This window comes from Actinacidiphila yeochonensis CN732 (genome assembly GCF_000745345.1).
Classification (GTDB): domain Bacteria; phylum Actinomycetota; class Actinomycetes; order Streptomycetales; family Streptomycetaceae; genus Actinacidiphila; species Actinacidiphila yeochonensis.
Map to the genome: position 1 here is coordinate 1265030 of NZ_JQNR01000005.1, position 115343 is coordinate 1380372.

General features: G+C 72.8%; 84 protein-coding genes, 1 tRNA gene and 3 pseudogenes (1 of these 88 cut by a window edge). 48 read left to right on the forward strand and 40 right to left on the reverse strand.

From position 1 onward, the window contains the following. Positions 1–2798, forward strand: partial view of an FAD-binding and (Fe-S)-binding domain-containing protein gene (locus BS72_RS17255; protein WP_232792443.1) — the 3' portion only. 19 nt of this gene lie to the left of the window's left edge; only the last 2798 of its 2817 coding nucleotides appear in the window; its start codon lies beyond the left edge, outside the window; it ends in the stop codon at positions 2796–2798. 79 nt (positions 2799–2877) lie between these two features. Here BS72_RS17255 and BS72_RS17260 read toward each other — a convergent pair whose 3' ends face one another. From BS72_RS17260 to BS72_RS17285, 6 genes are all read right to left on the reverse strand, one after another. Further along, entirely contained in the window at positions 2878–3510 is a 633-nt protein-coding gene (locus BS72_RS17260) for a polysaccharide deacetylase family protein (protein WP_051951201.1), read from the reverse strand. A gap of 32 nt (positions 3511–3542) precedes the next feature. Then, positions 3543–4982, reverse strand: coding sequence for an extracellular catalytic domain type 1 short-chain-length polyhydroxyalkanoate depolymerase (locus BS72_RS17265; RefSeq protein WP_037911637.1), 1440 nt, complete (start codon positions 4980–4982; stop codon positions 3543–3545). A gap of 516 nt (positions 4983–5498) precedes the next feature. Beyond that, positions 5499–7103: a glycoside hydrolase family 3 protein gene (locus tag BS72_RS17270; protein ID WP_232792444.1), complete on the reverse strand. Its 1605-nt coding sequence runs from the start codon at positions 7101–7103 to the stop codon at positions 5499–5501. 225 nt (positions 7104–7328) lie between these two features. Further along, positions 7329–8168 carry a carbohydrate ABC transporter permease gene (locus tag BS72_RS17275; protein WP_037911639.1) on the reverse strand — a complete coding sequence of 280 codons (840 nt, stop codon included), beginning with the start codon at positions 8166–8168 and terminating at the stop codon, positions 7329–7331. Continuing rightward, positions 8165–9142 carry a carbohydrate ABC transporter permease gene (locus BS72_RS17280; protein ID WP_037911642.1) on the reverse strand — a complete coding sequence of 326 codons (978 nt, stop codon included), beginning with the start codon at positions 9140–9142 and terminating at the stop codon, positions 8165–8167. The genes BS72_RS17275 and BS72_RS17280 overlap by 4 nt, the downstream gene beginning before the upstream one ends. Before the next feature lies 1 nt (position 9143). Next, positions 9144–10436 carry a sugar ABC transporter substrate-binding protein gene (locus tag BS72_RS17285; RefSeq protein WP_037911643.1) on the reverse strand — a complete coding sequence of 431 codons (1293 nt, stop codon included), beginning with the start codon at positions 10434–10436 and terminating at the stop codon, positions 9144–9146. 303 nt (positions 10437–10739) lie between these two features. Between BS72_RS17285 and BS72_RS17290 the strand changes: the two genes are divergently transcribed. Beyond that, the gene (locus BS72_RS17290; protein WP_037911646.1) at positions 10740–11708 is read left to right on the forward strand and encodes a MurR/RpiR family transcriptional regulator; all 969 of its coding nucleotides are present in this window, start codon (positions 10740–10742) and stop codon (positions 11706–11708) included. A gap of 134 nt (positions 11709–11842) precedes the next feature. On the opposite strand, the gene BS72_RS17295 is transcribed toward BS72_RS17290, so the two are convergent. Both BS72_RS17295 and BS72_RS17300 read right to left on the reverse strand, forming a co-directional pair. Continuing rightward, the gene (locus BS72_RS17295) at positions 11843–13081 is read right to left on the reverse strand and encodes an anhydro-N-acetylmuramic acid kinase (protein ID WP_265736826.1); all 1239 of its coding nucleotides are present in this window, start codon (positions 13079–13081) and stop codon (positions 11843–11845) included. A gap of 236 nt (positions 13082–13317) precedes the next feature. Beyond that, positions 13318–14169 carry an enoyl-CoA hydratase/isomerase family protein gene (locus tag BS72_RS17300; RefSeq protein ID WP_037911648.1) on the reverse strand — a complete coding sequence of 284 codons (852 nt, stop codon included), beginning with the start codon at positions 14167–14169 and terminating at the stop codon, positions 13318–13320. Positions 14170–14330: 161 nt separating this feature from the next. Here BS72_RS17300 and BS72_RS17305 point away from each other — a divergent pair, with 161 nt between their 5' ends. Continuing rightward, a complete protein-coding gene (locus tag BS72_RS17305; protein ID WP_037911651.1) occupies positions 14331–15284 on the forward strand; it encodes an AraC family transcriptional regulator in 954 nt (317 codons plus the stop codon). Positions 15285–15385: 101 nt separating this feature from the next. Here the strand turns inward: BS72_RS17305 and BS72_RS17310 are convergent, their stop codons facing one another. The 3 genes from BS72_RS17310 to BS72_RS17320 all read right to left on the reverse strand — a co-directional run bounded on the left by BS72_RS17310 (position 15386) and on the right by BS72_RS17320 (position 21204). Continuing rightward, positions 15386–17035: a DEAD/DEAH box helicase gene (locus BS72_RS17310; RefSeq protein WP_107498812.1), complete on the reverse strand. Its 1650-nt coding sequence runs from the start codon at positions 17033–17035 to the stop codon at positions 15386–15388. 209 nt (positions 17036–17244) lie between these two features. Beyond that, positions 17245–17448 (reverse strand): cold-shock protein, encoded by a 204-nt coding sequence (locus BS72_RS17315; protein ID WP_037911652.1) that lies wholly within the window; start codon positions 17446–17448, stop codon positions 17245–17247. Positions 17449–17727: 279 nt separating this feature from the next. Then, a complete protein-coding gene (locus BS72_RS17320; RefSeq protein WP_037911654.1) occupies positions 17728–21204 on the reverse strand; it encodes a phosphodiester glycosidase family protein in 3477 nt (1158 codons plus the stop codon). Between the two features lie 1193 nt (positions 21205–22397). Here BS72_RS17320 and BS72_RS17325 point away from each other — a divergent pair. Together BS72_RS17325 and BS72_RS38415 are read left to right on the forward strand one after the other, a co-directional pair. Next, positions 22398–22595 carry a hypothetical protein gene (locus BS72_RS17325; protein WP_037916371.1) on the forward strand — a complete coding sequence of 66 codons (198 nt, stop codon included), beginning with the start codon at positions 22398–22400 and terminating at the stop codon, positions 22593–22595. Between the two features lie 76 nt (positions 22596–22671). After that, positions 22672–23940 carry a response regulator gene (locus tag BS72_RS38415; RefSeq protein ID WP_037911655.1) on the forward strand — a complete coding sequence of 423 codons (1269 nt, stop codon included), beginning with the start codon at positions 22672–22674 and terminating at the stop codon, positions 23938–23940. A 71-nt stretch (positions 23941–24011) separates the two neighbouring features. Here BS72_RS38415 and BS72_RS17335 read toward each other — a convergent pair whose 3' ends face one another. Next, positions 24012–25058, reverse strand: a complete 1047-nt coding sequence (locus tag BS72_RS17335; RefSeq protein ID WP_037911657.1) for a LacI family DNA-binding transcriptional regulator — start codon at positions 25056–25058, stop codon at positions 24012–24014. A 396-nt stretch (positions 25059–25454) separates the two neighbouring features. Between BS72_RS17335 and BS72_RS17340 the strand changes: the two genes are divergently transcribed. From BS72_RS17340 to BS72_RS17360, 5 genes are all read left to right on the forward strand, one after another. Then, positions 25455–26747, forward strand: a complete 1293-nt coding sequence (locus BS72_RS17340; RefSeq protein ID WP_037911659.1) for an extracellular solute-binding protein — start codon at positions 25455–25457, stop codon at positions 26745–26747. Positions 26748–26759: 12 nt separating this feature from the next. Further along, on the forward strand, positions 26760–27737 hold the full coding sequence (locus tag BS72_RS17345) for a carbohydrate ABC transporter permease (RefSeq protein WP_078901438.1): 978 nt from the start codon (positions 26760–26762) through the stop codon (positions 27735–27737). Continuing rightward, positions 27734–28657: a carbohydrate ABC transporter permease gene (locus BS72_RS17350; protein WP_078901439.1), complete on the forward strand. Its 924-nt coding sequence runs from the start codon at positions 27734–27736 to the stop codon at positions 28655–28657. Before BS72_RS17345 ends, BS72_RS17350 begins: the two co-directional genes overlap by 4 nt. 166 nt (positions 28658–28823) lie before the next feature. Then, entirely contained in the window at positions 28824–30107 is a 1284-nt protein-coding gene (locus BS72_RS17355) for a glycoside hydrolase 5 family protein (RefSeq protein WP_037911660.1), read from the forward strand. A 223-nt stretch (positions 30108–30330) separates the two neighbouring features. Continuing rightward, positions 30331–33363, forward strand: a complete 3033-nt coding sequence (locus tag BS72_RS17360) for an alpha-mannosidase (protein ID WP_037911662.1) — start codon at positions 30331–30333, stop codon at positions 33361–33363. 1031 nt (positions 33364–34394) lie between these two features. Here BS72_RS17360 and BS72_RS17365 read toward each other — a convergent pair. The 3 genes from BS72_RS17365 to BS72_RS17375 all read right to left on the reverse strand — a co-directional run bounded on the left by BS72_RS17365 (position 34395) and on the right by BS72_RS17375 (position 38715). Further along, the gene (locus BS72_RS17365; protein ID WP_051951202.1) at positions 34395–34658 is read right to left on the reverse strand and encodes a hypothetical protein; all 264 of its coding nucleotides are present in this window, start codon (positions 34656–34658) and stop codon (positions 34395–34397) included. Positions 34659–34896: 238 nt separating this feature from the next. Then, on the reverse strand, positions 34897–36057 hold the full coding sequence (locus BS72_RS17370) for a S53 family peptidase (RefSeq protein WP_232792632.1): 1161 nt from the start codon (positions 36055–36057) through the stop codon (positions 34897–34899). Positions 36058–36762: 705 nt separating this feature from the next. Continuing rightward, positions 36763–38715, reverse strand: coding sequence for a glycoside hydrolase family 2 protein (locus BS72_RS17375; RefSeq protein WP_037911666.1), 1953 nt, complete (start codon positions 38713–38715; stop codon positions 36763–36765). Positions 38716–38975: 260 nt separating this feature from the next. On the opposite strand from BS72_RS17375, the gene BS72_RS17380 reads away from it, so the two are divergent. The 4 genes from BS72_RS17380 (at position 38976) to BS72_RS17395 (ending at position 43724) form a co-directional block, all read left to right on the forward strand. Continuing rightward, a complete protein-coding gene (locus tag BS72_RS17380) occupies positions 38976–40007 on the forward strand; it encodes a LacI family DNA-binding transcriptional regulator (protein ID WP_037911668.1) in 1032 nt (343 codons plus the stop codon). A 412-nt stretch (positions 40008–40419) separates the two neighbouring features. Further along, entirely contained in the window at positions 40420–41760 is a 1341-nt protein-coding gene (locus tag BS72_RS17385) for an extracellular solute-binding protein (RefSeq protein ID WP_232792445.1), read from the forward strand. Positions 41761–41771: 11 nt separating this feature from the next. Then, positions 41772–42809: a carbohydrate ABC transporter permease gene (locus BS72_RS17390; protein ID WP_078901440.1), complete on the forward strand. Its 1038-nt coding sequence runs from the start codon at positions 41772–41774 to the stop codon at positions 42807–42809. A gap of 12 nt (positions 42810–42821) precedes the next feature. Beyond that, a complete protein-coding gene (locus tag BS72_RS17395; RefSeq protein WP_232792446.1) occupies positions 42822–43724 on the forward strand; it encodes a carbohydrate ABC transporter permease in 903 nt (300 codons plus the stop codon). 148 nt (positions 43725–43872) lie between these two features. Here BS72_RS17395 and BS72_RS17400 read toward each other — a convergent pair whose 3' ends face one another. Further along, positions 43873–45039, reverse strand: a complete 1167-nt coding sequence (locus tag BS72_RS17400; RefSeq protein ID WP_157856263.1) for a hypothetical protein — start codon at positions 45037–45039, stop codon at positions 43873–43875. Between the two features lie 110 nt (positions 45040–45149). Next, the gene (locus tag BS72_RS17405) at positions 45150–45893 is read right to left on the reverse strand and encodes a DUF4232 domain-containing protein (RefSeq protein WP_051951203.1); all 744 of its coding nucleotides are present in this window, start codon (positions 45891–45893) and stop codon (positions 45150–45152) included. A 659-nt stretch (positions 45894–46552) separates the two neighbouring features. Here BS72_RS17405 and BS72_RS39930 point away from each other — a divergent pair. The 3 genes from BS72_RS39930 to BS72_RS17415 all read left to right on the forward strand — a co-directional run bounded on the left by BS72_RS39930 (position 46553) and on the right by BS72_RS17415 (position 49450). Continuing rightward, a complete protein-coding gene (locus BS72_RS39930; protein WP_407639047.1) occupies positions 46553–46630 on the forward strand; it encodes a tryptorubin family RiPP precursor in 78 nt (25 codons plus the stop codon). 147 nt (positions 46631–46777) lie between these two features. Further along, positions 46778–47824, forward strand: a complete 1047-nt coding sequence (locus tag BS72_RS17410; RefSeq protein ID WP_037911672.1) for a cytochrome P450 — start codon at positions 46778–46780, stop codon at positions 47822–47824. A gap of 234 nt (positions 47825–48058) precedes the next feature. Continuing rightward, positions 48059–49450 carry a hypothetical protein gene (locus BS72_RS17415; RefSeq protein WP_232792447.1) on the forward strand — a complete coding sequence of 464 codons (1392 nt, stop codon included), beginning with the start codon at positions 48059–48061 and terminating at the stop codon, positions 49448–49450. A 106-nt stretch (positions 49451–49556) separates the two neighbouring features. On the opposite strand, the gene BS72_RS17420 is transcribed toward BS72_RS17415, so the two are convergent. Continuing rightward, the gene (locus BS72_RS17420) at positions 49557–50000 is read right to left on the reverse strand and encodes a hypothetical protein (protein WP_157856264.1); all 444 of its coding nucleotides are present in this window, start codon (positions 49998–50000) and stop codon (positions 49557–49559) included. A gap of 425 nt (positions 50001–50425) precedes the next feature. Then, the gene (locus tag BS72_RS17425) at positions 50426–50665 is read right to left on the reverse strand and encodes a hypothetical protein (protein WP_037911676.1); all 240 of its coding nucleotides are present in this window, start codon (positions 50663–50665) and stop codon (positions 50426–50428) included. 474 nt (positions 50666–51139) lie between these two features. On the opposite strand from BS72_RS17425, the gene BS72_RS17430 reads away from it, so the two are divergent. Continuing rightward, positions 51140–52033, forward strand: coding sequence for an isocitrate lyase/PEP mutase family protein (locus tag BS72_RS17430; RefSeq protein ID WP_051951950.1), 894 nt, complete (start codon positions 51140–51142; stop codon positions 52031–52033). Between the two features lie 88 nt (positions 52034–52121). Here the strand turns inward: BS72_RS17430 and gap are convergent, their stop codons facing one another. Together gap and BS72_RS17440 are read right to left on the reverse strand one after the other, a co-directional pair. Then, complete coding sequence (gene gap, locus BS72_RS17435) at positions 52122–53132, reverse strand: type I glyceraldehyde-3-phosphate dehydrogenase (protein WP_037911679.1); 1011 nt, start codon at positions 53130–53132, stop codon at positions 52122–52124. A 194-nt stretch (positions 53133–53326) separates the two neighbouring features. Then, complete coding sequence (locus BS72_RS17440) at positions 53327–54286, reverse strand: GlxA family transcriptional regulator (RefSeq protein ID WP_037911680.1); 960 nt, start codon at positions 54284–54286, stop codon at positions 53327–53329. A 268-nt stretch (positions 54287–54554) separates the two neighbouring features. Between BS72_RS17440 and BS72_RS17445 the strand changes: the two genes are divergently transcribed. Then, positions 54555–56120, forward strand: coding sequence for a cryptochrome/photolyase family protein (locus BS72_RS17445; protein ID WP_037911682.1), 1566 nt, complete (start codon positions 54555–54557; stop codon positions 56118–56120). Between the two features lie 55 nt (positions 56121–56175). On the opposite strand, the gene BS72_RS17450 is transcribed toward BS72_RS17445, so the two are convergent. Beyond that, entirely contained in the window at positions 56176–56940 is a 765-nt protein-coding gene (locus BS72_RS17450) for a TetR/AcrR family transcriptional regulator (RefSeq protein ID WP_051951951.1), read from the reverse strand. A 238-nt stretch (positions 56941–57178) separates the two neighbouring features. Between BS72_RS17450 and BS72_RS17455 the strand changes: the two genes are divergently transcribed. Then, a complete protein-coding gene (locus BS72_RS17455) occupies positions 57179–58645 on the forward strand; it encodes an MFS transporter (RefSeq protein ID WP_051951204.1) in 1467 nt (488 codons plus the stop codon). A 283-nt stretch (positions 58646–58928) separates the two neighbouring features. Further along, on the forward strand, positions 58929–59912 hold the full coding sequence (locus tag BS72_RS37315; RefSeq protein ID WP_198545914.1) for a hypothetical protein: 984 nt from the start codon (positions 58929–58931) through the stop codon (positions 59910–59912). 111 nt (positions 59913–60023) lie between these two features. On the opposite strand, the gene BS72_RS38420 is transcribed toward BS72_RS37315, so the two are convergent. After that, positions 60024–60887, reverse strand: a complete 864-nt coding sequence (locus BS72_RS38420; RefSeq protein ID WP_063836095.1) for a cysteine/serine endopeptidase inhibitor — start codon at positions 60885–60887, stop codon at positions 60024–60026. 701 nt (positions 60888–61588) lie between these two features. On the opposite strand from BS72_RS38420, the gene asnB reads away from it, so the two are divergent. After that, positions 61589–63430, forward strand: coding sequence for an asparagine synthase (glutamine-hydrolyzing) (gene asnB, locus BS72_RS17475; protein WP_037911684.1), 1842 nt, complete (start codon positions 61589–61591; stop codon positions 63428–63430). Between the two features lie 104 nt (positions 63431–63534). On the opposite strand, the gene BS72_RS17480 is transcribed toward asnB, so the two are convergent. The 4 genes from BS72_RS17480 to BS72_RS17495 form a co-directional block, all read right to left on the reverse strand. Continuing rightward, complete coding sequence (locus BS72_RS17480; RefSeq protein ID WP_037911687.1) at positions 63535–64347, reverse strand: maleylpyruvate isomerase family mycothiol-dependent enzyme; 813 nt, start codon at positions 64345–64347, stop codon at positions 63535–63537. A gap of 137 nt (positions 64348–64484) precedes the next feature. Next, positions 64485–64847 carry a hypothetical protein gene (locus BS72_RS17485; RefSeq protein ID WP_037916412.1) on the reverse strand — a complete coding sequence of 121 codons (363 nt, stop codon included), beginning with the start codon at positions 64845–64847 and terminating at the stop codon, positions 64485–64487. Positions 64848–65006: 159 nt separating this feature from the next. After that, a complete protein-coding gene (locus tag BS72_RS17490) occupies positions 65007–66680 on the reverse strand; it encodes an esterase-like activity of phytase family protein (RefSeq protein WP_037911689.1) in 1674 nt (557 codons plus the stop codon). A gap of 178 nt (positions 66681–66858) precedes the next feature. Then, positions 66859–67470, reverse strand: a complete 612-nt coding sequence (locus BS72_RS17495) for a TetR/AcrR family transcriptional regulator (protein ID WP_037911691.1) — start codon at positions 67468–67470, stop codon at positions 66859–66861. 84 nt (positions 67471–67554) lie between these two features. On the opposite strand from BS72_RS17495, the gene BS72_RS17500 reads away from it, so the two are divergent. The 5 genes from BS72_RS17500 to BS72_RS17515 all read left to right on the forward strand — a co-directional run bounded on the left by BS72_RS17500 (position 67555) and on the right by BS72_RS17515 (position 71582). Beyond that, positions 67555–68265: a peroxiredoxin-like family protein gene (locus BS72_RS17500; protein WP_078901840.1), complete on the forward strand. Its 711-nt coding sequence runs from the start codon at positions 67555–67557 to the stop codon at positions 68263–68265. A gap of 1 nt (position 68266) precedes the next feature. After that, positions 68267–69139 carry a YwqG family protein gene (locus BS72_RS17505; protein ID WP_198545915.1) on the forward strand — a complete coding sequence of 291 codons (873 nt, stop codon included), beginning with the start codon at positions 68267–68269 and terminating at the stop codon, positions 69137–69139. 10 nt (positions 69140–69149) lie between these two features. Further along, on the forward strand, positions 69150–69290 hold the full coding sequence (locus tag BS72_RS36580; RefSeq protein WP_157856265.1) for a hypothetical protein: 141 nt from the start codon (positions 69150–69152) through the stop codon (positions 69288–69290). A 25-nt stretch (positions 69291–69315) separates the two neighbouring features. Further along, positions 69316–70056 (forward strand): class I SAM-dependent methyltransferase, encoded by a 741-nt coding sequence (locus BS72_RS17510; protein ID WP_037911696.1) that lies wholly within the window; start codon positions 69316–69318, stop codon positions 70054–70056. A gap of 170 nt (positions 70057–70226) precedes the next feature. After that, on the forward strand, positions 70227–71582 hold the full coding sequence (locus tag BS72_RS17515) for a YncE family protein (RefSeq protein WP_051951206.1): 1356 nt from the start codon (positions 70227–70229) through the stop codon (positions 71580–71582). 141 nt (positions 71583–71723) lie between these two features. Here BS72_RS17515 and BS72_RS39580 read toward each other — a convergent pair whose 3' ends face one another. Then, a complete protein-coding gene (locus BS72_RS39580; protein ID WP_037911699.1) occupies positions 71724–72473 on the reverse strand; it encodes a D-Ala-D-Ala carboxypeptidase family metallohydrolase in 750 nt (249 codons plus the stop codon). A gap of 468 nt (positions 72474–72941) precedes the next feature. On the opposite strand from BS72_RS39580, the gene BS72_RS17525 reads away from it, so the two are divergent. The 3 genes from BS72_RS17525 (at position 72942) to BS72_RS17535 (ending at position 79962) form a co-directional block, all read left to right on the forward strand. Then, entirely contained in the window at positions 72942–75317 is a 2376-nt protein-coding gene (locus BS72_RS17525; RefSeq protein WP_051951207.1) for a chitobiase/beta-hexosaminidase C-terminal domain-containing protein, read from the forward strand. Between the two features lie 719 nt (positions 75318–76036). Continuing rightward, the gene (locus tag BS72_RS32455) at positions 76037–77971 is read left to right on the forward strand and encodes a hypothetical protein (protein ID WP_051951208.1); all 1935 of its coding nucleotides are present in this window, start codon (positions 76037–76039) and stop codon (positions 77969–77971) included. 392 nt (positions 77972–78363) lie between these two features. Then, positions 78364–79962 carry an alpha-amylase family glycosyl hydrolase gene (locus tag BS72_RS17535; RefSeq protein WP_037911702.1) on the forward strand — a complete coding sequence of 533 codons (1599 nt, stop codon included), beginning with the start codon at positions 78364–78366 and terminating at the stop codon, positions 79960–79962. A gap of 114 nt (positions 79963–80076) precedes the next feature. Here BS72_RS17535 and BS72_RS17540 read toward each other — a convergent pair whose 3' ends face one another. After that, positions 80077–81183 carry a LacI family DNA-binding transcriptional regulator gene (locus BS72_RS17540; RefSeq protein WP_037911705.1) on the reverse strand — a complete coding sequence of 369 codons (1107 nt, stop codon included), beginning with the start codon at positions 81181–81183 and terminating at the stop codon, positions 80077–80079. 226 nt (positions 81184–81409) lie between these two features. Between BS72_RS17540 and BS72_RS17545 the strand changes: the two genes are divergently transcribed. The 8 genes from BS72_RS17545 (at position 81410) to BS72_RS17580 (ending at position 91993) form a co-directional block, all read left to right on the forward strand. After that, a complete protein-coding gene (locus tag BS72_RS17545) occupies positions 81410–83062 on the forward strand; it encodes an ABC transporter substrate-binding protein (RefSeq protein ID WP_037911708.1) in 1653 nt (550 codons plus the stop codon). 30 nt (positions 83063–83092) lie between these two features. Next, a complete protein-coding gene (locus BS72_RS17550) occupies positions 83093–84073 on the forward strand; it encodes an ABC transporter permease (RefSeq protein ID WP_037911710.1) in 981 nt (326 codons plus the stop codon). 5 nt (positions 84074–84078) lie between these two features. Next, positions 84079–85020 (forward strand): ABC transporter permease, encoded by a 942-nt coding sequence (locus BS72_RS17555; RefSeq protein ID WP_037916422.1) that lies wholly within the window; start codon positions 84079–84081, stop codon positions 85018–85020. Beyond that, a complete protein-coding gene (locus tag BS72_RS17560; protein WP_037911713.1) occupies positions 85017–86741 on the forward strand; it encodes an ABC transporter ATP-binding protein in 1725 nt (574 codons plus the stop codon). The genes BS72_RS17555 and BS72_RS17560 overlap by 4 nt, the downstream gene beginning before the upstream one ends. A gap of 265 nt (positions 86742–87006) precedes the next feature. Then, entirely contained in the window at positions 87007–88185 is a 1179-nt protein-coding gene (locus BS72_RS17565; protein ID WP_037911716.1) for a glycoside hydrolase family 1 protein, read from the forward strand. 355 nt (positions 88186–88540) lie between these two features. Further along, a complete protein-coding gene (locus tag BS72_RS17570) occupies positions 88541–90424 on the forward strand; it encodes an N-acetylmuramoyl-L-alanine amidase (protein ID WP_232792448.1) in 1884 nt (627 codons plus the stop codon). A gap of 144 nt (positions 90425–90568) precedes the next feature. Beyond that, entirely contained in the window at positions 90569–90730 is a 162-nt protein-coding gene (locus BS72_RS17575) for a hypothetical protein (protein WP_157856266.1), read from the forward strand. 180 nt (positions 90731–90910) lie between these two features. Then, positions 90911–91993: a hypothetical protein gene (locus BS72_RS17580; RefSeq protein ID WP_037911722.1), complete on the forward strand. Its 1083-nt coding sequence runs from the start codon at positions 90911–90913 to the stop codon at positions 91991–91993. On the opposite strand, the gene BS72_RS39935 is transcribed toward BS72_RS17580, so the two are convergent. The 8 genes and pseudogenes from BS72_RS39935 to BS72_RS17620 form a co-directional block, all read right to left on the reverse strand. After that, positions 91895–92443, reverse strand: coding sequence for an aldo/keto reductase (locus tag BS72_RS39935; RefSeq protein WP_407638980.1), 549 nt, complete (start codon positions 92441–92443; stop codon positions 91895–91897). The genes BS72_RS17580 and BS72_RS39935 overlap by 99 nt on opposite strands. Then, positions 92424–93068, reverse strand: a complete 645-nt coding sequence (locus BS72_RS17585; protein WP_037911725.1) for a dihydrofolate reductase family protein — start codon at positions 93066–93068, stop codon at positions 92424–92426. The genes BS72_RS39935 and BS72_RS17585 overlap by 20 nt, the downstream gene beginning before the upstream one ends. A 1070-nt stretch (positions 93069–94138) precedes the next feature. Continuing rightward, a pseudogene (locus tag BS72_RS17595) lies at positions 94139–94428 on the reverse strand (VapC toxin family PIN domain ribonuclease); the annotation flags it as partial. Next, a complete protein-coding gene (locus BS72_RS17600; RefSeq protein ID WP_037911728.1) occupies positions 94424–94693 on the reverse strand; it encodes a type II toxin-antitoxin system Phd/YefM family antitoxin in 270 nt (89 codons plus the stop codon). The pseudogene BS72_RS17595 and the gene BS72_RS17600, both read right to left, overlap by 5 nt. Positions 94694–95128: 435 nt before the next feature. Continuing rightward, a complete protein-coding gene (locus BS72_RS17605; protein ID WP_037916426.1) occupies positions 95129–95602 on the reverse strand; it encodes a hypothetical protein in 474 nt (157 codons plus the stop codon). Positions 95603–96194: 592 nt separating this feature from the next. Beyond that, positions 96195–97130, reverse strand: coding sequence for an aldo/keto reductase (locus tag BS72_RS17610; RefSeq protein WP_037911730.1), 936 nt, complete (start codon positions 97128–97130; stop codon positions 96195–96197). A 395-nt stretch (positions 97131–97525) separates the two neighbouring features. After that, positions 97526–98110, reverse strand: a complete 585-nt coding sequence (locus BS72_RS17615; RefSeq protein ID WP_037911731.1) for a DinB family protein — start codon at positions 98108–98110, stop codon at positions 97526–97528. A gap of 259 nt (positions 98111–98369) precedes the next feature. After that, positions 98370–98443 (reverse strand) — tRNA-Gly (locus BS72_RS17620). Positions 98444–98967: 524 nt separating this feature from the next. On the opposite strand from BS72_RS17620, the gene dcd reads away from it, so the two are divergent. Beyond that, positions 98968–99543, forward strand: a complete 576-nt coding sequence (dcd, locus tag BS72_RS17625) for a dCTP deaminase (RefSeq protein WP_037911733.1) — start codon at positions 98968–98970, stop codon at positions 99541–99543. A gap of 111 nt (positions 99544–99654) precedes the next feature. Here the strand turns inward: dcd and BS72_RS17630 are convergent, their stop codons facing one another. Next, on the reverse strand, positions 99655–100551 hold the full coding sequence (locus tag BS72_RS17630; RefSeq protein WP_051951209.1) for a Yip1 family protein: 897 nt from the start codon (positions 100549–100551) through the stop codon (positions 99655–99657). 479 nt (positions 100552–101030) lie between these two features. On the opposite strand from BS72_RS17630, the gene BS72_RS39940 reads away from it, so the two are divergent. Beyond that, complete coding sequence (locus BS72_RS39940) at positions 101031–101765, forward strand: DsbA family protein (protein ID WP_198546013.1); 735 nt, start codon at positions 101031–101033, stop codon at positions 101763–101765. Between the two features lie 117 nt (positions 101766–101882). Here the strand turns inward: BS72_RS39940 and BS72_RS17635 are convergent. Next, positions 101883–104147, reverse strand: a pseudogene (locus tag BS72_RS17635) ((Fe-S)-binding protein); the annotation flags it as partial. Positions 104148–104864: 717 nt separating this feature from the next. On the opposite strand from BS72_RS17635, the gene dnaK reads away from it, so the two are divergent. The 5 genes from dnaK (at position 104865) to BS72_RS17660 (ending at position 109890) form a co-directional block, all read left to right on the forward strand. Continuing rightward, a complete protein-coding gene (dnaK, locus tag BS72_RS17640) occupies positions 104865–106730 on the forward strand; it encodes a molecular chaperone DnaK (RefSeq protein WP_037911737.1) in 1866 nt (621 codons plus the stop codon). After that, entirely contained in the window at positions 106720–107415 is a 696-nt protein-coding gene (gene grpE / locus BS72_RS17645; protein WP_198545917.1) for a nucleotide exchange factor GrpE, read from the forward strand. Before dnaK ends, grpE begins: the two co-directional genes overlap by 11 nt. A 144-nt stretch (positions 107416–107559) precedes the next feature. Beyond that, complete coding sequence (gene dnaJ, locus BS72_RS17650; RefSeq protein WP_037911739.1) at positions 107560–108750, forward strand: molecular chaperone DnaJ; 1191 nt, start codon at positions 107560–107562, stop codon at positions 108748–108750. A 57-nt stretch (positions 108751–108807) separates the two neighbouring features. Next, on the forward strand, positions 108808–109221 hold the full coding sequence (locus BS72_RS17655) for a heat shock protein transcriptional repressor HspR (protein WP_037911740.1): 414 nt from the start codon (positions 108808–108810) through the stop codon (positions 109219–109221). A 165-nt stretch (positions 109222–109386) separates the two neighbouring features. Beyond that, on the forward strand, positions 109387–109890 hold the full coding sequence (locus BS72_RS17660) for an FBP domain-containing protein (RefSeq protein WP_037911741.1): 504 nt from the start codon (positions 109387–109389) through the stop codon (positions 109888–109890). 242 nt (positions 109891–110132) lie between these two features. On the opposite strand, the pseudogene BS72_RS17665 reads toward BS72_RS17660, so the two are convergent. Then, positions 110133–110543: pseudogene (locus tag BS72_RS17665) on the reverse strand (pyridoxamine 5'-phosphate oxidase family protein); the annotation flags it as partial. Positions 110544–111044: 501 nt separating this feature from the next. Between BS72_RS17665 and clpB the strand changes: the two are divergent. From clpB to BS72_RS17680, 3 genes are all read left to right on the forward strand, one after another. Beyond that, positions 111045–113663 carry an ATP-dependent chaperone ClpB gene (clpB, locus tag BS72_RS17670; RefSeq protein ID WP_037911742.1) on the forward strand — a complete coding sequence of 873 codons (2619 nt, stop codon included), beginning with the start codon at positions 111045–111047 and terminating at the stop codon, positions 113661–113663. After that, a complete protein-coding gene (locus tag BS72_RS17675) occupies positions 113660–114184 on the forward strand; it encodes a type III secretion system chaperone family protein (protein WP_037911743.1) in 525 nt (174 codons plus the stop codon). The genes clpB and BS72_RS17675 overlap by 4 nt, the downstream gene beginning before the upstream one ends. A 279-nt stretch (positions 114185–114463) precedes the next feature. After that, positions 114464–115063 carry a GNAT family N-acetyltransferase gene (locus BS72_RS17680; RefSeq protein WP_037911745.1) on the forward strand — a complete coding sequence of 200 codons (600 nt, stop codon included), beginning with the start codon at positions 114464–114466 and terminating at the stop codon, positions 115061–115063. The last annotated feature ends 280 nt before the right edge of the window (positions 115064–115343 follow it).

Sequence of the window (115343 nt, forward strand, 5' to 3'; positions counted from 1 at the left end):
GCCGGGCCGAGTACTCCTCGGACGCCTCCAACTACCGCGTGGTCCCCGCCGCCGTGGTCTTCCCGCGCGACGCCGCCGAGGCCGAGGCGGTGCTCGACGTGTGCCGCCGCACCGGGGTGCCGCTGACCCCGCGCGGCGCCGGCACGTCGATCGCCGGGAACGCCGTGGGCGCGGGCGTCGTCATGGACTTCTCCCGGCACATGGGCCGGGTGCTCGCCGTCGACCCCGAGGCGCGCACCGCCGTGGCGGAGCCGGGCGCGGTGCTGGACGCGGTGAGCGCCGCGGCGGCCCCGTACGGCCTGCGGTTCGGCCCGGACCCGTCCACGCACGCCCGGGCCACCGTCGGCGGAGCCCTGGGCAACAACGCCTGCGGCGCGCGGGCACTGGCGTACGGGCGGGCCGCCGACAACGTGGTGGAGCTGGACGTGCTGGCCGGCACCGGCAGCCGGCTGACGGCGGCCCGCGGCGCCCTCGACGGCCCGGGCGGTCCGGGTGGCACGGACGGTCCCCTCGGCGCCCTGGCCGGCCTCGTCCGCGACCGACTCGCCCTCGTCCGGACCGAGTTCGGCCGCTTCCCGCGCCAGGTGTCGGGCTACTCGCTGGAGCACCTGCTGCCGGAGAACGGCGCCGACCCGGCGCGCTTCCTGGTCGGCACCGAGGGCACCCTCGCGGTGCTGCTGCGCGCCACCGTGCGGCTGGTGGCGCCGCCCGCGCACACCGCGCTCGCCGTGCTCGGCTACCCCGACATGGCCGCGGCCGCCGACGACACGCCCGCCCTGCTGCCGCACCACCCCGTCGCCCTGGAGGGCATGGACGCCCGTCTGGTGGAGGTGGTGCGGACCCGGCGCGGCCCGGCCGCCGTGCCCGACGTGCTGCCGCGCGGCGGCGGCTGGCTCTTCGCCGAGACCGGCGGCACCACCCCGGCCGAGGCCGCCGACGCGGCCCGGCGGCTCGCCGCCGCCGCGGACTGCGTGGACAGCGCGGTGGTGACCGGCCCCGCGGCCACCGCCCTGTGGCGCATCCGGGAGTCCGGCGCGGGCCTGGGCGGCCGCACCCCGGCCGGGGAGCCGGCCTGGCCCGGCTGGGAGGACTCCGCGGTGCCGCCCGAACGCCTCGGCGGCTACCTGCGCGAACTCTCCGCCCTGATGCGGCAGCACGGCCTCGACGGCCTGATGTACGGGCACTTCGGCGACGGCTGCCTGCACTGCCGCATCGACTTCCCGCTCGCCGAACGGCCGCGCGTGCTGAGGGAGTTCCTGCTGGACGCGGCGGCGCTGGCCCGGCGGCACGGCGGCTCGCTGTCGGGTGAGCACGGCGACGGGCGGGCCCGCTCCGAGCTGCTGCCGTCGATGTACTCCCCGGAGGCGCTGGCCGCGATGGCCGCCGTCAAGCACGCCTTCGACCCCGGCGACCTGCTCAACCCCGGGGTGGTGGTGCGGCCCCGGCCGCTCGACGCCGACCTGCGGCTGCCCGCCGCCGGCCGCGTGCCCGGCCGTACCACCCTCGCGCCCGGCCGTACCACCCTTGCGCCCGGCCGTACCACCCTTGCCTACCCGCACGACCGGGGCGATTTCGCCGCCGCTGTGCACCGCTGCGTCGGCGTCGGCGCCTGCCGTGCCGACACCACCGGCGCGGGCGGTGTGATGTGCCCCTCCTACCTCGCCACCCGGGACGAGAAGGACTCCACCCGGGGCCGGGCCCGGGTGCTCCAGGAGCTCGTCAACGGCACGCTGGTGAAGCCCGACTGGCGGGCGCCGGAGGTCGCCGAGTCGCTCGACCTGTGCCTGTCGTGCAAGGGCTGCGCGAGCGACTGCCCGGCCGGGGTGGACATGGCGACGTACAAGGCGGAGGCGCTGTACCAGCGCTACCGGGGGCGGCCGCGCCCCGTCGCGCACTACGCGCTGGGCCGACTGCCGCGCTGGCTGCGGCTGGTGGCGCCGCTCTCCCGTCCGGCCGGGGTGCTGCTGGGCGTGCCGGGGGTGGCCGCGCTGGTCCGCCGGGCCGCCGGGGTCGACCCGCGCCGGCCGCTGCCGCGCCCGGCCCGCACCCCGTTCCGGCGCTGGTGGGCGGCGCGCCACCGCGCGGGCGCGGGGACGCCGGTGCTGCTGTGGGCGGACACCTTCACCGACTACCTGGCACCCGGCCCCGGCCACGCAGCCGTCCGCGTCCTGGAGGCCGCCGGATACCAGGTGCACCTCACGCCCCGGCCGGTGTGCTGCGGGCTGACCTGGCTCACCACCGGCCAACTGGACGGAGCGCGAAGCCAGTTGCGGCGCACGCTCGACGCACTGGAGGAGGCGCTGGCGGCGGGCTGGCCGATCGTCGGCCTGGAGCCCTCGTGCACGGCGGTGCTGCGGTCCGACGCCGCCGCCCTGCTGCCCGGCGACCCGCGGGTCGCCCGCGCGGCGGCGGCCACCCGCACCCTCGCCGAGCTGCTGACGGCCACCCCGGGGTGGACCCCGCCGGACCTGCGCGGGGTCCACGCGGTGGCCCAGCCGCACTGCCACCAGCACGCGGTGCTGGGCTGGGAGGCCGACGCCGAACTGCTGCGCCGGGCCGGGGCGGAGGTGGTGGCGGTGGGCGGCTGCTGCGGGCTGGCTGGCGACTTCGGCATGGCCAAGGGCCACTACGAGGTGTCGGCGGCGGTGGCCGAGACGGCCCTGCTGCCCGCCGTCCGGGCCGCCGGGCCGGACGCGGTCCTGCTGGCCGACGGCTTCTCCTGCCGTACCCAACTCGACCACCTGGCCGGACGGAAGGCCCTCCACCTCGCGGAACTCCTCGCCTCCCGGCTGCCGTAGCGGTGCCTGGGGCCCGGCACCGGGCGCGGCCGGGCCGCAGCGGAGGCCGGAGGGTGGTCAGCCGACGGCCGGAGAGCGGTCAGCGGACGTCCGGGAGGGTGAACTCCCAGCCCTGGGAGCGCAGTCGGGGGATCAGCTGTTCGACGGCGTCGACGGTCTGGCTGCGGTCGCCGCCCGCGTCGTGCAGCAGCACCACCGCGCCGGGGTCGACGCCGTCCTCCAGCCGGCGCAGCAGTTCGTCGGCGCCCGGCGGCACCCAGTCCTCCACCGACAGCCGCCAGCCCAGCGGGACCATGCCCAGCTCGCGGGCGACCCCCGGGGTGCGGCCCCAGTTGCCGTAGGGGGCGCGGAAGTAGGGCACGGGCGTGCCGGGGACGGCGGCGGAGATCGCGGAGGAGGTCGCCACGAGGTCGGCGCGGACCCGGTCCGCCGACCAGCCGGACATGTCGTCGTGGTGCATGCCGTGGTTGCCCAGGACGTGGCCGTCGGCGACGATCCGCCGCACCACGTCCGGGTGCCGCAGGACGTGCGCCCCCCACAGGCAGAAGACCGCCGTGACCTCGTGGGCGCGCAGCACCGACAGCAGCCGCGGGGTGTGGACCGGATGGGGACCGTCGTCGAAGGTCAGGGCCACGGACAGCCCCGGCGCGGTGGTGGAGTCGACGACGGCGGGCACCTGGTCCGGTAGCCCGTGCGCGCTTGCGGTGGTCACGGCGGTCTCCTGCGTTCTGGGGGTGGTGCGGGTCAGTGGGCCTGGCAGGTGACGGCCAGGCCGGCGGGGGGCTGGCCGGCGCCGCTGACGGTGTAGCCGAAGGCGGTGCCGGCCCCGGCGGCCACGGTGCCGTTGTAGCTCGCGTTGGTCACGGTGACCTGGCTTCCGGAGGTGGTCTGGGTGCCGTTCCACAGGCTGGTGATCGTCTGGCCCGAGGGTTGCGTCCACGAGACCGTCCACCCGGACAACGCCGACGTCCCGGTGTCCGTCACCGTCACCTGTGCCTGGTATCCACCGGTCCACGCGCTCACCGTCTGGTACACCGCCGAACACCCGGCGCTCGGCGGAGTCGTGCCACCGGTCGTACCTGAGGACGACCCGGCCGTCGTTCCCGACGAGGTTCCGGCGGTCGTTCCGGCGGTCGTGCCGGCGGAGGTTCCGGCCGTCGTGCCGGAGGAGGTTCCGGCCGTCGTGCCCGCCGTCGTTCCGGCCGTCGTGCCGCCGGTCGTCGTACCGCCGCTGCCGTCGAGGCCGAAGAACGCGATGGCCGCTGCCGCCATGCCGCTGGTCGGCAGGGTGTGCCCGGCGCCCTGGACGCTGACGCCCTCGACCGGGGCCTGGGTGCCGGCGGAGCCGTAGCGGGTGCGGGTCCAGGTGGACTGCGGGTGGTCGGTGAGGACCGGGGTCTGGCTCACCCCGAGCACGTTGGTCCACTGCTTGATCTCCTCACCGAAGTTCGGGTAGGAGAGCGTGGTGTCCGCGGTGCCGTGCCACAGCTGCATGCGCGGCCGGGCGCCGGTGTAGCCCGGGTCGCCGGAGCGGGCCAGATCGCCCCACTCCTGCGCGGTCTTGATCGACTGCCCGCTGGAGCAGGTGCTGTTCCAGGAGGAGCCGTCGGTGGTGGCGAAGCAGCCGAAGGGCACGCCCATGAAGGCGGCGCCCGCCTTGAAGACGTCCGGGTAGTCGCCGGCCAGCACGTTGGTCATCATCGCGCCGGAGGAGGCGCCGGTGACGTACACCCGGTCGGCGTCGCCGCCGTAGTGCTGCTCGGTGTAGGTGACCATCGACATGATGCCGACCGGGTCGCTGCCGCCGCCGCGGGTGAGGGCCTGCGGTGAGGAGACGTCGAAGCAGCTGCCGCTGCGGGTCGCCGACGGGTAGACCACGATGAACCCGTACCGGTCGGCGAGCGAGGCGAACTCGGTGCCGGAGTAGAAGCCGGGGCCGGAGCCGGTGCACTGGTGGACGGCGACGAGGACCGCCGGGTGCGCGGGCGCGCTGTTCGGGACGTACACGTACATGCGCAGGCCGCTCGGGTTGGCGCCGAAGCCGGTGACCTCGGTCAGTGAGGCGGCGTGCGCGGTCGTGGGCGAGGTGGCGGTCAGCAGGAACGCGGCCAGCAGCGGCGCGATTCCCGTCAGCAGGACGGCCAGCAGCCGTCCTGCTGGGCTCTTCCCGTTCTTCCGGAGCATGGGTGTCCTTCCGGTCCGCACCTCGTGCCGGGACCCCCGTCGTCCCGGCGCGCGGGCGGTTCTGGGTGGGGGGAACGGCCCGGAGGCCGTCGAAAGGTTTCGACACCTTCTCGAATGTTTCGGGAACGATAAGCCCGGTGGCGGAGCGCGTCAAGGTTCCTGACGGCCTCGCGTGACCCGCCGGGCGGGGCGGTGGCCGGGGGCTGCGGGAAGAGTTCGGGAAGGTCGCCCGGAAGACCGCCGGAGCCGGGTGCGGAAAGGGCTGCTCGCGAGGGTGGCGGGCGGCGGCGGGGCGGCCGGCGGGCTCGCGCACCCGGCGGCGGACGCGCGCCGGACGGCTGCGCGGGTCGCGAATTTTCGCCGCGCTTTCGTTAAGTTCCGGCGCCGGTAGGGAACGTGGTATCAGCAGTCAGCGGCCCGACCGTGAACCCGCGCTGGGGAAAAGGGCGTTCGGCCGACTGCTCCCGGGTGCGCCTCGGGCCGCGGCGCTGCGGCCAGGGGCGCACCCGGGATGCTTCAGCGGGAGCCGGTCAGGAGAGCGGTGGCCGCGCGGGCGGTGGGCCAGGAGTCGCCGTAGGTGAAGACCGCGCGGCGGGCCGCCGGGATGTCGTCCGGGCCGCTGGGCCAGCCGAGGCACAGCACGACGGCGTCCGGGTGCAGGGCCAGTTGGCGGTCCAGCTCGGCCGCCTCCAGCGGGTCGGTCCGGGGGGTGCCGGTGACCAGCACGTCCACCGGGAGGTCGTCACCCGGGCGGGGTCCGGCGGCCGGGGGAGCGGTGGCGGCCGCGAGGTCGGCGGCGTCGGCGCGGCCCTCGGAGCCGGTGGTGGGTGCGAACACCGCGTCCACCACCGTGCCCGGCAGTGCCTCGGCCAGCGCCCGCAGGGTCAGCCCGGACAGCCGCCCGGAGGCGATGTTCCGGCGCCGCCGCACGTCCACGACACGGACCTCGCCGCGCAGCGTCCCCGCGACCTCGCCGCGCACCCGCAGTGCCTGCCGGGCGGCGGCGTACTCCGCCCAGTCGGGCTCGCGCCGCTGGGCGCACCACGTGGTCAGCCGGCGCACCCGCGCCGCCGCCTCCGCCAGCCGCCGCCGCGGCAGCCGGCCGTCGGCGACGGCCGCCACGACCTCGTCGGCCGTGGTCCGGAAGATCTCCTCGTCCGTGCCCGTGGCGCCCGCGCCCGGCCCCGGGTTGCCCAGGCACACCAGGTCGACGCCGGCGGCCAGGGCCGCGACCGTGCCGCCGGCCAGGCCGAGCGTCTCGGTGACCGCCCGCATGTCCATGGCGTCGGAGACGATGACGCCGTCGAAGCCCAGGTCCTCGCGGAGCAGCCCCAGCACGGCCGGGCTCACCGTCGCCATCCGGTCGTCCAGCGCCGGGAAGACGATGTGCGAGGTCATCACCGCGTGCACGCCCGCGGCCACGGCGGCGGCGAACGGCGGCAGGTCCCGGGCCCGCAGGGTCGGCAGGTCCACGGTGACGACCGGCAGGCCGACGTGCGAGTCCACCGAGGTGTCGCCGTGCCCGGGGAAGTGCTTGGCGCAGGCCGCCACGCCCTCGTCCTGGAACGCCCTGACGAACTCCACCGAGTGCGTCGCGACCACGTCCGGGTCCGAGCCGAAGGAGCGCACCCCGATGACCGGGTTGGCCGGGTTGGAGTTGACGTCCAGCACCGGGGCCAGCGCCATGTCGACGCCCGCGGCCCGTACGTCGCGGGCGATGTTGCGGGCCACCGCCCGGGTCAGCTCGGGGTCGCCGGCGCTGCCGAGCACCGCCGCGCCGACGTGCGGGGAGCCCGCGCGCACGTGCAGGCGGGAGACGGCGCCGCCCTCCTCGTCCATCGCGATCAGCACCTCGCCGGCCGCGTGGACGGCCTCCGACAGCCGCGCGGTCTGCTCCGCGGATTCGAGGTTGTGCCCGAAGTAGCAGACGCTGCCGAGGCCCCCGGCCAGCGCGTCGAGCAGCCATCGCGGCGGCTCCGTGCCGTCGAACCCCGGCATGAGTACGGCGTACGCCAGCCGGCGCAGCTCCCGCGCCTCCTCGTCCATGCTCTCGACACCCTCCGGGTCCACCGGGGCCTCCGGGTCCACCGGGTTCATCAGGCCCTCCGCCTCGACCGCCACGTCCCGCGTCCTTTGCTGTCTGCCGCTGTCTTCGTTGTTCGCTGTTCGCGTTCGCTGTCCGCGTGCTGTCCGCCGACCGCCGGCCGGACGGTACCGCGCCGTCCGACCGGGACGCCGCAGCCGCGGTCCTGACGGGTACTCCGCCGATCCGGCGCCGGACCGGGGCACGGCCCCGCGGCGGTGCCCCTGCCGGGGACCCGCCGCGGGGCCGTGGCGCCTGTGCCGCTACTTCACCGCGCCCGCCACCAGGCCGACGGTGAGCTTGCGCTGGGCCAGTACGAAGACCACCACGACCGGCAGCGTGACCAGGGTGGACGCCGCCATCAGGCCGCCCCAGTCGTTGGTGTTCTGGCCGAGGAACTCCGCCAGGCCGACGCCCACCGTCATCTGGCTCTGGTCGGAGAGGAAGGTCAGCGCGAAGGTGAACTCCTCCCACGCCAGCACGAAGGCGAACGCGGCGGTGGCCACCAGCCCGGGCACCACCAGCGGAAGCAGCACCGAGCGGAACATCCGGAACCACGAGCAGCCGTCCAGGTACGCGGCCTCCTCCAGCTCCACCGGCACGGCGGCCACGAACCCGCGCAGGTTCCAGATCGCGAACGGCAGCGAGAACGCGGTGTAGACGATCGCCAGCCCCAGCAGCGAGTTGAGCATCCGCATGTCCTTCATCTGCAGGAACAGCGGGATGACCAGCGCCTCGGCCGGCAGCATCTGCACGACCAGGATCAGCACCAGCACCGTGGTGCGCAGCCGGAACCGGAACCGGGCCATGGCCACCGCGCCCAGCAGCGCCAGCAGGCAGGTGGCGACGACCACGATCACCGTGACGATCGCGGAGTTGAGCATGTAGTGGCCGAAGCCGCCGGAGGCACCCGGCTTCAGCGCCTTCGTGAAGTGGCTGAACGTGAAGTGCGTCGGGAACAGGCTGTCGGTGCCCGAGGCGGCCCGGCCGTTGAAGGCCGTGGACAGCATGAACCACACCGGGAACAGCGTGAAGAGCAGGACGGCGGCCGCACCGGTGTACTTGCCGACGACACCGGCGGTCGAGGAGCGTCGTGCGCTCATCCGATCTCCTCCTCTCGGAACAGCACCCGCAGGTAGACCGCGGTGATGGCCAGCAGCAGCAGCGTCAGCAGCACGGCGATGGCCGCGCCGAGCCCGTACTGGTTCTGGTTGATGGCCTTCATGTACGACCACACGCCCAGGTTGAGCACGTCCGGGTTGGTGCCGGAGCCGCCGGGCATCAGGTAGATCTGCGTGAAGACCTTGAAGTCCCAGATCGTGGAGAGGACCGTCACCACGGCGAAGACCGGGCGCAGCACCGGCACGGTGATCTGCCAGAACCGCTGCCAGGCGGTGGTGCCGTCCAGCCGGGCCGCCTCGTACAGCTCCTGCGGGACCGTGGTCATGCCCGCGAAGAGGGTGACGGCCACGAACGGGTAGCTGTGGTGGATCACGTTCAGCTCGGCGATGGCGTAGAACGACAGCCGGTTCGTGAACCAGTTGTAGCCGTCCGGGCCGAGCAGCCCGGCGCCCTGGAGGGCGTGCCGCACCACCCCGGAGTCCGGGTCGAAGATCCACATCCACACGTAGGTGCCGGTGACGGCGGGCAGCGCCCACGCCACCAGCGCGGCGCCGATGACCGCGGCCCGCATCCGCCGGCCGAGGTGCTGGAGCAGCAGCGCCACCAGGGTGCCGACGCCGACCGTGCCGGCCACCGCGACCACGGCGAACAGCACCGTGTTGGGCAGCACCGTCTTCCACAGGTAGTCGCCGGAGACGGCCTCGCGGTAGTTGTCCAGGCCGACGAAGCGCGGGTGGCCGGAGATGATCTCCTTGAGCCCGTACTCCTGGAAGGACAGGTAGACCACGCGGATGATCGGGTAGAGCAGCAGCGCGGCGATCACCGCCAGCGGCGCGGCCAGCAGCAGCCAGGGCCGCAGCCGCACGAGCAGCGAGGGGCCGCGCCGGGCCGGGCGGCGCGCCTCACCCGCGGCTGCGGGGAGAGGGCGCGTGCCGGCCGCGGAGACGTCCTCCACGTCAGTTCTCCTGGAGCGTCTTGGTGATGGCGTTGGACGCGGTCGTGGTGGCCTTGTCCACGGAGGTGCCCGTCAGGATGGACTGGAGCATCTGGGTGATCGTCTGGTCGCCCTCGACGCTGCCCCATCCGGACGCGCTCGGCACGTTCTTGCCGCCCTTCAGCATGGCCTGGGCGAACGGCGCGACCAGCGGGTCGGAGCTGTCGGCGTAGGACTGCAGGGCGGTGGTGGTGCTCGGGAAGTACCCGGCCTCGTCGGCCCACTTCTTGCTCAGGTCGCCGGTGGTCATCATCTTGATGAACCTGAAGGCGAGGTCGGGGTTCTTGCTGGTCTTGAGGACCGCGAGGTTGGAGCCGCCGAGGAAGGCCGGGGCGACGCCGCCGTCCTTGCCGGGGATCGGGAAGGCACCGATCTCGTTCTTCAGCGAGGGGTTCTGGGCGATCGCGGTCTTCGGGGTCCAGTTGCCCTGGATCACCATCGCGGCCTTGCCCTTGGCGAAGGAGTCGAGCAGGTCGGTCTCCTTCCACGTGGACGCGCCGACGCTGGAGGAGCCGTCCTTGAGCGCGAGGCTGGTGTAGAAGCTCAGCCCCTCGCGGGCCTGCGCCGAGTCCAGGGAGCCGGTCCACTTGCCGTTCGCCTGGGTGGCGAAGTCGCCGCCCGCGCCCCAGACGAAGGGGGCGGAGCCGTAGGCGCTCTCGCCGGCGATCGGCATCGCCATCATGCCGGGCTTCTTGGCCTTGAGCGTCTTGACGGTCTGCTCCAGCTCGGCCCAGTTCGTCGGCACCTTCAGGCCGAGCTGCTGGAAGACGTCCTTGCGGTAGACGATCGCCCGCACACCGGCGTACCAGCCGACGCCGTACTGCTTGCCGTCGTAGGTCGCGGAGTCCTTCAGCGCCGGGATCAGGTCCTTGCCCATGCCGGACGAGCTGATCTCGGAGGTGAGGTCGTCCAGGCCGCCGGCCGCGGCGAACTCCGGCGTCCAGGTGGTGCCGATCTCGGAGACGTCCGGCCCGTCACCGGAGGCGAAGGCGCGCACCAGCTTGTCGTGCGCGTCGGCCCACTGGACCTCCTGCACCTTCAGGGTGGCGCCGGTCTGGGCCTTGAACTCCTTCTCGGCGGCGGCGTAGAAGGCCGACGCGTCGGGGTTGGTGCCCTTCATGACCCACCAGGTCAGCGACTTGCCGCCGGCGGAGGAGGACGACGAGGAGGACGAGCCGTCGTTCCCGCACGCGGCGACGAGCAGGAAGAGGGACGCGGTGAGTCCGGCGACACCGGCTCTGCGCAGAGGTCTCATCGGGCTGTTGTCTCCTTCGGTGCGGCGCCGGTGGCGCACTGTGCGGTGGTGCCGGGGAGGCTTCGACGATCCGGAGGGTGGTCGGCGGCGGGTGCCGCCGACCCCCGCGACGCGCACCGCGACTCCGCAGTCGTGTGAACACCTGCTGAACGGCCGCTAACGGACCGCCCGTGAGCTGCGGCGATGCGCCAAGTATGGGGACGCCGTTCAGCGCAGTCAATAACTGCCAGGCTTCGTCTTTCTGATGTTGTTTTTTAACATCGACCGACGGATACGCTGTGCCGACGCCACCAGGAGGAAGCCATGACCAAGCGGGCAAGGCCAGGTGCGGCGGGGGCGGGCGGCCCCGGATCCGAACCGCTCACCGGCGACGTGCTGGTGCGCATCCGCGGTCTCGTCCCGTCACTCCAGCCCGCCGAACAGCGGGTCGCCGCAGTCGCGCTGAGCGATCCGGCGGCGGCCGCGCGGCTGTCCAGTACGGCGCTGGCCGAGCAGGCGCGGACCTCGGTGACCACGGTGATGCGCTTCTGCCGTGCGGTCGGCCTCGCCAACTACCCCCAACTACGGCTGGCGTTGGCCGGAGCGGCGGCCCGCGAGGACGCGCACAGCGCGGAACGGCTGCGCGCCAGCGGGGACATCAGCGAGCAGGACACCCTCGCGCAGATCGTCGACAAGATCATCTACAACGAGGCGCGGGCGCTGGAGGAGACCGGCGCCGCGCTCGACCTGGACATCCTGGAACTGGCCGTACGGGCGATAGCGAACGCCCGCCGGATCGATGTCTTCGGCGTCGGTGCCAGCGGGTTCGTCGGGCAGGACCTCCACCAGAAGCTGCACCGCATCGGCCTGATGGCCTTCATCTGGACCGACGCGCATGCCGCGTTGACCGCGGCGGCGCTACTCGGCAAGGGCGACGTGGCCGTCGCCATCTCGCACTCCGGCGCCACCGTGGACACGGTGGACCCGCTCCAGGCCGCGGCCGAGCGGGGCGCCACCACCATCGCCATCACCAACTTCGCGGGGTCCCTGCTCACCCGCTACGCCGACCTGGTGCTCACCACCGCGGTCCGCGAGATGCCGCTGCGGTCCGGCTCCACCGCCAGCCGGATCGCCCAACTGGCCGTCATAGACTGCCTGTTCGTCGGCGTCGCGCAGCGGTCCTACGACCGGGCGAGCGAGGCGCTGGCGCGGACCTTCGGCGTGGTGCACCAGCGCCGGCCGCACTCCCCGAGCCGGCGGACGGCGGCGAACGAGGCGAACGAGCAGCAGTAGGCGGGCGGGCCGGGCGCACGCTCTCGCGCGGGGTGCGCGAGCGGGCGCCCGGCCGCCGGGTCGGCCGGGTCGGCCGGTGCCGCGGGTACGGCCGGTGTCGCCGGTGCCGCGGGGGCTGCGGGTTCTCCCCCCGGTCAGTGCGCGGCGGGCGGCAGGACCGCCATCCGCCGCACCGGGCCGGCGGGCTCGGGCAGCCGCAGCGGACCGGAGCCGGGGCTGATCCGGCCCAGCACCCGCGGCACCGCCGACCCGGTGGCGCCCGGTACCACGCCCGGCAGCTGATGCCAGGTCAGGAAGCCCAGCAGGGCCATGAGGTACGCCTCCTTGTCGCCCGCCGGCAGCCCGTGGTCGTCGCTGGTGGTGACGGTGACCGGGTGCAGCCTTGCGCGCAGCGCGGCCAGCAGCGCCGGGTTGCGCACCCCGCCGCCGGAGGCCACCACCTCGGAGAGCCCGAACGGGAGCAGCGCGTCGGCCACGGTGACGGCGGTCAGCTCGGTCAGGGTGGCCATCAGGTCCGCGTCGGCCACCGGCGGCAGCCCGGCCGCGCGGGCCTGCGCGTAGTCGGTGGTGAACAGCTCCCGCCCGGTCGACTTCGGTGGCGCGAGCCGGTAGTAGGGCTCGGCCAGCAGCCGCTCCAGCAGGTCGGTCCTGACCGTGCCGGCCAGGGCCATCCGGCCGTCCACGTCGCTGCCGAGCCGGCCGCCGGTGATCCGTCGGGCCGCCGCGTCCAGCAGGCAGTTGGCGGGGCCGGTGTCGAACGCGGCCACCGGCTCGCCAGGGGCGCCCACCACGGTCGCGTTGGCGATGCCGCCCAGGTTGAGCGCGGCCCGCCGGGTGGCCCCGGTGCCCGGCGTCGGCCCCTGCGCCGCACCCGGACCCGGCGTCGGCGTCGGCGGTTCGGCGGCGAGCCACAGCGCGTCCAGGGTGCTGGCCAGCGGGGCGCCCTGGCCGCCGGCGGCGATGTCCCGGGCCCGCACGTCGGAGACGACGGGCAGGCCGGTGGCCTCGGCGATCCACGCGGGCTGCCCCAGTTGGAGGGTGGCGCGGGCCCGGCCGTCCTCCACCCAGTGGAAGACGGTCTGCCCGTGCGAGGCCACCAGGTCGGCGCGGCCCCCGGCGAACCGTGCCACGGCCTCCGCGGCGGCCCGTGCCGAGGCCTGCCCGACCAGCGTGTCCACCGCGCACACCTCGGCGAGGTCCACCCGGGCCGGGGGCAGCAGCCCCAGCAGCCGCTCCCGGGTCTCCGGCGGCCACGGGTACTCGGCGGCGCCCAGCGGACGCAGCGTCAGCAGCCCGTCGGCGAGCTCGAACTCCGCCACCGCGACGTCCAGCCCGTCCATCGACGTGCCCGACATCATCCCCACCACGATCACGCGCCCCACCTGCTCTTTCCATTCGGCTCCGCCCCTGTGCGGGCCGCCCGCACACCCTACGGACCCGCCGCCCGCGTCGCCGCGCCGCGTTCCCGCGAGCCGCCCGCCGCCGGGTTCCGTGGGACGGCGGCGGTCGGCGGCGGTCGGTGGCGGGACGGCGGTGGAACGGCGGTGGAACGGCGGTGGAACGGCCGGTTCCGGCATCGTTTCCCGGAGGGGGCGGCGGGACCGCCGGCTCATCCGAGCCGGTCGAAGAGGCCTTCGAGGTCGAGCTCGCCCTCGCGGGTCTGGACTCCGGCGGCGACCGCCCGGCGTATCCGGTCGACGACGGACTGCGGCGCCGGGTAGACCTTCACGTGCGCCTGGGCCTCCTCCAGCAGGTTCGGCACCGCCCCGCCGGCCTCGGCGGAGTCGACGGCCTGCACGGCCGCCTCGACGACGCCGGACGGGATGGCGGCGATCCGGTGCGCCAGCCGGTCCACGAAACCGTCCAGCTCCTCCGGGGCGACGGCCCGGTTGATCCAGCCGTACCGCTCGGCCAGCCCGGTGTCGTACAGGTCGGCGCCGAGGATCACCTCAAGGGCCCGGGCCCGGCCGACAAGGCGCGTGAGGTACTGGGTGCCGCCGCCGCCGGGGAAGATGCCCATGCGCGTCTCGGCCTGGGCGAACCAGGTCTCACCGCGGGCGGCGAACCGCATGTCGGCGGCCATGGCGAACTCGGCGCCGCCGGCCCGCAGGCGCCCGCGCAGCTTGGCGATGGTGACCTGGGGCAGCGTCCGGAACCGCTCGTGCAGCTGCTGGAGCGGGTTGAGGTTCGGATCCCCCTCGTCGTCGGCCAGCGCCATCAGGTCGGCGGGGTCGAACATCCAGTTGATGTCCGCGTGGGCCAGGAAGAACTCCGGGTCCGCCGACTCCACGACGATCACCCGCAGGCTCTCGTCGTCCCTGGCCTCCCGGGCCACCCGGATCAGGTCGGCGGCCAGAGCCCTGTCGAGGGTGTTGAGCGGCGGGTTGTCCAGCGTGACGGTGGCGACGGCGCCGTCGCGGGTGACGCGCAGGGCGGTGTAGCCGGTTTCGGAGAGAGGCATGGTGTTCCCTTGGTCGGTGGCCGAGCGGCGCGGGTCCCGCGCTCCTCCTTGACCGTACGAAGGGCACGCCGGTCGGTTCGATGCCTGAAACGCCGACTTCTTTGTCCGTCTGCGTCATGGCTCCGGTCAACCCGTGCGCGGCGGCTTGTAGTGTTCCCGGTATGGACCTGTTGGACGACGCGCTCGCGCTCGCGGGCGTACGCGGAACCGCGGCGCTCCGGATCGAGGCCGGCCGGGGCTGGGGGATCACCTGGGCGCGGAACGCCGACGCGGTGCTCTACGCCGTCGCCGCCGGGAACGCCTGGGTGACCGCCGAGGGCGCCGACGGCGAACCCCTGTCGGTCGACCTGGGCCCCGGGGACGTGGTCCTGCTGCCCACCGGCGTCGCGCACAGCATCGCCGACGACGCGCACCGTACGCCGCGGCCCTGCGACACCGCGGCCACCGACGACCTGCGACGCGTGGGCGAGCCGCTACGGCTGGGGGCCGGCGAGTCCCGGACCCGGCTCCTCGGCGCGTCCTACCGGCACGACCGCGTCGTCTCCCTGCACGTGCTCAACCTGCTGCCGCCGGTCGTCCACATCCGGGCCAACCGGGCGGACGGCGCGCTCGACGACACGGTGCGCATGATCACCCGGGAGACCGCGTCCCCCCGGCCGGGTACCCAGGTGGTCCTCGACCGGCTGGTCGACATCGTCCTCGTCCAGGTCCTGCGCGGCTGGCTGGACTCCAACCCCGGTCTCAGCCGCGGGTCCTGGATCGGCGCGCTCGCCGATCCGCTGGTCAGCGACGCGATGGTCCGGATGCACGAGCGGCCCGCCCGCCCCTGGACCACCGAACGGCTCGCGCAGGAGCTGGCGGTGTCCCGCTCCACCCTGACCCGGCGCTTCCAGGACGCCACCGGACAGAACCCGGCGGAGTACCTCACCCGGTGGCGGATGGACCTCGCCGCCCGGCAGCTCCGCGACACCGACACCGGCATCGACACGGTCGCCCGGTCCGTCGGGTACACGTCCGTGCACGCCTTCAACCGGGCCTTCCACCGCACCAGGGGCCTGCCCCCGGCGCGCTTCCGCACCACCTCCCGCGAGACGCCCGTCGCCGCGGCTACCTGACCGGCGAGGGCCGCGGGCGCGGGCGCGGGCCGTACGGCGCGGGCCGGGGCCCGCGGCCAGGGGCTCAGCCCGGTGACCGCGGGCCCTGCGGCCGCCGCGCCCTACGCCGCCGGCCTGCGCCGCCGCGCGGGGCGGGCCCGGCCCGCGTCCGCCGGCGCGGCGGCGGGGCGGCCGGAGCCGCCGCCGCGGCGCCCGCCGCCGGAGCCGCCGCCGGACCGGCGGGAGCCCGCGGGCCGGGCCGCGCCCGTACCCGTACCCGTGGCCGCCCGGCCCGCGGGCGCGGGCGCGGGGGTGACGACGATGGGCACCCCGGAGGGCTCCCGCGCGCCGGTGAGGCGGGCCAGCTCCGGGTCGTCCGGGGCGGCGAGGCGGGCCGTTTTCGCGGTGACCCCGGCCTTGGCCAGCATCTTGGTCACGTCGCTGTTCTGCTCGGGCAGCACCAGCGTCACCACGGTGCCCGAGGCGCCGGCGCGGGCGGTGCGGCCGCCGCGGTGCAGGTAGTCCTTGTGGTCGGCGGGCGGGTCGACGTTGACCACCAGGTCCAGGTCGTCCACGTGGATGCCGCGCGCGGCGACGTCGGTGGCCACGAGGGTGGTCACCTCGCCGCTCTTGAACTGCGCCAGCACCCGGGTGCGCTGCGCCTGCGACTTCCCGCCGTGCAGGGCGGCCGCCCGGACGCCCTGCGCGAGCAGGGTCTTGACCATCCGGTCGACGGCGCGCTTGCTGGCGATGAAGAGCAGCACCCGGCCCTCGCGGGCGGCGATCCGCACGGTGACGGCGCGCTTGTCGTCGGTGCTCACCCGCAGCACGTGGTGGTCCATCCTGACCACCGCGCCCGCCGGCGGGTCCACCGAGTGGCGGACCGGGTCGGTGAGGAAGCGGCGGGCCAGCGGGCCGGCCGCGTCGTCCAGCGTGGCGGAGAAGAGCAGCCGCTGCCCGTCCGGGTCGGTCTGCTCCAGGAGCCTGGTCACCTGCGGCAGGAAGCCGAGGTCCGCCATCCGGTCCGCCTCGTCGAGCACGGTGGTGCGGACCTGGTCCAGCCGGCAGTCGCCGCGCCCGATCAGGTCGATCAGCCGGCCCGGGGTGGCGATGAGCACCTCGGCGCCGTTCCGCAGCGCCGTCGCCTGGCGGCCGATGGACATCCCGCCGACGACCGTGGTCATCCGCAGCCGCAGCGCCTTGGCGTAGGGGGTCAGGGAGTCCTCGACCTGCTGGGCCAGCTCGCGGGTGGGCACCAGGACGAGTCCCAGCGGCCGGCGCGCCTCGGCCCGGCCGCCCGCGGTGCGGGCCAGCAGCGCCAGGCCGAAGGCCAGGGTCTTGCCCGAGCCGGTGCGGCCGCGGCCGAGGACGTCCCGGCCGGCCAGCGAGCCCGGGAGGGTCGCGGCCTGGATCGGGAACGGCCTGGTCACGCCCTGCCGGGCGAGTTCGGCGAGCAGCGGCTCCGGCAGGCCCAGCCCGTCGAAGGAGCTGGGCAGCGGCGGCTGTTCGGCTCCAGCCGGCTCGATCGGCTCGGTCGGCTCCGGGACGGAGACGGCGCTGGTGGCGGGGGCGGCGGAGCGGGGGGCGCGGCGCGGTGCGGGCGCCGAGGAGCGGCGGGCGGGCGCCGAGGCGGCGCGCCGGGGCCGGTTCTGCCGCGCCTCGCGGGGGCGGTCGGACGTCAAGGGGGCCTCCTGGCCGTGGCGCGTACCGAAGGAGGTCCGTGCCCGGAGGGGGCGACGCGGAGACCAGCAGGACGAGCCGGTGGGGATCATGGGCGCCGCGCGGGTCAGAGCCCGTGGGCGTGGTCGTGGGGGCCGTGCGGGCGGCCACGACAAAGGCCGGGCCCCGTGTGTGAACATACGGGAGCCCGGCCGTGGCGCCGTGCCCGGGTCACGGGCGGCGCCGGCAAAGCCGTGCGGCCCCGGACGCGCGGAGCGTCCAGGGCCGAGGGTGCGGCCGGCTCGGAGGCCGGCCGTACGGGTCAGGCCGGGACGATGTTCTCGGCCTGCGGGCCCTTCTGGCCCTGCGTGACGTCGAAGGTCACCTTCTGGCCCTCGTGGAGCTCGCGAAAGCCCTGAGTGGCGATGTTGGAGTAGTGGGCGAAGACGTCGGCGCCGCCGCCGTCCTGCTCGATGAAGCCGAAGCCCTTTTCAGCGTTGAACCACTTCACGGTGCCGCTGGCCATTTTTTTCTCCTCCGATAGGGGCAGTCCGCCGGCACACTGCGCACCGGCTCCGCTGCGTCGACACCATCCGGAGGCCGTACAACAGAAATGCGCCCTAAAGGGGTCACATCCCGTAAGGCGCACACAGAAAACATGGGTACCAAACCGCAACTCTGTCATTGTAGCACGTCCGCCGTGGCCTGCGGCTTCGGTCAGCACCCGAAGATCCCCGCGCCCGAAGATCCCCCGCATCCGAAGATCCCCCCGGGAGCCGCCCCGGGGGGATCTCCGGACCCCCGCTCAGCCCAGTGCGACCGTGGCCGTCCCGGTCAGGCCGCCCGCGGTGACCGTGACCGTCACCGTGCCGGAGCGGACCGCGGTGAGCGTCGAGGAGCTGAGGTCCAGCACGGCGCGGGTGCCGGGCCGGCGCCGGGCCGCGGCGGCCTGCGCGGCCGTAGCGGCCAGCTCGACGCCGCTGCCGCCGCCCCACGTGACGCTGGCCGGAAAGCGCAGCGGGAAGCGGAGCCCGAACTCGCTGGTGATCCCGGTGGCCGCGAGCTGGGCCGAGGAGCCCACCGCGAGCCGGTCCGGGGCCGAGAGCTCGATGCCGTCGATCAGCGGGCGGCTCTCCGCCTGGAGCCACTCCCGGGTCTCCGGGCTCGGCTGCCCGGCCCGGACCCGGGCCGGGTGCGGGTCCACGGCCACGTGCATCCAGCCGAAGAAGCCGCCCTGGTCGGGGGAGCTGTACGGGGTCTTGCCCACCGCCGGGGTGTTGACCTCCAGCACGCCGTCGGCCCGGTTCACCGCGGCGGTGTGCGCGTGGCCGTTGAAGAGGGCCACCGGCTTGCCGGAGGTCTCCCGGAAGTCGGCCAGCCACTGCTTGACGAGCGCGGCCTCCAACTGGTCCGACAGCTGCGAGGCCGCCGCGCCCGTGGGGTCCTGGAGCGGGTGGTGGAACGAGACGACGACGCCGGTCACCGACCGGTCCTTCGCCGCGTCCGCCAACTGCTGCTGGAGCAGTGGCACCTGGTCCCAGTCGGAGGTGCGCATGTCGCCGGTGTGGGAGTCCAGCAGGATGAAGCGGGTGCCCTTGTGGTCGAGGACCTGCTTGTTCGGCCGGCCGGTGCTGGCCAGGAACTGGTCGATGCCGCCGGTGGCCGACAGGCCCGCCTCGTGGTTGCCGGGCGTCCAGTACACCGGCAGGCCGGCCGGCACGTGGTCCTTGAGCAGCCCGTTGGCGAGGTCGAAGTCCGCCGGGTTGTCGTCGTCCACGAAGTCGCCGTTGATCAGCACGAAGTCGGGCTTGGCCGCCACCACCTGCTGGAGCGCGTCCACCGCCTGCCGTCCGGAGAACGAGTCCAGCCCGGCGGCCGCGCTGATGTGCAGGTCGGACAGGACGGCGAAGGTCCAGCGCCGCTCCGGCAGCCCGCTCTGCTCCACCACGTACGGGTCGGGCTGCGGCACGCCGGTCGCGGCGGGCTCCTGGCCGACCAGCGCTTCGAGCGCGTCGAACTCCAGTGCGCCGGCGTTCTTGTTGGTCTGCGAGGTCTCGGCGATGTAGACGCGGGAGAGCGTGACCGGGTCGGAGAAGCCGGCCGGCAGGTCGCCGACCACCTGCCGCCAGCCGGTCCAGTCCACCACCGTCGCGAAGGTGAACGGCACGTTGGTGGTGCCCTGCGAGGACATCATCGCGCGCAGCCAGTGGCCCTGGCCGTCGCCGTTGACCCACAGGGACAGCTTCTTCGTCCCGGCCGGCAGCGTGAGCGGGGCGCCGGCCACCGCGTACGCGGCCGAGGTGCTGGTCTGGCCGGTGAAGTCGTAGGCCATCCTCAGCGCCTGGTTGCCGGCCGGCGCGCCGGGGCGGTCCGCCGCCGCGGCGAAGGCCACGGAGGCGGTGCCGCGGGCCGAGGTCACCGTCCACTTCTCCGACGGCTCGAACTCGGCCAGCGAGACGGCGAGCAGGCCCACCGTCACCGGCAGCTGGGCGGTCACGCCCTGCACGGTCGCGGTGAGGGTCGCGGTGGAGCCGCCGGCGGCCGTGCCGCCGGTCAGGGTGAACGTCCCGTCGCCGGCGTCCTTCACGGCGACCACGGACGCGTCGTAGGAGAGCTTGACGTCGCGCGGCGCCACGGGGGCGTCGAAGCCGTCGGCGTCGTAGCCGGTCAGAGAGACGGTCGTGGTGGTGCCGGCGTCCAGGGTGACGGTCCGCTCGGAGAACGCCAGCCGGTGCAGCTCGCCGACCACCCGCAGCCCGTACTCGCCGTCGGCCTGCCCGGCGCGGGCCCGCAGCGTGCCCGCGCCGGACCGGTCGGCCCGGAAGACGCCGCCGCTGGTGCGGCCGAGGGCGCCCGGCTCGGCGCTCCAGTCCACCGGGTGGCGGGTGACGTCCACCGGGGCCCACGTCTCGTCGAAGCCGGCCACGCCGACGTCGAGGGTCAGGCCGGGCACCACCCGGTCGGCGCGCGGGCGCACGTCCAGGCCGCGCAGCTGCCCGGAGCCCTTCGCCGCGAAGAGGCCGACGCCGTCGGGCACCGGCCGCTCGCTGCCGTCCGAGGGGGTGTTGACGACGCTGACCGCGCTGTCCCCGGCCCGCCGCGCGACGATCTCGGTGGAGCCGCCGCCGTCGAGCATGAACCCCTCGGTGGCGCCCAGCCGCACCAGCAGCTCGGCGGTGTCGTCGAAGCTCAGGCCGGCGGAGAAGTTGGCGGAGCCGTCGACGGCGACCAGCAGCAGCCGGTGCCCGCCGTCCAGCCACGCGATGGCGGTGCGCGGCTTCGGCTCGTCGTTGCCCGTGCTCGGCGGGAAGTCGACGGCCACGCCGCCGCGGACCAGCACCGAGCCGCTGCCCAGCGCGGTGCGCAGCGCGACCGGCGCGTCCGAGCCGGGCGCGAAGGCGACGGCGACCGCGTCCCCGGCCTTGGCGGTGGCGAGCTCGGCCGCGGCGGCGCCCCGGCCGAGGACGACGAGGCCGCCGTCGGGTACGGCGGTGGTGGTGAGCTGGGCGTTGACCGCCGTCACCTTGCCGTCGGAGACGACGAGTTCGGTCCAGGGCCCGGCGTCCTGGATGAGGGTGCGGTTCCCGGTGCCCCACTCGGGGGTGTACGCGGCGACCCCGTCGGCGGGGACGGACGGGGAGTTGAGCGCGGCGAGCGGGTACGTCGTCCCGGCCACCACGGCGGTGCCGGTGAGCACCAGGTCGGCCAGGCGGGCCACCCGGTCGGCGCCGATCGCGGCGACGGTGGCGTGCTGCGAGGTGCCCTTGCGGAGCGTGCCGTCCTGGATCTCGGGGCCCTCGGCGGCGTAGGTCTCGGTGATGTCGAAGTAGTCGCCGTTGACGGCGGCCACCGCGTGCTGCGCGTTCGCCGCCTGGGTGAGCGGGCGGGCCTGGCTGACCTCGCCGGCCACCAGGTCCACGCCGACGGACGCCTCGCCGAGGTCGGCGTTGAGCACGTGCGCGCGGGTCCAGCCGGCCCGGCCGAAGGTGTCGAACGAGGTGAGCACGATGCCCGGCGCCACCGGCCGGTCCACCCGGTCGACCAGCACGGACTCCCCGGGCACGGTCACCTGGTAGTCGGGCTCGGCGTACGTCGGGAACCGGCTCCCGGCCGAGCCGTCATGGCCGGACCGGCCCTGGGAGCTCGGGGTGCCGTGCGGGCCCTTGCCGGGTTCCGCCGCCTCGGCCGCCTGCTGGCCCGCCGCGACGAGTCCGGCCGCGACGGCGCCCACGATGAGGCCGCGACGGGACAGGCCCGCGCTGTCCTTCTGGTGATCGTTCATGGCGGGCCACGGTAGGCGCCGAGGCCGACGGCGAGATGAACGCCGAGGTCATCGCGGAAGAAGCGGAGATCCCGCGGTGTCCGGGCGCACGGGAGGGAGCACGTCGCGCGTGGGGCGGGGGTGGCGAGCGGGTACTCCAGGGGCGGCGGGGCCCATCGGCCGGCCAACTGCCGGTCCTCGGCCGGTCCTCGGCCGGTCCACGGCAGGTCCACTGGCGGTCCGCTGCCGGCTCGCTGCCGGCGCCCGCCCGTTCCCCCGGACCCGGCGGAGGCGTTGACGGCGCCGTCCGCGGTGCCGTCCACGCCTCGTCGCGTTGCCCGAAACCCGAGCAGCCCACCGCGAGGGCCTCCGGCCGCCGTGCGATCGCCCGCACCAGGACACCTCGCGACCGGGCGGACCCTCCGGTCACGGCGCCGGCCGGCGCAGCGGGCCCGGACCGCGTGCCCCGGCCGCTGGAGCGCCTCCTCGCCCACCTCTGACCTGGGGGAGGGCGGGAGACGGGGGCGGCGGGCGGGGCCGGCGTCAGGGAGGCGTCAAAGCGGACGCCGCGGCCGTCAGGCGGTCGTCAACACCGCCGCCGGGCCCCGGTTCGGGCGCCATGCTGGTGGGGTGCGGAGGTGGAGAGCCTCCGGCCGGAGGCCCGTTCCCGCGGGACGACTCCGGCGGCCGGCCCGGTTCCACCGACACCGGGCACGCCGCCGGACCCGTCCCGGGGCCCCGGTCGGAGCTCTTCCTCCGGTCCCGCGGGCGCGGTCGCCTCCTTCCCAGCGACGGCGCCGCGGGACCCGCGCGCCCGGCTGGGGTCGGGCACGGTTCGGGCGGCGGGTTCCGAGGCCCGCCGCCCGAAGAGGGGTTCCGCGGTGAGCCGGCGGCACGTCCGCGACGCTTCGGGCCTGAGCGCTCGGCGCCCCGACGGTCCCGACGCCCCCCGACGCTCTCGACGCGCCCCCGACACGGCGGCTCCCGCCCGGAAGTTCGGCGGGTCGGCGGGTCGGCGGGCCCGTTGTCTGTTGGCTGTCGCGCGCACGCCCCTGTTCCGGAGCGGCCGGCTGACCGCGTGTTGCCGTCTGGCGCCGCAACGGTGTTGCCGGACGGCACCGGTGTTGCGGGAGTGCAGGCTGGGAACCCCGCCGGGCCGGTCGGCCGCGGTGGTCCAGCGCGGCGGCCGGTCCGCTGCGGGCGAGAGGCGATCCGTGCGCAACCAGCTGTTGTCCGTCAGGGCGGCGCTCGTCCTGACCCTGTCCCTGCTGACGGGGATCGGCGCCGGGGCCCTGACCGCCGCGGGCGGCACCCCGCCCTCGCAGTCGGTGCTGTACGGAGTCGGCGCGTTCGGCCTCGCCGTGCCGTTCTTCGACCGGCTCATCGCCGGTACGCGCGATGATGAGCGGTGACGCATGCCCGACCGCACGCAGCGGCCCGAGCCGGAACGGACCCGGACCGGCCGCCCGACCAGGAGGACGACGTCCGATGGGTGAGTTACGACCGCTGGCCGGCGACCTGCAGGACGACTGCCGGGAGTTCGCCCAGGCGCTGCGCGGGCTCTTCGGCGGCCTCGACGTGTCGGTGCGCCGCTACGCCGCTCGCCGCTACCGGGACGCCGGGACGGTCTCCCGCTACCTCAGCGGGGTGCGGGTGCCGCCGTGGACGTTCGTCGAGGACCTCTGCGCGGACCTCGCCGCCGACCGCCGCGCGGCCGCCGACCGGGGCGCGGCAGCCGACGGCGGCGTGCCCTCGGGCCTGCCGCTGGACCGGCTGCGCGAGCTGCACGGCCGCGCGCTGCGCGCGACCGAGCGGCCGGCGCCGCAGGTGGAGCTGCTCCAGCAGCAGTTGGCGGCGGCCGACCGGGAGGCCCGCCGGGCCACCGCCGACGAGGACCTGCTCGGCGGCGCGCTGCTGGAGCGCCAGCACCGGATCGCCGACCTCGAAGCCCGGCTGAAGGCACCGGACACCGGCGCGCTGCCGGGCGCGACCGCCCCCGGGCTGCCGGTGCCCCGGCGCGAGGGCGGCGCGGGCCTGGTCGCCGAGCGCCGCCGGCTGGCCGGTCAGGTGGCCGCCCTGGAGGCGGAGTTGGAGGAGGCGCGGCTGCGGGTGATGCTCGCGGAGTCCCGCTGCGACGTGCTGGAGCGCCAGCTCGCCATCGCCGAGGGGCCGTTGCCGGTCCTGGCCGGCCCGCCTTCCGGTACCGGCCCGGCCTGGGTCCGGGCGTCCGGCCCGGACGGGGCCGGGGAGCCGGAACCGGGCGCCGAACCGCCGTGGGAGCGGTCCGGCGCGGGCCCGCTGTCCGCCGGGGAGGGCCCACGGCCCGAGGAGGCGCCGACCGGACCGGGGGACGGGCAACCCGCCGCCCGCATCCTGGCCGTCGACGACAAGCGGGCCAACCTGCTGGCGCTGGAGGCGGTGCTGTCCGGCCTCGGCCACGAGATCGTCACCGCCGACTCCGGCCAGGCCGCCCTGCGGGCCCTGATGGACGCCACCGGGTTCGCGGTCATCCTGCTCGACGTCCAGATGCCCGACATGGACGGCTACGAGACGGCGCTGCACATCAAGCGCCGCCCCCGCACCCGCAACATCCCGATCATCTTCCTCACGGCGATGGACGAGGACCCCTCCCACATGTTCCGCGGCTACACGGCGGGCGCGGTCGACTACCTCATCAAGCCCTTCGAACCCCGCGTGCTGCGCGCGAAGGTCGAGGCGTTCGTCCAAATGCACCTGGAGGCCCGCTCAGGCCACTGACCCCGTGCCGGGAACGCTGCCGGAAGCCGTGCCAGGAGCCGTGCCGGGGAGCGGGTTCGCCCGGACCGGCCCTACTCCGGACCGCCCCGCTGCTCGGGCAGGCCCCGGGCCGGAGCGGCGGTGGACTCGCGCTCGATCAGGTGCGGCACCGGGACGTCGACGGTGCGCGCGGCCCCGCCGTCGAGGAGGGACATCAGCTCCGCCGCGGCGATCCGGCCGAAGGCCACCGCGTCGCGGGAGAGTGCCGTCAGCCAGGGCCGGGAGAGCCGGCAGAGCGGGGAGTCCTCCCAGGAGACGATCGAGACGTCGCCCGGAACCGACCGGCCGAGCTCGGCGGCCACGGCCGAACCGGCCGCCGCCATCACGTCGTTGTCGTAGACCAGCGCGGTCGGCGGGTCGTCCTCCTCCAGCACCCGGCGGGTCACGGCGGCGCCCTGCGCGTCGGAGTAGTCGGTCGTCTCCGAGCGCACGGCGGTCAGGCCGTGGCCGGCCGCGGTGTCGCGCAGGGTGCGGATGCGGCGCTCGGTGTGGGCGAGGGTGGGCAGCCCCGCGATGTGGGTGATCCTGCGGTGGCCCAGCTCGTGCAGCCGGCCGACGATCAGGGCCATCGCGGCGGTGTCGTCGGCCTGCGCCTGGGACAGGGACGCGTGGACGCCGGCGTCGGCCTCGGGGAGCGCGCCGATGACGACGCCGGGCAGGCCCAGGCCGTCCAGCAGTCCCGGGCGCGGGTCCGCGGTCCTCGGGTCCACCACGAGGACGCCGTCCACCCGGTGTTCGGCCCACCAGCGGCGGTAGACGGCGCACTCGTCGTCCACGTCCTCCACCACCCGGAAGAGCAGGCCGAGGTGGCGCTCGGCCAGGATCTCCTGGATTCCGGAGACGAGCTGGAGGAAGAAGGAGTCCACGCCGAGGGTCGCCGCGGGTCGGGCCAGTACCAGGCCGATCGTGGCGGAGCCCTCGCCGGACAGCGCGCGGGCCGCGGTGCTGGGCTGCCAGCCCAACTGCTCGGCCACCCGCCGGACACGGTCCCGGGTCACCTCCGAGACGCCGGGGCGCCCGTTGAGGGCGAACGACACCGCGCTCTCCGACACGGCCGCCCGCTTGGCGATGTCCTTCATGGTCGGACGGCGGGCGGGCGTGCGCCTGCCGACGGCCGGACCACGCGCGTCCGATGAACGCTTCTCTGCCACCCGAAGCCCCCTTCCGCGCCGCCGCCACGCGCATCATACGGCCGGACCGAGCGGTTGACCACACTGGGCCCCGTGGAACTAATGCGCTTGAGTCATCCGGTACTAATGCGCCTTAGTTCGACGTTGTCGATCTCCCATACTACCCGTCTGACCTGCACAAACGGTGAAGGTGACGAGTCGTTGAGGAATGAATCTATTGACTTTCCCGCACATTGCCATGCAAGGTGCTCCTCGTGCAGCCGGCGGCACACCCGCCCGGTTGGTTCACCGTGCGCGGGCCGCTGGGCCGACGCGCCCGCTGGTTCCGAGCGAAGGAGCTCCACCGTGCGTTTCCCGAGAAGAGCAGTTCTGGCCGCCGCCTGCGTCGCCGCGGTCGTCCCGCTGGCCGCCTGTGGCGGCGGCTCCGGCTCCAGCAGTGGGTCGTCGAGCGCCTCCGGCCCGGTGAAGGGCACGATCACCTTCCAGACGTGGAACCTGAAGGCCAACTTCAAGGACTACTTCAACGGGGTCATCGCGGACTTCGAGAAGAAGTACCCGGGCACCACCGTCAAGTGGGTCGACCAGCCGGCCGACGGCTACGCCGACAAGCTCAGCGCCGACGCCACCGCCGGCACCCTGCCGGACGTCGTCAACGTGACGCCCGACCTGCTGGCGCCGCTCGCCAAGGCCGGCATCGCCCTGGACCTGGACCAGTCGGCGTCGAAGTACACCAAGGAGTACCTGCCCGGCGCCTGGGCCGCCGACCAGGTCCCCGGCCTCAAGGGCACCTACGCCTTCCCCTGGTACCTGAACACCGGCCCGCTCTTCTACAACAAGACGCTCTTCACCAAGGCCGGCCTCGACGCCTCCAAGCCGCCGACGACGTACAACGACCTCTTCGACGACGCGCTGAAGATCGCCAAGCAGAGCAAGGGCAAGATCGCCACCCTCGCGAACGTCCCCACCATCGAGGACTTCGGCCGCTACGGCGCGCAGCTGACCACCTCGGACGGCACCGGCTTCGCCTTCAACGACGCCAAGGGCGTCGAACTGCTCACCCGCTACAAGCAGCTGTACGACGCCGGCGCGCTCGACTCGCAGGCGCTGACGGCCACCCCCGAGTCGGCCGGCCACAAGTTCCTCACCGAGTCGGTGGCGATGAACCCGGGCAGCGCGCTGGACCTGCAGAACTTCAAGACCTCGGCCCCGAGCCTCTACAAGAACATCGGGATCACCAACCAGATCACCAACACCGGCAAGGTCAACATGTACGTGCAGAGCGTCATGGTGAACGCCGGCACCAAGCAGAAGCCGGCCGCCATCGCCTTCGCGCACTTCGTGACGGACGCCCAGTCGCAGATGGCCTTCGCCAAGAAGGTGGCGATCTTCCCGAGCACGGCGGGCTCGCTCAAGGACCCGTACTTCACCCAGCAGGACGGCACCGACGTGACCCGGGTACGGGTCGCGGCCGCCCAGTCGCTGTCGAACGCGGTGAACTACACCCCGGTGCAGTTCAGCGACCAGATGAAGACCGAGCTGGGCAACGAGGTCGCCAAGGCGCTCCAGGGCAAGGAGTCCCCGAAGCAGGCCCTCGACAACGCCGTGAAGAACTGCGACCAGCTGCTCCAGCAGAGCTGAGCCGAAGCCGCCATGTCATCTTCCACCGCACCCGGCGCGATCGGCGCCGAGACGCGCGGCCGGACGGACGGCCCGGTGCCGCGGGGCGAACGCCCCGCCGGCCGCCGGGCCGGTCGGCGCATCGGGCGCAACAAGTGGTTCAGCCCCTGGCTGTTCGCCGCGCCCGGTCTGCTGGTCGTCTGCGCGTTCAGCCTCTACCCGTTCCTGAGCACCGTCTACAACTCCTTCACCGACCGGCGGACGCTGATCCCCGGCCACTGGGTGGGGTTCGCGAACTACCGTGAGCTCTGGCACGACGACGCGTTCTGGACCGGCCTGCGCAACAGCGCCCTCTACGTGGTCGTGGTGGTGCCGGCGCTGGTCGTGCTGCCGCTGCTGCTCGCCATGCTGGTCCAGCGCCGGATTCCCGGTATCGGCTTCTTCCGGGCGGCGTTCTACACCCCCGTGGTCGCCTCGATCGTCGTGGTCGGGCTGATCTGGGTGTGGCTGCTGGACGACCGCGGCCTGATCAACTCGCTCCTGGAGGCGCTGGGCGCGGGGAAGGTGAACTTCCTCGGCGACCAGTGGCTGCTGCTCTTCTGCGCGATGGCCGTGACGATCTGGAAGGGCCTCGGCTACTACATGATCGTCTACCTGGCGGCACTCGCGAACGTGCCCCAGGAGCTCCACGAGGCGGCCGCCATGGACGGAGCCGGCGCCATCCGCCGCTTCGTCAGCGTCACCATGCCGGCGGTCCGCTCCACCATGGTGCTGGTCGCGGCGCTGTCCTCGGTCGCCGCCTTCAAGGTGTTCTCCGAGGTCTACCTGATAGCCGGCCCCAACGGCGGTCCGGCGGGCGAGGACACCACCCTGGTGATGCTGGTCGAGCGCACCGGCACCGGGCTGTCCGGCCGGGTCGGCTACGCCTCCGCGCTGTCGGTGGTCATCTTCGTCGTCGTGGTCGTGCTGATGCTGCTGGTGCTGCGCGCCGACCGGAAGGAGGACGCATGAGCGCCCCGACCGCGTCCGTCACCACCGAGCCGGAGCGGCGGCCGGAGCCGGCGGGCCGTCGCCGCCGCGGCGGGCTGACCGACGCCGACGGGCGCCGCGTCCCCGTCTGGGCCCTGGTGGTCCGCTACCTGCTGCTGCTGGTCGTCCTCGTGCTGACCGTCGGCCCGTTCGTCTGGCAGCTGTCCACCTCGCTCAAGGGCTCGCACGAGGACATCTTCAGCTCCCCGCCGAAGTTCCTGCCCAGCCACCCGACCCTGCACAACTACACCCGGGTCGCCGACACCATCCCGGTGTGGGACTACGCCTGGAACTCGGTCAAGGTCGCCGCCGCGAACGTCGTCACCAACTGCGTGGGCTCCGCGCTGGCCGGCTACGCGCTGGCCCGGATGCGGTTCAAGGGACGGAAGGCCGTCAGCCTGGTCTTCGTCCTGGCCATGCTGGTCCCCGTCGAGGGCCTGATCATCGCGCAGTTCACCACCATGCGGGAGCTGGGCCTGAACAACACCCTCATCGGGGTGCTGCTGCCCGGCGCGATCAGCTCGCTGAACGTCCTGCTGATGCGCAACGCCTTCCTCAGCCTGCCGGCCGAGGTGGAGGAGGCGGCGTTCATGGACGGCGCCAACGTCTGGCAGCGGTTCCTGCGGATCGCCCTGCCGTCGGTCAAGGGCACCCTCGCCGTCGTCGCGATCTTCGCGTTCATGGGCTCGTGGGACGACTTCCTGTGGCCGCTGATCGTGCTGAGCGACCCGTCGAAGTTCACCCTGACCATCGGCCTGAACTACCTGCACGGCACCTTCGCCAACGACGAGCGGCTGGTCGCGGCGGGCACGATCATCGCCGTCGCCCCGCTGATCGCGCTGTTCGCCTGCCTCCAGCGGTACTTCTTCAGCGGCGTCGGGGAGGGCGCGGTCAAGGGCTGACCGGCCGATCCGGTCAGCCGCCGGCCGACTGATCCAGCCGGCCGGCCCCACCCCGCCCCAACCGAGGCCCCCACCCCGCCGCCGACGCGGCACCGGCCGACGACGGCCGGCGCCGCGTCCGGGCCCCGCGCGGCACCGCTCCACAGAACCAGGACACCCTCATCGCATGAGCCCCTCAGCTCCCCGCTTCGGCGCCAACTACACCCCCAGCCAGGGCTGGTTCCACCACTGGCTCGACTTCGACCTCGACGCCGTGCGCGCCGACCTGGACTCGATCGCCGCGCTCGGCCTCGACCACATCCGGGTCTTCCCGCTGTGGCCGGTCTTCCAGCCCAACCGCACGCTGATCCGGCCGCGCGCCGTCGAGCAGCTGGTCCAGCTGGCCGACGCCGCCGCCGAACGCGGCCTGGACGTCAACGTGGACGGGCTCCAGGGCCACCTGTCCAGCTTCGACTTCCTGCCCGCGTGGACCCAGACCTGGCACCGGCGGAACATCTTCAGCGACCCCGAGGTGCTGTCCGGGCAGGAGGAGTACCTGCGGACGCTGGCCGCGGCGCTCGCCGACCGCCCGAACTTCATCGGCATGACCGTCGGCAACGAGATCAACCAGTTCTCCGGGGACCCGCACCCCGACCCGGACCGGATCACCTCCGAGCAGGCCGCCGAGTGGCTGCGCCGGATGCTGGCCGCCTGCGCCGACGGCGCCCCCGGCCGCACCCACCTGCACGCCGCGTACGACGCCGCCTGGTACCTCGACGGCCACCCCTTCACCCCGGCGCACGCCGCGACCATCGGCGACGTCACCTCCGTCCACTCCTGGGTCTTCAACGGCACCGCCCAGCGGCACGGCCGCACCGGCACCGCCACCGAGCACCACGCCGCCTACCTGATCGAGCTCTCCAAGGCGTGGGCCGACGACCCGCGCCGCCCGGTGTGGCTCCAGGAGGTCGGCGCCCCCGCCCCGCTGATCCCCGCCGAGCACGCCGCGTCCTTCACCGAGGCCACCGTGGCCAACGCGCTGGACTGCCAGGACGTCTGGGGCGTCACCTGGTGGTGCTCGCACGACGTCTCCCGCAAGCTCGCCGACTTCCCGGAGCTGGAGTACTCCCTCGGCCTGCTCACCAGCGAGCGCGAGGTCAAGCCGGCCGGCGAGACGATCCGCCGCATCGTCGCCGACCGCCGCTCCCGCCCGTACGCGCCGGCCCCGCGCACCACCGCCCTGGTCGTCGACGGCGGCGCCGGCGACTCCTTCGACGGCACGTTCAGCGAGACCGACCCCGCCCAGGCCCGCTCGGCGTGCGCGCCCGGCGGCGAGGTCTTCGAGGCGTTCGCGCGCCTCACCGCGGACGGCGTGCGGCCCGCGGTCGTGCTGGCCGGCCGCACCGAGGACCACGCCTACCTGGCCGCCCGCGGCATCACCGAGACCGTCCGCCCCGCCGACGTCAGGTGAACCCGGTCCTGTCCGGGCGATCTTCGGAAACCGCCCGGACAGGGCACAGGGCCGCCCGGCCCGGGGAACGGCGTGCCGCCCGTCGTACGGTGACACCCGTCCGTTCCTCCGCACCCCCACCCCGCCCGGCCGCGAACCGGGCACCCGCCGCCACCCGCGGACCGGCCGCCGGCGCCCGCCGGCCCGCGGAAACCCATCCCTCACCCCTCAGGAGCACCACCCCATGCACGACGACCGCCGCCTGGTAGAGGCCCGCCTCAAGCGCGTCCTCGACGAACGCATCCGGCCCGCCGTATACCCGGAATCGACCCCCCTCGACGTGGCCGTGTGGGTCGCGCCCGGCGAACCGGTCCCGGTCGAGGAGGGCCTGGCCGGCGAGGTGTCGCCGGTCGAGGTCGGGACGCGCTGGGGCGCCCCGTGGAGCACCAGCTGGTTCCGCGTCACCGGCACCGTCCCGCAGGAGTGGGCCGGCAAGCACGTCGAGGCCCTGCTGGACCTCGGCTTCGACGAGAACATGCCCGGCTTCCAGTGCGAGGGCCTGGTCTACCGCCCCGACGGCAGCCCGGTGAAGGGCCTCAACCCGCGCAACCAGTGGGTGCGCGTCGGCGCCCCCGCCGCCGGCGGCGAAGAGGTCGTCCTGCACGTCGAGGCGGCCTCCAACCCCGTCATCCTCGACTACCACCCCTTCCTGCCGACCCAGCTGGGCGACAAGGAGACCGCGGGCACCGAGCCGCAGTACACGCTCACCCGCATGGACCTCGTCGTCTTCGACGAGACCGTGTGGAACCTCGTCCAGGACCTGGAGGTCCTCGGCGAGCTCGTCGCGGAGCTGCCCGAGGACAGCGCCCGCCGCCACGAGATCACCCGCGCGATCAGCCGCTCCCTGGACGCCGTCGACCTCCAGGACGTCAACGGCAGCGCCGCCGCCGCCCGCGCCGAACTCGTCGAGGTGCTCTCCACCCCGGCGCCGGCCACCGCCCACCGGATCAGCGCCGTCGGCCACGCGCACATCGACTCCGCCTGGCTGTGGCCGCTGCGCGAGACCGTCCGCAAGGTCGCCCGCACCACCGCCAACATGACCGCCCTGCTGGAGGACGAGCCGGAGTTCATCTTCGCCATGTCCCAGGCCCAGCAGTTCGCCTGGATCAAGGAGCACCGCCCCGAGGTCTACGCCCGCGTCAAGGCGGCCGTGGCCGAGGGCCGGCTGGTGCCCGCCGGCGGCATGTGGGTCGAGTCCGACACCAACATGCCCGGCTCCGAGGCGATGGCCCGGCAGTTCGTCCACGGCAAGCGCTTCTTCATGGACGAGTTCGGCATCGAGAACGACGAGGCGTGGCTGCCCGACACCTTCGGCTTCGCCGCGGGCCTCCCGCAGATCATCAAGGCGGCCGGCTCCAAGTGGCTGCTGACGCAGAAGATCTCGTGGAGCACGATCAACAAGTTCCCGCACCACACGTTCAACTGGGAGGGGATCGACGGCACCCGGATCTTCACCCACTTCCCGCCCGTCGACACCTACAACTGCTCCATGAAGGGCAGCGAGATCGCCCACGCGGCTCGCAACTTCAAGGAGAAGGGCGTGGCCCGGCGCTCGCTGGCCCCCAGCGGCTTCGGCGACGGCGGCGGCGGCACCACCCGCGAGATCATCGCCAAGGCCGCGCGGATGCGCAGCCTCGAAGGCTCCGCGACCGTCCAGTGGGAGACCCCCAAGCAGTTCTTCACCGAGGCGGAGGCGGAGTACCCCGAGCCGCCCGTGTGGGTCGGCGAGCTCTACCTGGAACTGCACCGCGCCACGCTGACCAGCCAGGCGCAGACCAAGCAGGGCAACCGCCGCAGCGAGCACCTGCTGCGCGAGGCCGAGCTGTGGGCGGCCACCGCCTCGCTGCGCACCGGCGCGCCCTACCCGTACGAGGACCTGGACCGGATCTGGAAGACGGTGCTGCTGCACCAGTTCCACGACATCCTGCCCGGCTCCTCCATCGCCTGGGTGCACCGCGAGGCCCGCGCCACCTACGCGCGGATCGCCGGTGAGCTCAACGACATCATCGACGGAGCCCAGCGCGCGCTGGCCGGCGAGGGCGACCGGGAGCTGGTCTTCAACTCCGCGCCGCACACCCGCGGCGGAGTCCAGGCCGGTGCGGCCACCGCCGCCGTGGCGCAGGCCGCCGCGAAGCTGTCCGAGCGGGACGGCGGCGGCTTCGTCCTCGACAACGGCCTGCTCCGGGTCGAGATCGACGGCCGCGGCCTGGTCGTCTCCGCGTACGACATCGCCGCCGAGCGGGAGACCATCGCCCCCGGACACGCCGCGAACCTGCCGCAGCTGCACGCCGACTTCCCCAACCAGTGGGACGCGTGGGACGTCGACGAGTTCTACCGCAACACCGTCACCGACCTCACCGACATCGCCGAGCTGGCCCCGGCCGACCTCGGCGACGGCAGCGCGGCGGTCCGCGTGGTGCGCGCCTTCGGCACCTCCACGATGACCCAGGTGCTCCAGCTCACGCCGAGTGCCAAGCGGCTCGACGTCACCACCGAGGTCGACTGGCACGAGACCGAGAAGTTCCTCAAGCTGGCCTTCCCCCTGGACGTGCACGCCGACCGGTACGCCTCCGAGACCCAGTTCGGGCACGTCTACCGCGCCACCCACACCAACACCACGTGGGAGGCCGCGAAGTTCGAGGCCTGCAACCACCGCTTCGTGCACCTCGCCGAGCCGGACTGGGGCGTCGCCATCGTCAACGACTCCACCTACGGCCACGACGTGACCCGCGCGGTCCGCAACGGCGAGGGCGGCGACGGCGGCACGACCACCACGGTCCGCGCCTCCCTGCTGCGCGCCCCGCGCTTCCCGGACCCGGAGACCGACCAGGGCGTCCACCGCTTCCACCACGCCCTCGCCCCGGGCGCCACCATCAAGGACGCGGTGGCCGAGGGCCACTGGATCAACCTGCCCGAGCGCCGCGTCCAGGGTGCCGCCGACGTCGCCCCGCTGGTGGCCGTCGACAACGACGCCGTCGTGGTCAGCGCCCTCAAGCTCGCCGACGACGAGAGCGGCGACCTCGTCGTCCGCCTCTACGAGTCGACCGGCAGCCGCGCCAAGGCCCGCGTCACCGTCGACGTCCCCGCCGGCGGCGTGGCGTTCACCGACCTCCTGGAGCGCCCCCTCGGCGAGACCCGCCCCGCCTTCACCGACGGCACGGTCGAGCTCTCCCTGCGCCCCTTCGAGCTCGTCACCCTCCGCTTCGCCCGCGCGTAAACCCGCCTGCGCGTCAGCGCGTAGGTCAGCGCACGGGGGCCGTCCACCCACCTGGACGGCCCCCTTCCACCCCCGGCCCCGACGGCCGGCCCGAGGCCCTTCCCCGCCAGGGGGAGGGCCTCGGCGCGTCGGGGGGGAGTCGGGGGCGCGCCTGGAACAGCAGGGGGGAGCATCCCCGGGTGGGCGGGGAGGACATGTCCCTGGGGTTCGCCGTGCGGATCACGGCGGGAGCATCCCGGCGTGCGCGGGGAGGACCACAGTCCCGGGAAAGCGCCGCAGCGAGCACAGGGAACACCCCCGCGCGGGCGGGGAGGACCAGGACGAGCGGTTCGCCACCATCGAGACGGAAGGAGCATCCCCGCGCGGGCGGGGAGGACGGCATCAACACCCCCGACGTCAGCCTCGACGCGGGAGCATCCCCGCGCGGGGAGGAGCCGTGGGGCACCGGCTACAGCGACGAACCCCCGGGAGCATCCCCGCGTGCGCGGGGAGGACAAGATCAGGTCCGGATCGGAGACCGTGGAACCGGGAGCATCCCCGCGTGCGCGGGGAGGACGGGGTGAGCGGAATTTTCCCCATGATGGTGTCTGGAGCATCCCCGCGTGCGCGGGGAGGACGCCGTACAAATGGGTCAAGGGCGAGGTGCCCCGGGAGCATCCCCGCGCGGGCGGGGAGGACTTTGCGACCAGCGGGTTTAGTGCGGGGGGAGGTGGGTTTTACTTACTTCCCGGGAATCCGACATAGCCTCGTATTCATCTCATTTCGTCGCGGGCGTCTTGGACACCCCAGTCGAGGAGGACGGCTCCGCTCCCGTCTGTCGGACACGTCTGGTGTACCGCGCGCCATCGGCACATTGTCGCCCTGAGGTTGCGCCGAGGCCCGATGGGCAAGCGTAATCGGCTCGATCCGACTGAACCCGGTTGGCCGAGGTATCACCCTCCACCGCTCGTGCGGACTTCGGCGCGCCCGCTGGGCCCGCGGGTCACCGTCCGGCGGTCGCCTGGCGAACCCGACCTTCGGGACGGCTGGGGTCAGCCCTTGCAGGCGGGGTCGGCGAGTATGACGGGAGCGGCCTCGCGGGTGGTGACGAAGGCGCGGAAGCCGGGGGCGCCGGCGACGCACTTGGTGGCGACGTTGGCGTAGCCGTCGGGGAAGTTGGTCACGTTCGCGGGGGTGTCGTCGCCGCGGTGGTTCGCGACGGGCGCGTCCGCCGTCCCGCGCTTCTCGCTGGCGCATCCGGACAGGGCGGGCAGGGCGATGAGCGTTACCAGGGCGCCGGTCAGGTACCTCGTCACGTGTCGCTTCATCTCGTCCTCGCATCGGCTGGTCCGGCCCACTAGGGGTGGATGCCGTAAAGGACATGCCGCCGACCTGCGGCGGTTCCTGCGGCGGTGCCGGCTTGAGCAAAATTGAGCCGCCCCTCGGCGTACCCGAAAGCGGGCGTGCCGAGGGGCGGGGCCCCGCCACCGGGGTGGGGGCTCGGGCCCGGGGGTCCGAGCCCCGAGGGCTCAGGTGCTCAGCCCGCGAAGGTGCTCAGCCCGCGAAGGCGGTCACGCCGTTGGGCGTGCCCAGGCCGGTGGGGCCGTCATAGCCGGCAGCGCCCTTGCAGAGGTAGTTGCTGCAGGAGCCGTTGGTGCCGCTCGTGACGTCGTTGAGCGACGAGGTGTGGGCGTAGGGGAAGGAGGACGGGGTCGAGCCCGAGGACGGGGTGCCGGCGAGGGCGTAGACCGCGGCGATGATCGGCGAGGCCACGCTGGTGCCGCCGAAGACCTCCCAGCCCGGGTCGCCGCCGTAGGTGTCGTAGACCGCGACGCCCGTGGAGGGGTTGGCCACCGCGGAGACGTCGGCCACCGTCCGCTTGGTGCAGCCGGTGTCGGTCTGCCAGGTCGGCTTCGCGTCGTACTTCGAGCAGCCGGAGCCGGTGCCGGACCAGACGCTCTCGGTCCAACCGCGGGTGGTGCTCGTGGACTTGGTCAGCGAGGTGCCGCCGACCGAGGTGACGTACTTCGAGGCCGCCGGGTATTCGACGCCGTAGCCGCTGTCGCCCGCGCTGACGGTGATCGCCACGCCCGGGTGGTTGTAGTACGAGGTGTCGTACGAGGTGTCCGAGGAGGACTCGCTGCCGCCGTAGCTGTTGGAGACGTACTTCGCGCCCAGCGTGACCGCCTCGTTGACCGCGGTGCCCAGGTTCGCGATGGACGAGGACTTCGCCTCGACCAGCAGGATGTGGCACTGCGGGCAGACCGCGCTGACCATGTCCAGGTCGAGGGAGATCTCCTCGGCCCAGCCCGCGTCGGCGCTCGGGGCGGCGCCGCCGGTCTGGCCGACCTTCTTGAAGCAGCCGTTGGCCGTGGTGCAGGCCGGCAGGCCGTAGTTCGACCGGTAGGTGGCCAGGTCGGACTCGGCGTTCGGGTCGTCGTAGGCGTCGACGATGGCGACCGTGGCCGTCGAACCGCCGGTGGTGGGCAGGTTGTAGGCGCTCTGCAGGTCGGTCGGCCCGAAGCCGGACGGCGCCGCCGCCGGGTTCACGGAGCCGGAGGACTGGACGAGCGAGCTCATGCCACCGGTGACCTTGAGGGCGTTACAGGCCATGACGTCGGGCCTGCTGCTCGCCGCGCAGGATCGGGTGGTGGTGATCTGATGGGTCGCCGCGGCTCCGGCGGAGGGGGCCAGTGCGAAGCCGGACAGGACCATCCCGGTCACTGCGGTGAGGGCCAGTCCGGCGTGCCGGACCGATCCGGAGAGGGTGATGCGCAAGCTACTGCCTCCTGTCGGGTGGGGCGGAGGTGGTGCGTCTCGCGTGGTCGCCTTGCTACGCGTGGTGGGTAGCGAGGTTGGAGTGACGGTAATCTGACGAGGACACGTCAACAAGGGCTATGGGGAATCTATACGATTGCTTTACCTTCCGAAGATCGGACCAGGCCAGGACGTGGTAGGGGTACCCCGGCCCGCGCTGGAACGGCCTGTACCGGAACGGCTCGCACCGGAACGGCGTACACCGGAACGACCTACGCCGGAACGGCCCAGGTCGCGCCGGGCGGCCCGCGCCAGGCGTCCCGGAACGCCGCCCCCACTCGGCGCGGCGGCACGGCGCGGCGAGCCCGGCGGTACGGCCTGACGGCACTGACGCGGCCGACGCGGCGGCGCGGCGCGACCCCGGGCCCCCGCGCCACCCGTGGAGGCGGGCGGGTGGCAGGGGGTCCGGGGCCGGGTAGGAGGGCGCCTGGCGCGGGCGCGGAGGCGGGCGGAGGTGGGCGGAGGAAGGCCGGGTTGCGCCGGACCAGTCGGGATCGGGCCGGATCGGGTCGGGATCGGTCCGGATCGGATCGGGTTGGGCCGGATCGGCCGGGCCGGGCCGGGATCGGGCCGGGTCGGGTCAGCCGAGGTGTGGGCTGCCCGTCAGCTCGCCTCGGGCGCGGGCCTGGAGCCCGTGACGATCTCGTGGATGACGTCCATCGGCAGCTTCGGCGTGCCGTCGTCGAAGAGCAGGCCGTTCGTCTCCTGGGCCGTGTCCATGAACTGCGTGTAGCAGAACCCGGCCACCAGCGGGCTGTCGCGCAGCGCCGCGAACAACCGGCCCAGCAGCTCCGCGTACTGAGCGTCGGAGCTGGTGCGGGTGTACGAGAACTCGCCGTCGTCGGCGCGCAGCGACAGCCCGCCGAACTCGGTGACCATCAGCGGCGCGTCGCCGGCCGCGTACCGCTCGTTCTGCGCGCGGGTGACCGACAGCCGGCGGCCCTGCGGCCCGGGGCCGGCCAGCAGCGCGTCGAAGCCGGCCGGGTCGCCGTAGCGGGCGGTCAGCTCGGCCGGGTCGCCGCTGTAGTCGTGGACCCCGAGGATGTCGCTGTCGACGTGCTCCCAGCCCTCGTTGGAGACCACCGGCCGGCTCGGGTCGACGGCGCGGGTGAGGTTGGCCAGCGCCACGGTGTAGTCGCGCTGCGCCGGGTCGCTCGGGATGTCGGAGGCGCCCCAGCTCTCGTTGACCGGCACCCAGGTGACGATCGACGGGTGGCTGCGGTCCCGTCGTACCAGTTCCAGCCACTCGCGGGTCAGCAGCTCCACCGCGTGGGCGCTGAACTCGTACGCGGCGCCCGTCTCGCCCCACACCAGCAGGCCGAGCCGGTCCGCCCAGTACAGGAAGCGCGGGTCCTCCGCCTTCTGGTGGATGCGGACGGCGTTGAAGCCCATGGCCTTGATCAGCTCGACCTCGCGGCGCAGTTCGGCGGCGCCCCGGTTGGCCAGCAGGGTCTCGGGGCGGTAGCCCTGGTTGAGCACCGAACGCACGAAGTAGGGGCGGTCGTTGAGCAGGAAGGCGCCCTCGCCGACGCCTGCGCTGCGCAGGCCGACGTAGCTGTCCACCGCGTCGAGCACCGTGTCGAGCACCGCGCCGGGAGCCCCGTCGGCCACCGCCTCGTCCGCCGCGTCGCGCAGGGTGACCCGCGCGTCCAGCAGGGTCGGCGTCTCGGGGCGCCACAGCAGGTCCTCGCGGTCGATGCCGTTGCCCAGGGCCGGGATCACGACGTCGATCCGGACCCGGGCGGTGGTGGTGACCACCCGGGTGCGGGCGAGCAGCCGCTCGCCGAGGCGGAGCCCGACCTCCACCTCCACCGGCCGCTCGGGGGTCCGCGCCAGGGTGACCTCGGCCAGCACGCCGCGCGCCGGGTCCGGCGTCCAGTGCAGCTCGGCGACGTGCTGCGCGGGCACCGTCTCGGCCCACACGGTCTGCCAGATGCCGGTGGTCCGCTCGTACCAGACGGCGTGCGGGCGGTCCTGCCAGTCCTGCTTGCCGCGCGGCTGCGCGAGGTCGGCCGGGTCGTCCTCGGCGCGCACCACGAGGACGTGCTCGTCGGCGCCGGGCCGCAGCGCGTCCGTGACGTCGGCGGTGAACGGGGTCTGGCCGCCGACGTGTTCGGCCACCAGCTGACCGTCGACCCAGACCCGGGCGCGGTGGTCGACGGCGCCGAAGTGGACCAGCGCCCGCTCGCCGGCCCCGGCCGCGAGGACGGTGTGCGGCACCCGGCGGCGGTACCAGACGACCCGGTGCGGCGCGGTCTCGCCGATACCGGACGCGGGCGCCTCGGGCGGGAACGGGACGGTGATCTGGCGGTCGAACGCCGTGGACGGGCCGCCGACCGCGCCGGATCGGCCTTCGGCGCCGGATCGGCCTTCGGCGGATGGCCCGCCTTCGGAGCCGGACCGGCCTTCGGCGGAGGACGGGACGGCGAACCAGGACTCGCGCTCACCGGCGCTGGCGTCGTCGTACCCGAACTCCCAGACGCCGTCGAGGCTGCTCCACCGGTCCCGGCGCAGCATCGGCCGCGGGTACGTACCGTCCTGCTGGCTCGCGCTCATCTGTACCTCCTCCTGCCGTGCCGGCAGCTGCCCTTGGGAAACGGGAAATGGGTCGCGGCAGCCGTGCTCGGTATAAAATGAGACGCTGCTCGAGATGATCAGGCGTTCATCATGAGTGAATGTTTGCAACGATGCAAGGGCAGGTTGCACGGCCCGCCCGACCATGACGGCAGGCGGCCCCAGCAGCGGCGCGGGCACCAGCCGGCGCCTGGGGAACCCGAGAAGTCCAGGAGAGGCGGCGCCGAGTGGCCAGGGTGCGGATGCGTGACGTGGCGGAGCACGCCGGCGTTTCGGTGCGGACCGTGTCCAACGTGGTCAGCGGCTACTCCCACGTGAGCCCCGCCACCCGGGCCCGGGTGCAGAGGTCACTGGACGAACTCGGCTACCAGATGGACTACCTGGCCCGGGGGCTGCGCTCGGGCCGTACCGGCTTCGTCGCGCTGGCGGTGCCGTTCCTGGCCGAGCCCTACTTCGCCGAGCTGGCCCAGGCCGTCATCCGGGCCGCGGCGCGGCGCGGCATCACGGTGCTGGTCGAGTCCACCGGCGGCGACAGCGAGGTCGAACGGCGCATCCTGGCGGGCGGCCTGACCAACGTGGCCGACGGCGTGCTGCTCAGCGCGCTGTCGGCGCCGCCCGACGCGGTCGCCGGCGCGGGGTCGGCGCCCGACTTCCCGCTGGTGCTGCTGGGCGAGCACGGCGTCGGCGACCGCTTCCCGCGGGTCGGCATCGACAACGTGGCCGCCGCCCGCACGGTCGTCGAGCACCTGCTGGAGCAGGGCTGCCGCCGCATCGTCGCCCTCGGCCGCAACGGCAGCGAGAACGGCCGGGAGCGCACCGAGGGCTACCGGCAGGCCATGGCGGCGGCCCGGGTGCGGCAGGTGAACCAGCTGGTGGTGCCGGTCGACGACTGGACCCGCAAGCAGGGCTTCGAAGCCGTGCGGCAGCTCCTCGACGGCGACGGCGGCCCGCTGCCCGACGCCGTCTTCGCCTTCAACGACGCGCTGGCCGTCGGCGCCCTGCGCGCCCTGGACGCCTCGGGGGTGCGGGTGCCCGAGGAGGTCGCCGTGGCCTCGATCGACGACGTACAGGAAGCCGCGTACACCCACCCGCCGCTCACCTCCGTGGCCCCTGACCTGGACGTGATCGCCGAACGCGCGCTGACCCTGCTCGACGAGCAGGCCGGCCGCGGTTCCGCCGGCAGCAGTGGCGGTGGCGGTGGCGGCGCGGCGCAGGAGCCGACGCCGTTCCGGCTGATCGTCCGCGAGTCCTCGCTGCGCGCCCGGCAGGACTGAACCGGGCGGTCGGGCGGTCGGCCGCCCGACGCTTGCGGCATCCGCGTACTGCCGCGGGCGCCCGAGCACTCCCGCGAACCCCAGCGAACATCCGCGAACCCCAGTGAACGCCCAGCGCACGTCCGGGCGCCGTCCCCGCCGCGGCCGCCCGGTGCGAACTCGTACGGCGTCACGCCCCGGCGCGGGCCCGCCGCGGCCGCGCCGCACCGCGCCGGGTGCGTCGTGCGGTGTCGCCCCGAACTCCGGATCAGCTGCCCTGTGCCGCCCTGTGCCGCGCCGTGACATCGCGGGCACCGGTGGCGTCGGGGGGCGTCCGTGACACCGATTCCGATGCGACTATTGCATCGATGCAAACCATGTGCGAGGGTTCCCGCCATCTGGTTCACATCGAATTAACGAGGTGAATGCCCCCATGAGCGGAAGCATGGCGCGCCGGCGGTTCCTCGGCCTCGGCGGCGGCCTCGCGCTGGGCGCGGGGCTGACGGCGTGCGCGTCACCCCTGGCCTCGGGCCTGACCGGCGCCCAGCCGAACACCGCGGACGTCATCTTCTGGAACCTGTTCACCGGCGGTGACGGCGCCAACATGGTGCTGATGGAGCAGGACTTCCGGAAGAGCCATCCGGGAGTCAGCGTCGAGGCCACCATCCTCGGCTGGGGCAACCCGTACTACACGAAGCTGGCGCTGGCCACCGCCAGCGGCACCCCGCCCGACGTCGGCATCTCGCACCTGTCGAGGCTGCCGCTGCTGGCCGCGTCCGGCCTGCTGACGCCGATCGAGCAGACCGGGCTGCCCGAACTGGGCGTGACCGCCGACCGGTTCACCCCCGCGGCCTGGCAGAAGGCCACCGTGGGCGGCACGGTGTACGCGGCGCCGCTGGACACCCACCCCTTCGTGCTCTTCTACAACGTGGACCTGGCGCGCAAGGCCGGCCTGCTCGACGCGTCGGGCGAGGCGCTGAAGCCGATGAAGGGCGCGGCGGACTTCACCGACGCGGTGAAGGCGATGAAGGAGGCCAGCGGCCGGTACGGCGCGGTGATGTCGATCACCGCCGACCCGTCCACCGCGTGGCGCTACTTCAGCATGGTCTACTCCGGCCTGGCCGGGCCCGTCGTCACCGACTCGGGGACGAGGATCGCCGTCGACGACGAGGCGATGCGGGAGACGTTCGCCTTCCTGCAGAGCCTGACCAAGGGCGGCCTGATGCCCAAGGTCCTCAACGGCTCCGGCGCGAACGCGCTGTTCAGTACCGGCAAGGCCGGCTTCCTCTTCGACGGCGAGTGGCAGATCCCGTCGTACCGCCTGGTCAAGGGGCTGCGCTTCAACGTGGTGCCGTTCCCCGCGCTGCTCGGCCCGAAGCCGGTGGCGTACGCGGACTCGCACGCGCTGGTCATCCCGCACAACCCGCGGCGGTCGGCGGCGCGCACCGCGAACGCTGCCCGGTTCGTCCGGAGCCTGCTCGACGACAGCGCGGTGTGGGCGCACGGCGGCCACGTACCGGCGTGGCTGCCGACGCAGCGCAGCAGGGCGTTCACGGACCAGTCGCCGCAAGCCAACTACGTGCAGGCCGCGTTCACCGCGCAGTACGACCCCTCCGCCTGGTACACGGGCGCGGGCTCGGACTTCCAGAACACCGTCGGGGCCACGATCATCGAGGCCCTCGGCGGGGGGATCAGCCCGAAGAGCGCCACCGCCGCGATGCGCGCGGACCTCAGGCGGTACACCACGGCCCGACCGCCGGTCACGATGAAGTAGGAGGCTGACCCATGACGACCGTCGCCGCGACGCGACCGGCCCCCGAACCCCTCGTGCCCAGCGGGGCGGCGGGCTCGGCGGGGCCGCCGGCCTCCGAACGCCGGGCCGGGCTCCTGCTCAGCGCGCCCTTCATGATCGTCTACCTGCTCTTCCTGGTCGGCCCGCTGGTGGTCGGCATCGTGATGAGCTTCTTCAACACCACCACGGTCAGGAGCGGGCTCGGCGGCTGGGTGGGCCTGTCCAACTACACCAAGGTGTGCCAGGACCCGCTGTTCTGGAACGCGATGTGGCACTCGGTGCTGTTCACGCTCCTCACCACGCCGCCCCTGGTGGTGCTGGCGCTGGCGGCGGCCGTGCTGGCCGGGCGGATGCGGCGCGGCCGGGTCTTCTACCGGGTGGCGTTCTTCGCGCCCTACGTCGTGCCCTCGTCGGTGGTCGCGCTGGTCTTCCTGTGGATGTACACCCCGCAGATCGGCCTGATCACCAAGGTCTTCGGAGCGGTGGGCCTGCCGGTGCCGAACTTCATCGGCAGCACCTCCGGCGGTTGGACCGCGGTGGTGCTGATGACCCTGTGGTGGACGTTCGGCTTCAACTTCGTCCTCTACACCGCGGCCCTCCAGGACGTTCCGGGCGACGTGTACGAGGCGGCGTCCATCGACGGCGCCGGTCCCTGGCAGCAGATCCGGCTGATCACGGTCCCGCTGCTGGCCCCGACCACCAGCCTGGTGCTGATCCTCCAGATCCTGGCCTCGCTGAAGGTCTTCGACCAGATCTACCTGCTGCTCGGCGGCGGTCCGAACCAGTCGACCCGCCCGGTCATCGAGTACATCTACGACACCGGCTTCACCTCCTACCGCGGCGGTTACGGTGCCGCCGCCACCATGGTCTATTTCGTCGTCATCGTCGCGGTCTCGACGGCCTGGTACGGGCTGCGCAGGTGGCGTGCGACCAGCGATGCGACCAGCAGTACGACCCGCAGCGGGAGCAGCGGCCGGGCCAGCGGCCCGAGCAGCAGCCCGGCCAGCGGCCCGACCAGCAGCGCGGCCTGAGCGGAGGACAGCGTGACCACGACCACCATCACCACCTCGCCGGGTGCCGGCGCCGGGTCCGGCAGCGGGGAGGGCGCCGCGCGGGGGCGGACCGTCGACGGGCCGAAGCTCTTCAACCGGCTGTGCGCGGTGTGCCTGACCCTCTTCGCGCTGATCTGGCTCGTGCCGTTCTTCTGGGCGCTGGCCACCTCGATGCGCTCGGACGGCTCGATCACCCAGAAGCCGACCTCGCCGTTCGCCGGCGGGTGGTCCTTCCACGCGTACTCCTACGCGGTGGACAACTACCCGATCGGCTGGTGGTACCTCAACAGCCTGGTGATCGCGGTCCTCGCGGTCGTCCTCACCGTCGGGTTCTGCTCGATGGCCGGCTTCGCGCTGGTCTTCCTGCGCTTCCGCGGCCGCTCGGTGATGCTGGCGCTGGTCACCGCCGGGCTGATGCTGCCCACCGAGGCGCTGGTGCTGCCGCAGTTCATCGAGTTCCGCTCGATGCACCTGCTGGGCACGTACTGGGCGCTGGTGCTGCCGTCGGTCTCGGCGCCGGTGTCGGTGTTCGTCTTCCACGCGTTCTTCAAGGGCATCCCCACCCCGCTGATCGAGGCGGCCCGCATCGACGGCGCCAGCTGGTGGAAGGTCTACGCCTCGGTGTGCATGCCGATCAGCCGCCCGGCCGCCGCGACCGTGGGCATCCTGACCTTCATCAGCTCCTGGAACTCGTTCCTGTGGCCGCTGCTGGTCCTCAACCAGACCACGTCCCAGACCATCCCCGTGGGCCTGGCCTCCCTGGTCAACAACAGCAACATCCAGTACGCCGAGGTGATGGCCTCCTCCGTCCTCGGCTTCCTCCCGCTGATCGCGGTCTTCCTGGTCTTCCAGCGCCAGATCACGCAGGGCATCGCCACCACCGGCATCAAGTAGCGCCGCCGCTCTTCGGCACCGCCCTCGCCGGTCTCGCGTCGCGGCGGGGCCCGCACCCTCCCCGTGGGTGCCGGCCCCGCCGCGGCCGCGTCTCCGGTCGCGGCACCGGTACCGCTCCCGGCACTGGTGCCGCCCCCGGCACGGGTACCTACCGGGTGAGCAGGACCCCGCTGCTGAAGCTGTCGCCGAAGTCGCTGGACTCGTAGTGCCAGCCGGACACGGTCAGGTGGCTGCCGGAGGAGGCCACGGCGAAGACGCCCAGCGGCAGCTGCGGGTCGTTCTCGGGCAGGCCCAGCGACTGCCAGCCGCCGGCCGGGGTCCACGACAGGCCCACGGCGGCGTCGTCGTTGCCGCCCACGACGGCGAGGCCGCCGTGCGGCCGCAGCGCCGCGGACTGGAGGGCGAACGTCCCGTCCGGCAGCGGCACCTGGCTCCAGGCGGTGCCGTCCCAGTGCAGGGCGAGCCCCGCCGGGCGCTGCTTGTCGGTGTCGCGGGACCAGCCCACCGCCCACACGTCGTCGGGGGTGCGCGCGACGACGTCGAAGAGGACGGAGGAGTCGGCGAACTGCGGGGTGGGGGTGCGGGTCCAGTCCTGCCCGTCCCAGTGGACGGCGACCGACTCGCCCGAGTCGTTGTCCACCCCGACCACCCACACGTCGTCCGGCGCCACCTCGTCCACCTGGGTGAGGAGCCAGTCCGTGGAGCCGGGGATGGTCACCGGCTGCCACTGCCGGCCGTTCCAGTGCTGGACGATCGGGACCTGCGCCCACGTGTCCTGCTGGTAGCCGCCGCCCACCGCCCACGCGTCGTGGCCGTTGAGCGCGCTCACCGAGCCCAGGGACGCGTCGACCGTCCCCGCGGGCGGGGCATCGTCGGACTCCAGGTGCCAGGAGCCGCCGCGGTAGCGGCCGACCAGCATGCCCTGGCCCGTCGTCTGGCTGTCCGTGGGCTGGTCCCCGACGAGGAAGCCCGAGCCGTCGGCGGTGGTGGCGATGTCGTTGATCCGGCTGTCCCACGCGTCGGCGCCGTCGAGCGCCACCTGCTGCCAGGCCCCGCCGCCGTCGCGCCGGTACATGGCGGGGGTGAAGCCGCTGCCGCTGTCGGAGCCGGTGTCGATCACGTCGCCGCCGGCCCAGGTCACCGAGCCGGCCTGGGCCAGCGAGCTGAACGAGACCTGCCCGGTCGGCGTCTCCGTCCACGCTCCGGCGCCGGCCGGCGCCGCCCCGGCCGGTCCACCCGCCGCCAGCGTCAGGGCCCCGGCCAGGGCCAAGGCCCCCGCCAGTCCGCAGACGCTCCCCCGTGTGGTGGTACTCATCCCGCGCACTCCTGTCCCGGGAGGGAACAGCCCTCCCGTCTACAGGAGTTGACGCGCCGACCCCGCCCCGCCGTCACACCCCGGCCGGCGGTGGCGGTGATCCGCCACCGTCAGCGGTCGCTGTGGACCGGGCCGACCTGGAGGTTCTGCACGGACGAGCCGACGCACTCCTCGGTGTTCCACGGGATGTTCGTGGACTCGGTCTGGTTCGGCGGGTAGACCCGCAGGGTCGGCACGGTGGTCAGGCCGCACTGGGCGGCGGAGTAGCCGCCCTGGCCGTTGACGGTCCGCACGTCGGCGTAGGCGTGCCCGTTGGGGACCAGGGTGACGACGGAGGTCGCGCCGCTGGTGCGGGTGGCGGCCTTGCCGAGCTGGATGTTGTGGATCTTGACGAACGACACGCCCGGGAAGCCGCGCAGCGTGCAGGGGGCGCTGCCGGTGTTCTGGAAGACCAGCTCGAACATGGTGCTGCCGGCGCCGCTGTCCACGCCCTCGGCGGTCGTCCGGAGGTTGCTGGTGGCGCACGCCGGCTCCGTCGAGCGGCCGCCGGAGGAGCCGGAACCCGAACCCGCCGCGGTGCTCTTCCCGTCCTGCGTGGTGCCGTCCGGCGGGGCGGTCGCGGTGCCGGAGCCGCCCGCGCCGGAGGACGAGCCGGACGTGGCGTCGGAGCCGCCGTCGTCCGAGGCGGACGTGGACGAGGACGACGAGCCGGTGGACGAGGACGCCGCCGAGGACGCCGTGGACGCCGACGCGGCCGAGGAGGTGTCGACCGAGGAGCCGCACGCGGCCAGGGACAGCCCGGCGGCGGCGAGCAGGAGGGCGGCGGCTCCGCGGCGGGCGGTCCTGGTGCGCATGGTGTTCCTCTTTCCTGGGTGCGGGGGTGGCCTCTGGTGGCTTCGACGTCATCCTTCCCCAGCTCAGCGCCTATATGGCCGGGCGTTACCAGGTAGGGACAGAACAGCCGACGGGGCCGCACATTCGGTTCCGCCCCGTCCCCGCCTGCCTGTCCTGCCCCGCCGTCCTGGCCCCCGTTCTGCCCCTGTCCTGAGCGCCGCCCTGGCCGCTGTCCTGGTCGCGTCCGCGTTACGAGGCGGGTGTCGCCGGCCGGACGGGACGGCACCCGGACGGCCCTTCCGGCGGCCGCGGGTGGGCCGTTCGGGTGACTGCGGGCGGAGTGCGGACCCGGGCCGTGACGACGTCCCGGGGCCGGATGCCACCGCCTGTCCCGTCTCCGGGGACGGGCCCGACGGGTGAACCGTGCCCGGACCGGGCTGCGGGGACTCCCGCCGCCCCGTCGCCCGGGGGCCGGCCGGATTGCATACGACCGTCCGGTGCAGCGCCCTCAAACCTCATCGGCGTCAACAGCCGCCATGATCCTGATCACTTGACACAACATCAGCAACAGGTCTTCACTCGTGGCGGCGGAAGAGGTGGGTGGCGGATGAATCCGTCCGGTCCGCTCGTCGGCCGCCGTTCAAGGAAGAATTCTCCCTTCACCCATGCGGAGGTTTCCATGAAGCTTGTCCGACTGGTCAACAAGTTCCGTCCGGAGAAGAGCCTGAAGGCCTACGCCTGGTACGGCTGGCTGTAGTCGCACAGGGTTCGCGCCGGACGTACCCCCTGCCCGGCGCGAACCGCCCGCCCCCGGACGTCCCCGGGTTCCCCGGGCCCTCGGGTCCCCCTGGCTTCCCCGGGCCCACCCCTCGCACCCCGGAGTCCCGACCCCTGGAGTCCGCGCATGCCCCAGCACCTCGCCGGCGGCCGAACCCGGCCCGTGGAGTTCGCACCGCGTATCGAAGCGCTGCTCAACCGCCACCTCGGCTCGCCGCTGTTCCGGCTGGAGCCCGACACCATCGGCCTGGCCGGGCCCGGACTGATGGAGAAGGTGCTGGCGAGCCGGCCCGCGAACCCGGGCGAGCGGCCCACCTTCAAGCCGGTCCTCGGCCGGGAGATCAGCCGGACCACCGCCTCCACCTACATGCAGGCGGTGGGCGCGGACGTGCGGACCGCGCTGCGCCGCCCGCTGGAGCCGGACGCCGACCTGACGGGGAAGTGGCCGTACACCGCCCACACCTACCTGCGCGACCTCGTCTTCGGCGACGAGAGCCTGCGCTTCCGCGTCCTGGTCGACCGGCGGCTGGAGCTCAGCCCGAAGTTCACCTGGTCGGCCGTCGCCTCCGGGGCCGCTCTGCTGCGGGGGCCCGGAAAGGGCGGGTCGGTGTCGAAACTGGCCGGGCTGGTGCTCGATTCCGCCACCTATTCCGACCGGCGTTTCGCGATGTACCTCTACCGCAGGGTGGCCGCGCCGGTCTGCTTCACCGTCGCCGCGCTCGTCACCAACGCGCTGTGGCTGGGCGCGCCCTTCGGCGACGACACGCCGAACCGCAACGTCATCCTGGAGGCGCTGCGGCTGCTCCCCCCGTCCTGGAACATCCTGCGGAGGGCGTCCCCGGAGTACCCCGAGCTGGACGGGCGGATCGGCCCGGACGACGACATCCTGCTGCTCCCCCTGCTCAGCCACCGCGACCCGGCCCTGTGGGACGAGCCCGACGTCTTCCTCCCCGCGCGCTGGGACGACCTCGACGGCGACAACCACCCCGGCTACCTCCCCTTCGGCCCGGCCGCCGAACGCTGCTGGGGCCGCCACATGGTGCTGCCGCTGGCGGAACGCCTGCTCGACCTCGTCCGCCGCGACGGCCTGGTCGTCAGCCCCGACCAGACCAGGGCACGGGTCGAGCTCGACGGCCTCCTCGAAGTCTCCGAACTCCACGTGGTCCGCTCGTAGGACCCCGCCCCCTCGAACGATCGGGAGGCCCGGCGGGCTGATCGGGAGGCCCGGCGGCCGCGTCCCACGGCGTGGGCCGCGCCCTCGGCAGCGCTCGCACAGGAGCCCCCAACGACCGTGCACGGCACGGGAATCGGGTGGCCCCCTGCGGTTCGGAACTCTACGATCAAGCCGCCGTGCGGATCTCCGCGGCGCCGTCGCGGAGATCAGGGGAGTCATTCACCAGGGGGCAGTATGAGCATGTTCGAGTACGCGGGCAGACGGCTCGCCGTTCTTTCCACCGTCGCCGCGGGGCTGGTGCTCACCGCCGCTCCGGGGGCCCTCGCCGACAGCGGGACGCCGACGCCGACGGCCCCGACGCAGCTCTTCAGCGCGTACCGGACCTGCTCCGGAGACCCCGACGCACCCACCTACGTGTGGGCGCGCGGGGGCGTCCTCATCGAGGGTATGCCGGGGGACACCGGTGACGCGGCCGGCAGCAGCGTCTCCGTCCAGTACCGGGTCTGGCCGGTCGCCGACCCGGCCCGGACCACCACGGTGTCCCGCCAGAACGCGAGCCTGGGGTACGAGGCACCGGCCACCGTGCCGGCCACCGCCCTCACCGACGGGCAGACGTACGGGTGGCAGGCACAGACCCAGGTCGGGAGCGACACCTCCGACTGGTCCGCCACCTGCTACTTCGCGGCGGACGACACCGCGCCCTCGCCGGCGCCGACCGTCACCTCCGCCAACTACCCGCAGAGCGGGCTGGACGACCCGGGCGATCCGGTCCACTTCACCTTCGACGCCGCCGGAGCCGACGACGTGGCCGGCTTCGAGTTCGGCTGGCAGAACGACCTGCCGGTGGACGTCGTCGGCATCGGCGCCTACGGCGTCCCGCAGCCGACCGACCCGTACGACGACACCAGGTACTACGCGCGAGCCGACCACCTGGGCGGCTCGGCGAGCGTCGACCTGGTCCCGCCCGCCGGGGCGGGACCGCGGACGCTGTACGTGGTGAGCCTGGACCGGGCGGGCAACGAGTCCGCGCAGTCCTCGTACGACTTCATCCTCAAGGGGGCCGCCCCGACCATCACCGGCCCGGCGCAGCCGCAGTACGGCCAGACCGTCACCCTGAGGCTGGCACCCGATCCCGGGCTCCAGGCGAAGAGCCCGACCACGAGCTACTCCGTCGAGGTGGACGACGCCCAGGGGCCCCGGACCGTCCAGGTCCCTGCGGCGGCGGACGGCACCGCCAGGACCCGGGTCAAGCTCGACGGCGCGGACGGCGAGCGGGTGTCGGTGACCAGCACCAGCGCCAACGGCTGGACCAGCGACGACCAGGTGTGGAGCACCTCCTTCGACACCACGCCGACGATCACCTCCGACGTGTACGCCGAGAACGCGGCCGGCGGAGGCGCCGGGGTGCCCGGCACCTTCACCTTCGCGCCGAAGGTGAAGGGCGTCGCCGCCTACTCGTACTCCTTCAACGGGGCGGACCCCGTCACCGTCGAGGCGGGCAAGGGCCACCGCGCCACCGTCACCTGGACCCCCGCGGACAGCGGGGAGTTCTATCTCGTGGTCAACGCGATCACTCAGGACGGCGTCGCCCTGACCCCTTACTACTACTTCGCCACCGCCAACTGACCTGATCGCAGCGGCCCGACGGCCGGCGGCGCACCGCGCGCGGCCGGCCGTCGCCGTGATGTGAGCCGCCCCCGTGCGGGAGTTCCCGGGGCGGGGTGCGGCGGGATCAGTAGGCCCAGTGCGGTCTGCCCGACTCCATGACGCAGTGGATGGCCCGGCCGGCCGCGTTGGTGGTGGACAGGCCGAGGTCGCTCTCGCGGCAGAACTGGCCTGCCTGGTAGCAGTTGCCGGCGTTGGACCGGATGCTGCACACGCCGGTCGCGCTCGCCCGCGTGGTGGCCGGCGCGGCCGGGGCCTTCGTCTTCGCGGAGGCGGTGGTCCGGCGGACCGGGGCGCTGGTCGTGTGGCGCACCGCCGGGGCGGTCGACGCGGCGGTGGGCGAGGCTGTCGTCGGCGGGGTGGTCGTCGGATCGGCGCTCGGCGAGGTCGTGTCGGCGGCCGGGAAGTTGGCGGGCACCCCGGAGGAGCCCGGCGCGGCGGAACCGCAGCCCGCCAGAACCACTGCTGCGATTCCGGCGACGAGCGCGCCCGCTATGCGGCTGTATTTCATTCCCGCACGCTATGGCCTGCCTTGTCCGCGCTGTCCGGGGGGAAGTCGAACTACGCACGTTGCCGCAGGTGGGCGTAGACGAACGGTCCTGCGCCGGCTCCGCTTTCGCGAGGCGCGGGTGGCGCTGGGGGCGCTGGGGGCGCTGGTGGCGTGGCGTGGCGAGTGGGAGGAGGCACCGTGCAGCAGCACCTGGAGAGCATCGTCACCCAGACCGGCGGACGCAGCAGGCGCGACCTCCTCGGCAGGATCTTCTTCAACCGGGGGGAACCCGTCGGGCAGCGGTAGGCGGGACCGCCGCCACGCCCTCCGCGGTGCGGCGCCCCACGCGGGCGGGCGCCGCCCCGTCGGTGGACGGGGCGGAGCGCGCCGGGCCGGGGCGGGCGGGGGTCATCCCCGGCGGGCCGCGCCTGGAGCGGGTGCCGGGGTCAGTGCATCCACAGCAGGTAGAGGCCGTTGGTGCCGTACTCGCAGATGTAGACGGGGCCGTGTGCCGGCTCGTCGACCTGGGCCTGGGCGACGCAGCTGTCGTAGGTGGGGAAGTAGCCCATGAGCATGAAGCCGCTGCCGGGCGGCGGGGACGCCTGCGCCGCCGTGCCGGCGAGGCCGAGACCGAGGATCGCGGTGGCCGCGACGGTGGCCGCGCGGGCCAGGATCTTCTTGCGCATAAGGACACGACTCCTTTCCGGGCAGGCGGAATCGCCTGCCGAATGGCCAGGGGTGTGGTGCTGGGGTAATGCGCGTGCGGCCCAAGCTTGCCTGGAGCCGCCATCCACTTCAATAGGTCCAGACCAGTTGGGGGCGGCGGGGCGGGTGGGACCGTTGGTGTCGGCTGTTCGGCCGGGGGCTCCGGTTGCTCCGTGCGTCCCGTGGGAGGTGCTCCGTGCCGCCGTTCGCACGCCATCCGGTCCGCGCCCGAGGGTGCGGGCGTTGACGATATGACATGCGGTCATCGGATGATGATCGGACGTCGCTCCCTGGGAAACGGGAAATAACTCAATGGAGTTGAGGGGCCCGTCATATGCGCGACGAAGAACCAAGAGTTGGTAAAACTGGGTAAAACTTCGGTGTATGCCGTTGGCTCATACTGTTCGGTCCACGCGTGCGTGCCCGCCCGCGTGCCAGCTCAGGGAGAACGTGTGGTGCAGTACGGAACCGCCCTGCGAAACGACATCGCGTCCGCCGCGACCACCCCTCTCATCGGGGTCTACGACATGTACTCGGCCTCGATCGCCGCCCAGCACTTCGACGGCTTCTTCGTCTCCGGATTCGGCTTCGCCGCGTCCTACTACGGGCTGCCCGACATCGGCTTCATCGCCTGGCCCGACATGGTGGCGTTCGCCGAGCGGCTGCGGCTGGCCTTCCCCGCCCACCACCTGCTGGTGGACATCGACGACGGCTACGTCGACCCCGAGGTCGCCTGCCACGTCGTGCGGCGGCTGGAGCGGGCCGGCGCCTCCGGGGTGATCCTGGAGGACCAGAAGCGGCCCCGGCGGTGCGGCCACGCCGACGGCAAGCTGATCCTGCCGCTGGAGGAGTACCTGGAGAAGCTGAACCTGGTGCTGGCCAGCCGGGACGACCTGGTGGTGGTCGCCCGCACCGACGCCACGGAGGACGGGGAGATCCTGCGGCGCGCCGCCGCGCTGGCCGAGACGGACGCGGACGTCGTGCTCGTCGACGGGGTGCGCAGCGTGGAGTGGATCCACCGCATCCGGCAGGTCGTCGGGGACAAGCCGCTGCTGTTCAACCAGATCGCCGGCGGCAAGTCGCCGCGGCTGTCCCTGCCGGAGCTGACCGGCCTCGGCGTGGACGTCGCCATCTACAGCACGCCGTGCCTGTTCGCGGCGCACCGCGCGATCGACGACGCGCTGCTGGAGCTGAAGGCGGCCGACGGCCGGCTGCCCGACAGCAGCGGCCCCGGCGCGATCGGCGTGGCGGCGTCCACCCGCCTGCTGGAGCGCAACATCAGCCGCCACCACGGCAGTCCCGTCCTGCCGCACGCCTCCGCCCCCGCGGAGCCGCCCGTCACCGTCTGAACCGGGGCCGCCGCCCGACCGCCGGCATTCCCTTCACCGGAGGTCGGGCGGCTCCCCTCCGCACCCGGGCGTACGGGAGATCGCCGGGTCAGCCGGCGGCGAGCAGGTTGAGCGTGTCGACCACCCGGTTGGAGAAGCCCCACTCGTTGTCGTACCAGGCGACCACCTTGACGTGGCGGCCGTCCACCCGGGTGAGGGCCGAGTCGAAGACGGACGAGGCCGGGTTGCCGGTGATGTCGGAGGACACCAGCGGGTCCTCCGAGTACTCCAGGATGCCGGCGAGCGGGCCCCGCGCCGCCTCGCGGTACGCGGCCAGCACGTCCTCGCGCGTCACGTCGCGGGAGACGGTGGTGTTGAGCTCGACGATGGAGCCCACCGGCACCGGCACCCGGATCGAGTCGCCGGACAGCCTGCCCTCCAGGTTCGGCAGCACCAGGCCGATCGCCTTGGCGGCGCCCGTCGTGGTCGGCACGATGTTGACGGCGGCGGCGCGGGCCCGGCGGGCGTCGCGGTGCGGGCCGTCCTGGAGGTTCTGCTCCTGCGTGTAGGCGTGCACCGTCGTCATGAAGCCGTGCTCGATGCCGGCCAGTTCGTCCAGGACCGAGGCCAGCGGGGCGAGCGCGTTGGTCGTGCACGAGGCGTTCGAGACGATCGTGTGCGCGGCCGGGTCGTACGCGCCGGTGTTGACGCCGTACGCGAGCGTGACGTCGGCGCCCTGCGACGGCGCGCTGACCAGCACCTTCCGCGCGCCGGCGGTCAGGTGGGCGCGGGCGGCGTCGGCCGAGGTGAAGCGGCCGGTCGCCTCCAGCGCGATGTCGACGCCGAGCTCGGCCCACGGCAGCCGGGCCGGGTCGCGCTCGGCGAGCACGGTGATGCGGCGGCCGTCGACGACGAGGACGTTCCCGTCGACGCTCACCGGGCGCCCGAGCCGGCCGGCCGTCGTGTCGAAGGCGAGCAGCCGGGCGAGGGTGGCGGGCTCCGTGAGGTCGTTCACGGCGACGATCTCCAGCCCCTTGCCGAGGTCGTCGTCGCGTTCGAGCAGCGCGCGCAGCACGTTGCGTCCGATGCGGCCGAATCCGTTGATGGCGATACGAGTCATGCCAGGTGTCCCTTCCCTTTCCCGTCACCACCAGGCTCGCGCGCGGCACCCGGCCCGGACAGCGGCGTGAGCGCCCCGGTCCGCAAGGATCGCGCCACCCCACCATCGCACCCACGGGCGCCTCTCGCCTCTGCCCGCGCACACCCGGGCCGGGGCGCGGTGGCCGGGCGACGGCCGGTGGTGGCCGGGCGGTGCTACTCGCCCCGGGTGAAGGTGCGGCGGTACTCGCTCGGGGTGGTGCCGAGGATGCGCTGGAAGTGCAGCCGCAGGTTCGCGCCGGTGCCGAGCCCGGCGTCGGCGGCGATCTGCTCGACGCTGCGCCCGGACCGCTCCAGCAACTCGCGGGCGAGGTCGACGCGGGCGCGCATCACCCACTGCATCGGCGTGTACCCGGTGTCCTCGACGAAGCGCCGGGAGAACGTGCGCGGCGACACCGCGGCGTGCCGGGCGAGCGCCGCCAGGGTGAGCGGCTCACCGAGCCGGCGCAGCGCCCACTCGCGGGTGCCGGCGAACCGCTCGCCGAGCGGCTCGGGCACGCTGCGCGGCACGTACTGCGCCTGGCCGCCGCTGCGGTACGGGGCCGCGACCAGTCGGCGGGCCGCGTGGTTCGACGCCGCCACGCCGAGGTCGCCGCGCAGCACGTGCAGGCACAGGTCGATACCGGAGGCGGCGCCGGCCGAGGTCAGGACGCTGCCCTCGTCGACGAAGAGCACGTTCTCGTCCACCCGCACCAGCGGGTGCTTCGCCGCGAGCTGCCGCGTGTAGTGCCAGTGCGTGGTCGCACGGTGGCCGTCGAGCAGGCCGGTGGCGGCGAGCGCGAAGGCGCCCGTGGAGATGGCGGCCAGCCGCGCGCCCCGCTCGTGGGCGGCCACCAGCGCCTCGACGACGGCCGGCGGCGGGTCGTCGCGGTCCGGGAACCGGTAGCCGGGGATGAAGACGATGTCCGCCCAGGACAGCGCGGGGAGGCCGTGGGCGACGTGGTACGAGAGCCCGTCGCCGCCGGTGACCAGCCCGGGGACGGCGCCGCACACCCGGACCTCGTACGGCATGCTCGCCCGGGTCGTGAACACCTGCGCGGGGATGCCGACGTCGAGCGGCTTCGCCCCGGCCAGCACCAGGACGGCGACGCGACGCGGGCGGGAGGCGGCGGGCACGGGGAAAGGGTATGCGCGCCGCGGCGGCCCGGCTTCCGTGGACGGCCACCCGGGCGGGCGGTCACGGCGGGCAGGGCGGGCGGCGGCGTGCCAGGGTCGGAACGACATCGAAGGACATCGAACGCCTCGAAGGCCACCGAACGCCTCGAAGGACATCGAACGAGGCTGAACGACGGTGAACGACGTCGGACGACGGCGGTCGATGTCGGACGACGTTGGACGAGACCGGGCGAGACCGGGCGAGGTCGAAGGGGAGGAGGCGGCGGCGTTGGCGACGCGACCGCACTGGCTCTTCGGCGACCAGTTGGGCCCGCACTTCATCGACCCGCGGCACGGCGGGCCCGACCGTGACGCGCCGCTGGTGATCATCGAGGCCCGTTCGGTGTTCGCCCGGCGCCGCTTCCACCGTGCCAAGGCCCACCTGGTGCTCTCCGCGATGCGGCACCGGGCGGCCGAGCTGGGCGACCGGGCGGTGTACGTCCGCGCCGACACCTACCGGGAGGGGCTGCGACGGGCGGTGCCCCGGGGCCGGGTCACCGTCTTCCCGCCGACCTCGCGCGCCGCGGCCGGCCTCGTCGGCGCGCTGGACCGGGTGGACGTGCTGCCCGAACGCGGCCACCTCGTCACCCGGGAGGAGTTCGCGGCCTGGGTCGGCGAGCACGGCGGAAAGCACGGCGACGGGCACGGGCACGGGGGCGGGGACGGGCATGGGGGCGGGCACGGCGGTCGGCTGCGGCTGGAGGACTTCTACCGCTGGGTCCGCCGCGAGCAGGGCCTGCTGATGGACGGCGGTGACCCGGCCGGGGGACGGTGGAACCTCGACCACGACAACCGCGAACCGCCGCCGTCCGGCCGCGCCGCGCTGGACCTGCCCCCGCCGTGGCGCCCCTCGGAGGACGCGGTGGACGACGAGGTCCGCCACGACCTGGACCGCTGGGAGCGCGAGGGCCGGGTGTCGTTCGTCGGCCGGGACGGGCCGCGCGGCTTCCCGGCCACCCGGCGGGAGGCCCTGGCCGCGCTGCGCCACTTCCTGCGCCACCGGCTGGCCGCGTTCGGGCCGTACGAGGACGCGGTGCTCGCCGCCGACCCGGTGCTGGCCCACAGCCGGCTGTCCCCCGCGCTCAACCTCGGGCTGCTGCACCCGGACGAGTGCGTGCGGCGGGCCGAGAAGGCGCTGCGGTCCGGGGCCGCGCCCCTGAACAGCGTGGAGGGCTTCGTCCGCCAGATCGCCGGCTGGCGGGAGTACGTCCGGCTGCTGTACTGGCACTTCGGCGAGGACTACCGGCACCGCGACGAGCTGGGGCACACCGCCCCGCTGCCCGACTGGTTCGCCGAGCTGGACGCGGAGGCGGTGACGGCCCGCTGCCTGTCCACCGTGCTGGCCCAGGTCCGCGACACCGGGTGGACCCACCACATCCCGCGGCTGATGGTCCTGGGCAGCCGGGCGCTCCAGGACGGCTGGGACCCGGCCGCGGTGACCGACTGGTTCCACCGGTGCTTCGTCGACGGCTACGACTGGGTGATGCTGCCGAACGTCGTCGGCATGTCCCAGTACGCCGACGGCGGCCTGATGACGACGAAGCCCTACACCTCGGGCGGCGCGTACATCGACCGGATGAGCGACCTGTGCGCGGGCTGCGCCTACCGCCCGGGGGACCGCACCGGCGAGCGCGCCTGCCCCTACACGGCGGGCTACTGGGCCTTCCTCCACCGCCACCGGGCCCGGCTGGAGCACAACCCCCGCACCGCCCGCGCGGTCCACGGCCTGGACCGGCTCTCCGACCTCCCCGAGACCCTGGCCGGCGTCCGCGACCGGGGCACCGCGGCGCCCTGACGGTCGGGTGCCCCGGGACCCGGGCGGGCCGTCGGGTTCGCTCCGGGGGACCTGGTCAGCGTGGTGCGTGCGGTGCCGGACGCTCTTCCCCGGCCCCGGCCCCGGCCCCAGCCCCGGACGGCGTCGCATCCGCCCGCGCGAACAGCCCGTCGACGAGGGCGCGCAGCCCCTGCGGGTACGTGTCCCGTGCGGCCAGGGCGTGCCACCGCCGACCGACGGCGGCCAGGTGCGGCGCCCGCTCAGGGTCGAACGCCTCGCGGAAGGCGGGCGGTTCGCCGTACGCCTGGCCGCGGGCGGTGCGGGCGCGGACGAGGATCTCGCCGACGGTGTAGTACCAGATGTCGCGGAAGAGGCCGACGGACTGCTCGGGTGTGCACCCGTGGTCGTCGGCCCCGGCCACGATCTCCTCGACCATCCAGAGGGCCGACTCGTCGAGGAGGCCGACGAACCCGTCGGTGGTGAGGACCTCCGCCGCCCACGGCCAGGCCGCGAGCGCGTCGTGCATCGCGGTGGCGGCCGCGATGACGCGCTCCCGCGGGTCGTCCGGCGGGCGCGGGCGGTCGAGCTGCTCGATGTGGTGGTTGAGCAGCTGGACGAGCAGGTCCTCCCGGTCCCGGATGTGGTGGTAGAGCGTCGTCGCCCCGACGCCGATCTCGGCGGCCAGCCGGCGGATCGTCAGCTGCTCCCAGCCGTCCCGCTCGATGAGCTGCCGGGCCGCCGTCAGGATCTGCGCGCGGGAGGTCCGGGGCGGCCGGCCGGTACGGCCCTGGGGGGCGGGGGACCGGCTGGCGCGGCCGTGCGGTGCGGGCGGTCGGGGCATGCCTCCCATCATGCCGTCAAGCCCTCCGCCGCCCCGGGAAGGGGCCGGTTCCCGGGCCGTTCGGCTTCCCGGCCCGCCGGGTGCGGTGTTACTTTCGGAACATGTTCCGGAACGCGTTCGAAAAGTTGGCGCCGATGACGGGGGACGGTCCGCGATGAGGAACGGGACGAACGAGCAGCACGGGAAGCACAAGCAGCACGAGAAGAGGGAGAAGGACGAGAAGAGGGGGGCACACGGGATGGGCGGAGTGAGCGGGGTCGAGGGGGAGGGCGGTCCGGGCGCTCGGCTGGGGGTGGTGCTCGCCGTGGTGGCCCTCGCGCAGTTCATGGTGTCGCTGGACCTGTCGGTCGTGAACGTCGGACTCCCGCGGATCGGTGCCGGCCTCGGCTTCGGGGCGGTGGGGCTGACCTGGGTGATCCACGCCTACGCCCTCACCTTCGGCGGCCTGCTCCTGCTGGGCGGCAAGGCCGCCGACCGGTACGGCCGCAAGCGGGTCCTGCTCTTCGGGCTCGCCCTGTTCGGCCTCGCCTCACTCGCCGGCGGCCTCGCGCGGGACCCCGGCCAACTCGTGGCCGCCCGCGCCGCGCAGGGCGTCGGGGCCGCCGCGCTGGCCCCGGCCGCGCTGGCACTGCTGACCGCGACGTTCCCCGCGGGCCGGCCCCGGGTCCGGGCGTTCGGGGTGTGGAGCGCGACGAACGCGGCCGGGGGCGCCCTCGGGGTCGTGATCGGCGGGCTGCTGACGCAGTACGCTGGCTGGCGCTGGGTGATGTTCGTGAACGTGCCGATGGCCGGCTGCGCGCTGGCCCTGGCGTGGCGCGGTGTCGCCGGCGGCCGTCCGGCCGGCCGCGGCGGACGGCCGGACCTGCTCGGCGCGGCGCTGGCCACGTCGGGCATGGTGCTGCTGGTGTTCGGCGTCGTGCGCACCGACCGGTACGCCTGGACCTCGGCGGTCACCCTGACGACGCTGGCCGCCGCCGCCCTGCTGCTGGCCGCGTTCGTCCACGTCGAGCGGACCACCGCCCGTGAACCGCTGATCCGTCCCGGCCTGTTCGCCAACCGCTCGGTGGCCGGGGCGAACCTCTTCAACCTCCTGGTCGGAGCCGCCATGACCCCGGCCTTCTACTTCCTGTCCCTCTACGTCCAGCAGGTCCTCGGGACGGGACCCGCGCTGACCGGGGCCATGTTCCTGCCGTTCACCTTCGTGCTGGTCGCGGGCACTGTGCTCGCCGTCAGGCTCGGCTACCGGCTCGCTCCGCGCTCCCTGCTGGTCCTCGGCGGGCTCCTCACCGCGGCCGGGCTGGCCTGGTTCGGCCTGATCGGCCCGGACGGCTCCTTCGCCGCCGACGTCCTCGGGCCCTCGGTCGTCGCCGGCACCGGCTTCGGGCTCTGCCTCGGGCCGGTCGTCTCCGTCGCCACCGCCGGCGTCGCGTCCCACGAGGCCGGTGCCGCCTCGGGTCTGCTCAACAGCTCGCGCCAGATCGGCGCGTCGCTGGGGCTCGCCGCCCTCGGCACCGCGGCACACCACCGCACCGGCCGGAGCACGTCCCTCGCGGCCCTCACCGACGGCTACGCGCTCGGCCTGACCGTCGGCGCCGGGCTGTTGGCCGCCGCCGCGCTCGTCGCCCTCACCGTCCTGCGGCGGACCAGCCCGGCGGTGCGGGCCGAGCGGGCCGCCGACCGCGGCCCGCTCCCCGTCCGGGACTGACCGGACGGCCGCCCCCCGGCGTCCCGGGCACCCGGAGCGCGACTCCTCGACGCGGGTGCCCGGACCGCGGTCCCCTCGCGCGGCGCCCCGGCCCGCCGGCACCCGCGCGGTAGGGCCTTCGGGCGGATCGGGACGCAACACCCGTACGGGACGGTGGAATCGGACGTTCCACGCCACCGCGGGGACGACATCCCGCCGGGGGCTTCTCTTTCGGATCGCGATGCATTGTCATGGGCATGCTTTGACGCGCGTCCCCGACCCCTCCCGAGAGGATCGCATCAGCGTGAGAAGTCCGAAGTCCGTGGCGGCCGTCCTCGCCACCACCGCGGCCATGGTCCTGGGCTGCGGCCTGGGCAGCGCCGCCGCCAGCCCCGCCCCCTCCACGTCCGCCGCCGCGAGCCCCGCGGCCACCGCCACCTGCAGCTCCGCCGCCGCCTCGGGCAGCGCCGTCCAAGGAGCCCTGACCCAGGCGCAGGTCCAGCAGCGGCTCTCCCCGCTCACCGCGCAGCGCCGCGCCCAGTACGGGCTTCCGGCGAAGGGCGCGCTCGGCGCCGAGAGCGCCGCCGGAGCCGCCTCCGCGCTCGGCTCCGCCGCGGTCAAGCCGCAGGTCGACATCCACCCGGCGCAGGGCACCTCCTTCCTGGCGCAGTCCGGCGCGGACGGCTCCTGCGCCACCCAGTCGGTCTCCACCTCGCTCGCGGTCCAGGACGGCTACACCACCATCTACACGCCGACCATGTACCCGCCCGGCGGCTCCTGCGTCGAACTGGTCACCGTCTACACGCAGTCGGTGCGCGCGGTCTCCGCCTGGGACTGGTGCAAGAGCGTCGCCTTCGCGGCCTCGGTGCCCGTCAACAGCTCCTTCCTGAGCACCTACACCAACGGCTCGGGCGCCTACACCGGACGCGTCATCCGGACCTCCACAGCCTCCAACACCTGGAGCGCGTCCCTCTACAACTACGCGACCGGCGCCTGGGACACCCTGTTCACCCAGTCCGGCACCAACCAGTCCGGACGCACAGACGGTTGGGACATCGAGGAGCTCTACTCCACCGTCGGCACCTCCGGACAGGCGTACTCCTGCGCCGACATGGCCGGCCTGACCTTCGAGTCCAGCGGCATCTCGGTGCGTGACAACGGTGTCTGGTCCGCCGCGAGTTCGGCGAACTCCGACACCCACTACGACTCGGCGAGCGGCTCCTTCTACTGCCCGGGCCGCAGCTACCAGATGGTCAGCGCCTACACCCACTGGAAGGACGTGGGCTGACCCCACGGCCCAAGAGCACCGGGAGCACTGGGAGACCCGGAAGCACCGGAAGCACCGGAAGTACCGGGAGCCCCGCCGCGCCGCCTTCGCGGGGCGGCGGGGCTCCCCGCGTCAGCAGGCGCCGCGGTCGGACCAGGCGGCCCAGGAGGCGGGATCGCTGGGGACGGCACCCGTCGAGTAGGCGGTGGCGGTGTACCTGCGGCCGTTGTACGACACGGTGGCGCCCGGGGCGTAGGAGGCCGACGCCTGCCAGGCGGCCGGGCACCCGGAGCCGCCGGTGGTGCTTGCCGTGGCCGCCGGGACGGAGGCCGAGGAGGCGCCCGCGGTTCCGGCGGTGTCGGCCGCCGCCACGGTGTAGCTGTAGGAGGTGCCCGAGGCGAGGCCGGTGTCGGTGTAGGAGGTGCCCGTGGTGGAGCCGACCAGGACGCCGCCGCGGTAGACGTGGTACGAGGCCGCGCCGGCCACGCCCGTCCAGGCCAGCGAGACGGAGCCGGCGGTGGTGGCGGTGACGTGCAGGCCGGTGGGTGCGGCGAGCTGGGTGGGGGCGCCGCCCGAGGAGACGAACTCCCAGGTGACGCCGGTGACGACGCCCGTGCCCAGCGGCGCGAACTCGGCGAACGCCGGCTGGCTGAGGTCGATGTGGGTCGCGTCGCAGCTGGGGCACTTGTCGGCCGCGGGGAGGGTGAGCGTCCGGCCCCCGTACGTGACCTGGACCGATATCCCCTGGCAGAGGGGGTCGTTGTTCGGGTTGGCGGCGGTCCACCACTGGTAGGAGACGGCCACCAGGTACTGCGTGGACGCGTCGACGGGGGTGCCGCAGGCGCCGTATCCGGCGTCGTTGTAGTACGTCATCTCGCCCGTCACGGGCTGGCCGATCGGTACGGCGGCCGAGGCCGGCCCACCGGCCAGGACCATCAGCGCCGAGGCGCCCACCAGAGCGCCGATCCAGTGCCTGAGGCGTCGCGGGGTGCGCATGCTGCCTCTCCTCTCCTTCTGCTGGCTTCCGTCGACGCCCGCTGGCGTCCGCTGGCTTCCACCGGCCTCCGTCGACTTCTGCCGACGAGGGCCCCGCGGGCGGACTGCGGGCGGGGCGGTGCGGGCACGGTGTACGTCGCTGCCCGTACTCACTCAACTCCCCACCGTGCAAACCGTGTTGAGAGGTCGGCTGATTTCGCCCCGTCCGGCCGCCGTGGTGGTACGGGCGCTCTCGCGGCCGGTGCGGGCCCGCGTCCCCGGGTCGGCTGAGGATTCCGGTCGTTCGGCGCCGGCGGCCGCGCGGGTCCGAGTGGGGACGTGGTGACGGGTGGGGTCGTATACGGATGGACGGCTGCACGGCCGTGAGCTGCGCCGCGCCGCCCGCGCGGTGGCGTCGGGGTGCCGGCGGACGGCGGCGGGCACCGCTGGGTGCGGGGCGCCGTACGCCCACGAAACCACTGTTTCCGCAGGTCAGGTGGGCGTGACCGAAAGTTGCCTCTTGCAATGATCCGCGATGCCGTCGTCCGTTGACTGGCGGCTCGGCGCGGATGACGATCCGTATAGATGCTCTCTACACATGATTCGTGTGACGAGCGTGTTTCGGGGGTGCCCGGCGTTCCGCGGTCCGCGTACAGCGGTCCACGGTCTGCGGGACGCCGGGCGGTGACGGGGGCGGAATCGAGCGAGCGGGAGGAAGAGACGTGTGCGGAATAGCCGGATGGATCTCCTACCAGCGTGACCTGCGGGCGGAGCAGGCGGCCGTCGACGCGATGACCGAGACGATGTCCTGCCGCGGGCCGGACGACCGGGGCACCTGGGTCAGCGGACCCGCGGCCCTGGGCCACCGCAGGCTCGCGGTGATCGACCTGCCCGGGGGGCGCCAGCCGATGAGCGTCGGCACCCCGGGCGGCGAGGTCGCCATGGTGTACTCGGGGGAGGCGTACAACTTCCACGAGCTCCGTGCCGAACTGGCCTCGCGCGGCCACCACTTCACCACCGACTCGGACACCGAGGTGGTGCTGCACGGCTACCTGGAGTGGGGAGCTGCGGTCGCCGAGCGGCTCAACGGCATGTACGCCTTCGCGATCTGGGACGAGCGCGAGCAGAAGCTCGTGATGATCCGCGACCGGATGGGCATCAAGCCCTTCTACTACTACCCGACGGCCGACGGCGTGCTCTTCGGCTCCGAGCCCAAGGCGATCCTGGCCAACCCGCTCGCCGGGCGGACCGTGACCGCCGACGGCCTGCGTGAGCTGTTCGCCTTCGTCAAGACCCCCGGCCACGCGGTCTGGCACGGTATGCGCGAGGTCGAACCCGGCACCGTGGTGACCGTCGACCGCGGCGGCGTCCGCACCCACGCCTACTGGACGCTGGAGACCCGGCCGCACACCGACGACCAGCAGACCTCCATCGCGCACGTGCGGACGCTGCTCGACGACATCGTCCGCCGCCAGCTCGTCGCCGACGTCCCGCTGTGCACCCTGCTCTCCGGCGGCCTGGACTCCTCCGCGATGACCGCGCTGGCGGCCCGCCAACTCGCCGAGACCGGCGGGACGGTGCGCAGCTTCGCGGTGGACTTCGCCGGCCGCACCGAGAACTTCGTCGCCGACGAGCTGCGCACCACCCCGGACACGCCGTTCGTGCACGACGTCGCCCGCGAGTCCGGCACCGACCACCAGGACATCGTGCTCGACTCCGAGCAGCTCGCCGACCCCGAGGTGCGCTCCCGGGTGATCCGCGCCCGGGACCTGCCGGCCGGCTTCGGGGACATGGACGCCTCGCTGTACCTGCTGTTCAAGGCGATACGCGAGCACTCCACCGTGGCGCTGTCGGGGGAGTCGGCGGACGAGGTGTTCGGCGGATACCTCCAGTTCTTCGACCCGGAGGCGCGCAAGGGCGGGAACTTCCCGTGGCTGGCGCAGTTCTCCAAGCACTTCGGCGAGGACGACGCCATCCTCCACCAGGACCTCGGCAAGCTCCTGGACCTCGACGGCTACACCCGCGACAGCTACGCCTCGGCGGTGACCGGGGTGCGGAGGCTGGACGGGGAGAGCGACTTCGAGTTCCGCATGCGGGTGATCTCCTACCTGCACCTGACCCGCTTCGTCCGGGTGCTGCTCGACCGCAAGGACCGGGCCAGCATGGCGGTCGGCCTGGAGGTGCGGGTGCCGTTCTGCGACCACCGGCTGGTGGAGTACGTCTACAACGCTCCGTGGGCCCTGAAGTCCTTCGACGGCCGGGAGAAGAGCCTGCTGCGCGAGGCGACGGCCGACGTACTGCCCCGGTCCGTCTACGACCGGGTCAAGAGCCCCTACCCGTCCACGCAGGACCCGGCCTACGCGGTGGCGCTCCAGAACGCCCTCAAGGACCTGCTGGCCAACCCCTCCCACCAGGTCTTCGACCTCGTCAGCCGGGACTGGATGACGCGCGCGGTGGCCGTCGACAGCCCGCAGATCAACCAGGCGTCGCGGCGCGGCATGGAGCGGACGCTGGATCTCGCCCTGTGGATGGACATGTACCAGCCCACCCTCGACCTGAGCTGAGCTGGCCTGGCCTGAACCAGTCGTAGCTCTCGGCCTTTCCCGCCGGCGTCCTGGCCGGCGGGAAAGGCCGAGAGGCGGGGCCCAGGGCGGGGCTCAGGCGAGCCTCAGGGGGCGGTGAACAGCGAGGTGAAGCGGGGCGAGAGCCAGGGCTTGCGCCCCCAGGCGACGATCTTCCCCCGGGAGAGCGCGCCCATGCTCGTGCACCGGCCGAGGGCGAGCAGCAGGAACGTGACCGGCTCGGCCACGATCGTGCAGTCCGGGCGCCGCGGCGGCCGCGCGGTCACGTCCACCGCGCCGTCGGTGAACGTCGCCGCGAACCGGGACCCGCCGCGCAGCCGCAGCTCGTAGCAGGCGCTGTGCCCGGCGGCGGTGCGCGGGTTGACCACCCGGGGCATTGCCGTGGTCAGGAACGGCAGCGTCAGGTCGACCCGTTCGCGGTCGATCATGTGCGGCCTGCGCAGGGCGACGGCGATGTCGTAGCCGTGCCCGAGCATGTGGGTGAGCAGGTACGAGCCGAGGGTGCCCAGGTCCATGGGCCCCAGCGGGGTGAAGACCGGCGCGTCCGCCGGCCGGGTCCGGGCCGCCTCGGTGAACGCCTCGGCGCACCGTACGATCCCGTCCGCCAGGACGGTCCCGTCCCGTTCGGTGAAGGCGGCCAGCGAAACGGAGTTGGCCGCGGCCAGACTCCCGGCGGTCCCGTCGCCGTACGTCCGCTCCCGGCCGGCGGCGAGGTCGGCCATCAGCTCGTTGGCCTTGAACAGGTGCGCGGCCGCCTCCCCGACGGTCCACGACGCGCCGGGTATGGGCACGGAGGTGTCCGCGCACGGCCGGAGCAACCGCGCGGTGTGCTCGGCGACGGCGCCGATGGCCGCGGCCAGCGAAGGTCCCACGGCGGCCTGGAACGGAGGGGCGCTCATGGTGCAGAAGCGTCGCCCAGCCCCGCCCGTCTGTCCAGAGCCCCGTCGGCCATCCACGCGGGCGGTTTCTCCGCCGGGGAGCGCCCCGCGCGGGTCCGACGTCCCCCTGGCCCCTCATACGCGGACGACGACGCCGGTCACCGGAAGGCGCGGCGGAGCTGCCACCAGGCCAGGCCCGCCGCGGCGGTGGCCGCGGCGGCGAGGACGGCTCGCGGCAGCGGGTTCGCGGGCCGGGTGGCCGTGTGGTCGGCGAGGACGGCGCCGCTGGACCGCCAGCTCAGCACCGAGCCGTGGGACTGGCCCGACAGCCAGCAGCCGAACGACTGGAACGAGCCGACGGACAGGGCGCACATCGACGAGCCGAGCGAGCCGGCGGAGGCGAACGACGCCACCGACCCGACGGACAGCGCCGACCCGACCGAGCCGATCGACAGCACCGAGTCGGTGGAGGCGATGGACAGGACCGAGTCGCGCGAGCCGATCGACCAGAGTGAGGACATGGCCTTCATTCTCGTCCGCCGCGGCCCGGGTCACGCCCGCCGGGCCGCCGCCGGAGTGAACGGGCTGGCCCGCCGGAGTGACCGGGCCCGCCCGGAGCGGCGGCGGACGGGCCCGACCGCGTGGGAGCGGACGGGCCCGACGGCGTGGGACGCGGGGCGTCAGCGCACGTTGATCGTCACCGTGACGGTCTTGAGGACCGCCGGCAGCTTGGTGGTGTCGACCTTCAGGATCTCGCCGTTGTCGCTCTGGCCGGTGGGCGGCAGCACCTTCTGGTGGACGGTCCACTTCCCGTCGGGGTCGACGGAGATGGTGTCGATGCCGAAGTCGTCGTCGTTGGACAGGTACAGCGTCCTGCCCGCATCGGTGGTGGCCACGCCCTCGACCTTGTCGTGCGCGAAGAAGGCGCCGGTGGGGTCGAGCTGGCTGACCAGCGAGCCGACGTTGAGGTAGGGCTGCTTCTGGGCCACGTGCACGCCCGCCTCGGTCAGCGCGGCGAGCGCGGTGTCGGTGTCGTCCTTGCCGACGAACGCCTCGGGCGACTTGCCGCCGATCGTCAGGCCGCTGACGTCGGTGGCGCCGTTGGTGTCCACCTCGTAGAGGGTCTTGTTCGCGAACGGCTCGTAGTTGCCGTCCCGTTCGTCGACCAGGAACTTCGTGTCCGACAGCGCGGTGATCTCGCTGTTGGCGTCGCCGGTGTCGTCGGGGTCGTCCAGCAGGTACAGGTACTGCTTGGTCTGGTACGTGCGCAGGTTGACGGTGACGATGCGGGTGGCCGCGACCTTGGACGCCTTGGTGGTGCCGAGGTCGGGCTGCTGGAGCGCGGACTGCATGACGCCCACCAGCGTCGAGCCGTCCGGCGTGATCGTCAGGCCCTCCATGCCCTTGTTCGTCGCACGGTCGGCCAGCTCGGCCGGCAGGTACCCGAGGATGGTGTGGTCCGCGTTGTCCGGGCTGTTCCGGTACGGGGTCAGCCGGCCCAGCTCGTAGCCGTTGGCGTCGAAGTGGGTGATGTAGGGGCCGTACTCGTCCGAGACCCAGAAGGTGCCGTCGGGCAGCGCCACCAGGCCCTCGGAGTCGTAGCCGTACGGGTCCTTGGCGACGGGCGCGGGGGTGCCGCCGTCGGCGTTGGTCGCGGCGACGTCGTCGATGACCTCGCTGGTGTCGTGCGGCGGCCGGCCGCTGTAGCTCGTCCCGCCGAGGCGCTTCGGGCCCTTCAGGGTGACCTTCTTGACCAGCTCGGCCTTGCCGTCCACCAGCTTGAACTCGCCGATCTCGGGCGTGAAGCCGGTGAGCATCTCGGACTTGTTGCCGTCGGGGGCGTCGGCGTTCGGGCCGCGGTCGGTGAGCCCGTAGAAGTAGCCCGACTTCCCGGGTACCGGGGCGAGCGACGAGCCGAAGCCCTCACCGGAGATCGCGGTGGTGGTGCCGCCGGGGCCGGCCACCTTCGCGAGCGGCGCCAGCGGGGAGCCGTCCGCCTGGGTGTCCTTGAAGAGCCGCACCGCGTCGGTCGTGGTGTACGTGAAGGTGTCCGTGCCCTTGAAGCCGGCCTTCGGCGTGTACGTGAACGTGCCGTCCGCGTCGACCGTCACGGTGCCGTCGGACGGGGCGGTGTGCCGTACGACCGCCGTCGCGCCGACGTCGTTGCGCAGGACGTCACCGGACACCGGGCCCTTGCCGGAGAAGGTGTCGGCGGTCGCGCCGAAGTCGTGCGAGGGGGCCGACAGCCAACCGCCGGCCTGGGCCGCGGCGGTGCCCGCGCCCACCACGGCGAAGGTGGCGCCGATGGCGATGGCGATCCGGACGCGCTTGCGGGAGAGGGGACTTGAGGTCATGGCTCAGAACCTGTCGGTCGGCGGTGAACTCCCGGGTGGCCGCCGGTGAACCCCCGGTTCACAGCGGGCCGGAACTTCGGACACCCGCGCCGTTCGGCGTTCTCCCTGATCGCCGTGGGGGCGCTGGGAGCGGTGGTGACGGTGGTCCGTGGTCCGCCGACCGTGATATGACGTCGCGTCAGGTGCGCAGCCCGCGCAGCAGCGCGGCGAGCCCGTCGAAGAACTCCCGCTCGGCGTCCACCTCCGCGGCGTGCCGGGCGGTCGCGGCCAGCAGCGGGAACTCCGTGTCCGGCAGCGCCGAGAGCACCGCCGTACCCTCGCCCGCCAGCGGGCCCAGCTCCTCCAGCTGGACGGCCCCGATGACGTAGGAGAGCAGGCCGCGCAGCGCCACCACGCGCGGCGCGCCGTCGAACCCCGCCTCGCTGAGGACGCCGAGCACGGCCTCCGACCAGCGCGCCACCTCCCGCGACCGGTGTCGGTGGGCGACGGACAGCGGTACGACGGCCGGGTGGGCGGTGACGGCCTCGCGCAGCCGGCGCACCAGGGCCTCGATCCGCTCCCGCCACGGCAGGCCCGGGGGCGGCCGCACGTCGACGCGGGCCAGCACCGACTCGACGACGAGGCGCTCCAGCTCGCCCCGGTCGGCCACGTAGCGGTACAGGCCCATGGTGCTCATCCGCAGCTCCTGGGCGACGGCCCGCATGGACAGGCCGCCGAGCCCGTCGCGGTCGAGGACGTCGAGCGCGGCCGCGGTGATCTGCTCGGGGGTGAGGGTGCGTGGTCGTGGCATGGCGGTTGACAGCGTACGGCATACGCCTACGCTGGTAAGCGTGTGCTGTACGCCTACGGAGCGACGGCCTACCAGGGGGAAGCCATGAGCAGAGCAGCACGTCCCGCACCCGGCCGGCGGGTCGAACCCGGCTCGTCCGTCACCGCCCGCGAGCTCGACACCGTCACGGACGGCACGGGCGCGGGCGGCGCTGGCGGCCCCGGTGGGCCCGGCGGCCGCGGCGGCGCCGGCGGTTCCGGCGGTTCGGGCGGTTCCGGCGGCAGGGTCGCGGTGCCGGACGCCGGACGGCTGGTCCACCTCCAGTTCCGGCGGTTCGCCGGCTGCCCGGTGTGCAACCTCCACCTGCGGTCGGTGGTGCGCCGCCACGACGAGATCACGGCGGCCGGCGTGCGCGAGGTGGTGGTCTTCCACTCTCCCGCCGGGGAGCTGCTGGAGCACGTCGCCGGCCTCCCCTTCGCCGTGGTGGCCGACCCGGAGAAGCGGCTGTACGCCGAGTTCGGGGTCGAGTCGGCCCCGCGCGCGCTGCTGCACCCGCGAGCCTGGGCTCCCGTCACCCGCGCCGTGCTGCGCAGCACGTGGACGCTGCTCCGCCGCCAGGAGCGCGCCCCGTCGTCCAGGCCGCACGGCGGGCGGCTGGGCCTGCCCGCGGACTTCCTGATCGCCCCCGACGGCCGGGTGCTGGCGGCCAAGTACGGCGAACACGCCTACGACCAGTGGCCGGTGGACGAGCTGCTGGCCCTGGCCGCCCGCGCCACCGGCGGCGGCGCTGTCAGTGGCGGCGGAGATCATGCCTGACATGACACGCGGAACATCCGACGAACTGCGCGCCCTGGCCCTGAAGCACCTGCCGCCCCAGGACGCCGAACGCTGGCTCTCCCTGCTGCGCCCCGCCGCCTGCCTGGAGAAGGCGACGGGGTCGGACCCCGTCGTCGGACAGCTCGGTGGCACCCCCAGGCTGCCGGCCGGCACGGACTGGCCGGTGTGGGAGGGCCACGGTCCGCTCTCCTTCGTCGCCTCGGTCGACTGCGCCGGTCTGGCCGTCGGCGCCCTGGACATCGCCCTGGACATCGCCCTGCCGTCCGACGGGACGCTGCTCTTCTTCTCCTTCGACGGACAGGTGGACGACGGTGAGGCACTCGTCCTGCCCGACGACCCCGAGACCCGGCCCGGCGCCCGTGTCCTGTTCGTGCCGGCCGGCGAGGCCACCGAGGAGCGCACCGCCCCGGAGGGCCTGCCGCCGTATCCCCGCGTACCGCTCACCGCACGCGTACGGGTCACCGCGCCCGACCCCTCGCACCCCCTGATACAGCGGACGTTCGGGCCCGACGCCCGCTTCGGCCGCGCGCACCCGGTGGTCGCCGAGGAGTTCCTCGACGCCCTCTGGGCGCTGCGCGACGGCACCGGACACCAGATCGGCGGCCACGCGGACCCCGTGCAGAACCCGGTGGAGCTGGAGGTGGCCCACGCCCTCCTGGGGGGCCGGGTGGCGTGGGACGACCCCCGGCTGCTCGCGGAGGCGAACCGCCTGCTGCCGCTGGCCCAGATCGACAGCGACGGCGACGCGGGCATGCTCTGGGGTGACGTCGGCACCCTCTACTGGCTGATCCGCCCCGAGGATCTGGCCGAACGCCGCTTCGACGAGGCCGTGTTCACCTGGCAGTGCGGCTGACGGGCACGGCGTGCGAGGCTTCGGCCGGGCGGTGCTCGGCGTGGTCCCCGGCGTGGTGCCCGGCGTGGTCCCCGGCGTGGTGCCCGGCGCGGTGCCCCGCGCCCGGCCCGCCGCCGGACCGTCACCGGTCCAGCGGCACCAGGTCAGGTGACGTACGAGGAGCAGGAGAAGCAGCGATGCCAGGAGCCGGATACGACGCCGAGACCGCCGCCGCGTACCGGGCGGCGCGGGAGATCCCCCGCGAGGGGCTGGGCGCGTGGCGGCAGGCCGTGGCCGAGGAGGCGGCGCTCCAGCCCGGCTGGACCGTCCTGGACGTCGGCGCGGGCACCGGCGGGTTCGCCCGGGCCTTCCACGACTGGTACGGCGTCCATGTGCTGGCCGTCGAACCCGCCCCCGCCATGCGGGCGTTGATACCGACAGGACCCGGTGTCGAGGCGCTGGACGGCCGCGCGGAGGCCCTGCCCGTCCCCGACGGCCGCGCGGACGCCGCGTGGCTCGGGTCGGTGGTGCACCACATCGGCGACCTGGCCGCCGCCGCCCGCGAGCTGCGGCGCGCGCTGCGCCCCGGCGCGCCGGTCCTGATCCGCAACACCTTTCCCGGCCGCGGCGAGCGCGACCTGCGGGTCCGCTTCTTCCCCGAGACCGCGGACAGCGTCGCCGGCTACCCCACCGTCGAGCAGGTCACGGCGGCCTTCGCGGCGGTGGGCTTCCGGCGCACCGCGCTGCGCCCGCTCCCGCAGGTGTCGGCGCCCACCCTCGCCCACTACGCCGACCGGCTGCGCCGCGAGACCGACACCAAGCTCAGCTCACTCAGCGACGACGCCTACGCCCGGGGCCTGGCCCGCCTGCGCGCGGCGGCCGCCGCCGACCCGGAGGAGCCGGCGACGAGTTGGATGGACCTGCTGGTCCTGCGTTGACGATGCCGCCGGCCGTCCACCCGCCGGCCGTCCACCCGCCGGCCGCCGGCAGGTCGACGGGATGCCCGACTCCCAAAAACAGAAGGAGAGTTGTCGGCCCTGTGGCTTAGGTTGCGGAAGGCGCGGCGGGCGGTCCGCCGCACGGTTCGTGAATGGGGGGTGGGATCCGTATGTCCATGCGCAGGAAGTCCCTGGGGTTCTCGGTCGCGGTGGCCGCGGCGGCGGGGACGCTGCTGGCCGCGGTGGCGGTCCCGGCGTCGGCCGACACGACGGCGCCGCTGCCGATCACCTCGTCCGCCGCCGTCGTCGTCGACGGGGTGCACAAGCATCTGCTGATCAGCGATCCGGCGGAGGGCGAGATCCTGGTGACGGACTACTCCGGCACGGTCGTCGGGCAGATCACCGGCGAGGAGGGGGCGGAGGGGCTGGCGCTGTCGCCGGACTCCGGCACGCTGTTCGTGGCACTGCCCGGCGCCGACGCGATCTCCGCCGTCGACACCGCGACGCTCACCGAGTCCGCGCGCTACCCCACCGGCACGGGAACCGCCCCGGCCCACCTGGCCCTGGTCGGCGACACCCTGTGGTTCGGGTACGGCGCGGCCGGCGGGGGGAGGATCGGGTCGGTCGACGTGGACTCGGCCGACCCCCAGGTCACCCTGGACCCCTCGACGGCGTACGAGTTCTACGCCGCGCCGGTCCTGGCGGCCTCACCGGCGGCGCCGGGCGTGCTCGTGGCCGCGGACGGCTACTCCAGCCCGCCGACCGTCACCGTCTACGACGTCTCCTCGGGGACGGCCGTCACGAAGGCGTCCGTGTGGGACCCCGGGACCCAGTCGGGCGGCACCGGTTCCATCACCGACATGGCGATCACCCCGGACGGCAAGGACCTGGTCACCGCCAGCGGCGCCCCGTACGTCCAGCAGGTCTTCAAGCTCGCGGACCTGTCGCCGGACGGGACCTACCCGACCGGCCCGTACCCGGACGCGGTGGCCATCGCCCCCGACGGCACCGTGGCGGCCGGCATCGACCCCGCCTTCGACGACGACCTCTACGTCTTCGCCCAGGGGCAGACCACCCCCGAGCAGACCTACGCGCTGGAGGCGCGGGTGCTCCCCGACGGCCTGGCCTGGGACCCGAGCGGCAAGCTGCTCTTCGCCCTCACCTCGACCGGCTACGACGCCCCGATCTCGCTCCAGGTGATCGGTTCGACCAGCACGCCCGCGGCCCCCAGCACGCTGACGATCACCGCGCCCGCCACCGCCCCCAAGGGGCAGGCGCTCACGCTCAAGGGCACCCTCACCTCGACGGCGTCGATCCCGTCCGGCAGCGAGGTGACGCTCACCCGGACCGACTCCGCGCACCCCGACGGCACGGTCGTCACCACCGTGCCGGTCAAGGCCGACGGGGTCTGGAAGGCGGCCGACATCCCGCTGGTCAAGGGCACCGCCGTCTACCGGGTCGACTACGCCGGCGACGCCACGCACGGCGCCGCCTCCGCGACCACGTCGGTCACGATCACCAAGTGACGCCCTGACGGCCGCGGACGGAGCACCGGTCGCCCCCTGCCCCGGGCAGGGCGGCCGAACGCGTGTCACGCACGGCCGGACCTGCTGGTGCGGCGCCCCGGCGGCCTCCTGGCCACCGGGGCGCCCCAGCGTCGGGACCGCTCAGACGGTGCCGTCCTGCCACCACCAGGCGCGGCCCAGGTCGGCCCTGCTGTCGACGTGCTGGTGGTCCTCGGTGTAGGTCTCCAGGCCGGAGAAGCCGCAGGTCTCCGCCTTCTGGTAGACGGTCTTGTTGGCGACGCCGGGGACGTCGAGGTCGGCGGCCGTGCCGTAGAGGTGCATGCTGTCGCTCGCGCCGCCCACCGAGGCGTTGTGCGAGACGCTGCGGAAGCCGGAGTTGACGGTGATGGGGGTGTTGCCGAGCTTCTTGCGCAGCGCTTCGAGCTTGTACATCGTGCGGCGGACGTTCTCCTTGGCCGCGGCGGCGGTCACCTTGCCGCCGTCGAACGTGCCGCTCACGCGGTCGGTGAACTCGCTGAAGTCGAAGTGCGTGGTGGAACCGTCCGACTGCTGGAGGGCGTTGAGCTGCGCCTGCGTGGCGGGTCCGACGATGCCGTCGGAGGACAGGCCGTAGCCGGACTGGAAGAGGCGGACGGCGGTGGCGGTGCCCGGGCCGAAGTCCCCGTCGATGGCCACCCGGGTCTGGCCGGCGCTGCCGGTGGCCCAGCCGGCCACCCGGATCTGCAGTTCGGTGACGTCGGCGCCGGTCATCCCCTGCTGGAGGGTCCGCGACCAGGTGTACGCGGAGGCGGAGCCGGAGAGCAGGAACGGCCCCACGGCGACGCCGGCGCCGGCCGCCAGCGTTCCGCGCAGCAGGGTACGACGGTCCAGGGGGAAGGAGGACGAAGCCATCGTTGTCCTTTCGGTGACCGGTCGGGGGTCGGGTGCGGACTCGGTCCGGGGGTCCGGGGGCCGGGGTCCGGTCCGGGTCCGTTGTCGGCCGCGGGCGCGGCGGACCCAGCATGGCGCCGGTGCTGGAGGTGCTCAAGGGGCTGAAGCCGCCGCCGCCGGAACGCAAAGCCGCCACCACCGGGTAAACGGAACGGCACCCGAATGCGGGACGGCGAACAAGGAACAGCAATCCCGTCCGGCTTCTTGACGGTCGGCCGGGACCACCTGACACTGCCATAAAGAGGCAATCACCCCTTGGTCCGTAGAGTGAGAGCGTTCTCTGGAATGGATTCAGAGGCTGCTGCGGCGAATCACCAACGGATTGCATGGCACAGTGCGCGATCCATCTCCACAATCCACCCCCCACCCCCGCGCTCCGCGCCGGATCGGCGTTCACCTCGTGAACCCGGGTGAAAGGACCCCCACGTCATGCGCGCATTCCTCACCGAGGCCCGGTCCGGGCCCGCCGCACGGCCCAGACGGCGTGCCGTCGCCGTGCTCGGCGCCCTCGCCCTGCTGCTGGCCGGACTGCTCGGCCTGTCGGAGACGGTCGGGACCGCCGTAGCGGACTCCTCCGACTACACCCAGAGCGTCAGCCAGACCGGCGCCGCCCAGGCCCAGCTCACCTTCACGCCGACCTCGGCCTCCTCCTACGTCATCGTGCACTACCTGGTGAACAGCGCGAACCAGCAGAACGTCCAGATGACGGCGGCCGGTTCGGCCTGGACCTACACGGTCGGCGGCCTGTCCAGCGGGTCGGTGCTGACCTACTCCTTCACCTACACCAAGGGCGGACCGCAGTACGACACCCCGCAGTTCACCTACACGCAGGGCGGCGGGACCACCACCACGCCCCCGGCCGGGACCGTCGCCACACCGACCTTCAGCCCGGGCGGCGGCACCTACGCCTCCGCCCAGTCGGTGACGATCTCCGACGCCACCTCGGGCGCGGCCATCCACTACACCACCAACGGCAGCACGCCGACCGCGTCCTCGGCCACCTACAGCGGAGCGATCAACGTCGCCGCCACCACCACCCTCCAGGCGATCGCGGTGAAGTCCGGCTCCACCACCTCGGCCGTGGCCAGCGCCACCTACACCATCGGCAGCACCGCCGCCGGGTGCCCGGCGCAGTCCGACACCCCCGACTTCGGCTCGAACGTCCACATCTTCGACCCGTCGATGGGCAGCACCGCCATCCAGTCCCAACTGGACGCGCAGTTCGCCCAGATGAAGGACACCCAGACCGCCCAGTTCAGCGAGAACCGGGTCGCCGACCTGTTCAAGCCCGGCACCTACAGCGTCGAGGACAACGTCGGCTTCTACACCTCGGTGGCCGGGCTCGGGCAGAACCCGGACGACGTGACGATCAACGGCGACGTCACCGTGGACGCCTTCAACGCCTCCGACGCGGGCAACGCCACCCAGAACTTCTGGCGGTCCGCCGAGAACCTCGCCATCAACCCCTCCAGCGGCACCGACCGCTGGGCGGTCGCCCAGGCCGCGCCCTTCCGGCGCATCGACGTGCACGGCAACCTGGCCCTCTACCCGGCCAGTTACGGCTACGCCAGCGGCGGCTACATCGCCGACACCAAGGTCAGCGGCCAGGCGTCGTCGGTCTCGCAGCAGCAGTGGTACACCCGGGACAGCAGCCTCGGCAGCTGGTCGGGCGGCGTGTGGAACATGGTCTTCTCGGGCGTGAGCGGCGCCCCGGCCACCACCTTCCCGAGCCCGCCGGAGACCACCCTGAGCACCACCCCGGTCTCCCGCGACGTCCCCTACCTCTACATCGACGGCTCCGGCAAGTACCACGTGTTCCTGCCGAGCCTGCGCACCAACGCCTCCGGCCCGAGCTGGGCGAGCGGCAGCACCCCGGGCAGCTCGCTGCCGATGAGCCAGTTCTACGTGGTCAAGGCCGGTGACACCGCGGCCACCATCAACACCGCGCTGGCCGAGGGCTGCAACCTCTTCGTCACCCCGGGGGTGTACCACCTCAGCCAGACGCTCAACGTCACCAAGGCCAACACGGTGATCCTGGGCGTCGGCTACCCGACCTTCGTGCCGGACAACGGCGTCAACGCGATGCAGGTCGCGGACGTGGACGGGGTCCGGATCAAGGGGCTCCTCTTCGACGCGGGCACCACCAACTCCCAGGCCCTGCTGACCGTCGGGCCCTCCGGCTCCTCGGCGAGCCACGCCGCCAACCCGACCACGATCCAGGACGTGTTCTTCCGGATCGGCGGCGAGGTGGCCGGCAAGGCGACCCAGAGCCTGGTGGTCAACAGCAACGACACGATCATCGACCACATCTGGGCCTGGCGGGCCGACCACGGCAACGCCGGCACGGTCGGCTGGACCACCAACACCGCCGACACCGGCCTGACCGTCAACGGCGCCAACGTCCTGGCCGACGGCCTGTTCGTGGAGCACTACCAGAAGTACGAGGTGGTGTGGAACGGCCAGAACGGGAAGACGATCTTCTTCCAGAACGAGAACCCGTACGACCCGCCCAACCAGGCCGCCTGGATGAGCTCGTCGGGGGTCAACGGCTACGCGGCCTACAAGGTCGGCGCCAACGTCACCAGCCACGAGGCATGGGGGCTGGGCAGTTACTGCTACTTCAACGTCAACCCGGCCGTGAACAACTACCACGCCTTCGAGGTGCCGAACACCCCGGGCGTGAAGTTCCACGACGCGCTCACCGTCTCGCTCGGCGGCGTGGGCACCATCACCCACGTCATCAACGACACCGGAGCGGTCACCGCGTCCAACACCACGCCCAGCAACGTGGTCTCCTTCCCGTAGACGGGTCCGCGGGTCCGCGGGTCCGCGGGTCCGCGGGTCCGTGCGCCCGAGCGCCCGTGCGCCCGTGCGCCCGGGCCTCCGTGAGCCGGTGGGCAGGTGAGCCGGTTCGCCGCATCCCCGTGGGCCCCGCCGCCGAGCCGGCGGGGCCCACGGCCGTACGGCACCTCCGGCCCGGTCGGCGCCGAGGAGCCGCGGCCGCACGCCAACGGCACCACCCGGGGTACGACGAAGCGCCGGTCGGCGGCTGCTGGATTGTGCTGGGGTTCGCTGCGCCGTCCAGGACGGCGGGCCGCCGCCGGGCGCCGCCCCGCCACCGGACAGGTGCCCAGCTCGCAGCGGTTCCGGCGCGGCGGGGGAGCGGGCATCCCGCCGTGGTCCGCCGGCCGGTGTTCCGCCCGCGAGGGCAGCTTTCGCCGCGCGTGATATCGACGCGGCGTCGCGCCCTGCTTACGATGCGCAGCACACCACCCCCCACCCCACGGCACCGGCTCCAGAACGGGACGCAGCTCGGCGAACCGACGCTCCGGCGCCGGACCGCGCGCGTACCCGGGGAGACGGTCATCCTCCGCCCGGCACGCCCTGCCGCGAACCTCGCTGCGGCGCGGGCCGCGCGGTGCCCGTGGGCCGAGCTCGCGAGAAGGTGACCCGCAGAGATGTCTGCCAATCCCCCCACCCGACGGCACAGACGGCTCCACCGGTTACTCGGACTCATAGCCGCCGTGGCCACCGCCCTGGTGGCGGCCATGCTGGTCCCCCCCGGTGCGACGGCCAGCGCCCCGGCCTCCTCGGCCACTTCGGCCTCCTCGGCATCGTCGAAGGTCTCGACGGCCTCCTCGTCGACGAGCACGCAGCAGTGGCACTCCGCCATGGCGCAGCTCACCACCCCCGCCAAGGGCTGCTACACCTCCGCGTACCCGGCGGTGGCCTGGCAGAGCACCGCCTGCACCACGGCACCGAACCAGCGCTTCGCACCGAAGGCCGGCGCCACGGCCACCGGGACGGCCTCCCGCACGGCCACCGGGACGGCCGACGGGGCCCGCCTCCCGGCCGTCGCGGGCGCGAGCACCGGCTCCGCGACGGGGACCGGGACCGGGACCGCGCCCGACGTGGTCGGCAACGGCATCGACTTCTCGGCCGGGGTGTCCGGTGTGCTGAACGGCGCGACCGGGTCGTTCCCCACCGTCTCCGGCGTCACGAGCGAGACCGGCGGCGGCGTCGCGAACTCCTACTCCCTGCAGCTGAACAGCGCGCCCTTCAGCAGCCCGATCTGCGCCGGGCACGCCGGCTGCCAGGGCTGGGAGCAGTTCATCCTCTCCAACCCGGGCTCCGGCACCGGCGCGGCCTTCATCCAGTTCTGGATCCTGAACTACTTCACCACCTGCCCGTCCGGCTGGAACTCCTACCTCAGCGACTGCTACAAGAACGGCTCGGCCGTCGCGGTCCCCTCGCAGCCGATCGGCAACCTCGCGAGCCTGAGCCTGTCCGGCAACGTGACCAGCTCGCTGGACACGGTGGTCATGACGACCCCGGGCGGCACCTACAGCGCCTCCACCGCCGACAGCACCCTGGGCCTCTCGGCGGACTGGAACGCGGCCGAGTTCATGATCGGCGGCAACGGCGGCGGTTCGCAGGCCACGTTCAACTCCGGCTCCACGGTGACCGTGAAGACCGTCACCCACGACGGCACGACGAACGCGCCGACCTGCCTGAGTGAGGGATTCACCGGCGAGACCAACAACCTGAACCTCGTCAACACCCCGTCCTTCACCGTCGGGGCGTCGCCCTCCATCCAGAGCCGGCAGAGCAACATCCTGACCTCCCCGGCCTCCTGCGCGTCCGCCCACGGCACGGGCGACACGCACCTGGAGACCTTCGGCGGCACCTTCTACGACTTCCAGGCGGAGGGCTCCTTCACCCTCGCCCGGTCCTCGACGATGACCGTGCAGTCGAACCAGGTCTCCGGCGCCTCGCTCGGCTGGCCGGGAGCGGCCGTCAACAGCGCGGTCGCCACGCAGATGGGCGCGGACACGGTCGCGCTGTGCGCCGCCCGCGGCCTGGTGGTGGACGGGGCCGCCACCGCGCTCCCCGACGGCGGGACGATCAACCTCGCCTCGGGGGACAAGGTCGTCCGCACCGGCAGCCAGTACGTCGTGACCGACCCGCAGGGCGACAACATGGCGGCCACCCTGAACCCCGGGTACGTGGACGTCAACGTCGGCCTCGGCTCCTACCCGCAGCCGGTGAGCGGGCTGCTGGCCAACGCGCCGGGCACCGACAACCAGCTGAGGACGAGCACGGGCACGGTGCTCAACCTCCCGGTCGACCTGGACACGCTGTACAAGGTCTACGGCGACAGCTGGCGGGTCCCGGCAAGCCAGTCCCTCGTCGCGGTCTGCGGCGACAAGACCGAGACCACCGACCCGGCCGCGCCGTTCTGGGCCGACCAGCTGCCGACCGCCCTGCACGACAAGGCGCAGGCGATCTGCCAGCAGGACGCGGTGAAGGACGCCACGCTGCTGGAGGCGTGCACGCTCGACGTCGCGGTGCTCGGCGAGGGCGCGGCCACCGAGTTCGTCGGCGAGCCGGCACCGGTGGACGTCGCGTTCAGCGAGGACACCGACCAGAAAACAGCCAGCCCCTCCCCGGCTCGCTGAGGGAGCGCGGGCCCGCACCCCGACAGGGCTGCGGGCCCGCGCCGCCCGGGCGGGCCGCCCGGTGGGCCCGGTGGGTCACCCGCTCCGCGGCCTGGTGGGTGACCTGGCCGGTGGTCCGGCGGGTGACCACGCCTCGCCGCGCGGGAAGGCCCCGAGTTCCTTGTATGCGCTTACATGAGGCCCTAGACTCGCTGCCCGACGAGGGACCCCGCGGTGCGGCGACCGGCCCGACCGAGGCCGCCGAAGCGCGGGCCCCAGGACCCCGATCGCCGGCGAACCCTCGCGGCGGTCCGCCGACGGACGACGCCGCCCCGGGCGGTGCCGCCGAACCGATGGACCCACGCACGGAGCCGACCGGCCCCGGCAACGGACAACGGAAAGACAAGGCAACCGTGAGCGCACATCGAAACCCGCCCTCCTGGCTCTCCGAGGCCGTGCTCTACCAGATCTATCCGGCGACCTTCGCCGACTCCAACGGCGACGGCATCGGGGACCTCCGCGGCGTGCTGGAACGCCTCGACTACCTGAAGTGGCTGGGCGTCGACACGCTCTGGTTCAGCCCCTGCTTCGCCTCGACCTTCGGCGACGGCGGCTACGACATCACCGACTACCTGACGATCGCCCCCCGCTACGGGACCAACGAGGACGCCGACGCGCTCATCGAGGCGGCCCGCGCCCGCGGGATGCGGATCATGCTCGACCTCGTCCCCGGGCACACCTCGCACCAGCACCCCTGGTTCCAGGAGGCCGTCGTCAACCCGGACGACCACCGCTACATCTGGTCGGACCGTGTCGCCTCGCCGGTGCGCGGCTGGATACCCAACCACGCGGCGCGCGGCGGCTACTACCTGGCCAACTTCTATCCCATCCAGCCGGCGCTCAACTTCGGCTACGCCCGGATGGACCCGGCCGAGCCGTGGCGGCAGCCGGTGACGGCGGAGGGCCCGCAGGCCAACCGCGCCGCGCTGCGCGAGATCATGGGCTACTGGTTCGACCGCGGTGTCTCCGGCTTCCGCGTCGACATGGCCGCCTCGCTGGTCAAGGACGACCCCGGGTTCGTCGAGACCGGCCGGCTCTGGGCGGAGATGCGGGAGTGGATCGACGAGACCTACCCCGGGCGCATCCTGCTGTCCGAGTGGGGCGACCCCAAGACCGCCGTGCCGGCCGGGTTCCACGCGGACTTCTTCCTGCACTTCACCGGGCCCGCGCTGCGCTCCCTGTGGGACAACGGCACCGGCAGCCAGGGGCCGTGGGCCGACGGCCGGCCGCCGTACTTCGACCCCGAGGGCCAGGGCACGATGAGCACCTTCCTGGACGCCTGGAACGAGGCCGACACGGCGATCGACGGCGCCGGCCACGCGGCCCTGCCCACCGCCAACCACGACTTCTCCCGGTTGACCTGCGGCCCCCGCACCCGCGACATGGTCGCCCCCGCCTTCGCCTTCCAGCTCACCTGGCCGTCGCTGCCCGTCATCTACTACGGCGACGAGATCGGCATGCGCTACGTTCCCGGGCTGCCCGACAAGGAGGGCAGCCAGCTCGACTCCGAGGCCCGCCAGGGCTCCCGGACGCCGATGCAGTGGGACGACACGCCCGGCGCCGGCTTCTCCACCGCGAGCCCGGAGCGGTTCTACCTGCCCGTCGACCCGGACGAGGACCGGCCCAGCGTGGCCGCCGCCCAGGCCGACGAGGACTCCCTCCTGCACCACGTCCGGCGGCTGATCGCGCTGCGCAAGGAGACCCCGGCCCTCGGCACCGGCGGTTCGGTGCGGGTGCTGCACCGCGACTACCCCTTCGTCTACCTCCGGGGCGACCGCCACCTCGTGGTCGTCAACGGGCGGCGCGAACCCGCGACGGCTCCGTTCCCCGCCACCGGTTCCGTCACGCCGCTCGCCGTCCACGGAGTCGACGTGACCGCCTCCGGCATCCAGGCCGGCGGGTTCTCCTACGGCGTCTTCGAGCTCGACGCGGACACCGCCGCGGCGCTCTGACACCGGCCGGCACAGGGCGCGGCGACGGGGGAGTCGGAGCCCCCGCCGCCGCGCCGCGCCGTGCGTGGAGCCCGCGCCCGGCGGAACCGGAGCGGCCGCTCGGACGCCGTCCCGCTACCCCTGCCGGGGGGCCGGAACCGCGTCCGCGCAGCCGCAGCTCGCGCGGAGCACCAGCGAGACCGGCAGGACGAGGGAGTGCGGCTCGCGCTGCGGCGCGGCGACGCGGTCCACGAGCAGGGCGACGGCCTCCTCGCCGATCCGCCGGCTGGGCTGCCGCACGGTGGTCAGCGGCGGGTGGGCCATCGCTCCGAGGGGGAGGCCGTCGAAGCCGGTCACCGCGATGTCCTGGGGGACGCGGATGCCGTGCGCGGCGAACTCCTCCAACGCGCCGACCGCCATCTGGTCGTTGGCCAGCAGCAGTGCTTGGGGCAGGCCGGCCGGCCTGCCGGAGGCGGCCTCGACGAGGGTCCGGGCGGCGTCCCGGCCGGCGGTGCGGGTGAGTCCGCCGCGCAGGGTGGGCTCGGCCGGGACCGGCAGGCCGGAGTCGCGGCAGGCGTCCTGGTAGCCGAAGAAGCGCTCCTCGGCGTCGGGGGAGTCCGCGGGTCCGCCGACGAACGCCAGGTCGGTCAGGCCGTGTTCGCGGATCAGATGGCAGGTCAGTTCGCGCTGCCCGTCGCGGTTGTCGACCTGGACGTTGTCGAGATGCTCCAACTCGGGCGGACCGGCCAGCATGACCACCGGCATCCTGCGGGAGACCGTCTCCAGCTCCTTGGCGGCGACGGTCCGGGACATCACCGCGAAGCCGTCGACGTGCCCGGCCAGGGTGGCGACCAGGTTCGTCGGACCCTCGCTGAGCGAGGCGGCGATCAGCAGGGCGTAGCCGCGGCTGCGGGCCGCGCGCTCCATGCCGCGGATGATGTGGTCGGCGTAGAGGGTGGCGGCGTTCTCGTCACCGTCGCCGGGGGCGTCCGTCGCGGGGTCGGTGTAGTCGGGGAAGCACAGGCCGAGGATGCCGGTGTTCCGGCTGGCCAGGCCGCGCGCGCTGCCGCTGGGCACGTAGCCGAGCTCCTGGGCGGCCGCGAGCACCTTCTCCCGGGTGGGCGCGCGCACCGCGTCGGGGGAGCGGTAGACCCGGGACACTGTGGCGATGGACACACTGGCGCGCTCGGCCACGTCGTAGACCGTCGGCGTCCCCGTCTCCGGCTTCCGCGCAGTGGCCACCCGAGTTCCCGCCCTTTCCGTATGCGCTTACACGCTGCGGCACACGCTACCTCGCCGAGCCCCGCGGCCGCCTCCAGAAGATCGGGCGCGGAGGCGGAACGTGCCGTTCCAGTTCACATCCGAGGAGTCTTGCGTAAATGAAATGTATGCGCATACAGTGCCGAACGTGCAGGCAGCAGCCTGTGCCCTCCACCGCCGGAGGCCTCAAGGGAGAGGATCAGCGACCATGACGCGTGCCCGCGGGAAGCGGCTGAGTGCCGTCGCCGCACTCGGTGTCGCCACTGTGCTCGTCGCGACCGGGTGTTCGGTATCCGTCAAGTCGGGCACGTCCAACGTCGGCCCCACGACCCTGCTGGTCGGTGGCGCCGACAACGGCTCGCCGGCCCTCTTCCGGAACTTCAACCCGTTCTCGCCGAACAAGCGCAACCTGACGACGTGGATGTACGAGCCGCTGGAGGTTCTCAACAACCTCAACAGCGCCGAGACGCCGTTCCTGGCCACCGGCTACACGCAGCCGGACGCCAAGACCGTCGACTTCACCATCAGGAAGGGCGTGAAGTGGTCGGACGGCAAGGCGTTCACGCCGGCGGACGTGGTCTTCACCCTCGACATGCTGAAGGCGCACCCGGCGCTGGACGTCAACGGTGACTGGCAGCACATAAAGTCGCTGTCCGCCTCCGGCGACCACGTGGTGTTCCACCTCAAGACCGCCGACGTCCCCGCCGCGAAGGTCATCGAGCAGACGCTCATCGTCCCGGAGCACATCTGGCGGAACGTCAAGGACCCGGTGACCTACACCGACCCCAACCCGGTGGTCACCGGCCCGTACACGCTGGAGCGGTTCACCCCCAACCAGTACACGCTGGCGAAGAACAAGAACTACTGGCAGGCCGACAAGGTCGCGGTCCAGAAGATCGTCGTCCCGGGCTCCGCCTCCGACCTGGCGATCGCCACGCAGGGCTTCGACTGGGCGTACTCCTTCTTCCCGAACGTCGACAACACCTGGGTGAAGGCGGACAAGCAGCACAACAGCTACTGGTTCCCGCCGGGCGGCATCGTCGGACTGCTGCCCAACCTCACCAAGGCGCCGTTCAACAACCTGAACTTCCGCCAGGGCCTCTCGGACGCGCTGGACCGGCAGCAGATCGCCGACAAGGCCGAGCAGGGCTACGTGAAGGCGGCCAGCCAGACCGGCCTGCTGCTGCCCAACGAGAAGGCCTCGCTCAACCCCGCCATCCCGAACCAGGGCGTGGTCACGCAGAACACGACCGCCGCGTACGCCGCCTTCGCCAAGGCCGGCTACACCAAGCGGGGCGGCAAGCTCGTGAACAGCGCGGGCAAGGCGCTGACCGTCAACCTCACCACGCCGGACGGCTGGGCCGACTGGCTGCAGGGCGCGCAGGAGATCATCCAGCAGCTGCGGGCGGTCGGGATCACGGTCAAGCTCGACAAGCCGCAGCCCGCCGGCTACCAGCAGGACCTCCAGAACGGCGAATTCGACCTGGCGCTGGGCACCATCGGCGGCTCGGGCTCGCTCTTCCAGGACTACAACAACCAGCTGAACTCGGACTTCAAGAAGCCGGTGGGCACCTCCACCGCTTCCAACTTCCAGCGTTACGGCTCCGCCGCGACCGACTCGCTGCTCGACCAGCTCAAGGCGACCAGCGATCCGGCCAAGGAACAGCAGCTCACCAACCAGCTCCAGAACGTGGTGTACCAGCAGCTGCCGTTCCTCTCGATCTTCTACGGCGGGCTGTGGGGTCTCTCCAGCGACGCGAAGTTCACCGGTTGGCCCAGTACGAAGAATCCCTATGCGTCATTGATGACCTGGGGTTCGACCCCGCTTCTGGTGATGACGCATCTGCGGTTGGCGAAGTAGGCGACCGCGGAAGGACGAGGAGAACCCCTCATGCGCTACATACTGCGCAAGTTCGGGCTGCTGCTGCTCACGTTGTGGGCAGCGGTCACGCTCAACTACGCACTCCCCCGGCTCATGCCGGGCTCGCCGGCCGACGCGGCCATCGCGAAGCTCTCGCAGAACGGCCCGGTGTCCCCATCGACCCGTGCCGCGATCGAGGCCCAACTGGGCGTGCCCACGGGCAGCTGGTGGCACCAGTACGTGCAGTACCTGAACACCGTCGTCCATCTGCGGTTCGGAGTGTCCTACTCCTTCTTCCCGCAGAAGGTGTCCAGCATGGTGGCCCAGGCGCTGCCCTGGACGCTGGTGATGGTGGGCCTGGTGACGGTGCTGGCCTTCGTCGTCGGTTCGCTGATCGGCGTGGCCGCGGCGTGGAAGCGCGGCACCTGGCTGGACTCGCTGCCCACCCTGTCCGGCGCGTTCCTCGCGGCGTTCCCCTACTTCTGGACCGCGCTGCTGCTGGTCTTCTTCGTCGGGTACGTCTTCGGCTGGTTCCCGACCTCGGGGGCCTACTCCGCGGACGCGGTGCCGAACCTGTCCTTCCACTTCCTCGGTGACGCGGCCTACCACGCGGTGCTGCCGGCGCTGACGATCCTGATCACCTCGCTCGGTGGCTGGATCCTCGGCATGCGCAACACGATGATCGGCACCATCGGCGAGGACTACGTGACCTTCGCCGAGGCCAACGGCCTGCGCGGACGCACCGTCGCCCTGCGCTACGCGGCCCGCAACGCGCTGCTGCCCAACCTCACCGGCTTCGGCATGGCACTGGGCGGCGTGGTCGGCGGTTCGCTGCTGGTCGAGCAGGTCTTCAACTACCCCGGCGTCGGCCACCTGCTGTACAGCGCGGTGACCAACCACGACTACCCGCTGATGCAGGCGCTCTTCCTGATGATCACGGTGTGCGTGCTGGTCGCGAACTTCATCGTGGACGTCCTCTACGGCGTCCTCGACCCCCGGACCAGGCGGTGACCGAGATGACTTCCTCTACTGCGACCCCGCCGGCCCCCACGGCGCCGGTGACGCCCGCGGAGCCCTCGACCTCAGGTGTCGTGCGCGCGCTCCAGGTGTTCGGCCGCTCGTTCCGCACGGTGTGGAGCAACGGCAAGGCCCGGGTGGGCCTGGTGATCCTGGCGGTCTTCGTCCTCGTGGCGATCTTCGCGCCGGTACTGGCCCCGTACTCGCCGCACGCGAACAACTTCGCGCCCGACATCGGGTCCAACTCCTCCCACCTCCTGGGCACGACCGGAGCCGGCGAGGACGTGCTGTCCCAGCTGCTGTACGGCGCGCGGGTGTCGATCCTGGTCGGCTTCGTGGCCGGCGGCATCTCCACGCTGGTCGCGGTGGCGGTCGGCCTGTCCTGGGGCTACCTGCGGAACTGGGTCGGTGAAGTGGTCAACTTCATCGTCAACCTCTTCCTGGTCGTCCCCGGTCTGCCCCTGATGATCATCATCGCGGCCTACGCCCAGAACGGCGGCCTGCCGGTCATCGTGCTGGTCGTCGTGATCACCGGCTGGGCCTGGGGAGCGCGCGTGCTGCGGGCGCAGACCCAGTCGCTGCGCAGCCGGGACTTCGTCACCGCGGCGCTGTTCAGCGGCGAGAGCGCGACCCGGGTGGTGTTCCGGGAGATCCTGCCCAACATGACCTCGATGATCGCGGGCTCCTTCTTCGGCGCCGCCACCGCGGCGGTGCTGGCCGAGTCGGGGCTCTCCTTCCTCGGACTCGGCGACCCGTTCACGGTCAGCTGGGGCTCGATGCTCTACTGGGCGCAGAACTCCAACGCCCTCCTCACCGGCCAGTGGATTCTGCTCTTCGCCCCGGGTCTGTGCGTCGCGCTGCTGGCCACCGCGATGACCCTGGTCAACTTCGGCGTCGACGGGCTGAGCAACCCGCGGCTGCGGGAAGGAAACGGACGATGAGCCTGCTCGACGTCAGGAACCTCAGCATCGTCTACGAACCGCGCGGCGCCGAGCCGACCACCGCGGTCAAGGACGCCACGTTCACCATCGAGGAAGGCGAGTTCGTCGGCCTGGTCGGCGAGTCGGGATCGGGCAAGTCCACGCTCGGCTTCGCGCTGACCCGGCTGGCCAAGCCCCCGGCGCGGATGGCCGGCGGCCAGATCCTCTTCGACGGCACCGACATCGCCCAGCTCGACACCGAGCAGCTGCGGGTGCAGCGGCACGGCGGGTTCGCCATGGTCCTCCAGTCCGGGATGAACGCGCTCAACCCGGTCCGCACCATCGGCAACCACTTCGGTGACATCTTCGCCGCCCACGGCCACGTGCCGAGGCCCCGGCGGCGCAGCCGGGCCGTCGAGCTCCTGGAGAAGGTCGAGCTGACCGAGTCGGTGCTCGACCGCTACCCGGGCGAGCTGTCCGGCGGTATGCGGCAGCGCGTCTCCATCGCCCTGGCGCTCTCCCTCGAACCCCGGCTGATGGTCTTCGACGAGCCCACCACCGCGCTGGACGTGATGGTCCAGCACGCCGTGATGCGCACCATCCGGGAGCTGCAGGAGAGCGAGGGCTTCACCGCCATCCTGATCAGCCACGACCTGGGCGTGGTCCTGGAGTCCACGGCCCGGGTGATGGTGATGAAGGACGGCGTCATCGTCGAGGACGCCCCCTCCAAGGACATCTTCGAGCGGCCCCAGCACGCCTACACCCGGGACCTGCTCGGCCACTACGCCGACCCGCGCGCCGAAGTGGTGGAGCTGCCCGGACTGCCCGCGATGGAGAAGGCCGCCGACGGGCGGAAGGCCGGCGACCGTCAGGCCGACGGGAAGAAGTCCTCGACGGGCGGCGGACGCGACCGCGCCGCGGCCCAGGACGCCATCGTGGTGGCGGACGTCAGCCGGGTCTACCCCGGGCGACGCCGCGGGGACGCCCCGGTGAAGGCCCTCCAGAACGTCTCCTTCCGGCTGGAGCCGGGCGAGTCGATGGCCCTGGTCGGCCAGAGCGGATCGGGCAAGTCCACCCTCGCCAAGCTGATCACCGGCGTGGAGAAGCCCAGCACCGGCACCGTCTCCTTCGGCGACCTGCGGGTGGACCAGCTGCGCCGCCGGCAGCTGCACAAGCTGCACGCGGATGTCCAGATGGTCTTCCAGGACCCGTACGCCGCGCTCAACCCGCTGCACACGATCGAGTACACGCTCACCCGGCCGGTGGTGAACTTCACCGGGCGCAGCGGGGCGGAGGCCCGGAAGCGGGTCCTCGAACTGCTGGAGATCGTGGGGCTGACCCCGGTCGAGCAGTTCGCCGCCCGGCTGCCGCACGAGCTCTCCGGCGGCCAGCGCCAGCGCGTGGTCATCGCCCGCGCCCTGGCCAGCGACCCGCAGGTGCTGATCGCCGACGAGCCGGTGTCCATGCTCGACGTCTCGCTGCGGGCCGGCGTGCTGGCCCTCCTGCGGGACCTGCGCAGCGAGTTCGGCGTCTCCCTGCTGTACATCACCCACGACCTGCTCTCGGCGCGCATGGTGACCGACCAGATCATGGTGCTGCACCAGGGCCAGGTGGTGGAGTCCGGGCAGACCGCCCAGGTGCTGCGCTTCCCCGAGCACGACTACACCACCCGGCTGCTGGACTCCATCCCGCAGCCCGCGCGCCGCTTCGCCGCCACCGGGACCGGAGGGGACACGGCGTGAGCCGGGCGGCGCCCCGCCGGAACCGGCGCTCGGACCTGCTTCCCGGGCCCTCGGGCCCGTCGAGCCCGTCCGGCGGGACGCCGACCAGCTGAGCGCCCGGCCCGGCGGCGGCAGCCGCCGCCCGGGCCGGAGCCCCTCGGCTCCGCCCGGGGCCGCTCGGGCCGCCCGGCCGGGAGACCCCGTCGCCGCCGCGACCCCGCTCCCCGACCTCTGTCGCACACCCGCCGACCAGTCGTCACCCATCTACACGAACGAGGTTTTCTCCGTGCTGCACTTCCCCGACGGCTTCCTGTGGGGCGCCGCCACCGCTGCCCACCAGATCGAGGGAAACAACTACAACAACGACTGGTGGCCGCGGGAGAACGCGCCCGGAACCAGCATCGTCGAGCCCTCCGGTGACGCCTGCGACAGCTTCCACCGCTACCGCGAGGACATGACCCTGCTGCGCGACGCGGGGCTGGACACCTACCGGTTCAGCATCGAGTGGAGCCGGATCGAGCCGGAGGAGGGCATGGTCTCCCGGGCCGGGATCGACCACTACCGCCGCATGGTCGACACCGCGCTGGAGCTGGGCATCACCCCGATGGTGACGCTGATGCACTTCACCGTCCCGCGCTGGTTCGCGCAGGAGGGCATGTGGCGCAGCCCCAAGGCGGCCGACCGCTTCGCGCGGTTCACGGAGCTGGCGCTGCCGATCCTCGGTGACGACGTGAAGCTCGTCTGCACCATCAACGAGCCCAACATCGCCGCGATGATCGCGGGCGGCGACGACCCGGCCAACCTGGTCGCCTACGGCCTCCCGGACCCGGACCTCCAGGTCGCCGACGCCCTGCTGGCCAGCCACCGCCGCTCGCGCGAGATCCTCTCCGGCGTCGGCGGCATCCGCTCCGGCTGGACCGTCGCCACCCAGGCGTTCCAGGCCGAGCCGGGCTGCGAGGAGGTCGCGCACGAGTACGGCTACAAGCGCGACGACTGGTACCTGGAGGCGGCCCGCGGCGACGACTGGGTCGGCGTGCAGGCCTACACCCGTACGATCATCGGCCCGGACGGACCGCGTCAGGTGCCCGACGGCGTCGAGACCACGCTGACCGGCTGGGAGTACTTCCCCGGCGCCCTGGAGATCGGGGTGCGCAGCGCCTGGGAGAAGACCGGGGGCGTGCCGGTCATCGTGACCGAGAACGGCATGGCCACCAGCGACGACGCCCGCCGGATCGACTACACGCGGGGCGCGCTGACCGGCCTGCACGCGGCCATCCAGGACGGCGTCCAGGTGGAGGGCTACCTGCACTGGAGCCTGCTGGACAACTACGAGTGGGCCTCCGGCTACCGTCCCACCTTCGGCCTGATCCACGTGGACCGGGAGACCTTCGTCCGCACCCCGAAGCCCTCCCTCGGCTGGCTCGGAGGCGTCGCCCAGGCCAACGGCCTCGACGCGCAGGCGTGATCACGGCCGCACGGCGCGGCAGCCCACAGCCGTAACCCCCGGTGGGGACGCCTCGCTCCGCGACGTCCCCACCACCCGGTGCCCCCAACGGCGCCCAGAGCCCAGGCCCATGGCCTGGGCTCTTCTCGTGCGACGGGGGCGCGGCCGGGCGGGGCGGGTCCCGCTGCCGGTGCCTCGATCGCGGCGGCGACATGCGGCCCCCTCCCCGGCGATCCGCTCTCCGGCACATATGATCAAGGTGTGAGCTGACTGTCAGTCATATAAGCGACGGTCGGGTGCACATCGCAACACAGCCGGAGGATGAGGGACTTTGGGTCAGAGGCGGAGATCAAGGCGGAAACTCGGGGCGTACGTCGTGGGCGCGACCCTGGTCGTCGCGGGGTGCGTGTCGACACCGGTGGCGTCGGCGGCGCAGAGCGGGTCCGGCTCGGGGACGGGTTCCACGAGTGAGCAGAAGGACTTCGCCTACGCGGCCAAGGAGTCCAAGGTGCCCGAGTCGGTGCTGATGGGCGTCGCGTACGAGGAGTCCCAGTGGGACGTCCATCAGGGCCGCAACACCAGCGGCGGATACGGGCTGATGAGCCTGACGGACGTGACGCCGTCCATGGTCGCGGGCGGTGGCGCCGGAGCGGCGGACCGCGCGGACCTGGCGTCGCTGGCGTCCGACCCCGCGCTGCACACGCTGACCGCCGCGGCGAAGCTGATCGGCGTGCCCGCGCGGCAGGTGCGGACCGACCGGCGGGACAACATCCGCGCCGCGGCGGCGCTGCTGGCCTCGTACGAGAAGAAGCTGCGGGGCGGCACCCCGGCGGATCCGGACGCGTGGTACGCCGCGGTGGCCCGGTACAGCGGCTCCTCGGACAAGGCGGCCGCCGAGGGCTTCGCGAACCGGGTGTTCACGAGGATGAAGGCGGGCGCCGAGCGCACCACCGCCGAGGGCCAGCGCGTGGACCTGCCCCCCCAGCCCTCGCTGCACGCGGACACCAGCGGCGTCGCGTCTTTGGGCCTGGCGGAGACCTCGACGTCGGGCACCGACTGCCCGCCCGACCTGGACTGCCAGTCGGCGCCCGCGGCGACGACCAACTACCAGGTCGCGGACCGGCCGGCCGACGGGATGAAGATCGACTACATCGTCATCCACGACACCGAGTCGTCCTACCAGGGCGCCATCGACGAGTTCCAGAACCCGGCGGCCGGGGACGCGGCCAACTACACCATGCGTGCCTCGGACGGCGCGGTGACGCAGTCGGTGGCCGACAAGGACCTGGCGTTCCACGCGGGCAACTACTGGTTCAACATGCACTCGATCGGCATCGAGCACGAGGGCTACGCGGCCCACGGCGCCAGCTGGTACACGCAGGCGCAGTACGAGGACACCGCCGACCTGGTGACGTACCTGGCGGAGAAGTACCACGTCAAACTGGACCGCGAGCACATCATCGGCCACGACAACGTGCCCGGCCCGATCGACGCGAACGTCGCGGGCATGCACTGGGACCCGGGACCGTACTGGGACTGGAACCGGTTCATGGCGCTGCTGGACGCCCCGACGGACGAGGGCAGGCACGGCGTGGGCCCGGTCGGTACGGCCGTGACCATCGCACCGGCCTTCGCGTCCGACCAGCAGACCGTGAACGTCTGCCCGGTGGACGACCCGACCGGCGCGACGGGCTCGTGCACGGACCAGACCGCCCCGTCGAACTTCCTGTACGTGCGCACCGCGCCCAGCGCGACCGCGCCGCTGGCCGACGACCCGTACGTGCACGCGGACGGGTCGCCGGGCACGGACGAGATCAGCGACTGGAGCGCGACCGTCTCGGCCGGCCAGCAGTTCGTCGTGGCCGGCCGCCACGGCGAGTGGACGGCCATCTGGTACGGCGGCCAGAAGGTGTGGTTCGACAACCCGCACGCCGCCAACACGGTGCGGGCGCGGCACGTGAAGATCCTCACGACGGCCGGCGACACCGCGGCACCGCTGTTCGGCGAGGCCTACCCGGACGTGTCCGAGTACCCCGCGGGCCTCGGGGTGGACGTCGCGGCACCGTTCAGCAAGTACACCCTCCCCGCGGGCCAGCAGTACGTGGCGACCGCGAGCCCGGCCCACCGGGACGACTTCTACCCGGCCAACGGGACGACGCGCCCCACGGAGATCTACGTCCAGGGCGCCGGCACGGTGTACACGATCCAGTACAACCACCGCTTGGCCCTCGTCAACGCCTCCGACGTCCAGGCGGGCTGACCCTCCACGACCCCGGAGGGCACCGACAACGCGCGTAGGCCCCCCGCCCCGGCGAGCACGCGGCCGGGGCCGGGGGGCCTACGTGTGTACGGCCGTGGTTCGCGGGCCCCGGCCGCCGACCGCACTGACTGCCCGCCCCGGCCGGTGCACCTGCTCACCCTGACGCCCGCGGAGTACGGCCGCGGCCTCGCCTGGCGGAGCACGGTGCGCGGCGGGAGCGACCCGCCGTGGGCCCGGCACCTGAGGGCAGGGGTGCGGGACGCCCTGGTACGCGGGCTGGAGTACCGGGCGGCGCGATGCGCCTGAACCTCGGAGATGCCGCCGAGGGCCCGTCGCCGTCAGCGCCACCGCCGACCACGGGCCTCGCACGCGGCGCCACAGGGGCCGCAGGGAGCATTCGGGCAGTCCGATAGCGTGCCCTGGGAACACTCACGGCGGCGGTGGGCGCCGGCCGGGCCGACGAATCCACGGGGGATCAGAACCGTCATGCCGCAGCGCACTCCGAGTACCGCGTCCGCCTCCCTTCTCACCGCCGCTGCCGCAGCGGCCTCGCTCGTTCTCGTCGCGGGCTGCTCGTCCTCATCCGGCTCCGCCGCCTCACCCTCCGCGTCTTCCGCGGCGAAGGCGACGTCGGCCGCGGCCGAGCAGCCGCTGCTCCGTGCCGGTGAGGCCGACAAGGTCGTCGACACCTACCAGAGCCTCAACAACCAGGCCAACGCCCGACGCAGCCTCGCACTGATGGCCAAGGCCGACGGCGGCGCGATGCTCGCCGCCGACAAGGGGTACTTCACGCAGCTGCCCAAGCTGGACCAGAAGGAGGTCGCGGAGAACCTGGCGCCGTTCGCGTACGTCCAGCGCTCGTTCTTCATACCGCCGGCCTCCGCGAAGGCGGACTGGTTCGTGATGAAGGCCGCGCTCGCGGACCTCAAGGACGGCAAGGCGGGCGCACCGGCGACCACGTTCACCCGCTTCCTCGTCTTCCAGCACCTGAGCGGCGGTTGGCGCGCGGTGGCCGCGGGCGACTTCTCCGGGGACGAGCAGAAGGACATCCCGGCCCTGGCCCTGGACCGCAGCGGGCTGGCGACGGTGGTCGCCCCCGCCGCCAGGATCGGCACCTCGACGCCGAGCGGCCTGGCCAGTGCGGTCGCCGACCTGTACGCCACCGGAGGCGAGAAGTCCGACCTGGCGAAGACCAAGGAACGCGACGACGCGATATCCGTCCACACCGACCGCGGCAACCAGATGGACGACCACGCCTACGCCGACTACAAGGCCGCCCGCCCGCCCGTCGGGGCGACCTTCGCGGTGCGCACCGCGGACGGCGGCGCCCTGGTGCTCAGCGACAGCGCCGTCGACGAGACGGTGCTCGCGAAGGACCTCAGTGCCTACGTCACCCTGGGCAAGAGCCTGCAGCCGTTCGTCAAGAACGGTTCCGCGCACATGGAGCAGGTGGTCCAGCACGACATGCAGTCACAGATCGGGGTCGTCACCCGTTCGGGTAGCACCTCCGTGTACGGCATCGACCAGCAGACCATCGGCATCGACGCCACACCGATGAGCGCGGTCTGACCTCCGTGGCCCTGCGCGGCGGGGCGCGTACCCCTTCCGCGCCGGCGTCGTCCGCGCCGGCCGGAAGGCTCGCGGCCAGCGCCACAGCTTCAGGCCGTGCCGGGTGGTGACCTTCCCGGCACGGACCGCGCCGTCCAGGGCACGCACGGTCTCCTCCACCGGGGTGTGCCGGTCCCACAAGTGAACCCAGTAGAGGTCGATGTGGCCGGTGCGGAGCCGCCGCAGGCCCGTCTCCAACGACAACGCCAGGTTCTTGCGGTGGTTGCCGGCGGCGTTCGGCTCGCTGCCGTCCCCGGGAGGCCGTGTACTCCGCAGCCAGGACGAACCTGTCGCGGCCCGTCGAGGAGTTCGCCCAGGATGTCCTCGCTCTGCCCGCCCCGGTAGTCGACCGCCGAGTCGACGACGGTCCACCGCCTGGCGCGGTACGGCTTCAGCCGTCGCGCTCGACACCGCGATCGGGAGCGCTCATGTCCCCGGTACCGGGCGTACCCTCGGCGAGGCCGTAGCGCAGGTACACGGTGCCGTTGGGGCCGGCTGCCGGCGCTTCGAGGAGTGTGAGGCTGGTGGGCACGGCGCCGCCGTCGAACACCTTCTTCCCGACGCCGAGCGTGATCGGGTGCACCCAGAGGTCGAGACGGTCGAAGAGCTTCTCGCGCAGGAGGGACTGCACCAGGTCCAGGCTCCCGACGACCTTCACATGCTCGTGCCGGTCACGGAGCTCGCGCACCGCCCCGGCCAGGTCCGGACCCAGCAGGGTGGAACCCGCCCACGAGAGGTCGGGGTTGCCGCGGGAGGCCACGTACTTCGGGACGCGGTTGAAGAGCGCGGCGATCTCGTTGTCCTCCCCACCCTTCTGATGCGGCCAGTAGGCGGCGAAGATGTCGTACGTCCGCCGTCCGAGCAGGAGCGCGTCCGTGCCCTCGTACGCGGCACCGACCTGCGCCCCCGTGACCTCGTCCACCAGCGGCGCCTGCCAGCCGCCGAACGGGAACCCCGCCGGATCCTCGTCAGGTCCGCCTGGCGCCTGACCGACGAGGTCGAGGGTCGCGAACAGCTCGATGTGAATGAGTCCCACGCCTTGCTCCCAAGAGTCGGTTGTCCCGGTTGCTCCGGTTGTTCCGGATGTCCCGGTCAAGGGGTAGACCCGTCGCCCTCGGCGGACTCATCGCTGCCGAAGCCGCCCGTTTCGTACGCACCGATGGAGCGGACGGCGGAGACCGAACCCGCGCCCTGAGCTCCCGAGACGCTGAAGACGAGGTCTGCCCAGAGGGACCGACGTTGCCCGCATAGACTCGACTCGGCCCGCGTCGGTCAGGAGTTGCACCCCCAGCTACTGACCCGTTGTGGAGGGGACCAGCCCGTTCAAGCCGGGCCGGGTGGGGGTTGCTCGGGGATTCGTTCGCCGGAAGAGCCGACGCATCCGACAAGGGTCTGGTCCTCCGGCCGGTGTCCGATGGCCACGGCCTATGCGATGACTGACTCCCGGAAACGCGTACCGGGCCTTCGACGGGCATCGCGAATTTCGTTGCCTCGTTTCATGACGACTCAAGCCTGTCGGCTCGTTCCAGCAACTCGTGGGCCGTTTGGTCCCAGTCCGGACCGAAACTCAGAAGATCCACACCGGCCTCCCGGAGTAGAGCCGCGTCATCCGGCCGTTGGAGACAGGCCAATCGGAACGCCAGGTTCCGTGCCCAGACGGGCATGTCCATCCAGTCCTTCGAGAATTCTTCGCGCACAACGGAGACGATCGTTTCGGCGTCTGCGAAAGTGACGGCCTCGATGAATGACCGAGCGGCGTCCGGTAGTGGTGTGTCGCGACTCTGTATACGCCATCCGGTGTTCTGGCGTCGGGGTCCGTCGCCGGTCCCCGTGGCCGCATCGTGGACAACGGCGTGCTCAGCAGTATCCGCCACCGCGTTGGCCTCTGCGCCGGCAGCGGCTCCAGCCGCGGGATATCGCCGAGTCGATCCCTGGCAGCCGCCCCGGACACCTGGCGCCAGTGCTGGACGTAGCCGCGAGCGGCGTCGCCGTCATGAGAGTCGCGTTGGAGCCACTCCAACTGCTCCGTCCTCGCCGGACAGATGAGACGCGTCGACCACCTGGAGAGCCGGGACGAGCAGGAGGCGGTGGTGCGATGGCCGCGGTCTATCGGTCGTGAAGGACGGTGGGTCGGGTGACGGGGACGACAGTGAGGAGGCCGTCGAGGCCCTTGTCGTCCTCGGGATTGGTGGTGAAGAGGGGGAGTTCTTCGGCGATGGCGATGGCGGCGATCACGAGGTCCGCGCCCCGGCGACCCGGCGCCGTTGCTTGTGGCCGGCTCCGATCACGACGGCGCAGACCCTGCCGTAGATGCGGGCGGCTTCGGCGTCGAAGGGGATGGGGTCGAGCTCGTTCTCAGCGCGTTGCAGGATGTCGAGGCGCCGGCCGCGCTCAGCGGGCATAAGGGTCGTCCGTCTCCTGCTCGGCTGTGGCGTCCTGGCCGACCCGGAACACGTCGAGCAAGACCTCCGACGCCGTGCGGGACATGGCCGCGAACTCCGAGCACGGAACGAACCGCCGCCGGTGACCGAGCGGGATGAGTTCCCCGATCCGGTGCCCGTCGCGCGTGACGGTGAAGGGCTGGCCGCCCTGGACGGCATCCATGATCTCTTTGGACCGGCTGCGCAGATCGCGCTGGGTGACCTCGGGCTGAGCTGGCACTCCTCCACGCTAGCGCCCTGTGCCACTACGTGCCGCGAGCCGCTCATGGGCGACCGGAAACGCGAAGGTCGCTCTGGGCGCGGTGGCAACCGAGGCATGTCCTGGACGCGGCTGTTCACCCCGGGGTGAAGACGGCTCTGGCGTCGGCACGGACACACATCAACACCCGCCTCGGCCTCGGAGATTACGTCGCCGGTTGGGTGCACAAGATAGGAGGTCGCGTCGCCTGGGGATTCCGGATCGAAAACGAAGTGCTCTCCGGATGGCAGTTGGATCACCATCTCGGTCTCGATGTGCAGTTCACAATCCAAGCCCATCAGAACCGCAAGAACTCCATCAAGGCGGGCGCGAGTGACTGCTCGACCTTGAATGTTGAGGTTCATGTTTACCGCCCTGCCGGAAGTGGATAAGTGCCGTCGAGGGTTGTTCGGGGACTCAGTCGCCGGAAGAGCCGAAGAATCCAACATGGGTAGGTCGGTTGTCGGTGCAGAGGATCACATAGACGCCCGTCCAGCGCATGCGGTCTTCGGCGAGCAAAGTCGTGTCCTCGGCCATGGGCCTCCGGTTGCGCATGGCCGCATATGAGTGTGCCATCGCGTCTTCGTACTGCTTCACGGTCGGGCGATCCGTGCCGAAGTGGTGTACGAGTCGAGCCCTGGGCAGTGGGCGAACGGTGAAGTAGTCCGTCCCTCGTACGGGCTCGGTCGTATCGACTATCCATCGCACGTCCAGAATCGAATGAGTCCCCTCCTCGCTCATGAACTCCTCGTCCTCGTAGAGTTCTGTAAGGCTCGCGTACTCCTCGCCGTCGCCGTAGATCTGCTGGAAGACCTCGTCGTGCAACGCTTTGAGTGTCGCCTCGACACTTCCGCTGTACGGAGTGATGTAGTCCCACCCGCTGGCACCCATGACCAACCCCCGTTCCGTAGTGGACGCTCAACTGCCCTCTCACGGTAGGGGCCCGGTCTGACATCCGGTGATCGGCACGAGCGATCCGACAGCCGTCGCTCTCCCGGCTTCCGTACCGTCTGCCGTCTCTCCGCACTCTCCGCACTCCCCGGGCGATGGCCCCCACGCGGCGTGCCCGACGCGAGCGGCCGTCGAAGGCGGGCGTGGTCAAAGTCCACGGTCCGCCGTCTTGCTGTTGCCGAATTCGCACGAAGACGACGTGCTGCTCCCGATACGGGCGAAGCGAAAAAAGCCCCAGGAACCCATTCCCGGGGCTTCACATGGAGCGGATGAAGGGAATCGAACCGGCGCTGCGAGCTGGGGAATCACAGCCGCTCTGCCGACATCAGTGCTGGTCGCCGGCGCGTGCGCTCCTGAAGTGTTGACTGAGACGCCGCCGCTGGTGCCCATGGTTGAGCGAGTTGGACCGCCGCGCGTGGTGCGGAAGTGGCACACGGCGGCGGTTCGCAGGGTCCGCTGAGCGGCATGACGGCGGTGGCTCCGCGGCGGGAAAGTCCGTCGCGCGAGCGGCCGGAGCCGCGCCGTTGGTCGTTCAGGGAACGAGGTGGCCCCCGGCGCGGAACAGCTCGTACCACTCGGCCCGGGTGAGCCGCAGTTCGGAGCCCTGAGCGGCGCCCGCGACGCGCTCCGGGCTGGTGGTGCCGAGCACGACCTGCATCTGAGCGGGGTGGCGGGTGATCCAGGCGGTCGCGATGGCAATGGCGGGGACGTCGTACTGGGCGGCGAGCCGGTCGATGACGGCGTTGAGCTCGGGGTAGTCCGGCGAGCCGAGGAAGACACCGGTGAAGAAACCGGCCTGGAAGGGAGACCACGCCTGGACGGTGATGTCGTTCAGACGGCAGTAGTCGACGATCCCTCCGCCGTCGAGGGTGGCCGACTGCTGCTCTGCGAGCATGTTCGCGGCGACCCCTTGGGCGACGATCGGCGCGTGTGTGATCGAGAGCTGGAGCTGGTTGGCCACGATGGGCTGACGCACGTACCTGCGCAGCAGGTCGATCTGCCGAGGCGTGTGGTTCGAGACACCGAAGGCGCGAACCTTGCCCGAGGATTCGAGCTCGTCGAAGGCGCGGGCCACCTCTTCGGGCTCGACGAGCGCGTCGGGGCGGTGCAGCAGCAGGATGTCGATACGGTCGGTCCGCAGGGCCGTGAGCGAGGCCTCGACCGATGTGACGATGTGCTCGTAGGAGAAGTCGTAGTACGGCCCGTCCGGCACGATTCCGGCCTTGGTCTGGATCGTGATCTCGTCACGCTGCGACGGGCTCAGCGCCATCGCGTCGGCGAAGCGGCGTTCGCAGGCGTGCAGTTCGCCACCGTAGATGTCGGCGTGGTCGACGAAGTCGATCCCCGCGTCGCGCGCGGTGCGGACGAGTTCGCGGATGTCCTCGTCGGTCTTTTCGGCGATCCGCATCAGGCCGAGCACGACGTTCGGGGCGAGGATGTCGGTGCCAGGCAAGGTGAAGGTCTTCACGGCGGGATTCCTTTCGAAGCTCAGGCCTGCACAGTACAAGCGCGGCACCCCGCAGTTGAGGTCGGTGGGCACAGGGCCCGAGTCGCTCGCGCCGGCCACGGTGCGGCGTCGGGCCGCCGCTGCCCGGCACCGCCCGGCACCACCCCGCACACCGCGAGACGTGGCCGTTGAGGAGGGGGACGGATGATCTGTACACACAAAGCCCCAGGTCCGCTGACCTGGGGCTCTGCAATGGACCCGGATGACGGGAATCGAACCCGCGCTCTGAGCTTGGGAATCACGGTGGTCTACCACACCGGCGCCGCCCGTGCTCATCAGGAACCAAACGCTTCGACAGAGCAGCACTCACGGCCGGGATCATGGCGCTCGACCATCACGTCACGTGGGACAGCCTTCTATGCCTTGACTGATGCGGCCGATCTGGCGGCCTGCTCGATCTTCGCGCAATAGGTGGCGCGGGCGGCCTCATCGATCTGCGTCTCATGCTCGGGGCGCGTCCCGGTTCGGCCGTCGACGCCTTCGCGCAGGATGTCAGCGTGCCCGGCATGCCGATTGGTCTCGCCGAGGACGTGAACCAGGACGGCGAACAGGTTCGTGTTGGCATAAGGCTCCGGCCACCACGGCACATGGCCGGCGGCATCGAGGGCAAGCTCGTCGATCGTCGCGTCTGAGTGTTCCCACGTGCGCCGGTAGGACTCGATGATCTGTTCGCGTGCCTCGTCCTCAACCGCCCATAGATCGCTGCCGTCGTGCTCCTGCCAGCGGGGCAGCGGTTCCGGGGAGGGCCGGTCGAAGACCTCGCCGAAGTACCTGGCCTCAACGCTGGCCACGTGTTTGACCAGGCTGAGGAGGTTGGTCCCGGTCACGGTCAAAGGTCGGCGGGCGTCGTACTCGGACAGGCCGTCGAGTTTCCAGATCAGCGCCATGCGGTCCCGCCGCAGTCTGCCGTGCAGGCTGGTCTTCGCGAATTCGTCGATCATGCAGCATGAGCCTGCCATGGGCTACTCGTGGCCTCAAGATCCCGTACGCGGACCGCAACGACCGGCAGAGCCGAAGCCTGGCCATGGCCACCGCCCTGAGCTACTCAAGAAGCTCGCGGAACCTGCCACGTGAGACAACCTCTTAGCCATAGCGACTATTCGCCGCCTTGTCGCTGCTAAGTCGGCACGATAGGGCGCGGTCTCCGAAAAATGGTTCAGAAAACAAAAGCCCCAGGAACTCATTCCTGGGGCTTCGCAATGGAGCGGATGACGGGAATCGAACCCGCGCTCTGAGCTTGGGAAGCTCATGTTCTACCATTAAACTACATCCGCCTGGACCCCGTTGTGGTGGGGCTTCCGCCGATACTGTACCGCATGGCGGGTGGGGTGTGGGGGAGTAGGCGGGGGATGGGGTCCGGTGTGGTGTTCCGGGGGGTGGGGGCGCGGTGGCCTAGTGTGTGGTGCCTCGGCCACGCGGAGTTGGGGAAGGGGCTTCATGGAGCGCACCGTCGTTCGTTGTGTGGAGGGGCACGTGTTCAGTACCGCGAGGTTTCCGATGCAGCAGCTCGGGCCCGCGCGGCTCGGGCCGGGGCGGCTCTTGCGGTGCCCGAAGTGCGCGCGGCTGCGGAGTGCGGTGCCGGTGGGTGCCGTCATGGGTGGTTCGGGGAAGTGACCCCGGTCTCGGTGGGGCAGGCGTCCGTGGTGTGAGCGCCTGGTGCGCGCGCCCCCACCGGGCCCTGCGGGGCGCGGGGTTCGCGGTCCGCGGGGCCTCCGCCGCGGTGTGTACGGCCCCGGCCCGGGCGGCCGGGGCCGCGCCGTCTGCCGAGGTGAGGCACGCCCTCCGTTAGTCTCAGGGGGTGCTTCTCTCAGACAAGGACATCCGGACCGAGATCGACAACGGGCGCGTGCGCGTCGACCCGTTCGAGCCGTCGATGGTGCAGCCGTCCAGTATCGACGTGCGGCTGGACCGCTACTTCCGGGTGTTCGAGAACCACCGGTACCCCCACATCGACCCGGCCGTCGAGCAGCCCGACCTGACGCGACTGGTGGAGCCGGAGGGGGATGACGCGTTCATCCTGCACCCGGGGGAGTTCGTGCTGGCCTCGACGTACGAGGTGATCACGCTTCCGGACGACATCGCGTCGCGGCTGGAGGGGAAGTCCAGCCTGGGGCGGCTCGGGGTGCTCACCCACTCCACCGCCGGCTTCATCGACCCCGGGTTCTCCGGCCACGTGACGCTGGAGCTGTCCAACGTCGCCACGCTGCCGATCAAGCTCTGGCCCGGGATGAAGATCGGGCAGCTGTGCCTGTTCCGGCTCACCTCGGCCGCGGAGTACCCGTACGGCTCCGCCCGGCACGGCTCCCGTTACCAGGGTCAGCGCGGGCCGACGCCCTCCCGTTCCTACCTCAACTTCCACCGCACGCAGGTCTGACGCCCGCGCCCGATCGCCGGGCGCCCGCGCGGGCCCAGGTCAGCGGCAGCCCTCAGACCTGCGGCAGCCTCCAGGCACGCGCCAGCCCCCAGCCCCGGGCAGCCCTCAGCTTCAGATCAGCGGCAGCTTGAAGAGGCACAGCAGCGCCACCAGCTGGATCGAGCACGCGCCCAGCGCCTTGGTCCAGGGCAGGTCGTGCGACTTCGCGACCATCGAGGTCATCAGCACCCCGCAGGCGATCCAGGTGAGCCACCCCAGGAGCTGGACGAAGCTGTTGCCGCCGCCGAGGAAGAGCGCGAACAGCAGCCGAGGCACGTCGGTGACCGAGGTGACCAGCATCGCCAGCCCGACGGTGGGCGCCCAGGCGCCGTCACCGCCCAGCTGGCGGGCGAGCGTGTTGGTGACCGCGCCCAGCGTCAGCCCGCACAGCACCACCGCGATGCCGGTCGTCACCATCCACGGGATGCTCGTGGAGAGGGTGGAGTGCAGCATGTCGCTGCGGGCGGAGTCGAAGCCGAAGACCGCGATCAGGCCGTAGACGAAGGTGACGATCAGGGCGGGGCCCCACACCGTGTGGTCGCGCGTCTGCCAGAAGGTCTGGCCGGGCCGCAGCACGATCCCGCTCAGCAGCTCCTTCCAGTGCAGCCGGGGTCCGGCCGGCGGCACCGACGACTGGCCCGCGCGGTAGACGGCCACGTTGTCGTCGGCGTAGGGGCCGTACCCGTTGCCCTCGCCGTAGGAGTCGTCGCCGTAGGGCGCGTCGTCGTTGTAGGAGCCGTAGCCACCGGGTTCGTAACTCTCGCCGTAGCCGCCTGCCGCCTGGTACGCGGGGTACGGTTGCCCGCCGTCGCGCTGGCCCCCGTCGCGCTGGCCCCCGTCGCGCTGGCCGCCGCCCGCGCCCGGCCGGCGCCCGTAGGACGGCCCGCCGCCCTGGCCCGTGGGGGCACCGCCCTGGGCGCGGTACGGGTCGGGGCCGTTGACGGTGAACGCCCGGGTGCCGCCGGGCACGTCGTCGTACGACGGCGCCGCGGGTCGACCGCCGTACCCGGGCCCGCCGTATCCGGGTCCGCCGCTGACGCGACCTGCCGGGAACGCGCCGGGCGGTGCCCCAGCGGGCCCGCGGCCTATCGGTCCGCCGTCCGTGGGCGCGGCAGGCCGCCGCCCCTGTCCGCCCCGTCGATCCCTGAAACCAGCCACGTTCTCGAACGTACCCAATACGGGACCGTCTGGGACCGGGCCGCTGTCGCCTGAGGGGCATTGCTGCCAACCTGTGACACGCCCGGTAGCTCTCCGGGCGCTGTGGGCTGACCGGTGCGATCACGGTACGAGCGGAGTGGGGGAGTCATGGGCGGCAGCGGGAACGGGTCCGGGGACTGGTCCGGGGACGGTCGGCGGAACGGGACCGGCCGGATAGGCCGAACGGGTGGAGCAAGGGCCGCAGCGGGCTCGGCGGCGGCTGTCGCGGTGCTCGCCGTGGTACTGGCGGGGTGCGGCGGTTCGGGCAGCTCCGACGCCTCGGACGGGAACGGAGGGGCCACGGGTGTCGGCCGCCTCTTCCACCGGACGACGCCCCCCGCGGCCACGTCCCCGCCCCCACGACGCCCGCACCGCCCACCACCGCGGCGTCCCCCAGCGGGACCCTCGTCCTGGACCAGTTGCCCGCCCGGCTGGAGGCCGACGGCACCACGATCACCGTCGGGAACGTCTCGGCTCCGCACACCCTGACCGTCTACGAGGACCCGAGGTGCCCGATCTGCGAGCGCTTCGAAGAGGCCAACTCCGCGCAGGTCTCGGCGCTGGCCCGGTCCGGCAGCCTGCGCGTCCAGTACACGATGGCGTCCTTCCTGGACGGCAACCTCGGCGGCGGCGGCTCCAAGCGGGCGGTCAACGCGCTGCGGGCGGCGCTGGCCCAGCACCACTTCGCCGAACTCCACACGCTGATCTACCAGTTCCAGCCGCCCGAGACCACGGACGGCTTCACCGCCGCCTACCTGCTGGAACTCGCCTCCCACGTGCCCGGGCTGAGGTCCTCGGCCTTCGACGCCGCGGTGCGCGGCCAGGGTTACGCGGACTTCGTCAGCCGCTCGGAGAAGGCGTTCATGAACTCCGGCGCGGGCGGCACCCCGTCGATCAGGATCGACGGGGCGAAGGTGGCCAACAGCGACGCCGTCTTCAGCACCTCCGGCTTCCGGAAGATCCTGGCGGAGCACGGCGTGGCCTGAGCCCGCGCGTCCCGTCCGCACGGCGGCGGGGCGTCCTCCCCGAGGGGGACGTCCCGCCGCCGTGTCGCGGGCCGCTGCCCGCCCTCGCCGGTTCAGCCGGCGGCGGCGCCGGCCCCGCGGACCCGGCCGCGCCCGCCCCGCCTCGGCGGGCTGGGCGGCCGGCGTCCGCACCGAGTCGAGCAGCAGTTGCGCCACGTCCACGACCTGCACGGACTCCTTCGCCGTGCCGTCGTTCTTCTTGCCGTTGACGGAGTCGCTGAGCATCACCAGGCAGAACGGGCAGGCGGTGGAGACGATGTCGGGGTCGAGCGACAGGGCCTCGTCGACGCGCTCGTTGTTGATGCGCTTGCCGATCCGCTCCTCCATCCACATCCGCGCGCCGCCCGCGCCGCAGCAGAAGCCGCGCTCCTTGTGGCGGTGCATCTCCTCGCTGCGCAGCCCCGGCACCTTGGCGATGATCTCGCGCGGCGGCGTGTAGACCTTGTTGTGCCGGCCCAGGTAGCAGGGGTCGTGGTAGGTGATCAGGCCCTCGACGGGGGTGACCGGCACCAGGCGGCCCTCGTCCACCAGGTGCTGGAGCAGCTGGGTGTGGTGGACGACCTCGTACTCGCCGCCGAGCTGCGGGTACTCGTTCGCGATGGTGTTGAAGCAGTGCGGGCAGGTGGCGACGATCTTCTTCGACGCCTTCGGCCTGCGGGTCGCGGGGTCCACCGTGCCGTCGTCGTCGAGGGACTCGCCGAAGGCCGTGTTGAGCATGGCCACGTTCTCCATGCCGAGCTGCTGGAAGAGGAACTCGTTGCCCAGGCGGCGGGCGGAGTCGCCGGTGCAGTTCTCCTCGCCGCCCATGATCGCGAACTTCACGCCCGCGATGTGCAGCAGCTCCGCGAACGCCTTGGTGGTTCTCTTCGCCCGGTCCTCCAGGGAGCCGGCGCAGCCCACCCAGTACAGGTACTCCACCTCGGACAGGTCCTCGATGTCCTCGCCGACGATCGGGACCTCGAAGCCGACCTCCTTCACCCAGGCCAGGCGCTGCTTCTTCGGCAGGCCCCAGGGGTTGCCCTTCTTCTCCAGGTTCTTGAGCATCGTGCCGGCCTCGGACGGGAAGGCGGACTCGATCATCACCTGGTAGCGGCGCATGTCGACGATGTGGTCCACGTGCTCGATGTCGACCGGGCACTGCTCGACGCAGGCGCCGCAGGTGGTGCAGGACCACAGCACGTCCGGGTCGATGACGCCGTTCTCCTCGACCGTGCCGATCAGCGGGCGCTCGGCCTCGGCCAGGGCGGCCGCCGGGACGCCGGCCAGCTGCTCCTGGGTCGCCCTCTCCTCGCCCTCCGCCGTCCTGCCGCCGCCGGCCAGCAGGTAGGGGGCCTTGGCGTGGGCGTGGTCGCGCAGGCTCATGACCAGCAGCTTCGGCGACAGCGGCTTGCCGGTGTTCCAGGCGGGGCACTGCGACTGGCAGCGGCCGCACTCGGTGCAGGTGGAGAAGTCGAGGATGCCCTTCCAGGAGAACTGCTCCACCTGGGAGACGCCGAAGACGTCGTCCTCGCCCGGGTCCTCGAAGTCGATCGCCCTGCCGCCGCTGGTCATCGGCTGGAGCGCGCCCAGGGCGACCGCGCCCTCGGGGTCGCGCTTGAACCAGATGTTGAAGAAGGCGAGGAAGCGGTGCCAGGCCACGCCCATGTCGGTGTTGAGGCCGACGGTGATCGCCCAGGTCATGGTGACGCCGAGCTTGATCATCGCGACGAGGTACACGAGGTTCTGCAGGGTGCCGGTGCTCAGGCCCCGGAAGGCGGCGACGAGGGGGTACGACGCCCAGTAGCCCGCCTCGTAGTGGCCGACACCGTGCAGGGCGCCCTCCAGGCCGCGCAGGGTGAGGATGGCCAGGCCGATGACCAGGATCACGTACTCGACGAAGTACGCCTGCCAGGCGGTGGAGCCGGCGAAGCGGGACTTGCGGCCGGCCCGGGAGGGCAGGTTCATCAGCCGGATCGCCATCAGGACGAGGATGCCCAGGGTGGTGAAGAGCGCGATGAAGTCGACGTACACCTCGTAGGGCACCCAGGTGCCGATCACCGGCAGGATCCAGTCGGCCCTGAAGAGCTGGCCGTAGGCGTTGACGATGGTCAGCCCGAGGGTGAGGAAGCCGACCGCGACGAACCAGTGCGCGACGCCGACGACGCCCCAGCGGTTCATCCGGGTGTGCCCGACGAACTCGCGGGCCAGCGTCTTCGTGCGGGCCGCGGGGGAGCTGGTGCGGCTGCCCTCGGGGACGGGCTGACCGAGCCGGACGAACCGGTGGATCTGCGCGACGGCGAGGCTGATCAAGGCGACGCCGACCGCCGTGAGGACCAGCGACACAATGATCGCGGCGAGCTGCATGGTGGCTCCTCGGGCCTGCGCGAACAAGAACGTACTAAGCGGTAACTTACTGCGGTCCACCGTGAGGCTACCCGGGATCGGCGCGGTCATGAAGTGTGCCCGCCGGTGATCTCTGCCGCGCCCCGTGTGGCGGCTCGCCCCGCCGGGGCCGCGCGCCGCCCGACGGCCGCGTCCTTCGCGGCCCGATGGTGCGGAGACGACCGCCTGTCCGGGCCGATCCGAGGGCGTGGTCCCGGTCCCTCGGCAGCATCGTGTCAGGAAACCCGCCGGAGGGGCGGTTCATGGGTGGCCGCAGTGGTCGTAAAGGGTGTAAGTCGGGTGATTGGGCGGCCGGCTTCACGGGTAGGGGCGTCCTGGTGGTGAGGCCCCGGTGGGTGAAGCGCCCTGGTGGGCGGGGTGGGGCGGGCGCGGTAGGTGACGGCGCGAGCTGTCTGGTTGGTGCCCTATAGGTGAGCCGCGCGAACGGTGCTCTATAGGTGGCTGGGTGGGGTGTGTCGCGAGGGTCGGCGCGCCGGGTGTGCCGGTGGCGGTGGCGTTGCGACCCGCGGGGCGAATGGGCTCCGTGTGCTGGGCGGCCCTGGAGAAAGTGCTGGTCGCGGCGGTGTGCGGCATAAGGGCGCCGTAAAGTTGAGTCGACTTCGCTCATGTCGTTTGACACTCCTCCGGCTCTGGTGCACCCTTGAGCCAGTTCCACTCAAGTCAGCTGGAGGATTCACCATGGCACGTGCGGTCGGCATCGACCTGGGCACGACTAACTCCGTCGTCAGCGTTCTCGAAGGCGGCGAGCCCACCGTCATCACCAACGCAGAGGGCGCCAGGACCACGCCGTCCGTCGTCGCCTTCGCCAAGAACGGCGAGGTGCTGGTCGGCGAGGTGGCCAAGCGGCAGGCGGTCACCAACGTCGACCGCACCATCCGCTCGGTCAAGCGCCACATGGGCACCGACTGGCGGATCAGCCTGGACGGCAAGGACTTCAACCCGCAGCAGATCTCGGCCTTCATCCTGCAGAAGCTCAAGCGGGACGCCGAGGCGTACCTGGGCGAGAAGGTGGCCGACGCGGTCATCACCGTCCCGGCGTACTTCAACGACTCCGAGCGTCAGGCCACCAAGGAGGCCGGCGAGATCGCCGGCCTGAACGTGCTGCGGATCGTCAACGAGCCGACCGCCGCCGCCCTCGCCTACGGCCTGGACAAGGACGACCAGACGATCCTCGTCTTCGACCTCGGCGGCGGCACCTTCGACGTGTCGCTGCTGGAGATCGGCGACGGCGTGGTGGAGGTCAAGGCCACCAACGGCGACAACCACCTCGGCGGCGACGACTGGGACCAGCGGGTCGTCGACTACCTGGTCAAGCAGTTCCTGTCCGGCCACGGCGTGGACCTGTCCAAGGACAAGATGGCCCTCCAGCGGCTGCGCGAGTCCGCGGAGAAGGCCAAGATCGAGCTGTCCTCGTCCACCGAGACCTCGATCAACCTGCCCTACATCACCGCCTCCGCCGAGGGCCCGCTGCACCTGGACGAGAAGCTCACCCGGGCGCAGTTCCAGCAGCTGACGGCGGACCTCCTGGAGCGCTGCAAGACCCCGTTCCACAACGTGATCAAGGACGCCGGCATCCAGCTGTCCGAGATCGACCACGTGGTCCTGGTCGGCGGCTCCACCCGCATGCCCGCCGTCGCCGACCTGGTGCGCGAGCTGACCGGCGGCAAGGAGGCCAACAAGGGCGTCAACCCCGACGAGGTCGTGGCCATCGGCGCGTCCCTCCAGGCCGGCGTCCTCAAGGGCGAGGTCAAGGACGTCCTGCTGCTCGACGTCACCCCGCTGTCCCTCGGTATCGAGACCAAGGGCGGCATCATGACGAAGCTGATCGAGCGCAACACCACGATCCCGACCAAGCGCTCCGAGATCTTCACCACCGCCGAGGACAACCAGCCGTCGGTGCAGATCCAGGTCTACCAGGGCGAGCGCGAGATCGCCGCGTACAACAAGAAGCTCGGCATGTTCGAGCTGACCGGCCTGCCGCCGGCCCCGCGCGGCATGCCCCAGATCGAGGTCGCCTTCGACATCGACGCCAACGGCATCATGCACGTGACCGCCAAGGACCTGGGCACGGGCAAGGAGCAGAAGATGACCGTCACCGGCGGCTCCTCGCTGCCGAAGGACGAGGTCGACCGGATGCGCGAGGAGGCCGAGCGGTACGCCGACGAGGACCACAAGCGCCGCGAGGCCGCCGAGACCCGCAACCAGGGTGAGCAGCTCGTCTACCAGACCGAGAAGTTCATCGCGGACAACAAGGACAAGCTCCCCGACGACGTGCGCTCCGAGGTCGAGACCTCCGTGGCGGACCTCAAGGAGAAGCTGAAGAACGAGTCCTCGGACGACGGCAACACCGCCGCCATCCGCGAGGCCACCGAGAAGGTCGCGGCGACCAGCCAGAAGCTCGGCCAGGCGCTGTACGCCCAGTCCGACGGTGCCGCCTCCGCCGCGGCCGGCGCGGCCGGTGCGGGCGCGACCCAGGACACCGCCGACGACGACGTGGTGGACGCCGAGATCGTCGACGACGAGAAGAAGGACGGTGCCGCGTGACGGAGGAACCGAAGGGCTTCGAGGAGCCCGAGGTCCCCTCCGAGTCCGACGACGCCGCCGAGGGCGGCACGTCGGGAGCGGACGCCGGAGGCGCCGGGAAGGGGGCCCGGCCGCCGGTGGGGACGAGGACACCGCGAGGGAGCTGACGGCCGTCAAGGCGCAGCTGGACCAGGCCCGTACGGCGCTCAACGAGCGCACCGCGGACCTCCAGCGGCTCCAGGCCGAGTACCAGAACTACCGCCGCCGGGTGGAGCGCGACCGCGTCGCCGTCAAGGAGATCGCGATCGCCAACCTCCTGACCGAGCTGCTTCCGGTGCTCGACGACATCGGCCGGGCCCGGGAGCACGGCGAGCTGGTGGGCGGCTTCAAGTCGGTCGCCGAGTCGCTGGAGACGGTGGCCGCCAAGCTGGGGCTGCAGCAGTTCGGCAAGGAGGGCGAGCCCTTCGACCCGCTGGTGCACGAGGCCCTGATGCACAGCTATTCGCCTGACGTCACCGAGACGACATGCGTGCAGATCCTCCAGCCCGGGTACCGCATCGGTGAGCGCAACCTGCGCCCCGCGCGGGTCGCGGTCGCCGAGCCGCAGCCGGGTGCCCAGGCCGGGCAGTCCGGCGGCAAGGAGGAGCAGGCCGAGCCGAAGAAGGCGGCGGACGACGAGGAGAGCGGTGGCCCGGACGAGGGCTGACCGCGCCGGCCGGCCGAGCCGCACGGACCGGGCGCGCCATGAGCGCCGCCCGGGCCGTGCGGCCGGCCCGTGCCGGACTCCTGGCCGCACCTGTGGCCGGGACGACGGACTGGTGACGGACGAGGGAAAGGAGGGTCGCCGGGGATGAGCGTCAGTAGGGACCTGTTGGAGAAGGACCTGTACAAGGTCCTCGGTGTCCCCAAGGACGCCACCGAGGCCGAGATCAAGAAGGCGTACCGCAAGCTCGCCCGGGAGTTCCACCCCGACGCGAACAAGGGGGACGCCGGGGCCGAGGAGCGTTTCAAGGAGATCTCCGAGGCCAACGACGTGCTCTCGGACGCCAAGCGGCGCAAGGAGTACGACGAGGGCCGCGCCCTGTTCGGCAACGGCGGCTTCCGTCCGGGCCCGGGCGGTGGCGGCCCCGGCGGCTTCAACTTCGACCTGGGCGACCTCTTCGGCGGGGCGGGCGCCCCGACCGGCGGCCCGACCGGCCAGGGCGGCGGCTTCGGCGGCGGCCTGGGCGACGTGTTCGGCGGCCTCTTCGGACGCGGCGGCGGCACCCGGGTGCAGCCGCGGCGCGGCCAGGACATCGAGTCCGAGGTCACCCTGAGCTTCACCGAGGCCGTCGACGGCGCCACGGTGCCGCTGCGGATGTCCTCCCAGGCCGCGTGCAAGGCGTGCTCGGGCACCGGCGACAAGAACGGCACCCCCCGGGTGTGCCCGACCTGCGTCGGCACCGGGCAGGTCTCCCGCGGCGGCGGGGGCGGCTTCTCGCTCACCGACCCGTGCGTGGACTGCAAGGGCCGCGGCCTGATCGCGGAGAACCCCTGCGAGGTCTGCCACGGCAGCGGCCGCGCCAAGAGCTCACGGACGATGCAGGTGCGCATCCCCGCCGGGGTCACCGACGGGCAGCGCATCCGGCTGCGCGGCAAGGGTGCCCCCGGCGAGCGCGGCGGCCCGGCCGGCGACCTGTACGTGGTCGTCCACGTGGGCGACCACCCGGTCTTCGGCCGCAAGGACGCGAACCTGACGGTGACGGTCCCGGTGACGTACGCCGAGGCCGCGCTCGGCGGCGACATCAAGGTGCCGACCCTGGGCGGCCCGCCGGTCACCCTGAAGCTGCCGCCCGGCACGCCGAACGGCCGCACCATGCGGGCCCGCGGCAAGGGCGCGCAGCGCAAGGACGGCACCCGCGGCGACCTGCTGGTCACCGTCGAGGTGGCGGTTCCCGGGCGCACGGAGGGGAAGGCGCTGGACGCGCTGGAGTCCTACCGTGAAGCTCTCGCGGACTTCGATCCGCGAGCGGAGCTGTTCAAGGCCGCAGAGGGAGCGTGAACGCATGAGCATGGACGGCGGCGGCCCCCGCACCCCGCGGGGCGCAACCCCTACCAGCTGACCGAGGAGACCCCGGTCTACGTGATCTCGGTGGCGGCCGAGCTGTCCGGGCTGCACCCGCAGACCCTGCGGCAGTACGACCGGCTCGGTCTGGTCTCCCCGGACCGCGCGGCCGGCCGCGGGCGGCGGTACTCCGCCCGCGACATCGAGCAGCTGCGCGAGGTCCAGCGCCTCTCGCAGGACGACGGGATCAACCTGGCGGGCATCAAGCGGATCATCGAGCTGGAGAACCAGGTCGCCGCACTCCAGGCCCGTGTCGCCGAGCTCAACGCGGCGGTCGAGGGCGCCGCGGCCGTCATCCAGCAGCGTGAGGCGGCCGTCCACGCCTCCTACCGGCGCGACCTGGTGCCCTACCAGGACGTGCAGCACACCAGCGCCCTGGTGGTGTGGCGGCCCAAGCGCGACGGCTGACCGCCGGCCCGCGCCGAGGCGGGCGCCACCGCCGTACGGCCCGCCCTCCCCGCCGGGAGGGCGGGCCGTCGCGCTGTCGGCGTCGGGCGCTGCTGGGCCGCGGAGACGCCGGGAGGGTGGAAAAGGGGAGGAGCCGTGGCGCGGGCGGCTGTTAGCGTCAAGGGCATGGAAGCCCTGGTCGAAGCCGACATCCGCGGGTCGTTCGTCAACTGCTCCAAGGGGGAGGCGAAGCGGCTGGCGCTGCCCCGGGATCTGGCCGAGCTGCCCTGGGCCGATCTGGACTTCCTCGGCTGGCGGGACCCCGGGGCGCCGGACCGCGGCTACCTGGTGCGGCCCGGAGACGGCGGACCCGTCGGGATCACGCTGCGCGCGGCGCCAGGGGTGCGGCGCGGACTCACCCGCTCCAGCCTGTGCTCCCTGTGCGTGACCGGGCACAGCGGCGGCGGGGTGGACCTGATGGCGGCGCAGCTGGCCGGACCGTCGGGCCGCCAGGGCAACACCGTGGCCCTGTACATGTGTGCCGACCTGGCCTGCCCGCTCTACGTACGCGGGAAGAAGACCTCCGCGCTGGTGAAGCGGCTGGAGGAGACACTGACCCTGGAGGAGCAGGTGGCCCGGATGCTGCGGAACCTGGACGCCTTCCTGGGCAAGGTGACCATCGCGGCCTGAGCTCCGGAGCCGGCCGGGCACCCGGCGCCGTCCGGAGCCCACCGCCCGCGCGGGCCCGCCGGCCTCCCGGATCGGATGCCTCAGGCCGTCGTCCGGGCCGGGAGAGCGCCCGCCTACCCCTCCGCCGGGGCGACCGCAGGGGGCTCCGCCGGTCCGCCCGCGGAGACATCGCCCGCTTCGCCCTGTACGCCGGCTTCCCCCGCTTCACCCGCTACCCCCGCCGATCGCTTCGGGGGCGCCGCCCGTCCCATCGCCCGGGTCAGGGCGATCTCGATGACCACCCGGTCCGGGTTCTCCGCCGGTGTGCGCTGGTAGCGCTCGGCGTAGCGGCGGACGGCCTCGGCGACCCGCGCCGGGTCGTCGCTGACCGTGGCGACCCCCTCCAGCGTCGACCAGCGCCCCCGGTCGGCCTGGCATACCGCCACCCGCGCCCCGCCGGGCCCCGCGGCGCGGACGTGGGCGGCCTTGCGGCTGGCGGTGTTGGTGATCACCCGGGCCAGGCCCGCCTCCGGGTCGTAGGTGACGCCCACCGGCACGACGTGCGGCGAGCCGTCCGGCCGGAGCGTGGTCAGGGTGCACACGTGGCGCTCGCGCCAGAAGGCCAGGAAGTCGGGTTCGGGGGCGCGCGGGTCGCGGCGGGCCAGGGTGGACATGGCCTGAACGGTAGCCCGTGCGTGGAGGCTGGGCCGCGCCCCGGCCCTGCCTCACCCGTTCGGAGGTCATCGCGTCCTCTGCCCCGCCGGTGCCGGCGGGGCCGGGCAGCACCCGTTTCGCGTCGCCGCACGGCGGTAGCCGCTCTTCGACGCCCGGTGCCCGTGGCCGCCACGGACATCCGACCGGCCGTCGGCCCTCGTCGAGCGCCCCCACCCGCCCAGGCCCCGACCGACCCGTCGCCTTCGCCGACTCTCGTCCCTTTCGCCGAGCGTGTCCGCGGCAGCCGCCGGCCTCGCCGGGGAGAGGGGGCGACGCGCCTGTGGAAAACCCTCCCGCAACAGTATTGAGTGGAATAGACTCAACTTGCCTTAGGTTGAGCAAGGCAGGTTTGCGCAGGTTCCTCCGGACGGGGTGGAAGCCGTGCTGAAATCTGCTGAACCCGTCCGGGCACCGACCGCCGGACGACAACCAGCCCCACCACCGAGGAGGATGCGAGGCCAGTGGACGCCGAGCTGACCAACAAGAGCCGGGAAGCGCTGAACGCCGCCAACACCCGGGCCGTCGCCGAGGGGAACCCGGACCTGACGCCCGCGCATCTGCTGCTCGCCCTGTTGAGCGGCGCGGAGAACGAGAACGTGCTCGACCTGCTGGCAGCGGTGGGCGCCGATCCGGGGGCGCTGCGTGCCGAGGCCGAGCGCCTGGTGGCGGGCCTGCCCAAGGTCCAGGGATCCACCGTCGCGCCACCGCAGGCCAACCGCGACCTGCTCGCCGTCATCGCCGACGCCTCGCAGCGGGCGAAGGACCTCGGCGACGCGTACCTTTCCACGGAGCACCTGCTGATCGGCACCGCCGTCAAGGGCGGCCCGGCGGCCGACCTGCTGACCTCGCGCGGCGCCGAGCCGAAGGCGCTGCTGAAGGCGTTCGAGAAGGCCAGGGGAGGACAGCGGGTGACCAGCCAGGACCCGGAGGGTACGTACAAGGCGCTGGAGAAGTACGGCACGGACTTCACGGCCGCGGCCCGCGAGGGCAAGCTGGACCCGGTGATCGGCCGGGATCAGGAGATCCGCCGGGTGGTGCAGGTGCTCTCCCGGCGCACGAAGAACAACCCGGTGCTGATCGGCGAGCCCGGCGTCGGCAAGACGGCCGTCGTGGAGGGGCTGGCCCAGCGGATCGTCAAGGGCGACGTGCCCGAGTCGCTGCGCGACAAGCGGCTGGTCTCCCTCGACCTCGGCGCGATGGTGGCGGGGGCGAAGTACCGCGGCGAGTTCGAGGAGCGGCTGAAGGCGGTGCTGGCCGAGATCAAGGAGAGCGACGGCCAGGTCGTCACCTTCATCGACGAGTTGCACACCGTCGTCGGCGCGGGCGCCGGCGGCGACTCCTCGATGGACGCCGGCAACATGCTCAAGCCCATGCTGGCCCGCGGCGAGCTGCGCATGGTCGGCGCCACCACGCTCGACGAGTACCGCGAGCGGATCGAGAAGGACCCCGCTCTGGAGCGCCGCTTCCAGCAGGTGCTGGTGGCCGAGCCGACCGTCGAGGACACCGTGGCGATCCTGCGCGGCCTCAAGAGCCGCTACGAGGCTCACCACAAGGTCCAGATCGCCGACTCGGCGCTGGTGGCCGCGGCCACCCTCTCCGACCGCTACATCACCTCCCGCTTCCTGCCGGACAAGGCCATCGACCTCGTGGACGAGGCCGCCTCCCGGCTGCGCATGGAGATCGACTCCTCGCCGGTCGAGATCGACGAGCTCCAGCGCTCGGTGGACCGGCTGCGGATGGAGGAGATGGCGCTGCGCGACGAGACCGACCCGGCCTCCGTGCAGCGGCTGGAGAAGCTGCGCAAGGACCTCGCCGACCGCGAGGAGGAGCTGCGCGGCCTGACCGCCCGCTGGGAGAAGGAGAAGCAGGGCCTCAACCGCGTCGGCGAGCTCAAGGAGCGGCTGGACGAGATCGGCACCCGCATCGACCGGGCCCAGCGCGACGGCGACTTCGAGACCGCCTCCAAGCTGCTCTACGCCGAGAAGCCCAAGCTGGAGGCCGAGCTGGAGGAGGCCACCCGCGAGGAGCAGGAGGCCGCCAAGGAGACCATGGTCAAGGAGGAGGTCGGCTCGGACGACGTGGCCGACGTGGTCGCCGCCTGGACGGGCATCCCCGCCGGCCGGCTGCTGGAGGGCGAGACGCAGAAGCTGCTGCGCATGGAGGAGGAGCTGGGCCGTCGGCTGATCGGGCAGGCCGAGGCCGTGCGGGCCGTCTCCGACGCGGTGCGCCGCTCCCGCTCGGGCATCGCCGACCCGGACCGCCCCACCGGCTCGTTCCTCTTCCTCGGCCCCACCGGCGTCGGCAAGACCGAGCTGGCCAAGGCGCTGGCCGACTTCCTCTTCGACGACGAGCGGGCCATGGTCCGCATCGACATGAGCGAGTACGGCGAGAAGCACTCCGTCGCCCGGCTGGTCGGCGCGCCCCCCGGGTACGTCGGCTACGAGGAGGGCGGTCAGCTCACCGAGGCCGTGCGGCGCCGCCCGTACTCCGTGGTGCTGCTGGACGAGGTGGAGAAGGCCCACCCCGAGGTCTTCGACGTGCTGCTCCAGGTGCTCGACGACGGCCGCCTCACCGACGGCCAGGGCCGCACGGTCGACTTCCGCAACGCGATCCTGATCCTCACCTCCAACCTGGGCAGCCAGTACCTGGTCGACCCGGCGCTCGACGAGGCGGAGAAGAAGGGGAAGGTGCTGGCCACCGTCCGGGCCTCGTTCAAGCCCGAGTTCCTCAACCGGCTGGACGACGTGGTGGTCTTCTCCGCGCTGTCCAAGGAGGAGCTGCGGCACATCGCCCGGCTCCAGACCGACCGCCTCGCCGCCCGGCTCCGGGACCGCCGCCTCACCCTGGACGTCACCGACGGAGCGCTGGACTGGCTGGCCGAGGAGGGCTTCGACCCGGCCTACGGCGCCCGCCCGTTGCGCCGCCTGGTGCAGACCTCGATCGGCGACCCGTTGGCCCGCGAGCTGCTGGCCGGCGAGGTCCTCGACGGCCAGACGGTGCGGGTCGACCGGACAGTCGACGGGCTGGTCGTGATGGGGGAGGATGGCGGGGAAACGTCACGAAGGGAACCTTCACGGTGAGCATCGACCCGTCCTCGATTCCGAACTTCGGGGGCAAGCCCGACCCCGAACCGTCCGGCCCCGCCGGCCCGGTCGTGGGCATCCCCAACCAGGAGCTGGTCAAGCAGCTTCTGGAGCAGATGGGCCTGAAGTACGCGGTCGACGAGGAAGACGACCTCCTCGCCCCCTGGGAGGAGTTCCGCACGTACTTCATGTTCCGCGGCGAGGGCCCCCAGCACGTCTTCGCGGTGCGCACGTTCTACGAGCGCGAGTACTCCGTCGACGAGAAGCCCCAGCTGCTGGAGGTCATCGACGAGTGGAACCACCTGACGCTGTGGCCGAAGGTGTACACCAACACCGACGACGAGGGGTCCGTCCGCCTCATCGGCGAGGCCCAGGCCCTCATCGGCATGGGCGTCAGCCTTGAGCACTTCACGGCCACGACCGTGAGCTGGGTCCAGGCGGCCATCGAGTTCAACAAGTGGCTCGAAGAGCGGCTGGGCCTGGAGGGCCCTGACGAGGGCACGCCCTCCGAGGACTGAGACCTCCCCGAGGTCGGCTCCTCGGAGGACCTCCCCAGGGAGCCCTCCAGGCGAGCGGACAGGCCCACGGCGGCCGGGACGTCCACCGGGCCGTCCACCGGGCCGTACGGCCGTCGTCCGCCGCTCGGGCGGTGGCGGGCATCTCCGGCCCGGCCGGAGCCGGTCGCAGGGGAGCCCTGCGCCTTCACGCGGCGCGCGCCACGTACCACGCACCACCAAGGGCGGTGGGTTCGCGCACAGTCGCGGGCCCACCGCCCGGCGCGTCGTAGTGTGTTGGCCATGGCTTCTGTTCTGAGCGGCGTGCTGGCGCCCAAGAGGTTCAAGGGGAACGGACTGCTGCTGCGGCCGCTTTGCGAGGCGGACGCGTCCGCGCTGGACGAGTCCATGCTCGACCCGGGCGTGCTGCGCTGGGGGGTGGGCCGCGCGGTCGCCACGGCCCCGGCCGACGAGCGGGCCCGGATCTGGCTGACCTCCCGGCTCAACGGCTGGAGCGTCGGCACCGCCGCCTTCGCGCTGACCGACCCGCGCGAGGGCACCCTCCTCGGCTACCTCGGCCTGCGCGACGTCCACCGCGTCCCGGACCAGGCGGTGGCCGGCTACTGGGTCGCGCCGTCCGCCCGAGGCCGGGGCGTCGCGGCCCGCGCCCTGGACGCGGCCAGCACCTGGGCGTTCACCCCGGAGGACGAGGGCGGCCTCGGCCTGCACCGGATCTCCCTCGACCACGCCCTGGTCAACCCGGCCTCCTGCCGCACCGCCCTGCGCGCCGGCTTCGCCGAGGAGGGCGTGATGCGCGAGTCCTTCGTCGAGCCCGACGGCACCCGCCACGACAGTCACCTCCACGCCCGCCTGGCCACGGACCCCCGCCCCGACCTGGGCTGACGACCGGAGCGGTCCGGGCGGCGCGGGTGATCGGAGCTATCCGGGCGGTCCGGGCCCGCCGCCGTCGCGGCACGGCGGCGGCACGGCGGCGGTCCGGTGGGTCGGCGGCGGTCCGGCGGGCCGCGCGGGCACGGACCGGCCCCGGGGCGGCGGGACGGAGCCGGGCCGTGGCGGTGTCGGCGTGTGCGGGGCCCGAGCCGCCCGGCGGCGCGGGCCGGTGGCCGAGGCGCAGGTCACAGCACAGGTGTGCGGGGGCCTGGGTCCGGGCGCCCCATAGCCC

Bases quoted from the DNA above. Each gene is read 5' to 3' on its own strand.
- BS72_RS17265 (WP_037911637.1), bottom strand. From the start codon at position 4,982: ATGCTCCGGAAGAACGGGAAGAGCCCAGCAGGACGGCTGCTGGCCGTC.
- BS72_RS17275 (WP_037911639.1), bottom strand. From the start codon at position 8,168: ATGAGCGCACGACGCTCCTCGACCGCCGGTGTCGTCGGCAAGTACACC.
- BS72_RS17285 (WP_037911643.1), bottom strand. From the start codon at position 10,436: ATGAGACCTCTGCGCAGAGCCGGTGTCGCCGGACTCACCGCGTCCCTC.
- BS72_RS17290 (WP_037911646.1), top strand. From the start codon at position 10,740: ATGACCAAGCGGGCAAGGCCAGGTGCGGCGGGGGCGGGCGGCCCCGGA.
- BS72_RS17300 (WP_037911648.1), bottom strand. From the start codon at position 14,169: ATGCCTCTCTCCGAAACCGGCTACACCGCCCTGCGCGTCACCCGCGAC.
- BS72_RS17305 (WP_037911651.1), top strand. From the start codon at position 14,331: ATGGACCTGTTGGACGACGCGCTCGCGCTCGCGGGCGTACGCGGAACC.
- BS72_RS17310 (WP_107498812.1), bottom strand. From the start codon at position 17,035: ATGATCCCCACCGGCTCGTCCTGCTGGTCTCCGCGTCGCCCCCTCCGG.
- BS72_RS17315 (WP_037911652.1), bottom strand. From the start codon at position 17,448: ATGGCCAGCGGCACCGTGAAGTGGTTCAACGCTGAAAAGGGCTTCGGC.
- BS72_RS17320 (WP_037911654.1), bottom strand. From the start codon at position 21,204: ATGAACGATCACCAGAAGGACAGCGCGGGCCTGTCCCGTCGCGGCCTC.
- BS72_RS38415 (WP_037911655.1), top strand. From the start codon at position 22,672: ATGGGTGAGTTACGACCGCTGGCCGGCGACCTGCAGGACGACTGCCGG.
- BS72_RS17335 (WP_037911657.1), bottom strand. From the start codon at position 25,058: ATGAAGGACATCGCCAAGCGGGCGGCCGTGTCGGAGAGCGCGGTGTCG.
- BS72_RS17345 (WP_078901438.1), top strand. From the start codon at position 26,760: ATGTCATCTTCCACCGCACCCGGCGCGATCGGCGCCGAGACGCGCGGC.
- BS72_RS17350 (WP_078901439.1), top strand. From the start codon at position 27,734: ATGAGCGCCCCGACCGCGTCCGTCACCACCGAGCCGGAGCGGCGGCCG.
- BS72_RS17355 (WP_037911660.1), top strand. From the start codon at position 28,824: ATGAGCCCCTCAGCTCCCCGCTTCGGCGCCAACTACACCCCCAGCCAG.
- BS72_RS17360 (WP_037911662.1), top strand. From the start codon at position 30,331: ATGCACGACGACCGCCGCCTGGTAGAGGCCCGCCTCAAGCGCGTCCTC.
- BS72_RS17370 (WP_232792632.1), bottom strand. From the start codon at position 36,057: ATGGTCCTGTCCGGCTTCGCACTGGCCCCCTCCGCCGGAGCCGCGGCG.
- BS72_RS17375 (WP_037911666.1), bottom strand. From the start codon at position 38,715: ATGAGCGCGAGCCAGCAGGACGGTACGTACCCGCGGCCGATGCTGCGC.
- BS72_RS17380 (WP_037911668.1), top strand. From the start codon at position 38,976: ATGCGTGACGTGGCGGAGCACGCCGGCGTTTCGGTGCGGACCGTGTCC.
- BS72_RS17385 (WP_232792445.1), top strand. From the start codon at position 40,420: ATGAGCGGAAGCATGGCGCGCCGGCGGTTCCTCGGCCTCGGCGGCGGC.
- BS72_RS17390 (WP_078901440.1), top strand. From the start codon at position 41,772: ATGACGACCGTCGCCGCGACGCGACCGGCCCCCGAACCCCTCGTGCCC.
- BS72_RS17400 (WP_157856263.1), bottom strand. From the start codon at position 45,039: ATGAGTACCACCACACGGGGGAGCGTCTGCGGACTGGCGGGGGCCTTG.
- BS72_RS17405 (WP_051951203.1), bottom strand. From the start codon at position 45,893: ATGCGCACCAGGACCGCCCGCCGCGGAGCCGCCGCCCTCCTGCTCGCC.
- BS72_RS39930 (WP_407639047.1), top strand. From the start codon at position 46,553: ATGAAGCTTGTCCGACTGGTCAACAAGTTCCGTCCGGAGAAGAGCCTG.
- BS72_RS17410 (WP_037911672.1), top strand. From the start codon at position 46,778: ATGCCCCAGCACCTCGCCGGCGGCCGAACCCGGCCCGTGGAGTTCGCA.
- BS72_RS17415 (WP_232792447.1), top strand. From the start codon at position 48,059: ATGAGCATGTTCGAGTACGCGGGCAGACGGCTCGCCGTTCTTTCCACC.
- BS72_RS17420 (WP_157856264.1), bottom strand. From the start codon at position 50,000: ATGAAATACAGCCGCATAGCGGGCGCGCTCGTCGCCGGAATCGCAGCA.
- BS72_RS17425 (WP_037911676.1), bottom strand. From the start codon at position 50,665: ATGCGCAAGAAGATCCTGGCCCGCGCGGCCACCGTCGCGGCCACCGCG.
- gap (WP_037911679.1), bottom strand. From the start codon at position 53,132: ATGACTCGTATCGCCATCAACGGATTCGGCCGCATCGGACGCAACGTG.
- BS72_RS17450 (WP_051951951.1), bottom strand. From the start codon at position 56,940: ATGCCCCGACCGCCCGCACCGCACGGCCGCGCCAGCCGGTCCCCCGCC.
- BS72_RS17455 (WP_051951204.1), top strand. From the start codon at position 57,179: ATGGGCGGAGTGAGCGGGGTCGAGGGGGAGGGCGGTCCGGGCGCTCGG.
- BS72_RS38420 (WP_063836095.1), bottom strand. From the start codon at position 60,887: ATGCGCACCCCGCGACGCCTCAGGCACTGGATCGGCGCTCTGGTGGGC.
- BS72_RS17480 (WP_037911687.1), bottom strand. From the start codon at position 64,347: ATGAGCGCCCCTCCGTTCCAGGCCGCCGTGGGACCTTCGCTGGCCGCG.
- BS72_RS17485 (WP_037916412.1), bottom strand. From the start codon at position 64,847: ATGTCCTCACTCTGGTCGATCGGCTCGCGCGACTCGGTCCTGTCCATC.
- BS72_RS17490 (WP_037911689.1), bottom strand. From the start codon at position 66,680: ATGACCTCAAGTCCCCTCTCCCGCAAGCGCGTCCGGATCGCCATCGCC.
- BS72_RS17495 (WP_037911691.1), bottom strand. From the start codon at position 67,470: ATGCCACGACCACGCACCCTCACCCCCGAGCAGATCACCGCGGCCGCG.
- BS72_RS17500 (WP_078901840.1), top strand. From the start codon at position 67,555: ATGAGCAGAGCAGCACGTCCCGCACCCGGCCGGCGGGTCGAACCCGGC.
- BS72_RS17505 (WP_198545915.1), top strand. From the start codon at position 68,267: ATGACACGCGGAACATCCGACGAACTGCGCGCCCTGGCCCTGAAGCAC.
- BS72_RS17510 (WP_037911696.1), top strand. From the start codon at position 69,316: ATGCCAGGAGCCGGATACGACGCCGAGACCGCCGCCGCGTACCGGGCG.
- BS72_RS17515 (WP_051951206.1), top strand. From the start codon at position 70,227: ATGTCCATGCGCAGGAAGTCCCTGGGGTTCTCGGTCGCGGTGGCCGCG.
- BS72_RS39580 (WP_037911699.1), bottom strand. From the start codon at position 72,473: ATGGCTTCGTCCTCCTTCCCCCTGGACCGTCGTACCCTGCTGCGCGGA.
- BS72_RS17525 (WP_051951207.1), top strand. From the start codon at position 72,942: ATGCGCGCATTCCTCACCGAGGCCCGGTCCGGGCCCGCCGCACGGCCC.
- BS72_RS17545 (WP_037911708.1), top strand. From the start codon at position 81,410: ATGACGCGTGCCCGCGGGAAGCGGCTGAGTGCCGTCGCCGCACTCGGT.
- BS72_RS17550 (WP_037911710.1), top strand. From the start codon at position 83,093: ATGCGCTACATACTGCGCAAGTTCGGGCTGCTGCTGCTCACGTTGTGG.
- BS72_RS17555 (WP_037916422.1), top strand. From the start codon at position 84,079: ATGACTTCCTCTACTGCGACCCCGCCGGCCCCCACGGCGCCGGTGACG.
- BS72_RS17560 (WP_037911713.1), top strand. From the start codon at position 85,017: ATGAGCCTGCTCGACGTCAGGAACCTCAGCATCGTCTACGAACCGCGC.
- BS72_RS17580 (WP_037911722.1), top strand. From the start codon at position 90,911: ATGCCGCAGCGCACTCCGAGTACCGCGTCCGCCTCCCTTCTCACCGCC.
- BS72_RS17605 (WP_037916426.1), bottom strand. From the start codon at position 95,602: ATGGGTGCCAGCGGGTGGGACTACATCACTCCGTACAGCGGAAGTGTC.
- BS72_RS17615 (WP_037911731.1), bottom strand. From the start codon at position 98,110: ATGATCGACGAATTCGCGAAGACCAGCCTGCACGGCAGACTGCGGCGG.
- dnaK (WP_037911737.1), top strand. From the start codon at position 104,865: ATGGCACGTGCGGTCGGCATCGACCTGGGCACGACTAACTCCGTCGTC.
- dnaJ (WP_037911739.1), top strand. From the start codon at position 107,560: ATGAGCGTCAGTAGGGACCTGTTGGAGAAGGACCTGTACAAGGTCCTC.
- BS72_RS17660 (WP_037911741.1), top strand. From the start codon at position 109,387: ATGGAAGCCCTGGTCGAAGCCGACATCCGCGGGTCGTTCGTCAACTGC.
- BS72_RS17680 (WP_037911745.1), top strand. From the start codon at position 114,464: ATGGCTTCTGTTCTGAGCGGCGTGCTGGCGCCCAAGAGGTTCAAGGGG.